The 85,289-nt window shown below is 59.7% G+C and carries 79 protein-coding genes, 1 tRNA gene and 3 pseudogenes (1 of these 83 only partly in view); 39 read left to right on the forward strand and 44 right to left on the reverse strand.

All coding sequences use genetic code 11. From position 1 onward, the window contains the following. A protein-coding gene (locus ACIOYV_RS21705) for a multidrug/biocide efflux PACE transporter (RefSeq protein ID WP_054044836.1) crosses the window boundary here: on the reverse strand, window positions 1-204 show its start. 234 nt of this gene lie to the left of the window's left edge; 204 of the gene's 438 nt are visible here — the first part of the coding sequence; the start codon lies at window positions 202-204; its stop codon lies beyond the left edge, outside the window. An 89-nt stretch (window positions 205-293) separates the two neighbouring features. Between ACIOYV_RS21705 and ACIOYV_RS21710 the strand changes: the two genes are divergently transcribed. Continuing rightward, on the forward strand, window positions 294-1,148 hold the full coding sequence (locus ACIOYV_RS21710; RefSeq protein ID WP_401326917.1) for a LysR family transcriptional regulator: 855 nt from the start codon (window positions 294-296) through the stop codon (window positions 1,146-1,148). Between the two features lie 396 nt (window positions 1,149-1,544). Here the strand turns inward: ACIOYV_RS21710 and ACIOYV_RS21715 are convergent, their stop codons facing one another. The 4 genes from ACIOYV_RS21715 to ACIOYV_RS21730 all read right to left on the reverse strand — a co-directional run bounded on the left by ACIOYV_RS21715 (window position 1,545) and on the right by ACIOYV_RS21730 (window position 4,163). Further along, window positions 1,545-2,780, reverse strand: a complete 1,236-nt coding sequence (locus ACIOYV_RS21715) for an RNA polymerase sigma factor (RefSeq protein WP_401326919.1) — start codon at window positions 2,778-2,780, stop codon at window positions 1,545-1,547. Then, window positions 2,780-3,271: an SRPBCC family protein gene (locus ACIOYV_RS21720; protein ID WP_163912667.1), complete on the reverse strand. Its 492-nt coding sequence runs from the start codon at window positions 3,269-3,271 to the stop codon at window positions 2,780-2,782. The genes ACIOYV_RS21715 and ACIOYV_RS21720 overlap by 1 nt, the downstream gene beginning before the upstream one ends. A 27-nt stretch (window positions 3,272-3,298) precedes the next feature. Continuing rightward, the gene (locus ACIOYV_RS21725; RefSeq protein WP_054044847.1) at window positions 3,299-3,643 is read right to left on the reverse strand and encodes a YciI family protein; all 345 of its coding nucleotides are present in this window, start codon (window positions 3,641-3,643) and stop codon (window positions 3,299-3,301) included. Window positions 3,644-3,737: 94 nt separating this feature from the next. Further along, window positions 3,738-4,163, reverse strand: coding sequence for a nuclear transport factor 2 family protein (locus ACIOYV_RS21730; protein WP_265040459.1), 426 nt, complete (start codon window positions 4,161-4,163; stop codon window positions 3,738-3,740). A gap of 140 nt (window positions 4,164-4,303) precedes the next feature. On the opposite strand from ACIOYV_RS21730, the gene ACIOYV_RS21735 reads away from it, so the two are divergent. Next, window positions 4,304-4,789, forward strand: coding sequence for a GNAT family N-acetyltransferase (locus ACIOYV_RS21735; RefSeq protein ID WP_401326924.1), 486 nt, complete (start codon window positions 4,304-4,306; stop codon window positions 4,787-4,789). A 173-nt stretch (window positions 4,790-4,962) separates the two neighbouring features. Here ACIOYV_RS21735 and ACIOYV_RS21740 read toward each other — a convergent pair whose 3' ends face one another. The 3 genes from ACIOYV_RS21740 to ACIOYV_RS21750 all read right to left on the reverse strand — a co-directional run bounded on the left by ACIOYV_RS21740 (window position 4,963) and on the right by ACIOYV_RS21750 (window position 6,982). Beyond that, window positions 4,963-5,451, reverse strand: coding sequence for a GNAT family N-acetyltransferase (locus ACIOYV_RS21740; RefSeq protein ID WP_401326927.1), 489 nt, complete (start codon window positions 5,449-5,451; stop codon window positions 4,963-4,965). A 314-nt stretch (window positions 5,452-5,765) separates the two neighbouring features. Continuing rightward, entirely contained in the window at window positions 5,766-6,251 is a 486-nt protein-coding gene (locus ACIOYV_RS21745; protein WP_054044854.1) for a GyrI-like domain-containing protein, read from the reverse strand. A 68-nt stretch (window positions 6,252-6,319) separates the two neighbouring features. Next, entirely contained in the window at window positions 6,320-6,982 is a 663-nt protein-coding gene (locus ACIOYV_RS21750) for a LysE family translocator (RefSeq protein ID WP_401326930.1), read from the reverse strand. 139 nt (window positions 6,983-7,121) lie between these two features. On the opposite strand from ACIOYV_RS21750, the gene alaC reads away from it, so the two are divergent. Then, on the forward strand, window positions 7,122-8,339 hold the full coding sequence (alaC, locus tag ACIOYV_RS21755) for an alanine transaminase (protein ID WP_290029969.1): 1,218 nt from the start codon (window positions 7,122-7,124) through the stop codon (window positions 8,337-8,339). Window positions 8,340-8,457: 118 nt separating this feature from the next. On the opposite strand, the gene ACIOYV_RS21760 is transcribed toward alaC, so the two are convergent. Together ACIOYV_RS21760 and ACIOYV_RS21765 are read right to left on the reverse strand one after the other, a co-directional pair. After that, complete coding sequence (locus tag ACIOYV_RS21760; protein WP_163912652.1) at window positions 8,458-9,810, reverse strand: GntP family permease; 1,353 nt, start codon at window positions 9,808-9,810, stop codon at window positions 8,458-8,460. An 82-nt stretch (window positions 9,811-9,892) separates the two neighbouring features. Then, on the reverse strand, window positions 9,893-10,426 hold the full coding sequence (locus ACIOYV_RS21765) for a gluconokinase (RefSeq protein ID WP_054044864.1): 534 nt from the start codon (window positions 10,424-10,426) through the stop codon (window positions 9,893-9,895). Between the two features lie 216 nt (window positions 10,427-10,642). Here ACIOYV_RS21765 and ACIOYV_RS21770 point away from each other — a divergent pair, with 216 nt between their 5' ends. Further along, window positions 10,643-11,674, forward strand: a complete 1,032-nt coding sequence (locus ACIOYV_RS21770) for a LacI family DNA-binding transcriptional regulator (protein WP_163912650.1) — start codon at window positions 10,643-10,645, stop codon at window positions 11,672-11,674. Between the two features lie 49 nt (window positions 11,675-11,723). On the opposite strand, the gene ACIOYV_RS21775 is transcribed toward ACIOYV_RS21770, so the two are convergent. Further along, window positions 11,724-12,599, reverse strand: coding sequence for a LysR family transcriptional regulator (locus tag ACIOYV_RS21775; RefSeq protein ID WP_401326935.1), 876 nt, complete (start codon window positions 12,597-12,599; stop codon window positions 11,724-11,726). Between the two features lie 120 nt (window positions 12,600-12,719). Here ACIOYV_RS21775 and ACIOYV_RS21780 point away from each other — a divergent pair, with 120 nt between their 5' ends. From ACIOYV_RS21780 to ACIOYV_RS21800, 5 genes are all read left to right on the forward strand, one after another. Further along, the gene (locus ACIOYV_RS21780) at window positions 12,720-13,154 is read left to right on the forward strand and encodes a PACE efflux transporter (RefSeq protein ID WP_054044872.1); all 435 of its coding nucleotides are present in this window, start codon (window positions 12,720-12,722) and stop codon (window positions 13,152-13,154) included. Window positions 13,155-13,196: 42 nt separating this feature from the next. Beyond that, a complete protein-coding gene (locus ACIOYV_RS21785; RefSeq protein WP_401326938.1) occupies window positions 13,197-13,829 on the forward strand; it encodes a glutathione S-transferase family protein in 633 nt (210 codons plus the stop codon). Between the two features lie 241 nt (window positions 13,830-14,070). After that, complete coding sequence (locus tag ACIOYV_RS21790) at window positions 14,071-14,811, forward strand: NAD-dependent epimerase/dehydratase family protein (protein WP_401326940.1); 741 nt, start codon at window positions 14,071-14,073, stop codon at window positions 14,809-14,811. Between the two features lie 125 nt (window positions 14,812-14,936). Continuing rightward, window positions 14,937-16,361, forward strand: coding sequence for an MFS transporter (locus ACIOYV_RS21795; protein WP_265040478.1), 1,425 nt, complete (start codon window positions 14,937-14,939; stop codon window positions 16,359-16,361). Between the two features lie 137 nt (window positions 16,362-16,498). Beyond that, window positions 16,499-17,050, forward strand: coding sequence for a hypothetical protein (locus ACIOYV_RS21800; RefSeq protein ID WP_163912637.1), 552 nt, complete (start codon window positions 16,499-16,501; stop codon window positions 17,048-17,050). 349 nt (window positions 17,051-17,399) lie between these two features. Here the strand turns inward: ACIOYV_RS21800 and ACIOYV_RS21805 are convergent, their stop codons facing one another. The 6 genes and pseudogenes from ACIOYV_RS21805 to ACIOYV_RS21830 form a co-directional block, all read right to left on the reverse strand. Continuing rightward, window positions 17,400-17,858 carry a methyl-accepting chemotaxis protein gene (locus ACIOYV_RS21805; RefSeq protein WP_401327027.1) on the reverse strand — a complete coding sequence of 153 codons (459 nt, stop codon included), beginning with the start codon at window positions 17,856-17,858 and terminating at the stop codon, window positions 17,400-17,402. Window positions 17,859-17,942: 84 nt separating this feature from the next. After that, window positions 17,943-18,719, reverse strand: a pseudogene (locus ACIOYV_RS21810) (PAS domain-containing protein); the annotation flags it as partial. Window positions 18,720-19,359: 640 nt separating this feature from the next. After that, window positions 19,360-20,373: an ABC transporter substrate-binding protein gene (locus ACIOYV_RS21815; RefSeq protein ID WP_054044882.1), complete on the reverse strand. Its 1,014-nt coding sequence runs from the start codon at window positions 20,371-20,373 to the stop codon at window positions 19,360-19,362. Continuing rightward, complete coding sequence (locus tag ACIOYV_RS21820; RefSeq protein ID WP_401326943.1) at window positions 20,370-20,912, reverse strand: sigma-70 family RNA polymerase sigma factor; 543 nt, start codon at window positions 20,910-20,912, stop codon at window positions 20,370-20,372. Before ACIOYV_RS21820 ends, ACIOYV_RS21815 begins: the two co-directional genes overlap by 4 nt. A gap of 178 nt (window positions 20,913-21,090) precedes the next feature. Beyond that, window positions 21,091-21,882, reverse strand: coding sequence for a phosphate/phosphite/phosphonate ABC transporter substrate-binding protein (locus ACIOYV_RS21825; protein WP_401326946.1), 792 nt, complete (start codon window positions 21,880-21,882; stop codon window positions 21,091-21,093). A 135-nt stretch (window positions 21,883-22,017) separates the two neighbouring features. Next, a complete protein-coding gene (locus ACIOYV_RS21830) occupies window positions 22,018-22,959 on the reverse strand; it encodes a fatty acid desaturase (protein ID WP_401326948.1) in 942 nt (313 codons plus the stop codon). 482 nt (window positions 22,960-23,441) lie between these two features. On the opposite strand from ACIOYV_RS21830, the gene ACIOYV_RS21835 reads away from it, so the two are divergent. Both ACIOYV_RS21835 and ACIOYV_RS21840 read left to right on the forward strand, forming a co-directional pair. Beyond that, window positions 23,442-23,879, forward strand: coding sequence for a GNAT family N-acetyltransferase (locus ACIOYV_RS21835; protein WP_401326951.1), 438 nt, complete (start codon window positions 23,442-23,444; stop codon window positions 23,877-23,879). Window positions 23,880-23,939: 60 nt separating this feature from the next. After that, on the forward strand, window positions 23,940-24,761 hold the full coding sequence (locus ACIOYV_RS21840) for a class I SAM-dependent methyltransferase (RefSeq protein ID WP_401326954.1): 822 nt from the start codon (window positions 23,940-23,942) through the stop codon (window positions 24,759-24,761). A gap of 139 nt (window positions 24,762-24,900) precedes the next feature. Here ACIOYV_RS21840 and def read toward each other — a convergent pair whose 3' ends face one another. The 3 genes from def to ACIOYV_RS21855 all read right to left on the reverse strand — a co-directional run bounded on the left by def (window position 24,901) and on the right by ACIOYV_RS21855 (window position 26,760). Continuing rightward, entirely contained in the window at window positions 24,901-25,440 is a 540-nt protein-coding gene (def, locus tag ACIOYV_RS21845) for a peptide deformylase (protein WP_054044896.1), read from the reverse strand. Window positions 25,441-25,442: 2 nt separating this feature from the next. Beyond that, window positions 25,443-26,393 carry a YihY/virulence factor BrkB family protein gene (locus ACIOYV_RS21850; RefSeq protein ID WP_054044897.1) on the reverse strand — a complete coding sequence of 317 codons (951 nt, stop codon included), beginning with the start codon at window positions 26,391-26,393 and terminating at the stop codon, window positions 25,443-25,445. 175 nt (window positions 26,394-26,568) lie between these two features. Then, a complete protein-coding gene (locus tag ACIOYV_RS21855; protein WP_054044898.1) occupies window positions 26,569-26,760 on the reverse strand; it encodes a CsbD family protein in 192 nt (63 codons plus the stop codon). 200 nt (window positions 26,761-26,960) lie between these two features. On the opposite strand from ACIOYV_RS21855, the gene ACIOYV_RS21860 reads away from it, so the two are divergent. Further along, the gene (locus tag ACIOYV_RS21860; RefSeq protein WP_046032015.1) at window positions 26,961-27,338 is read left to right on the forward strand and encodes a hypothetical protein; all 378 of its coding nucleotides are present in this window, start codon (window positions 26,961-26,963) and stop codon (window positions 27,336-27,338) included. A gap of 157 nt (window positions 27,339-27,495) precedes the next feature. Here the strand turns inward: ACIOYV_RS21860 and fadD1 are convergent, their stop codons facing one another. Further along, the gene (gene fadD1, locus ACIOYV_RS21865; protein ID WP_163912617.1) at window positions 27,496-29,187 is read right to left on the reverse strand and encodes a long-chain-fatty-acid--CoA ligase FadD1; all 1,692 of its coding nucleotides are present in this window, start codon (window positions 29,185-29,187) and stop codon (window positions 27,496-27,498) included. A 361-nt stretch (window positions 29,188-29,548) separates the two neighbouring features. Beyond that, window positions 29,549-31,237, reverse strand: a complete 1,689-nt coding sequence (gene fadD2, locus ACIOYV_RS21870; protein WP_401326960.1) for a long-chain-fatty-acid--CoA ligase FadD2 — start codon at window positions 31,235-31,237, stop codon at window positions 29,549-29,551. A 226-nt stretch (window positions 31,238-31,463) separates the two neighbouring features. Between fadD2 and ACIOYV_RS21875 the strand changes: the two genes are divergently transcribed. Next, window positions 31,464-32,408: a lysophospholipase gene (locus tag ACIOYV_RS21875; RefSeq protein WP_401326962.1), complete on the forward strand. Its 945-nt coding sequence runs from the start codon at window positions 31,464-31,466 to the stop codon at window positions 32,406-32,408. Window positions 32,409-32,462: 54 nt separating this feature from the next. Further along, window positions 32,463-32,933 carry a MaoC family dehydratase gene (locus ACIOYV_RS21880; protein ID WP_054044906.1) on the forward strand — a complete coding sequence of 157 codons (471 nt, stop codon included), beginning with the start codon at window positions 32,463-32,465 and terminating at the stop codon, window positions 32,931-32,933. Between the two features lie 236 nt (window positions 32,934-33,169). Here the strand turns inward: ACIOYV_RS21880 and ACIOYV_RS21885 are convergent, their stop codons facing one another. Continuing rightward, complete coding sequence (locus ACIOYV_RS21885; protein WP_054044908.1) at window positions 33,170-33,637, reverse strand: PA2169 family four-helix-bundle protein; 468 nt, start codon at window positions 33,635-33,637, stop codon at window positions 33,170-33,172. Between the two features lie 203 nt (window positions 33,638-33,840). On the opposite strand from ACIOYV_RS21885, the gene ACIOYV_RS21890 reads away from it, so the two are divergent. Beyond that, complete coding sequence (locus tag ACIOYV_RS21890) at window positions 33,841-34,077, forward strand: DUF3820 family protein (protein ID WP_007949456.1); 237 nt, start codon at window positions 33,841-33,843, stop codon at window positions 34,075-34,077. 16 nt (window positions 34,078-34,093) lie between these two features. Further along, complete coding sequence (locus ACIOYV_RS21895) at window positions 34,094-35,275, forward strand: aminotransferase class V-fold PLP-dependent enzyme (RefSeq protein ID WP_401326966.1); 1,182 nt, start codon at window positions 34,094-34,096, stop codon at window positions 35,273-35,275. Window positions 35,276-35,284: 9 nt separating this feature from the next. Here ACIOYV_RS21895 and ACIOYV_RS21900 read toward each other — a convergent pair whose 3' ends face one another. The 4 genes from ACIOYV_RS21900 to zwf all read right to left on the reverse strand — a co-directional run bounded on the left by ACIOYV_RS21900 (window position 35,285) and on the right by zwf (window position 39,154). Continuing rightward, entirely contained in the window at window positions 35,285-36,007 is a 723-nt protein-coding gene (locus tag ACIOYV_RS21900; RefSeq protein ID WP_401326968.1) for an intradiol ring-cleavage dioxygenase, read from the reverse strand. Between the two features lie 294 nt (window positions 36,008-36,301). Further along, complete coding sequence (locus ACIOYV_RS21905) at window positions 36,302-36,967, reverse strand: bifunctional 4-hydroxy-2-oxoglutarate aldolase/2-dehydro-3-deoxy-phosphogluconate aldolase (protein ID WP_054044913.1); 666 nt, start codon at window positions 36,965-36,967, stop codon at window positions 36,302-36,304. Window positions 36,968-36,984: 17 nt separating this feature from the next. Continuing rightward, window positions 36,985-37,698 carry a 6-phosphogluconolactonase gene (gene pgl, locus ACIOYV_RS21910; protein ID WP_054613754.1) on the reverse strand — a complete coding sequence of 238 codons (714 nt, stop codon included), beginning with the start codon at window positions 37,696-37,698 and terminating at the stop codon, window positions 36,985-36,987. Continuing rightward, window positions 37,685-39,154 carry a glucose-6-phosphate dehydrogenase gene (gene zwf / locus ACIOYV_RS21915; protein ID WP_163912608.1) on the reverse strand — a complete coding sequence of 490 codons (1,470 nt, stop codon included), beginning with the start codon at window positions 39,152-39,154 and terminating at the stop codon, window positions 37,685-37,687. Before zwf ends, pgl begins: the two co-directional genes overlap by 14 nt. A 226-nt stretch (window positions 39,155-39,380) precedes the next feature. Between zwf and ACIOYV_RS21920 the strand changes: the two genes are divergently transcribed. Then, window positions 39,381-40,241, forward strand: coding sequence for a MurR/RpiR family transcriptional regulator (locus ACIOYV_RS21920; RefSeq protein WP_177331417.1), 861 nt, complete (start codon window positions 39,381-39,383; stop codon window positions 40,239-40,241). A 126-nt stretch (window positions 40,242-40,367) separates the two neighbouring features. On the opposite strand, the gene ACIOYV_RS21925 is transcribed toward ACIOYV_RS21920, so the two are convergent. The 11 genes from ACIOYV_RS21925 to edd form a co-directional block, all read right to left on the reverse strand. Continuing rightward, window positions 40,368-41,222: a D-hexose-6-phosphate mutarotase gene (locus ACIOYV_RS21925; protein WP_401326972.1), complete on the reverse strand. Its 855-nt coding sequence runs from the start codon at window positions 41,220-41,222 to the stop codon at window positions 40,368-40,370. Between the two features lie 286 nt (window positions 41,223-41,508). Next, window positions 41,509-42,858, reverse strand: coding sequence for a carbohydrate porin (locus ACIOYV_RS21930; RefSeq protein WP_401326975.1), 1,350 nt, complete (start codon window positions 42,856-42,858; stop codon window positions 41,509-41,511). Window positions 42,859-43,030: 172 nt separating this feature from the next. Beyond that, window positions 43,031-44,191: an ABC transporter ATP-binding protein gene (locus ACIOYV_RS21935; protein ID WP_290029769.1), complete on the reverse strand. Its 1,161-nt coding sequence runs from the start codon at window positions 44,189-44,191 to the stop codon at window positions 43,031-43,033. 2 nt (window positions 44,192-44,193) lie between these two features. Continuing rightward, the gene (locus ACIOYV_RS21940; protein WP_054613749.1) at window positions 44,194-45,039 is read right to left on the reverse strand and encodes a carbohydrate ABC transporter permease; all 846 of its coding nucleotides are present in this window, start codon (window positions 45,037-45,039) and stop codon (window positions 44,194-44,196) included. Further along, window positions 45,032-45,940: a carbohydrate ABC transporter permease gene (locus ACIOYV_RS21945; protein ID WP_046056150.1), complete on the reverse strand. Its 909-nt coding sequence runs from the start codon at window positions 45,938-45,940 to the stop codon at window positions 45,032-45,034. The genes ACIOYV_RS21940 and ACIOYV_RS21945 overlap by 8 nt, the downstream gene beginning before the upstream one ends. Before the next feature lie 152 nt (window positions 45,941-46,092). Then, window positions 46,093-47,394 (reverse strand): ABC transporter substrate-binding protein, encoded by a 1,302-nt coding sequence (locus ACIOYV_RS21950; RefSeq protein WP_163912600.1) that lies wholly within the window; start codon window positions 47,392-47,394, stop codon window positions 46,093-46,095. Between the two features lie 117 nt (window positions 47,395-47,511). Beyond that, a complete protein-coding gene (locus ACIOYV_RS21955; protein ID WP_401326980.1) occupies window positions 47,512-48,771 on the reverse strand; it encodes an AGE family epimerase/isomerase in 1,260 nt (419 codons plus the stop codon). A gap of 214 nt (window positions 48,772-48,985) precedes the next feature. Next, complete coding sequence (locus ACIOYV_RS21960) at window positions 48,986-50,455, reverse strand: ATP-binding protein (RefSeq protein ID WP_163912596.1); 1,470 nt, start codon at window positions 50,453-50,455, stop codon at window positions 48,986-48,988. Beyond that, window positions 50,445-51,176: a response regulator gene (locus ACIOYV_RS21965; protein WP_008155851.1), complete on the reverse strand. Its 732-nt coding sequence runs from the start codon at window positions 51,174-51,176 to the stop codon at window positions 50,445-50,447. Before ACIOYV_RS21965 ends, ACIOYV_RS21960 begins: the two co-directional genes overlap by 11 nt. A gap of 159 nt (window positions 51,177-51,335) precedes the next feature. Further along, a complete protein-coding gene (locus ACIOYV_RS21970; protein ID WP_401326984.1) occupies window positions 51,336-52,286 on the reverse strand; it encodes a glucokinase in 951 nt (316 codons plus the stop codon). Next, window positions 52,283-54,109: a phosphogluconate dehydratase gene (gene edd, locus ACIOYV_RS21975; RefSeq protein ID WP_163912592.1), complete on the reverse strand. Its 1,827-nt coding sequence runs from the start codon at window positions 54,107-54,109 to the stop codon at window positions 52,283-52,285. Before edd ends, ACIOYV_RS21970 begins: the two co-directional genes overlap by 4 nt. Before the next feature lie 220 nt (window positions 54,110-54,329). Here edd and gap point away from each other — a divergent pair, with 220 nt between their 5' ends. From gap to ACIOYV_RS22025, 10 genes and pseudogenes are all read left to right on the forward strand, one after another. Continuing rightward, on the forward strand, window positions 54,330-55,331 hold the full coding sequence (gene gap / locus ACIOYV_RS21980) for a type I glyceraldehyde-3-phosphate dehydrogenase (RefSeq protein WP_054044940.1): 1,002 nt from the start codon (window positions 54,330-54,332) through the stop codon (window positions 55,329-55,331). Between the two features lie 30 nt (window positions 55,332-55,361). Further along, window positions 55,362-55,826 (forward strand): methylglyoxal synthase, encoded by a 465-nt coding sequence (locus ACIOYV_RS21985; protein ID WP_401326988.1) that lies wholly within the window; start codon window positions 55,362-55,364, stop codon window positions 55,824-55,826. Window positions 55,827-55,916: 90 nt separating this feature from the next. Then, window positions 55,917-56,435, forward strand: coding sequence for an RNA polymerase sigma factor (locus ACIOYV_RS21990; protein WP_054044943.1), 519 nt, complete (start codon window positions 55,917-55,919; stop codon window positions 56,433-56,435). Between the two features lie 124 nt (window positions 56,436-56,559). Continuing rightward, on the forward strand, window positions 56,560-57,510 hold the full coding sequence (locus tag ACIOYV_RS21995; protein ID WP_054613742.1) for a FecR domain-containing protein: 951 nt from the start codon (window positions 56,560-56,562) through the stop codon (window positions 57,508-57,510). Between the two features lie 122 nt (window positions 57,511-57,632). Beyond that, window positions 57,633-60,197, forward strand: a complete 2,565-nt coding sequence (locus ACIOYV_RS22000) for a TonB-dependent receptor (protein ID WP_401326991.1) — start codon at window positions 57,633-57,635, stop codon at window positions 60,195-60,197. A 116-nt stretch (window positions 60,198-60,313) separates the two neighbouring features. Then, window positions 60,314-60,916: a biliverdin-producing heme oxygenase gene (locus tag ACIOYV_RS22005; protein WP_401326994.1), complete on the forward strand. Its 603-nt coding sequence runs from the start codon at window positions 60,314-60,316 to the stop codon at window positions 60,914-60,916. Window positions 60,917-61,035: 119 nt separating this feature from the next. Further along, on the forward strand, window positions 61,036-61,437 hold the full coding sequence (locus tag ACIOYV_RS22010) for a YbaN family protein (protein ID WP_054044951.1): 402 nt from the start codon (window positions 61,036-61,038) through the stop codon (window positions 61,435-61,437). A gap of 505 nt (window positions 61,438-61,942) precedes the next feature. Beyond that, window positions 61,943-62,902, forward strand: a pseudogene (locus ACIOYV_RS22015) (chemotaxis protein); the annotation flags it as partial. A 381-nt stretch (window positions 62,903-63,283) separates the two neighbouring features. Further along, window positions 63,284-63,808: pseudogene (locus ACIOYV_RS22020) on the forward strand (methyl-accepting chemotaxis protein); the annotation flags it as partial. A 156-nt stretch (window positions 63,809-63,964) separates the two neighbouring features. Then, window positions 63,965-65,296: a CoA transferase gene (locus ACIOYV_RS22025; protein ID WP_401326997.1), complete on the forward strand. Its 1,332-nt coding sequence runs from the start codon at window positions 63,965-63,967 to the stop codon at window positions 65,294-65,296. Window positions 65,297-65,409: 113 nt separating this feature from the next. Here ACIOYV_RS22025 and ACIOYV_RS22030 read toward each other — a convergent pair whose 3' ends face one another. Next, window positions 65,410-66,273: a DNA-3-methyladenine glycosylase family protein gene (locus ACIOYV_RS22030; RefSeq protein WP_401326999.1), complete on the reverse strand. Its 864-nt coding sequence runs from the start codon at window positions 66,271-66,273 to the stop codon at window positions 65,410-65,412. A 406-nt stretch (window positions 66,274-66,679) separates the two neighbouring features. Here ACIOYV_RS22030 and arcD point away from each other — a divergent pair, with 406 nt between their 5' ends. The 12 genes from arcD (at window position 66,680) to ACIOYV_RS22090 (ending at window position 81,287) form a co-directional block, all read left to right on the forward strand. After that, window positions 66,680-68,107 (forward strand): arginine-ornithine antiporter, encoded by a 1,428-nt coding sequence (gene arcD / locus ACIOYV_RS22035; protein ID WP_401327001.1) that lies wholly within the window; start codon window positions 66,680-66,682, stop codon window positions 68,105-68,107. 25 nt (window positions 68,108-68,132) lie between these two features. After that, on the forward strand, window positions 68,133-69,389 hold the full coding sequence (gene arcA, locus ACIOYV_RS22040; RefSeq protein ID WP_054613735.1) for an arginine deiminase: 1,257 nt from the start codon (window positions 68,133-68,135) through the stop codon (window positions 69,387-69,389). 69 nt (window positions 69,390-69,458) lie between these two features. Then, window positions 69,459-70,469 carry an ornithine carbamoyltransferase gene (locus ACIOYV_RS22045; protein WP_265040516.1) on the forward strand — a complete coding sequence of 337 codons (1,011 nt, stop codon included), beginning with the start codon at window positions 69,459-69,461 and terminating at the stop codon, window positions 70,467-70,469. A gap of 192 nt (window positions 70,470-70,661) precedes the next feature. Next, window positions 70,662-71,591 (forward strand): carbamate kinase, encoded by a 930-nt coding sequence (gene arcC / locus ACIOYV_RS22050; RefSeq protein WP_401327004.1) that lies wholly within the window; start codon window positions 70,662-70,664, stop codon window positions 71,589-71,591. A 12-nt stretch (window positions 71,592-71,603) separates the two neighbouring features. Next, a complete protein-coding gene (locus tag ACIOYV_RS22055) occupies window positions 71,604-71,966 on the forward strand; it encodes a DUF5064 family protein (protein WP_054613732.1) in 363 nt (120 codons plus the stop codon). Between the two features lie 215 nt (window positions 71,967-72,181). Continuing rightward, window positions 72,182-73,690 (forward strand): sigma-54-dependent transcriptional regulator, encoded by a 1,509-nt coding sequence (locus ACIOYV_RS22060; protein ID WP_163912575.1) that lies wholly within the window; start codon window positions 72,182-72,184, stop codon window positions 73,688-73,690. A 452-nt stretch (window positions 73,691-74,142) separates the two neighbouring features. Next, window positions 74,143-74,526 carry a glycine cleavage system protein GcvH gene (gene gcvH / locus ACIOYV_RS22065; protein WP_401327007.1) on the forward strand — a complete coding sequence of 128 codons (384 nt, stop codon included), beginning with the start codon at window positions 74,143-74,145 and terminating at the stop codon, window positions 74,524-74,526. Between the two features lie 11 nt (window positions 74,527-74,537). Further along, window positions 74,538-77,405: an aminomethyl-transferring glycine dehydrogenase gene (gene gcvP / locus ACIOYV_RS22070; RefSeq protein WP_401327010.1), complete on the forward strand. Its 2,868-nt coding sequence runs from the start codon at window positions 74,538-74,540 to the stop codon at window positions 77,403-77,405. Window positions 77,406-77,564: 159 nt separating this feature from the next. Next, complete coding sequence (locus ACIOYV_RS22075; RefSeq protein ID WP_054613730.1) at window positions 77,565-78,941, forward strand: L-serine ammonia-lyase; 1,377 nt, start codon at window positions 77,565-77,567, stop codon at window positions 78,939-78,941. A 33-nt stretch (window positions 78,942-78,974) separates the two neighbouring features. Beyond that, a complete protein-coding gene (gene gcvT, locus ACIOYV_RS22080; RefSeq protein ID WP_163912566.1) occupies window positions 78,975-80,099 on the forward strand; it encodes a glycine cleavage system aminomethyltransferase GcvT in 1,125 nt (374 codons plus the stop codon). A 392-nt stretch (window positions 80,100-80,491) separates the two neighbouring features. Further along, window positions 80,492-80,704 (forward strand): cold-shock protein, encoded by a 213-nt coding sequence (locus ACIOYV_RS22085; protein WP_003175786.1) that lies wholly within the window; start codon window positions 80,492-80,494, stop codon window positions 80,702-80,704. A gap of 94 nt (window positions 80,705-80,798) precedes the next feature. Continuing rightward, window positions 80,799-81,287, forward strand: a complete 489-nt coding sequence (locus ACIOYV_RS22090; RefSeq protein WP_401327013.1) for an RDD family protein — start codon at window positions 80,799-80,801, stop codon at window positions 81,285-81,287. Between the two features lie 135 nt (window positions 81,288-81,422). Here the strand turns inward: ACIOYV_RS22090 and nadA are convergent, their stop codons facing one another. The 5 genes from nadA to ybgF form a co-directional block, all read right to left on the reverse strand. Beyond that, window positions 81,423-82,481 (reverse strand): quinolinate synthase NadA, encoded by a 1,059-nt coding sequence (nadA, locus tag ACIOYV_RS22095; protein WP_401327016.1) that lies wholly within the window; start codon window positions 82,479-82,481, stop codon window positions 81,423-81,425. Window positions 82,482-82,751: 270 nt separating this feature from the next. After that, window positions 82,752-82,827, reverse strand: a tRNA-Lys gene (locus tag ACIOYV_RS22100). Between the two features lie 63 nt (window positions 82,828-82,890). Beyond that, window positions 82,891-83,583, reverse strand: coding sequence for a 7-cyano-7-deazaguanine synthase QueC (gene queC, locus ACIOYV_RS22105; protein WP_054044981.1), 693 nt, complete (start codon window positions 83,581-83,583; stop codon window positions 82,891-82,893). A gap of 1 nt (window position 83,584) precedes the next feature. Then, window positions 83,585-84,232: a 7-carboxy-7-deazaguanine synthase QueE gene (gene queE / locus ACIOYV_RS22110; RefSeq protein WP_401327019.1), complete on the reverse strand. Its 648-nt coding sequence runs from the start codon at window positions 84,230-84,232 to the stop codon at window positions 83,585-83,587. Window positions 84,233-84,399: 167 nt separating this feature from the next. Continuing rightward, the gene (gene ybgF, locus ACIOYV_RS22115) at window positions 84,400-85,242 is read right to left on the reverse strand and encodes a tol-pal system protein YbgF (protein ID WP_163912564.1); all 843 of its coding nucleotides are present in this window, start codon (window positions 85,240-85,242) and stop codon (window positions 84,400-84,402) included. Between the last annotated feature and the right edge of the window lie 47 nt (window positions 85,243-85,289).

Consider the following 85,289-nt stretch of genomic DNA (forward strand, 5'->3'; position numbering starts at 1 on the left):
ACGCTTGAGCAAGCGGTCGAAAAACCCGTTGAACACCACGTTCCAGGCCAACGCCAACGCGGCGATGGCGATGGTGGCGACGCCCATTTCCAGCATCGGCTTGTCCATGACCCAGGCCAGTAGCGGGGTGCAGATCACGACGGCCAGCAGTTCGAAACCAATGGCCTGGAAAATACGTTCAGTGATGGATTTGTTGGCGTTCATGGCCAGACTCCCTGAGTGAGTGTGGTTGCCATGATCTGTCAGCACACCGATACTTCATAATCAATAACCATCGACCAAGGCGATAGTTCATGGCCTCTCACGAAGTGTTGCTGGCGTTTGTCCAGGCGGCGACCCAAGGCTCGTTTTCCGCAGCGGCGCGCAAACTCGGGCGCAGTCAGTCGACCATCAGTGCCGCCGTGGCGAGCCTGGAGATCGACCTCAACCTGACCCTGTTCGACCGCAGCAGCCGCAAGCCCACGCTGACCCCGGCCGGGCACGTGATGCTGCAACGGGCCGAGGACATCCTCGCCGCCACCAGTCGCCTGGAAATGACCGCCAGCCAATTGTCCCAAGGGGTCGAGGCGAAGCTGACGGTGGCGATTTCCGACACCTATCAGTCCGACCGTTTCGAAGCGGCCCTCAGCGCTTTCGAGCAGCGCTATCCAGACCTGGAGCTCGAATGCCTGATCGCCGAATGCGATGACCTGGTGGCGCTGGTGCAACGCGGTCGGGCAAATGTCGCCTTCGCCGAAATGCAGGACAGCTATCCGCCGGATCTGGTCAGTTCTACGGTCGATGAGCACACGGAAATCGCGCTGTTCGTCTCTCAATCGCACCCGTTAGCGACACAGAACGGGATCGATCAGGATCTGCTGCAACAGCATCGGGAGTTGCGTTTGGCGACCATCGTCAATCCGTATGAAAGTCGCGCGAAGGGTCGAGTGTGGTCGGCGCCGAGTTACCTGATGCTGCTGGAAATGGCCCAGGGCGGATTCGGCTGGGCACCGCTGCCGCGCTGGCTGGTGGGCCGGTTTGGCGCGGGGGTGCTGGTAGAACTGGACGTGCGCGGCTGGCCGAAACCACTGTTTGTCGATGCGCTGTGGTCAAGGCTGCATCCGCCGGGGCCAGCGGGGAGTTGGTTGTTGAGCAAGATGTTGGAATAGCGGCGCCCCCGTAGCAGCTGTCGAGCTGCGCGAGGCTGCGTTCGGCGGCGAAGCCGTCGTGAAATCAGGCGACGCGGTGTGTCAGGTAGACCGCATATTTAGGGTTTACGACGGCTTCGCCGCCGAACGCCGCCTCGCGGTGCTCGACAGCTGCTACGGGGGGACCCTACCTCATGCAACCCGCGCAACGCCGGCAGAGCCGCGCGTATCAGCAGCCGTAGAACGTGTGTGTTCGGGAGATTGTGTTGACGGTGACTCGGCAGCAGGCCTGACCTTTTATTGATGGTCCTGATGGCCTCTTCGCGGGCAAGCCTCGCTCCTACAGGTTCGAGTCGAATCACAATGGATACTGTAGGAGCGAGGCTTGCCCGCGAAGAGGCCGGCAGCCCCACCACATCATTCCAGCTCCCTGAGCCGCCCCTCAATAAACCGCCGCTCCGGCGCCTGCTGGGTCAACTCAAGCGCCCGTTCATACGCCGCCCTAGCCTCGTCCACCCTTCCCAACTGCCGACAAAACTGCCCCCGCGCTGAATGCGCCAGGTGGTAATCCAGCAACTCCCCCCGCGCCAGAAGATCCTCCACCACCGTCAACCCCGCCAACGGCCCATCACGCATGGCCAGCGCTACCGCGCGGTTCAGTTCGATCACCGGCGACGGCACCGCCCGCAGCAGCAAGTCATACAGCCCCACAATCTGCGGCCAATCGGTCTCCCCCGCCGTCGGCGCTTCGGCATGCACCGCCGCAATCGCCGCTTGCAGGCAGTAAGGCCCGAAGCGCCGCAAGGTCAGCTCGCGCTCCACCAGCGCACAACCTTCGGCAATCATCCCGGCGTCCCACAGCGAACGGTCCTGTTCGTCCAGCAGGATCAACTCGCCAGTGTCCGAGGTCCGGGCCGGGCGTCGCGATTCGTGCAACAGCATCAACGCCAGCAACCCCATCACCTCAGGCTCGGGCAACAACTCCACCAGCAACCGCCCGAGACGAATCGCTTCGCGGGTCAGCTCTTCCCGGGTCAGTTCGGCGCCGACGGAGGCCGAGTAACCTTCGTTGAACACCAGGTAAATCACCCTCAATACACTGTCGAGACGCTCGGGCAATTCGGCCAGCGACGGCACTTGGTAAGGGATTTTCGCGTCACGAATCTTCGCTTTCGCGCGCACGATGCGCTGGGCGATGGTGGCCGGCGCCGAGAGGAAGGCCCGAGCGATTTCTTCCGTGGTCAGGTCGCAGACTTCGCGCAGGGTCAGCGGCACTTGGGCGTCCGCCGCGAGGGCCGGGTGACAGCAGGTGAAGATCAGCCGCAAGCGATCGTCTTCCACGTCTTCACCACTCCAGTCGGCCTGTTCCAGCTCTTCAAGTTGCGCGATCAGCAACGGTCGCGACGCCTTGAAACGCGCGCGCCGCCGTAACACATCAATCGCCTTGAAGCGCCCGGTGGAGACCAGCCAGGTGCGCGGATTGTCCGGCACGCCGTCACGCTGCCAGCGCTCGACCGCGACGAAAAACGCCTCGTGCAAGGCCTCTTCGGCGAGGTCGAAATCACCGAGCAAACGGATCAGTGTCGCAAGGATTCGCCGCGAGTCTTCGCGGTAGACCTGCTCGACCCGCGCCTTGACCGACTCGGCGGACATCAGTCCGGCATGCCTTCGGTCACCAGCGTCACCAACCGATCCAGGCTCTGTCCCCAACCGTCGTGAAACCCCATGGCCTCGTGGGCTTGCCGATCCTCTTCGCTCCAATGCATGGCCCGGGCGGTGTAGAGAGTTTTGCCGTCCCGGTCTTCGAGGGTTACTTCGGCACTCATGAACGGTTTTCCCGACGGAATCCAGCCAGGAATAAACGCGTCGGTGAACACCAGCCGTTCCGGCGCGACGATCTCCAGGAACACGCCCATGGTCGGGTATTCCGTGCCATCGGGGGCGCGCATCAGAGTGCGAAACTGCCCGCCGACCCACAGGTCCATTTCGCACTCCGGCGTGGTCATGCCGTGGGGCCCCCACCACTGGGCGAGCAAGGCCGGCTCGGTCCAGGCGCGGAAGATTTTGCGCCGTGGCGCATCGATCAAACGGCTGATCGACAACTCGAATTCGGCAGGCTGTTTTTTAAAGGGTTGCGGGCTCATGCAGTTCTCCTGTTTATTTTTGATTGTTCAGGGATTCAACTGGCGAACGGGACGCACCTCGACACAGCCGACCCGGGCCGCCGGGATGTCGCCGGCGACCTGGATGGCTTCGTTAAGGTCCTTGGCATCGATCAGGTAGAAGCCGGCCAACTGCTCCTTGGTTTCGGCGAACGGGCCGTCGGTGATCGACAACTTGCCGTTGCGCATCCGCACCGTGGTGGCGGTCTGCACCGACTCCAGCGCCTCGGCGGCGATCATCCGGCCACTGCCCTGGATCGACTCGGCATAGGCCATGCACTCGGCGTCTTCGGGGCTGTCGGGCAGTGAGTGCAACGCCTGTTCGTTGCTATAAACCAGGCATAGGTACTTCATGGGACTCTCCGTGATCGGCTGATCAACTATGGCTGCTGTTGGGTGCTTTGGCGGACTTTCCGACGAGTAAGCTCCGACGAGTAAGCCCCGACGATCAGGGTTTCAGCTCGAACAGCGCGGCGCCGCTGGTCATGTCGAACGGCGCCGACCAGTGTTCATGCACAATCTGCCAAAGCCCCGCTTCTTGCCGATAGCACTGTGTAACGCGCATCCAGCAGGACTGGGTTTCGCCCTTCTCATTGGTGCCGCCGCACTGGGCCAGCCAATGCGCGAAGGCGATCTCCTGCGACGGCGCGATGTCGATCTCGTGGAACTCGAAAATGTGCGGGCCGGGGCACATTTCCATGCATGCCTGCCAATGCGCGCGGTAGGCAGCCTTGCCCTTGAATTGCAGGGCCTTGACCGCGTCGAAGGAGACGATGTCGTCGGCGTACAGGGCCATGACTTTTTCCACGTCTTTGGCGATGACGGCCTGGCGATAGTTTTCGATCAAGTTATGGATTTGGGTTTGCGAGTTCATGGGGGTTCTCCATGTTTTTGTAGTGAAGACACCTCTAGTCGTTCGGCGTAACGTTGAATCGACAACACAAATAAAAATAATCCAACCACGCAAACTCGCTAGAATCCGAAGCCCGTTTGCAGTGGAAAAAGGACACTCCAGTGACAGCTCTACTTGTGCCTTATGAAAACCTGAACACGCTTCAGCGCCAGCAGGTCGAGGCCATCGAAGTACACAAAGAACAAATCAAATTCTCCGGCGACATCCACGGAGCGTTGCACTCCTTGCTGTCCAAACCCGGTCCCGGCGTCAAAGGCTTTGCCTTGCTGGTCGAAGAAATTCCCGTCGCCTTCCTGCTGCTCAAACGCCCACCGGCGCTCCCGGCCTGGGCCAATGAACACAGCGCCACCTTGCACGCCTTGCAAGTCGATCAACGCGCCCAGGGCAAAGGCTATGGCAAAGCCTGCCTGCAAGCACTGCCCGAGGCGGCGCGTCTGGCATTCCCGGAAATAAAGGGGATTGAGTTGTCGGTGGATGCTGACAATGAAGCGGCGATTGCACTGTATGCCAGGTTTGGATTTGTGGATAGTGGCGAGGCGTATAAGGGGCGGATTGGGTATGAACGGCGGATGGGACTGGTTTTTTGATTTGTAGAAGACAACATTCCCTGTCTGGCCGCTAACGTTCAAGCGACGCAAACCCTGTGGGAGCGAGCTTGCTCGGGATGACGGCGGCACATCCAACATTGATGTGACCGTCAGACCGCAATCGCGAGCAAGCTCGCTCCCACAGGGGATATTCGGCGCTCCGAAGATATTTGTTACAGCGCCAACACCATCTCATGCCACGCCATCCCGCCATGGTCCGACGCCGATGGCTTGATGTAGGCGAACCCAAAACCGGCATACAGCGGGATATGCCGTTCCTTGCACATCAGATGAATGCTGGCCTTGCCCATGCCGCGCATTTGCTCGATGAATTCCCCCATCAAGCGCTTTGCCAAACCCTGCCCCTGATAATCCGGGTGCACCACCACCGACATGATCACCACATGCGGTCCGGCCGGGTCGTGGCCGATCAGTTCCTTGAACGCTTCGTCTGACATTTCCACTTCAAACGCCGCACCGGAATTGATGAAACCGGCTACAACGCCATCGACTTCGGCCACGATGAATCCGTCGGGCCAGGTGGCGATGCGGGTGGCGATTTTTTCCCGGGTGGCGGCTTCGTCGCCTTCGTAGGCCACGGTTTCGATGGCGAAGCAACGGTCCAGGTCGGCGGGGGTGACGTGGCGGATAACGGTGTTCATGGCAGCTCGGTTTCAGCGTTGAAGAGGGGGCAGATCATAGAGGAATAAGGTGTTCATATCGATCACCGCCGATGCCGTAAAGCCTGCGTATAGGCGCTGTTATTGCTCGGCGAATCGGATTATTGGTGGTCCCTGTCTCTGATCATCCATAGGGGGAAACACCATGAGCAGCGTTCAGATCGGCCTTCTTATGCTGTTGGGCATCAGCGCGTTTGGCTTCATTACGTTGTCCATCGACCTGTTGCGGGCGCGGCGGCTGAAGCAGGGCAAATAACCCATCGAGAGGCGGACGTGGGGTCCGCCTCTCGCGGTTTTCAATCCTTGAGCGGCAACCAGATTTCCAGTACGCCGGTGTTGAGCTTCGGGTTGAAATCCTCGCTGTAGCGCTCGAACTCCGGGGCATCTGCCGCCTGACGACCGGACTGCGGCAGCCAGGTTTTCCAGATGTACTGAAAGGTCTCGGGCAAGGTGTCCAGCGAGCCTTTGTGCTCGAACACCGCGTAGTGCTGAGGCTGAACCTCGACCCAGCGGTATTTGTCCGGCAAGTCGTCGAGTTTGCTGATTTCGACGCCGGCGATGTATTCGAAGCCACCCATGCCGTCGGGATTGCAGCAGATGCCGTAGGTCACTTCGCTTTTTTGACCAGGAATCTTGCCAATCTCGGGGATGAACTTTTCCCAGAGCTCGGGGATTTTTTTGGAGGTTTCCTGGGTAAATCGACCGCCAAGCCCGGCAATGAGCAGGAAGTGCCCGCTCTCGAAGCGTGGCTCGGCCGGTTTGACGCGTGTTTGCTCATCCATGACTCAACTCCTGGTACAAAAAAGGTGGGTTCGGCTGGGAGTATAGAAGCCTTGCCCGATTCTCCCAGTCAGAGCCCGGGAACCTGCCCGACGGCAGCCTTGCCGATGAACTCGTTATAGCCCGATAGGATCACGTAGACCGCAAAATAGCAGAAGATCGCCGCCGATGCCATGTAGGAGTAACGCAGCAGCTTGTCGCCCAGCAACTTGCCGCCGTGACTCGCCGCGAAGCACAAAGCGACGCACCACAGCACCCCGGCGCAGAGAAATCCGCCGAGAAACAATGCCGAGCTGAGTGCGCCACCGCCGCCAGAACGGGCAATCAGAGTGCCGCCCACCGCGGCAAACCAGAGAATCGCGCTGGGCGAGGACATGGCGAGGAAGATGCCGCGAAAAAACTCACGCCGATGGGAGTTGTTTCCCACCTCCGCGCCCTCGGCCAGCACCGCTTCGTGGTGGATCGCCGAGTAGATCATCTTCGCCGCGAAGTACAGCAACAACGCCGAACCGCCGATCCACAGCACCCAGCGCACGGTTTCGTATTGCAGCAAAACCGTCATCCCGGCCAGCGCCAGCACGGCGTAGATCAGGTCGCCGACACACGTCCCCAACCCCAGCGCAAAGCCTTGAAAATAGCCGCGTTGCATCGCCAGGGTGATCATCGCGATGTTGGCCACGCCGATATCCAGGCACAGCGAAAGGCTCAGCAAGAAGCCACTGATAAATTCCATCAACCCGTTTCCTTCGGAAATTTTTGTTTGCACAGACGCTGGACAGTTTGCCACAACAGCCCTTACATTCCGCCACAGGCCACCGCAGTGGCCAGCGTCGCTCGGACGGTTCCGGGCGCTCACGTTATCCGAGGCACCAATGGCTAACCCAGGTTCGCCGCGCCGCTTTGCGCGCATAGATCGACTCCCCCCTTACGTATTCAACATCACTGCCGAGCTGAAGATGGCCGCCCGTCGTCGTGGCGAAGACATCATCGACTTCAGCATGGGCAACCCTGACGGCCCGACCCCGCCGCACATCGTCGAAAAACTGGTGACCGTCGCCCAGCGCGAAGACACCCACGGTTATTCGACGTCCAAAGGTATCCCGCGTCTGCGCCGGGCGATTTCCAACTGGTACAAGGATCGCTACGCGGTCGATATCGACCCGGAAACCGAAGCCATTGTCACCATCGGTTCCAAGGAAGGCCTGGCGCACTTGATGCTGGCCACCCTCGACCAGGGCGACACCGTGCTGGTGCCGAACCCGAGCTACCCGATTCACATCTACGGTGCCGTGATTGCCGGCGCCCAGGTGCGTTCGGTGCCGCTGATTCCGGGCGTGGACTTCTTCGCCGAACTGGAAAGCGCGATTCGCGGCTCGATCCCGAAACCGAAGATGATGATCCTCGGCTTCCCGTCGAACCCGACCGCCCAGTGCGTGGAGCTGGATTTCTTCGAGCGCGTGATCGCCCTCGCCAAGCAGTATGACGTTTTGGTGGTGCACGACCTGGCCTACGCCGACATCGTCTACGACGGCTGGAAAGCCCCGTCGATCATGCAAGTGCCCGGCGCCAAGGACATTGCGGTGGAGTTTTTCACCCTGTCCAAGAGCTACAACATGGCGGGTTGGCGGATTGGTTTCATGGTCGGTAACGCCGAACTGGTCAACGCCCTCGCGCGGATCAAGAGTTATCACGACTACGGCACGTTCACGCCGTTACAGGTTGCAGCCATTGCGGCGCTGGAAGGCGATCAGCAATGCGTGAAGGACATTGCCGAACAATATCGGCAGCGTCGCAACGTGCTGGTCAAAGGCCTGCATGAACTGGGCTGGATGGTCGAAAACCCGAAAGCCTCGATGTACGTCTGGGCGAAGATTCCCGAGGCGTATGCGCACTTGGGCTCGCTGGAATTCGCCAAGAAAATGCTCGCCGAAGCGAAGGTTTGTGTCTCGCCGGGCGTAGGATTCGGGGAATACGGGGATGATCATGTGCGCTTCGCGCTGATCGAAAACCAGGACCGGATTCGTCAGGCAGTACGCGGGATTCGCGGGATGTTTCGGGCCGATGGGTTAGTCACCAAAACCAGCGCCTGACCCATCAAGCACCCACAAAAAAACCGCATCGCTGCGGTTTTTTTGTACCTGATCGTTCCCACGCTCTGCGTGGGAACGATCGGTATCCCTGTAGGAGCGAGGCTTGCCCGCGAAGCTTTTAGACGAACAGCGACAACAACAGGATAAAGCCCAGCGCCACCACGGACAGGATGGTTTCCATCGCGGTCCAGGTTTTGAACGTCTCGGCCACGGTCATGTTGAAGTACTGCTTCACCAGCCAGAAACCGGCGTCGTTGACGTGGGACAGCACCAGCGAACCGGCACCGGTGGCCAGCACCAGCAGCTCACGGTTCACACCCGGAATCATCCCTACCACCGGCACCACAATGCCCGCGCCCGTAATGGTCGCCACGGTCGCAGAACCGGTAGCCACGCGAATCACCGCCGCCACCAGCCAAGCCAGCAGAATCGGCGAGATCTGTGCATTCACCGCCATGTGGCCGATCACATCACCCACACCGCTGGTTACCAGCATCTGCTTGAAGCCACCACCGGCACCGATGATCAGAATGATCGCGGCGGTCGGCGCAAGGCTCGCGTCCAGCAGTTTCAGGATCTGTTTCGAACCGATGCCCTGACGATGGCCAAAGGTGTACAGCGACAGCAGCAACGCCAGCAGCAGCGCCGAGATCGGGTGACCGATCAGGTCCATCCAGCTGCGGAAGAAGTGCCCGTCCGGCAGCGCTACGTCGGCAAACGTCTTGAGCAACATCAGGAACACCGGCAGCAACACGGTGATCAGGGTGATGCTGAAGCTCGGCAACGTGGTGGCTTGTGGCTCGCGCGCCAGTTGATCCACCAGTTCCTGGTTGGCATGGCCCGGAATGTACTTGGCAATGAACGTACCGAAGATCGGACCGGCAATGATGGCGGTCGGCAGCGCGACGATCAGGCCGTACAGAATGGTTTTACCGATGTCGGCACCGAACACGCCAATCGCCAGCAATGGGCCCGGGTGCGGTGGCACCAGGCCGTGCACCGCCGACAGACCGGCCAGCAACGGGATACCGATCTTGATGATCGACACACCGGTACGCCGGGCAACGATGAACACCAGCGGAATCAGCAGCACGAAGCCGATTTCGAAGAACAGCGGAATCCCGACCAGGAACGCCGCGAACATCATGGCCCACTGCACACGCTCTTTGCCGAACGCGCGAATCAGGGTCTGGGCAATCTGATCCGCCCCGCCCGACTCGGCCATCATTTTGCCGAGCATGGTGCCCAGCGCGAGGATGATCCCGACAAACCCGAGCACACCACCGAAGCCGTCCTGGAACGCCTTGAGAATGGTGCCCACCGGCATGCCGGAGGTCAGGCCGAGGAAGCCAGCGGCGATGATCAGGGCAATGAACGGATGGAATTTGAACTTGGTGATCAAGACGATGAGTCCGATCACGGTAACCACTGCATCTAGCAGCAGGAACGACTCGTGGGACATGCCAAACATTAGGGGTGTCTCCTGATTGTTGTTGTTATTAAAGCGGGTAATTCGAAAACCATAAGGACAGCGCTATCTCTTCGAAGAAAACTCATACCGCGAGTTTCAAGCCGTGTTCCAGCCACCAGACATGTGCCTGCTTGGCCAGTTGCTCGACGCTGTGGTTCGACGCATCGAGAGCCAGGGTCAGCGGCTCGCCAACGGGGGATTCCAGGGTGGCGAACTGACTGTCGATCAAGGTCGACGGCATGAAGTGGCCCGGGCGGTGCGATACACGCTCGGCAGCGACTTCAGGGGTCAGCTCAAGAAACACGAAGCCCAGGCCCGGCAAGGCACTGCGCAGTACTTCGCGGTAACTGTGTTTGAGGGCCGAACAGGTCAACACCGGGCGCTCGCCCTTGGCGTCAACGCGGCGCAATTCATCGCACAGGCTGTCGAGCCAGCCGGCACGGTCGTCGTCGTTCAGGGGGATACCCGCGCTCATCTTTTCGATATTGGCGGCAGGGTGAAAAGTGTCGCCTTCAATGGCAGTCGCGCCGCTGAGCTGGCACAAGGCTTCGCTGACGCAAGTCTTGCCACAACCGGCAACGCCCATGATGACCAGGGCGGTGATGGGATGATTCATGAAACACCTCAGCGCGCAGACAGCGCTACCTTTGCCAGTTATGACACCAGATCAAAAGCAGAAGTTGCCGACGCCTTTTTGTCATTTTTGTGGGTTGCAGCATGTTCGTTCGCGACGCCGAAGAACGAGGATCAGGCAAACCCCGCTCACGCATTTGCAGCTGCATCGAGACAGCGCTACCTTAGTGCCTTGAATTTTGTTTGGCAAGCCGCCCCGATGACCACCCCTAAAAACGATAAAAATCCACGCACCACTGGCCGCCCTACCCTCAATGAAGTTGCACGCCTGGCCGGCGTCAGTCCGATCACCGCTTCCCGGGCCTTGCGCGGGGTCAGCACCGTGGCCACCGAACTGGTGGAAAAAGTGCAGAAAGCCGCGCTTGAGCTGAATTACGTGGTCAACCCCGCCGCCCGCGCACTGGCCTCGGCCCAGAGCCATTCGGTGGTGGTGTTGGTGCCGTCGCTGTCCAACCTGCTGTTCATCGACACTCTGGAAGCCATTCATCAGGTGCTGCGGCCCAAGGGCTTTGAAGTGCTGATCGGCAACTTCCACTACTCGCGCGATGAAGAAGAAAACCTGCTGCGCAACTACATGGCCTATCAGCCGCGCGGCTTGTTGCTGACCGGGTTTGATCGCACTGAAAGTTCGCGGCGGATGATCGAGGCGAGCAACATTCCCTGCGTGTACATGATGGAACTGGACAGCGCGGCCGGGGTTAACTGTGTCGGTTTCTCGCAATTGGCTGCCGGTGAAACCGCCGCCGAGCATTTGCTGTCGCGGGGTCGCAAGCGCCTGGCCTACATCGGCGCGCAACTGGATCAGCGCACATTGCTGCGCGGTGAAGGCTTCCGCAAGGCCCTGCAAAAGGCCGGCTTGTACGACCCGGATCTGGAAGTGCTGACGCCGCGTGCGTCTTCTGTCGGCTTGGGCGGCGAACTGTTCCTGCAACTGCTGGCCAGCCATCCGGATGTGGATGCGATCTTCTTCGGCAACGACGACCTGGCCCAAGGCGCACTGCTGGAAGCCATGCGTTGCGGGATCAAAATTCCCGAGCAAATAGCGGTCCTCGGCTTCAACGACCTGCCCGCCTCGGCCCACATGGTGCCGCGCCTGAGCAGCATCAGCACCCCGCGCGAGGCTATCGGCCGGCGTGCGGCGGAGCAGATGCTGACATTGATGGCGGGTAACTCGGTGGCCAAACCGGTGCAGGACATGGGGTTTGAGTTGAAGATTCGCGAGAGTACCTGAAGGTTGCGTCCCGCCCCTGTGGCGAGCGAGCTTGCTCGCTCGCCACAGGTTACGCGCCGGACATAAGCCCGACGAAGGCCAACGCGCCCTTCTGCATTGGCTGGCTCTTGAGCCACACCGCATGCACCGGCAGCACCAAGCCATTTTCGATATTCCTGAACCTCAGGCGCTTGAGCCGTCCAGCGTCGAGCAACGGCTGCACCACCGACAACGGAAAATTGCCCCATCCCAACCCCGCTTCAACCATTTCCAGTGCCGCTGCCAAAGTGTCGGTGCGCCAGTAAGACTCGGCCACCAATGGCCGGGTTTCGCTGATCGGCAAGTCGCGGCTGGCGACGATGATCTGGCGCACATGTACCAAATCTTCCAGAAACAAATCCTGCCCCTGAAACAGCGGATTGTCCGCCGCCAGCGTGGCGATCATCCGCTCGGTGCCGACGAACTGGAACCGTTCCAGCACGTTCATGCTCAACCCGGCGAACGCCAGGCACACGCTGATGCGATCGCTGTGCAACATCGCCAGCACATCATCCTGAGGCGCGGTCAGCACTTCGATGTCCAGCAGCGGATGACGCTCGGCAATCACCTTGAGCGCGGCCATCACCCGACGCTTGTCGATGTCCGCCACCACGCCGATCGACAGCTTGCTCTCCAGCCCCAATGACAACTCGACCGCATGCACCTGCAACTGCTTGAGCTGTTCAAAAATCAGCCGGGCGTGGGGCACCAGCGCACTGGCCATGGCGGTCGGCACCGGTTCGCGATGGCTGCGGTCGAACAGCGGATAACCGAGTTCGGCCTCCAGATTGCCGATGCCCATGCTCACCGCCGACGGCACTTTGCCCAGCGCCCGGGCTGCAGCGGAAAACGAGCCGCGCTCGATCACCGCAAGAAACAATTCAATGCTGTCGCTGTTGAAACTCATCCGCCGTCCTATCAATAAAACTGAAAGCTACTGACTTTTTCTGTCAGCCCTATTGAAGCTATCTTTCGCCGCCTTCGCCAGTGCTGCTGGCTCAAGTTCGCAAGAAAGAGGCAAAACTCCATGCAAGGCGTTAAACGCAAACTGGTCTACGTGTCGCTCTACGAAGTGATCGGCATGACTTTCTCGGCCCTCGGCCTGGCGCTGCTGTCCGGTACATCGCCGGGCAGCACCGGACCACTGGCGGTGATCATTACCACCATCGCCGTGACCTGGAATTTCATCTACACCTCGCTGTTCGAACGCTGGGAAAGCCGACAGCCCTCGCGCACCCGCACGGTCAAGCGGCGCATCGCCCATGCCGTGGGTTTTCAACTAACCTTGATAGTGTTTCTCATCCCGTTGATCGCCTGGTGGATGAACATCAGCCTGGTGCAAGCCTTCCTGCTGGATCTGGCGCTGATCCTGTTCATCCCTTGCTACACCTTCGCCTTCAACTGGCTGTTTGATCGCACGTTTGGTTTGCCAGCGTCGGCCCTGCCGGATCCTGCTTCTTGATGTTAGATTCCCGAGGCGTCGATTCGCTAAAGGAGTAGCTCCATGGAACATGCACTGAAGATTCTCGGTAAGGCTTCGTCCATCAACGTCAGAAAAGTCCTGTGGACCTGCGAAGAGCTGGGCGTTTCCTACGAACGTGAGGACTGGGGCAGCGGTTTTGCCTCGACCCACAGCCCCGAGTTCACCCGTCTCAACCCCAACGCCCAGGTGCCGGTGATCATCGATGACGCCGGGGTGTTGTGGGAATCCAACACGATTTGCCGTTACCTGGCCGGCAAGCATCACAACCACGAGTTGCTGCCGACTGAACCAGCCGCCCGCGCGCGCGTGGAGCAGTGGATGGATTGGCAGGCCACTGAACTCAATCGGTCGTGGGGCTACGCGTTCACCGCGCTGGTGCGCAAGGACCCCGAGTTTCAGGACCCGCATCAGATTGGCGTCGGCATCAATGACTGGAACCACAAGATGAGCATCCTTGAGCATCAACTTGCGGCGACCAAGGCTTATGTTGCCGGGCCACGGTTCAGCCTCGCAGACATCGTCATCGGTCTGTCGGTCAATCGTTGGCTGATGACGCCGATGGAGCGGCCGGACTTCCCTGCCGTCGATGAGTATTTTCAACGACTGGCACAGCGTCCGGGGTTCCTCAAACACGGCTGCAACGGCTTGCCTTAACCCCCGACACACGCCCTTAATGCCGATCCGTCAGCGAAACACACTCTTTGTAGCAGCTGGCGAAGCCTGCGTTCGGCTGCGAAGCAGACGTGAAGTAAGCCAGCGCGGTGCTTCAGGGAAACCGTGCACTCAGGTTTTACGACTGCTGCGCAGCCGAACGCAGGCTTCGCCAGCTGCTACAGATCGCTTTACGGTTTAACGGACTGGCATTAGCCCCCTATTTCCATAGAAAGAGAGATTCATGAACGGACTCAACGTGCTGCTCACCGGCGCCTGCGGCAGAATCGGCAAAACCTTTTTCGAAGCGTCGAAGGATCGCTACACCTTCGTGCTGACCGACCGCGTCGAACCCGATTTCCCGGTCGAGGCACCCCACCAGTTTGTGCGCCTGGACATGGCCGATCCCAAGGCTATCGCCGCAGTACTGAACGGCATCGACGTCATCGTCCACCTCGCCGGCATCCCCCACGCCACGGCAACCTTCGACGAACTGCTGCCCAACAACATCCTGGCCACCACTTACCTGTTTGAAGCGGCGGTGGTAGCCGGTTGCAAACGCCTGGTGTTCGCCAGCAGCGCACAAACAATCGAAGGTTATGCGGTGGATCGGCAGATCACCCCAGGCATGCAAGTAATGCCGGCCAATCTGTATGGCGTGAGCAAATGTTATGGCGAGGCGTTGTGTGGGTTTTATGCCGCCAAGCGTGGGCTCTCGACCATCGCCATCCGTATTGGCGCTTTCGAATTCCCGGACCGCCATGAGCTGACCAATGCCCGCGACCTGAGCGCCTGGCTCAGCCCCCGCGATGCGGTGCAATTGCTGCAGCGTTCGGTGGAAGTCGAAGGCGTGCAGCACCTGATCGCCCACGGTATTTCCAACAACCGCTTCAAGCGCCTCGATCTCAGCGAAACCACGCGGGTGCTGGGTTATCTGCCGGTGGATGATGCGTTTCGGGAGTTTGATATCCCGATCGCGCCATAAACGCTTAAAAGGTCAGGCGTTATTGCGATAACCCGGCGAATCCAGGCGAAAAGCCGCAAAGATTCGCAACAATTTATTTCCGATAGCAGGCTAAGCTTCCCGTTCAACAAGAATCGGATCAGCCCATGTCTGCTCACACCCTCGCCGCTGTTCAATCAGACGGCATCGACCCTGTTCGTGCCGCACAGATTTCCGCCCGCATCGACCGACTGCCAGCCGTTTCCACGATCTGGAAACTGGTGGCGCTGCTATCCATCGGCGGCTTTTTCGAGCTCTACGATCTATTTCAGACCGCCTACATCAGCCCCGGCCTGATCCGCGACGGCATCTTCGCCACCGGTAGCCAAGGCGTGTTCGGCTTCTCCGATCAGGCTGCGTTTGCCTCTGCGACGTTTCTCGGATTGTTCCTCGGTGCGAGTCTGCTCAGTCCCTTGGCAGACCGCTTCGGTCGGCGAGCGATCTTCACCTTTGCGCTGATCTGGTACACCGTCGCGACCGTGGCGATGGGCGTGCAAAGTTCAGCGCTGGGGATTATCTGCATGCGCTTTCTGGTGGGTATTGGCCTGGGCATCGAGCTGGTGACCATCGACGCCTACCTCTCGGAACTGGTGCCCAAACGCATGCGCAGTTCAGCGTTTGCCTTTGCGTTTTTCGTGCAGTTTTTGTCAGTGCCAGCGGTGGCGCTGATGTCGTGGTGGCTGGTGCCGCAAGCGCCGTTCGGAGTCTCGGGTTGGCGTTGGGTGGTGTTGGCGAGCGCGGTGTTTGCGTTGTTTATCTGGTGGCTGCGTTCACGGCTGCCGGAGTCGCCGCGCTGGTTGGCGCAACATGGTCGCTTTGATGAGGCCAGCCGGATTCTCGATAGCATCGAAGCCCGCTGCGTGAAGGATCAGGGCAAACCGCTGGATGAGCCAGAACTGGCGGCGGTGGATATTCAGGGCACGGGCCGCTTTGCTGATATCTGGCAGCCACCCTATCGCCGCCGCGCCTTGATGCTGATCGTGTTCCACGTATTCCAGGCCATCGGTTTCTTCGGTTTCGGCAACTGGTTGCCGGCGCTGCTGTCCGGCCAGGGCGTAAGCGTGACCCACAGTTTGATGTACGCCTTCATCATCACCCTCGCCTACCCGCTTGGGCCGTTGCTGTTTGTGAAGTTCGCCAACCGTTTCGAGAACAAATGGCAAATCGTCGGTTCCGCCCTCGGCGCCATGACCTTCGGCACACTGTTCGCGCTACAGACCAGTGCGGTCGGGCTGATCGTCTGCGGGGTGATGATTACCTTCTGCAACGCCTGGCTGAGCTTCGCCTACCACTCCTATCAAAGCGAATTGTTCCCCACCAACATCCGCGCCCGGGCCGTGGGTTTCTGTTATTCGTTCAGTCGTTTGTCGACGGTGTTCAGCAGCTTGCTGATCGGGATCTTTCTCGAACACTTCGGCACACCGGGGGTGTTGGCGTTCATCGTCAGCAGCATGTTGATCGTGATGATCACCATCGGTTACTTCGGTCCGAGAACCCGCAACCTGGCGCTGGAGAACATCGCTCACCGTTGAAGCGGTTGCCGTCTGCCGCCCAACGGCAAAATCTGACCGCTGCCACTGTTGAATCACCCCATAAACAGGGGCTTTCAGCAGCGGCACGCTAATTGCTCTTACAGACTCAACAGCAATTACCTACAGGTTTATCCATCATGTTGGTCAGTGCCCATCAAGCTTCTATCGTTCAAAAGACCCAGCGCACCGACATGGACCCGACCACGGCCGCCGCCAGTGCGCTGTACAGTGGTTTGATCCAGAACGCGCAAAACACCGTCGCGCAAATCAAGCAGGACAGCACCAATGTGCAGTCGTCCGGCCTGAACAACGCCACCCAGCAAGTCAGCGCGGCGAGCACCATCAGCGACAACGTTGACGAAGCGTTCGCGAAAACCCGCGTGGGCCTGCAAGCATCCGTCCCGGACGATAACAAGACCAAGTCCACCGACAGCTCGGCCCTGGCCGACTTCAAGGACTACATGAGCAAATCGCCGGAACAGCGGCTGCGCGACAGTATCCTGAAAGAAATGGGCATCACCGAAGATCAACTGCAAGCCATGCCGCCGGCGCAACAACTGGCGATTGGCAAAGAGATCGCCGAGCGCATCCAGGACAAGATGAAACTGGCCCAGGCTGACAAGGAAAACGGCAGTACCGAGAAGGCTGATGGGCCTCAGGTGGTCGACAAGTTCCTGGCTTCGCTCTAAGGCCAACACCCTATTTGTAGGAGCCAGGCTTGCCGGCGAAGGCGTCCTTGAGAACGCTTTCGCCGGCAAGCCTGGCTCCTACAGGTAGCGGCGTACATTCAACATCTCTGTTGACTGACACTCCGCTTTCGCGAGCAAGCCCGCTCCCACATTTTTGACTTGTGGTGTTTCCGGGATCAGTTCAACTATTTGTAGGAGCCAGGCTTGCCGGCGAAGGCGTCCTTGAGAACGCTTTCGCCGGCAAGCCTGGCTCCTACAGGTAGCGGCGTACATTTAACATCTCTGTTGACTGACACTCCGCATTCGCGAGCAAGCCCGCTCCCACATTGGGTTTGTGGTGTTCTTGGGATCAGTTCAATTGCAACGTCGAGTTGAATTGGCTGATCGCATCCACCACGTGCCGCGATCCTTGTTGAATCTCCAGGATCACCTCCCCCGCCTCGTTCGCCAGCTCCACGCCTAATCCGGTGCGGCTCAGGCTCGATTGCATACTCGACACCGCGCTCAACGACAAGTCGTGGTTCTTGCGCACCACTTCGACAATCTCCAGCGTGGCCTGACTGGTGCGTGCCGCGAGGCTGCGCACTTCATCGGCGACCACCGCAAACCCGCGCCCATGCTCCCCGGCCCGGGCGGCTTCGATGGCGGCGTTGAGCGCCAGCAGGTTGGTCTGGTCGGCAATCCCGCGAATGGTCTGGACGATGGTGCCGATGATGTCGGACTGTTTGCTCACCGCATCGATGCTCTCGGCGGCTTCGTTGAGGTCGCGGGAAATGTCCTGGATGATCTGCACCGTTTGCTGAACCACCTGGGAACCTTTCTGCGCACAGGCGTCGTTTTGTACCGAAGTGCTGTGGGCCGATTCCGCAGCGGTTTGCAGGGTGGTGACCTGGTTAGTGATGTCGCTGGCGAACTTGACCACTTTGTACAAGCGGCCCTTGCTGTCGAACAGCGGGTTGTAGGACGCTTCCAGAAAGACTGTATGACCGTGTTTGTCTCTGCGCTCGAAACGGTGCGAGTGATATTCGCCGCGATTGAGTGACGCCCAGAACGCCTTGTACTGCGCTGACTCGGATTCGGCCCGATGACAGAACAGGCTGTGGTGCTGACCGACCACTTCGTTGAGCGAGTAATGCATGGTTTTCAGGAAGTTTTCGTTGGCTGCAATCACGCGCCCTTCGGGAGTGAATTCGATCACCGCCATGGAACGCCCGATGGCCGCGAGCATGCTTTCGTTTTCGTGTTCTTTATTGATTCGGTCCGTGATGTCCGCGGCCACTTTCATCACACTTCTAACCTGGCGATCAGGCCCGAACACCGGCATGTAACTGGCTTCAAGCCAAATCTCCCGACCGGCCTTGTTCAAGCGCAGGAACGTGCCACTGATCGGTTCACCTCGGGCCAGCTCACGCCACAACTTGGCGTATTCCTCGCTGCGGTAGAACGCTTCTTCGCAAAAGATCCGGTGGTGTTTACCGCGCACTTCATCGGCGCTGTAACCCATGGTGGCGCAGAAGTTGTCGTTGGCATCGAGCACGACGCCCTCAGGGCTGAATTCGATCATCGCCATCGAGCGACTGACCGCCGCCAACTTGGCGTTGGCCTCGGTCAATGCGCAGTTGGATCGCTCGATCTGCAGCAGGTCAGCCTTGTGATGTAGGTTAAACATGGTTCTATCACCTTCAGCGCGTTCTTTTGATTGATGAAAGTTCTTGGTCTTTCAAGATCCACCACTACGTTCCACGGAACAGGCACACGCATCCCTCCAAGGGAAGGATTTGTCAGGTGATAAATGATGTTCAATCGGAGTGTCCATGCAGCAACGCTCTTATCAAGACATCCTTCTCTTGATAGCCCGGTCGGGCCAACAACCCTAACGATTGGGTAAGTAACTCCATTTACGGGACCGCTCCTTGTTGTTCAGTGTCGGTGCCTTGGATTGCGCACTCTTGAGGCTTTTTCGGCTGTGCTCGGCGGTCGCCAATCCTTGATATGGCGACCGACATTGCTAACTAAGAGTGAGCATAGACAGCGACATAGAGGGCGCAAGGCCATTAGTCGGCCAGTATTCAGGGCTTTCAGGACAAAAGCTGGACTGGGGTAACTGGGGGTGGGGTTTAAGGTGGGGGGGTTATTGGCCAGGCGAGAAAGCGGCTATGGCAGTGGAATGGGTGTAAGGCGGGAGGCCATTCGCGGGCAAGCCTCGCTCCTACAGGTTTGGCGTCGATGTGAAGAACGCTAACCCCTGTAGGAGCGAGGCTTGCCCGCGAAAGCAATGGATCAAGCACTACAAAAACATCAGAAAAAACCTACAAACTCCCACTCACTTTGCTCGCCACTTCCCCCGGCACCCAGCCCTTCCACACCTGCGGTTGATCGCGCAAAAACGCTTCGGCGACCTGGCGGGGTTGCTGACGTTTTTCGCTCATCTGCGCCAGCGTCTGGTTCAGCAGATCAATCGGCAGATCGACTTTTTCAAAGAACGCCACCAGGTCCGGGTACTGCGCCTTGAACGGTGCGGACACGCCAATCGCCAGTTTCGCCGGCATCGAGCGAGTGCCTTTCGGGTGCGGGTTGTTGGCATCGGCCAGGGTTTTCCAGGCTTCGGCATCGAACGCTGGCTCGTCGAGTTTCACCAGTTTGAAACGACCCAGCAACGGCGTCGGCGACCAGTAGTAGAACAGCACCGGTTTGCCACGGCGGATCGACGATGCGACCTCGGCATCCAGCGCGGCGCCGGAGCCGGTGCGGAAGTTGACGTAGTCGGCGGTCAGGTCATAGGCCTTGAGTTTCTGGCTGTTGACGATTTCCGAGGTCCAGCCGGTAGGACTGTTGAGGAAGCGCCCACGGCTCGGGTCTTCCGGGTCGCGGAATACGTCCTTGTAGCGCGGCAGGTCGGCGACGGATTTCAGCTCCGGTGCCAACGGTTTGATCCCGCGCTCCGGGTCGCCCTTGATCACGTATTCCGGCACCCACCAGCCTTCTGTCGCTCCTTTGACCGTATCACCGAGGCCGAACACTTTGCCCTCGTTCGACGCCTTGACCCACGCCGGACTGCGCCCGGCCCATTCTTCGCCGATCACCTGGATATCGTTTTTGGCCAGCGCCGCTTCGAGGCTGACGGTGCTGCCCGGCAATGTATCGGTCGGGTAGCCGTAGCCCTTCTCGACGATCAGGCGCAGCACTTCAGTGATAAAACTGCCGCTTTCCCAAGTGATGTCGCCAAAGTGGATCGGTGCGGTTTTTTCGGCGGCGGGCGCGTGGGTAGCCACGAGGCTCAGGGCCAGCAGCGAACTGCCTAGCAGGGTTTTGATCGATCTCATGCGGACCTCTGGGTCATTCGGTTTAGGGGTTCATTGGCGCTGTGCTGGGTGCACAAGGCTTGGGTGCGCGTCATGTAGACGCTGACCGAACGCTGGGAAATGCCCAGTTCGGCGGCGATTTGCGGGTAGGTCAGGCCGTCGATGCGCGACAACAGAAACGTCGCCCGGACCTTGCCCGGCAAGCGTTCGAGGCTGCGGTCGAGGCGATGCAGGGCCTGGGTCAATTGCAACAGTTGTTCGGGTGATTGCGCTTGATCGGCATCGGCGTTTTGCAGTTGCTCCAGATGCTGACGCTCGAGATCGCGACGGCGCCAGAGCTGGTAGATCAGGCGCTGGGCGATGGTGGTCAGCAAGGCGCGGGGCTCGCGGATTGGCGTCAGCCCTGGGGATTCGAGCAGTTGCGTGAAGGTCTCAGAAGCGATGTCTTCGGCGTCGGCACTGGCGCCCAGTTGCCCGCGCAACCGTGCGCATAACCACGGGTAATGTGCGCGGAACAATCCGCCCACGTGGTTGCGATGGGAAAGGTCGGCGCCGGACATAGGGGCTCCTGGGGTTAGGGGTCGCTGAATGTCCGGTGATCCGGTGGCGCGATTCTAGCTGGGGATCCTTATTCTTTAATAATACTTAAAAGGTATTTTTATATTCGATTATGGAATTTATGTGGCGTTCGTCAGATCGCTTTCGCGGGCAAGAGTCGCTCCTACAGAACTGCGTCGGTCAGCGTAAGCGTCCGTAGCCCAATGCCTCGGCTTCTTGTTGGTAATCGAGCACCACTTGATAGTCGCTTTGTGTCGCGGGCAACACTTCTTGCAGGCCGAGGATTTCGGCTACGTCCGGCAGCTCGCGCAACGTCTGGTTCATCACCTGCCGAAGCTGTTCGATCTGCTCATCGCTCGCGCTCGCAACGGTGATGTAAGGCAAGGTCGGGCTGAAGGCACTGCGGGCAACCACGCGCAAACCGGCCACTTCTTTTTCGGCGTGTCGCGCCAGGTAGGCGAAGGTCACGCTGTCGATGGCGGCCAGCTCGGCGAGGTCTTCACGCAACCAACGCAGGCTTTCGCGGTGGGCGCCGCTGATGCCGACACTGGCGAAGAACTGTCCGTCGCGGTGCAACGGCGCCAGTCGATGGCGCAGCAGGTTCATGCCGCTGTTGGAGCCTTCATCGTTGATCACCCCGCGACTGTTGTAAAACGCCGGCAAGCTGCGGCGTGGATCGTCGGCGCGGCTGAGCAACAGGCTGCAATGGTTGCCGCCGTTGCTGTCAGGCAATTCGTAACGTGGGCGGCCGACCACCCGGACCTGACCGCGCAACAAGGTCATCAGCGGGTAGCCGCAGGTTTGGGTCAGCAGCAGGTCCGGGGATAGCCAGAGGTCTGGCAGCGACAGGCCTTCGGCGGTTTGGCGGGTGGTGTCCAGACGCTCGAGGATCCGGGTCAGCCAGCGTTCGTTGGCCTGGCGGATTGGTTCGGGGGCGGTGTACATCAGTAGCTCGGCGATTTTTGCTGTCATCAAATTATTCCCATACAACGCAATTCCCCTGTGGGAGCGAGCCTGCTCACGAAAGCGGTGTGCCAATCGACATTAATGGTGCCTGAGAAACTGCTTTCGCGAGCAAGCTCGCTCCCACAGGGGGATCACCTTTGATCAATGAAATGGATGCTGCGGGCTGTCGATCGCCCTCACCCCATGCCGGCGCCACAACTCTCCATAACCCTGCACCAAAAACCCGCCACTGCGCGCCAGCCATTGCTCGCGCCGCGCCCGATAAGCCTCGGGCAAGTCATACCAGGGCAAGCTCGGCAAGTCGTGATGCACCAGGTGCAGGTTGTTGTTCAGGAACAGCCAGCTCCACGGCCACGAGGCTTCATTGAGCACAGTGCGTTGCTCGGGCTGGGCATTGGGACGGTGCTCATAGTAGGAGCGAATCATTGCAATCGACAGCGCCGGCACGCTGATCAGCAGCAGGTAATGCCACACCGGCAGCGCGCTGTAGCGGGCGATGAAGCTCAGCATCAACACGGTGAGCGCGCCGTGGGTCAGCCACATCAGCCAGGCCTGGCGCTCGCCCGCGCGCAGGCGTCGCAGTTCCTTGCGGGCCAGGGCCTGCAACGCCATCGGCGCGCCAACCATCACACGCCCGAGCACGGTTTTATTCAGCCGGTGCAGGGCCTGTTTGAACACGGAGCTGCGCTGCCAGTGTTTGGCGGTGAGGTAACGGCTTTCCGGGTCGCGACCGGGAACGGTCAGGTCTTCGTCGTGGTGATGCAGCAAATGGCTGTTGCGATAGAGGGTGTAGGGAAACCACACCGCAAACGGTGCGTAACCGAGGAGTCTGTTCAGCGCCAGCCAGCGCGTGGGATGGCCGTGGAGCAATTCGTGCTGCACCGACAACCAGAGCACCACCAACGGAATCAGCAACAGCGTGCTCAAGCCTAGGCCCAGGCGTTCACTGGCCAGGACAATGCTGAACCAGGCGACGTACACACCGATCAGCAACAGCCAGGTCGGCCACTCGGTACGAGCGGTCAGGCTCTGGCGCAGGGTTTCGATTTCTGCTCGATGGGCGGCGTCGAAGTAATGGGACATGGCTTTGCTCAGAACGGGACTTGTCCCTCTCTGTGCAACGACGCGGGGAAATCTTGCAGATTATTTTCTTGTTTCTTCAACGCGTGCCCGGTGAACATCTGTGGCGAGGGGGCTTGCCCCCGTTCGGCTGCGCAGCAGTCGCAAAGGCGATTACGCAGCTTTCAGGAAACCGCAGTAACAGCATTGGGAGCGCTTCGCACTCCAACGGGGGCAAGCCCCCTCGCCACAGCAAGCTCCCTCGCCACAGGTTCTTGGTCGCGTCAGGGGATCAATGCCCGAACACATCCACCTTCTTGGCCTTTTTGTCCGCGCGCTTTTCATCGGCGGTTTTTGCCGGTTTTTTCTTTGCCGCTTTTTTTGAATCCATGCCTTTGGCCATGATACGTACTCCACTCATACGGGATGTGAAGTCAGGTATACACCTATCGCGACGCCCGCGTTCTTTTATAATCGCCCGCCTGACCCATCGACAGCTCAAGCCCATGCCAGACACCCAATACGCTTTGCTCGACGAGCCGCTGTGGCCGTTGATGAACAAGTTTTACCGCGCCCACCAATCACCGATGAAAGCAGTGCGCGATGCACAATTGTGGGTGGCCCGGCGCGGGGACATTGTCGCGGCCTTGTGTTTGCGACAGGTCGCGGGCGGGTTTTGGTTGACCGGGTTGTTTGTCGATCCCGCGTGCCGTGAACAAGGCCTCGCCGCAGCGTTGATTGCCGAAGCGGTCAAAGGTCTCGACAGCCCGGTCTGGCTGTACTGTCACCCGGACTTGCGCGGCTTTTACGAGCGCCGCGGCTTTACCTTCGACCCGCAAATGCCCTACGCCATGGTCGAGCGCCTGACCCGTTACGCCCGCAGCAAACCGATGATTGCGATGGGCTTAGAACCGTTGGTGAGGTCGACCAACGATAATGTGTGATCGGCCGCCAATGGCTGCGTGCTAGCCTCGGGGTCGACTTCGACTTTGCCAGGACGCTCCATGAAACCTGCCCTACTCGCCTTGACCCTTTCCGCCCTGCTCGCCCCTGCCTTGGCCCATGCGGCCGACGCCCAGCCCATCTCCGCCGCGCAATACGCCGAGGCGCTCAAAGGCACCTGGCGCGCGCCGCAGAACGTAGTGCGTGACGTCTACCGGCATCCGCAACAGAGTCTGCAATTCTTCGGCTTGCGACCGAATCAGACCGTCATCGAAATCACTCCCGGCAGCGGTTGGTACAGCGAACTGCTGGCGCCGTTGCTCAAGGATCACGGCACTTACATTGCCGCCGTGCAGGCGCCGACGGTCAGCGACTACGCACGCAAGAATGAAGAAACCCTCAAGGCCAAATTCGCTGCCACCCCCGCGCAATACGCCAAGGCCCAAGTGGTCGAGTTCGATCCCAAGGCTCCGGTGCTGGGTAAACCCGGTTCCGCCGACACGGTGCTGACCTTCCGCAACGTGCACAACTGGGTACTGGCGGACACGGCGCCGCTGATGTTCGAGTCGTTCTTCAAGGTATTGAAACCGGGCGGCGTGCTCGGCGTGGTGGATCACCGGGCCAAGGACGGATCATCGCTGGACGAGATCAAGCACAGCGGTTACCTGACCACCGCGTACGTGGTGAAACTGGCGACGGATGCGGGGTTCAAGCTTGAGGAGAAAAGCGAGATCAATGCCAATCCGAAGGACACCAAGGATTACCCGGAAGGCGTCTGGACCTTGCCGCCGGCGTTGACGTTGGGGGAGAAGGACAAGGCCAAGTATGTGGCGATTGGCGAGTCGGACCGGATGACGTTGCGGTTCGTCAAACCTGCGAAGTGAAGATCTGAAAAACGGAGGAGATCAACTGTGGGAGCGGGCTTGCTCGCGAAGGCGGTGTGTCAGTCGACATCAATATTGGCTGACACGGCCTCTTCGCGAGCAAGCCCGCTCCCACATTGGGTTTTGTGGCGGGTTTGAGTTAGTCGTCGGCGTTGGGATCAAGATCCGGGAACATCACTTCGGTAAACCCGAACTTGGTGAAGTCGGTGATCCGCGACGGGTACAACCGGCCGATCAGGTGATCGCATTCGTGCTGCACCACCCGCGCATGAAACCCCGAGGCAATCCGTGTGATCGGCTGGCCTTTGGGATCAAACCCTTCATAACGAATGTGCTGATACCGATCCACCGCACCGCGCAACCCCGGCACCGACAGGCAACCTTCGAAACCTTCTTCCAGGGTCGGGCTCAGTGGCGTGATCAGCGGGTTGATCAGGATCGTCTGCGGCACCGCTTCGGCGTCGGGATAACGTTCGCTGTGCTCGAAGCCGAAGATCACCAGTTGCAGGTCCACGCCAATCTGCGGCGCGGCCAGGCCAACGCCGCCGACGCTTTCCATGGTCTGGAACATGTCGTCGATCAGTTGCCACAATTCAGGGCTGTCGAACATTTCAGCAGGCACGGGCGGCGCGATGCGCAGCAGGCGTTCGTCGCCCATTTTCAGGATTTCACGGATCATGTTCAGGCTTCGTCAGTGTTCGGCTTGAGCGAGTGATCCCGTCCCAGTCCCGATACGTGTTGTTTGGTTTCGTGGTCGTGCTCGCCGGGGACCTTTTCGCCAGGGTCCTTGCCTTCGGTCGACATGTGCTCGATCACCGCATTCATTTCCGCGCCGAGCAGCAGCACTGCGGCGGAAATGTAGAAGTACAGCAACAGCACGATGATCGCGCCGATACTGCCATACATGGCGTTGTAGTTGGCGAAGGTCTTGACGTAAAACGCAAAACCCAACGAGGCGATGATCCATACCACCACCGCCAGCACCGAGCCCGGAGTGATGAAGCGAAACTCCTGGCGCACGTCAGGCATGACGTAATAGATCAACGCCACGGCAACCATCATCAGGATCACGATCACCGGCCAGCGCGCGATGGTCCAGACCGTGACGATGAAGTCTTCGAGCCCAACCTGCGCGGCAATCCAGCCCATCACTTGCGGCCCGAGCACCATCAGCGCGGCAGCGGCCAGCAGCATGCCGGCGATGCCGATGGTGTAGAAAATCGACAGCGGAAAACGCTTCCACACCGGCCGACCTTCGACCACGTCGTAGGCGGCGTTCATCGCGCTCATCATCAGCCGCACGCCCGCAGAGGCGGTGTACAAGGCGATGACGATACCGATCGAGAGCAAACCACCCTTGGATTGCTGCAACTGATCGATCACCGGGTTCACTTGTTCCAGGGCCTGGGGCGGCAGCACCAGTTCCGATTGCAGGCGCAGCCAGGAGAAGAAGTCCGGCAGGTGCAGGAAACCGATCAGGGCAATCAGGAACAGAATGAAGGGGAACAGCGAGAACAGCATTTGATAGGCCAACGCCGAGGCATAGGTCGACATCTCGTCATCGATGAACTCGGTGACCGTGCGCACCATCACGCGGTGGATGGGCAGACCTTTCATGTCCGGGAAAATCATTAGCGTCTCCTTTCGCCGCAAAAGGGTTGAAGTCGTGGCGACTCAGGGGCCGTTTTCTACATCAAAGTAGCCTACTTGGCGACCTTGAAACAATTTCGTTGTTTAACCGAGGCGGCTGACACAAAAACGGCCATCCGCGGATGGCCGTTTCAGTGTGCCTGAAGGGGCGGACACGTCAGGACTTATCGACCGCTTTCTTGACCGCGTCCTTGGCTTTGCCAACCGCTTGCTGGGCTTCGCCTTTCTTTTCCTGCACTTTGCCTTCTACTTCCAGTTTGGTGTTGTCAGTGGCCTTGCCGACGCCTTGCTTGACGTTGCCGACCGCTTCGTTTGCCATGCCTTTAACTTTATCGCCAGTGCTGCTCATGGTGTTTCTCCTGTGAACAATTCAACGGGGAAAGTCGTTACAGAAAGATTGACCGGCGGCGTTTGTACGGAGTTTCATTTATTTTCACTGCGACATTTCATCGCCGATTAAAGGTTGGGCTTTATGTTTGCCGTCCAACCCCCGAGAATGCGCAACGTATTCAGGCCATGGCGCTGAAGATCCAATCCCGTAGGAATGTTATGAAACTCGATAAAAAGCAGGCCATTGCCCGCAGAAACCAGGAACTCGGCGGTGCTGTGCTTGGCGTCAACAACTGCCATTTCACCGAATTGAACCGCAACCGCAACATCTGGTGGTTCGACATCCCGGTGGCACGCCTGGCCGTTGGTCAGTACGAGTGGGTGCACCTGTTGATGCATACGCCGGACACCGACGAACTGCTGCACCTGAAAGTGCCGACAGTGTTCCTGCGGGAAAAACTCGAAGGCCTGGTGGTGCGCAACGAAGGCAAGCGCAAAGCGGCCCTGAGCCTGGAACTGAGCGCCGACAAGGACTCGTACCTGCAGGACATGCGCCCGGCGGGTACCAACGTCAACTTCGCGCCGTTCCGCCTCTAAAAGCAAAAGCTTCGCGAGCAGGCTCGCTCCCACAGGGGAATGCATTCCAATTGTGGGAGCGAGCCTGCTCGCGAAAGCGGTCTGACAGACGCAAGCTCTCCAGGCCAACAACAAAAAGCCCCGCATCTCTGCGGGGCTTTTGTGTTTCAAGCGGGGCTTACTTCTTCACGCCCAGCTTCTTCAGCTCTTCGTCACGCAATTCGCGGCGCAGGATCTTGCCGACGTTGGTGGTCGGCAGCGCATCGCGGAATTCCACGGAGCGCGGGACCTTGTAGCCGGTGACGTTGGCGCGCATGTGCTCCATCACCTGTTCCTTGGTCAGGGTCACGCCCGGTTTGACGACGATGAAGATCTTGATCGCCTCGCCCGACTTCTCGTCCGGCACGCCGATGGCTGCACATTGCAGCACGCCCGGCAGGGTCGCCAGCACGTCTTCCAGCTCATTCGGGTACACGTTGAAACCGGAGACCAGGATCATGTCTTTCTTGCGATCGACAATGCGCATGTAGCCATCCGGCTGGATCAGCGCGATGTCGCCGGTCTTCAACCAGCCTTCGCTGTCGAGCATTTCATCGGTGGCGTCCTGGCGCTGCCAGTAGCCCTTCATGACTTGCGGGCCTTTCACGCACAACTCACCGATTTCGCCCAGCGGCTGTTCAACGCCGGCATCGTCGATGACTTTGCACAGGGTTGAAGGCACCGGAATCCCGATGGTGCCGATCTGGATGTGCTGGATCGGGTTGACCGTCGCCACCGGGCTGGTTTCGGTCATGCCGTAACCTTCGCAGATGCCGCAACCGGTAACCGCTTTCCAGCGTTCGGCCGCGGCCAGTTGCAGGGCCATGCCGCCGGACAGGGTGACTTTCAACGCCGAGAAGTCCAGCTTGCGGAACGCTTCGTTGTTGCACAGCGCCACGAACAGCGTATTCAAGCCAACGAAACCGCTGAACTTCCACTTCGACAGTTCCTTGACCATCGCCGTAAGGTCACGCGGGTTGCTGATCAGGATGTTGTGGTTGCCAATCAGCATCATCGCCATGCAATGAAAGGTGAAGGCATAGATGTGATACAGCGGCAGCGGCGTGATCAGGATCTCGCAACCTTCATTGAGGTTGGAACCCATCAGCGCCTTGCACTGCAGCATGTTCGCCACCAGGTTGCGGTGGGTCAGCATTGCGCCCTTGGCCACGCCGGTGGTGCCGCCGGTGTATTGCAGCACCGCGACATCGCCGCTGTCCGGGTTGGCTTCAGCCACTGGCTGGCCATGGCCCTTGCTCAGCACGTCGTTGAACTTGACGGCCTTGGGCAAGTGATACGCCGGGACCATCTTCTTCACGTACTTGATGACGCTGTTGATCAGCAGGCGTTTGAGCGGTGGCAGCAGGTCGGCCACTTCGGTGACGATCACGTGCTTGACGCCGGTTTTCGGCACGACGGTCTGGGCCAGATGCGCCATGTTGGCCAGGCAGACCAGGGCTTTGGCACCGGAGTCGTTGAATTGGTGTTCCATCTCCCGCGCGGTGTACAGCGGGTTGGTGTTGACCACGATCAGCCCGGCGCGGATCGCACCGAAAACGGCCACCGGGTACTGCAACACGTTGGGCAACTGCACGGCGATTCGATCACCGGGCTGCAAGTCGGTATGCTGCTGCAGGTAAGCGGCAAAGGCACCGGACAATTCGTACAGTTCACCGTAGGTGATTGTCTTGCCCAGGTTGCTGAATGCCGGTTTGTTAGCGAAGCGTTGGCAGGACTGCTTCAACACTGCCTGAATATTCGGATACTCGTCTGGATTGATGTCGGCAGCAATCCCGGCAGGGTACTTATCCTTCCAAAAGTCTTCGATCATGGAAGCCCACTCCTCAGCAACGCGAATTCATCACCGCATTTGATGCGATTATTATTGGTGTGTGTTTTTTATTGGTGAGTCTGGCTTTTAGATAGGCCGAGAAGTCACAAAAGCGCGCCGAGAGTAGCAGCTTTGCCAAGGGCCGACTAGAGCCAAAAGTAGCCTCTACAGTCACTTTGATGACTCAAGAGCAGCAAGCAGTCATTTTAGAGCAAAAATTCTATACATGTCTGAAAGCCCCTGAAATTGGGGGGTTTAGATCTTTAAAAGCTTCGCGGGCAAGCCTCGCTCCTACAGGTCTGCGCTGAACCTGTGGGAGCGAGGCTTGCCCGCGAACGCGCGAAGCGCGGCCATTCAACCGTTACGCGATATCACGCAACTCCCGCCGCAGAATCTTGCCCACCGGCGTCATCGGCAACGACTCACGCAACACAATGTGCTTGGGCACTTTGTACGCGGTGAAGTTTTCCTTGCAGTAAGCCTTCAACTCTTCAAGGCTGACCCCCGATTCCCGGGCCACCACAAACAACTTCACCGCCTCCCCCGAACGTTCATCCGGCACGCCGATCACCGCGCAGTTGGCGACTTTCGGGTGAGCCATCACCACGTCTTCGATTTCGTTGGGGTACACGTTGAAGCCCGAGACGATGATCATGTCTTTCTTGCGATCGACGATGCGCACGAAACCGTCCGGATCAATGACCCCGATGTCACCCGACTTGAACCAGCCCTCGGCATCCAGCACTTCGGCGGTGGCCTCGGGTTTGTTCCAGTAGCCCTTCATGATCTGCGGGCCCTTGATGCACAACTCGCCGCGCTCGCCCAACGGCTGCTCGACGCCTTCGTCATTGATGACTTTCAGCGTGGTGCCCGGCACTGGCAGGCCGACCGTGCCGATCCGCGACTTGTCGCCATACGGGTTGGTGCAGGCCACCGGCGAGGTTTCAGTCAGGCCGTAGCCTTCGGTGATGCGGCAACCGGTGAGTTGTTCCCAACGCTCGGCGGTGGCCTTGACCAGCGCGGTGCCGCCAGAGTTGGTGAGCTTGAGGCTGGAGAAATCCAGGGTCTTGAAGTCCGGGTGATCCATCAGCGCGACGAACAACGTGTTGAGCCCCAGCAACGCCGAGAACCGCCAGTTCTTCAGTTCCTTGATAAAGCCCTTGATGTCGCGCGGATTGGTGATCAGTACGTTGTGGTTGCCGGTCACCATCATGCACATGCAGTTCGCTGTGAAGGCATAGATATGGTAGAGCGGCAGCGGCGCGACCATCACTTCCTGGCCCTCGCGCAGCAGCGGCTGACCGTCACTGCCGAACTGGCCCAGACAGGCGCGCGCCTGCTGCATGTTCGCCACCAGGTTGCCGTGAGTCAGCATTGCGCCCTTGGCCAGGCCGGTGGTGCCGCCGGTGTATTGCAGCACCGCGATGTCGTCGAGTCCGACCTTCAGCGGCTTGATGCCCAGGCCCCGACCGAGGCGCAGCGTGCTTTTGAACGAAATGGCCTGGGGCAAGGCATAGTCCGGGACCATCTTCTTGACCTTGCTCACCAGCGTATTGACCAGCCAGCCCTTGGCGGCGGGCATCAGGTCGCCCATCTTCGCTTCGATCAGGTACTGGATGTCGGTGTCGGCCAGCACTTCCTGGACCTTGGCCCCGAACATGTTCAGGTACACCAGCGCCCGGGCACCGGAATCCTTGAACTGATGGCGCATCTCCCGCGGGGTGTACAGCGGGTTGGTGTTGACCACGATCAGCCCGGCGCGCAATGCGCCAAACACGGCAATCGGGTAATGCAGGACGTTGGGCATCTGCACCGCGATGCGATCCCCCGGCGCGAGGTCGGTGTGGGCTTGCAGGTAACCGGCGAATGCGGCGCTGTAGCGCTCGAGCTCGGCGTAGGTCAGGGTCACGCCCATGTTGCTGAAGGCCGGGCGATCCGCGAATTTCTTGCAGGAACGCTCGAACACCTCGATCACCGACTTATAGGCCCCAAGATCGATGTCCAGGGGCACGCCGGCCGGGCGTTTATCATTCCAGAAATCAGGTTGCATTGTTCTTGTCCTCTTTACCTGAATCACCTTGGCCGCTTTTCTGTCATTCCTGAGAAACAAAAAGCAAAAAGCGGAGCTTCACGGACACTAGCAGTTATGGCGAATCAGGCAAATACGGCCAACACCGTCATAGATCGTGTGAATCTTCCTAGGGTGGCGTGGGCTGATCAGACGGCAAGCGTGGGATGCGCTATACAATGCAACCACATCGTGCAAAGGAATCGCCATGATCCACGACACTTTCTGGCTGACCGCGAGTGATCACAGCCGCCTCTTCGTCAACCAATGGCTGCCCGCCCCGCCGTTGAAAGCCGTGATTTTGCTGGCGCATGGCATGGCCGAGCACAGCGGTCGCTACGCCCGAGTCGCGGAAAAACTCTGCGAACAAGGCTACGGCGTGTACGCACCGGACTTGCGTGGACATGGCAAAACTGCCGATAACGGCACGCTCGGGCATTTTGCCGATGACGATGGCTGGTGCAAGGTTGTCGGCGATCTCGCCAGCCTCAACCAATACATCGGCCAGCAACACCCCGGCATGCCGATCATATTGTTGGGTCACAGCATGGGCAGTTACATCGCCCAGGCCTATCTGCTGCACCACAGCGCCAGCCTGCACGGGGCGATTCTCAGCGGATCGAACTTCCAGCCCGTGGCGCTTTATCGTGCCGCGCGGCAAATCGCCCGGCTCGAACGCCTGCGCCAGGGACCGAAGGGGCGCAGCGCGCTGATCGAATTCCTGTCGTTCGGCTCGTTCAACAAAAAATTCAAACCGGCACGTACCAAATTCGACTGGCTAAGCCGCGATCCGGCGCAAGTCGATCTGTACGCCAATGACCCGCTTTGCGGCTTTCGCTGCACCAATCAACTGTGGATCGACTTGCTCGGCGGCTTGCAGCAAATCAGCAAAGCGTCCAATCTCGCCCAGGTCGATCCAGGCCTGCCCTTGCTGGTGATGGGCGGTGAATGTGATCCGGTGAGTGAAGGCAAGCGTCTCAAAGATCTGGCCCATGCATTGCGCACGGCCGGCAGCCAGAACCTGCAATTGAATATTTACCCGCAGGCACGTCACGAACTGTTCAACGAGAGCAACCGCGATGAAGTGATCGCCGACGTATTGAACTGGATCGCCCAGGCGCTCAGCCACCGCCGCCCGGCCAGAACCGAGTAGTTTTTCGAATAGTTTTTTTGTGGATTTTTTAATTCGTCACAGGAATTGAGACAGATGACCCAGGTTACCAACACCCCTTACGAAGCCCTTGAAGTCGGTCAGACCGCCAGCTACAGCAAGACCGTAGAAGAGCGTGATATTCAGCTGTTCGCCGCGATGTCCGGCGACCACAACCCGGTGCACCTGGACGCAGAATTCGCCGCTGGCACCATGTTCAAGGAGCGTATCGCCCACGGCATGTTCAGCGGCGCGCTGATCAGTGCTGCGGTGGCCTGTGAGTTGCCTGGGCCGGGCACCATTTATATCGGTCAGCAGATGAGCTTCCAGAAACCGGTGAAAATCGGCGACACCTTGACCGTGCGTCTGGAAATTCTCGAGAAACTGCCGAAGTTTCGCGTGCGGATTGCCACTCGCGTGTTCAACCAGCGTGATGAGTTGGTGGTGGACGGCGAGGCGGAGATCCTGGCGCCGCGTAAGCAGCAGACCGTGACGTTGCCTGTGTTGCCGGCGATCAGCATCGGCTGATTCACCACACAACTGGCTGGTACACCGCTCAACTGTGGCGAGGGAGCTTGCTCCCGCTGGGCCTCGAAGCGGCCCCAATGCTTTCAACGCGGGACGTCAGAAAAAACGGTAAGCCGATTTACGACTGCTGCGCAGCCGGGCGGGAGCAAGCTCCCTCGCCACAGTAATTCGGGGCAATTCGCGGGGCACAAAAAAACGCCAGACTAGCTGGCGTTTTTTGTTACAGCGACGACTGCTTAAGAGCGAGCACGCGCCTGGTTACGCAGGGCTTTTACCTGGTCGTGGTTGCGTTGCACGCCGTGGTACTGACGTTCAACCAAATCACGAATACCCACCAGGTTGTGCTTGGTGATTTTTTCCAGCGCTTCCTTGTAGGCTTTCAACGCGTGGTCTTCACCGCGTTCGGCTTCGTTCAGTACGGCTTCTTCATCTTTGCCGGTGAACATCGCTTTCACGTCAACCCAGCGACGGTGCAGGTCGCCGCTGACGCTGGTGGAAGTTTCCGGATCGCCGCCCAGCGAACGTACAGCAGACTGCAGTTCAGCAGCGGCGGTAGCGCAATCGGCAGAACGGGTAACGAACAGCGTTTTCAGTTCTGGATGCTTGATGTCTTCAGCGCAAGTCTTGAACCCTTCCTGACCGTCTTTGCTGGTTTCGATCAGGTCGTTGAGTACAGAGATGGCTTCTTTATTCACGTCGGTCATTTTCAATTCCTCGCGGGTTGATGAGAGATGCAATAACTATTGCAGCCTGCATGCCAGCTTTGAATTGAGAATTTATCCCTTATTTTTCAATAAGTTAGTTTTACAGCCAATATCTGTATCCGCTTTATTTGCATGATCTGTCATTTGGCCTGCATGCAGAATGCCTGTATTTTCGAGTCTGTTTGAATCAAGACGACATATTGATGAATCCTGAAAAGCTCGAACTGCTGATTACCCGCGAAATGCCCTTTGGCAAGTACAAGGGACGCATCATCGCCGACCTCCCCGGCCAGTACCTGAACTGGTTCGCCCGCGAAGGTTTCCCCCACGGTGAACTGGGCGGGTTGCTTGCGTTGATGCAGGAAATCGACCACAACGGTTTATCCGAACTGCTCGAACCGCTACGCGCCAAACATGGCAAGCCTGCGCCGCGCCACTGAACTGATTGAGTAGCCCATGCCCGAAAACACCCGCCGCGCCCGTGATGAAGCTTTCTGGCAGACCTTTGCCGATCGTTACTCTGTCGAACCTGGCCCCATCAACCTGGAGAACGGTTACTTCGGGCGCATGTCGCGCACGGTGGTCGAGGAATACCAGCGCAACATCGAACTGATCAACCGCAGCAACTCGGTGCATGTGCGCCAACGCTTCGAACAGATCGAAAGCCTGGATATTCGAGCGCAACTCGCCGAGATGATTGGCGTGCGCGCGCACTCCGTCGCCCTCACCCGCAATGCCTCGGACGGCCTGCAATCGCTGATCCGCAACTACAACCGCTTGCAGCCCGGCGATCAGGTGCTGCTGTGCGATCTGGAGTACGACACGGTCAAGGGCGCCATGCGTTGGCTGGCTCGTCATCGCGGCGTGGAAGTGATCGAAATCGATCACCAGCACCCTGCCACTTTCGACAGTTTGCTGGCCAGCTACCGCGAAGCCTTCGTGCGTTATCCACGCCTCAAGCTGATGGCCCTGACCCACGTCACCCACCGCTCCGGCCTGGTGATGCCGGTGCAGGCAATTGCCGCGCTCGCCAAGGAACATGGGGTCGATGTGATCCTCGACGGCGCCCATGCCCTGGGCCAGATCGACTTCGATCTGGAAACCCTGGGCATCGCGTTTGCCGGCTACAACCTGCACAAATGGATCGGCGCGCCGCTGACCCTGGGTTTCATTTACATCGCGCCGCAACGCCTGGCCGATATCGACCCGGACATGGGCGAGATGCATTTCCCGATCAATGACATTCGATCCCGCACGCCCTACAGCACGCCGAACATTCCAGCGCTGATGACCCTGCCACTGGTGTTCGAGGAGCATCAGGCCATGGGCGGTTCCGCCGCCAAGGGCGCACGCCTCGATTACCTGCGTAACCGCTGGGTCAGCGCCGTGCGCGACTTGCCGGGTATCGAAGTCATGACCCCGGACGATCCCCGGCTGTATTGCGGCATCACCTCGATGCGCTTTACCCGCCACGCTGATCAGCAAGTGATGGTCGAGCGGCTGCTAAACGACTACAACCTGTTCACCGTGGCCCGCAGCGGTGCGTCGTTCGGGCCGTGCATCCGCATCACGCCGGGGCTGACCACCACCGCCGCCGACATGGACTTACTGGTCCAGGCGCTGACCGAGTTGCGCTGATATCAGCGCTCACACCGTGTACTTGTCGAAGTCCTCGGGCTTGATTTGGGTCGACACCGCAAAGGTGTCGATGCCGATGGTCATATGCCCGAAGAAGCCGTCCTCCGTGGTGTCTCGACCGATGCTGTGAACGGTCAGGGTCGAGGCGTCACCGCCCATATTTTCGTAGAAATGATCCTTATCGTTGCTCAGCGGCGACACGCTCCGGCCCTTGTACTCCCTGGCACTCAGCACCGACCTGGAGGCCACTTCGGGAAAGTACAGCTGACCGACCCAAGCGACATGCCGCTCTTCCAGATAATTGTTGCCACCGGTGATGCGCACCGCCACGTGGATGTGCAGTGCACGCCCGGCATAGAAGCCTGGATAGATCGTGGTAAACCGCACCATGCCCTTGTTGTCACTGAATTGCCCACCGCGCAGGTAAGTGTCGTCATCGGTGCGCGCAATCGCCCCGATGTCACCGGCATCGACTTCAAGGTCCGGATTGATCCGGCTCCAGCCCGAGTACGAACCCCGGGCATTGCAATGCCAGATATCCACCAGCGCGCCGCTCACCGGCTCGCCGGTCATGGCATCGACAATCGCCAGGCGCATCACCAGGGGAATGCCGTCCTGGCCTTCGCTGATGTTTCTGCGGATGAGTTTGGGGTTGCGGAAATAAGGGCCGGCGATCTGCTCCGGGGACAGCAGGCAGACGGTTTCGCGGGGAGTAGCAGAGGTGTTATCCATGAGGTTCTCTCTTCCATAAGATGATTCAAGGATAGAGAGAGATGCCGGGCGGGATGCGGTAACTATGTATCGGGGAATGTTTTCTGCAGGAGCAAAGCTTGCTCGCGAAAGCGGTCTGACATTCAACCTTTGTGGTGAATGTGATGACGCCTTCGCGGGCAAGCCTCGCTCCTACAGGGGCATGTGTTGCGCGGGATTTTTTTGAGGCAAAAAAAAACGGTGCACCGACCAAGCGCACCGTAAAGCCGTAGAACACACAACGAAGTGTCAGGTAAAACTATCAATCCAACTGCATCAGTCCAGCAGCGCCAGGGCCTCGGCGGTGCATTCCTGAATGCGGGCCCAGTCGCCGTTCTTGATCCACTCCGGATCAAGCATCCAGCTACCGCCCACGCACATCACGTTTTTCAACGCCATGTAGCTCTTGATATTGGCCGGGCTGACGCCGCCAGTCGGGCAGAATTTAACTTCGCCAAACGGACCGCCAAGTGCCTTGATAGCCGCGACGCCGCCGCTGACTTCCGCCGGGAACAGCTTGAAGCGGCGATAGCCCAGGCCATAACCTTCCATGATGCCGGAGGCGTTGCTGATGCCGGGCAACAGCGGGATCGGGCTGTCGACGCTGGCTTCGAGCAGGTCACGAGTAATGCCCGGGGTGACGATGAATTGCGAACCGGCCCTTTCAGCCGCGGCGAGCATGCTGCGATCGAGCACAGTGCCGGCACCGGTTACCAATTCCGGACGCTGCTCGCGCAGGATCTGGATGGCTTTGAGGCCGAACTGCGAACGCAGGGTCACTTCCAGGGCGGTCAGGCCACCGGCGGCCAAGGCGTCGGCCAGTGGCAGGACGTCCTGTTCGCGAGCGATGGTGATCACCGGCAAAATCCGCGCCTTGGCGCAGAGGCTGTCGATCAGGGCAACTTTGTCCGCCATGGAAACGGTCGGGGATGTGTTTGTCATAGCGGCTGATCCTTGGCTCATGGGCACCAGTAAATCTCTAACGTAGGTTGCAGAAACGCGCGAATCGGCATGGCGGCGACATCGTCACCGGCCAATGCGGCACTCAAAGTAGTCAGCTTGGACTGACCGGAAATCGATAGAACGGTGTTCGTGGCCGAAGCCAGCAGCGCGCGACTCATGGTCAGACGCTGATGCGGCACGGTCGGCGCCAGCATCGGGTAGCAACGGCGTGTGCCATCGACTTTCAAGGCATCGGCCAGGTTCGGGCTGTTGGGGAACAGCGAGGCGGTGTGCCCGTCGTCGCCCATGCCCAGAATCAGCACGTCGATCGCCGGCAACTCTGCCAGCAAGCGGTCAGCCTGCTCGGCTGCCAGCTCAAGGTTGGCGGTGGCGCTGTAAAGGCTCAAAAACTTGGCCTTGGCCGCCGGGCCTTGCAGCAAATAACGCTTGAGCAAACCGGCATTGCTGTCAGCGTGTTCCACCGGCACCCAGCGCTCGTCGGCCAGGGTCACGACGACCTTGGACCAGTCCAGCGTCTGCTTGGCCAGGTGCTGAAAGAACGCCACCGGGCTGCGGCCACCGGAAACCACCAGGGTCGCCGTGCCGCGTGCGTCGATGGCCTCGCTCAGTTGCTTGGCCACATTCAGCGCCAGGCCTTCAGCCAACAGCACCGGGCTCTTGAACTCATGGGCGCTGACGCCCTGAGGCAGTTTCAAATCAGATATCGCCATACCACGACCTCCCGTCCCGCGTGATCAGTGCAATTGAACTCATCGGTCCCCAGGACCCGGCCGCGTACGGCTTGGGCGCATCACCGGATTTTTTCCACCCGGCGATCAACTGGTCACACCACTTCCACGCGGCTTCGATTTCATCTTTACGGACAAACAGGTTCTGATTGCCCCGCATTACTTCCAGCAACAACCGTTCGTAGGCATCGGGAATCCGTGCGCTGCGCCAGGTGTCGGAAAAATTCAGCTGCAACGGACCGCTGCGCAGCTGCATGCCCTTGTCCAGGCCTTGTTCTTTGGTCATCACGCGCAAGGAGATGCCTTCGTCCGGTTGCAGGCGGATAATCAGCTTGTTGCTGATTTGCAGGCGCTGCTCGGGGGCGAAGATGTAGTGCGACGGCTCCTTGAAGTGGATGACGATCTGCGACAACTTCTGCGGCATGCGCTTGCCGGTGCGCAGGTAAAACGGCACGCCGGCCCAACGCCAGTTGCGGATATCGGCACGCAGCGCGACGAAGGTTTCGGTGTCGCTCTGGGTGTTGGAATTCGGTTCTTCCAGATAACCCGGCACCGGTTTGCCTTCGCTATAGCCAGCGATGTACTGGCCGCGAACGACCTGAGTGGTCAGGCCTTCCGGGCTGATCGGCGCCAGGGCCTTGAGCACTTTGACTTTCTCGTCACGGATGCTATCGGCAGACAGGTCGGCCGGCGGGTCCATGGCGATCAGGCAGAGCAGTTGCAGCAGGTGATTCTGGATCATGTCCCGCAGCTGGCCGGCCTTGTCGAAGTAACCCCAACGGCCTTCGATCCCGACCTTCTCGGCCACGGTGATTTCCACGTGGGAAATGTAATTCTGGTTCCACTGGGTTTCGAACAGGCTGTTGGCGAACCGCAGGGCGATCAGGTTCTGGACGGTTTCTTTGCCCAGGTAGTGGTCGATGCGATAGGTGCGGTTCTCCGGGAAGAACGCCGCCACGGCATCGTTGACCGTACGTGAGGATTCCAGGTCCGAACCGATGGGTTTTTCCAGTACCACGCGGGTGTTTTCGCTCAGGCCAACCTTCGACAGGTTCTCGCAGATCGCGCCGTAAACGGCTGCCGGCGTGGCGAAGTAGGCAATCACACGCTGCGCGCTGCCAGCCTGTTCGGCCAGGGCGACGTAGTCTTCAGATTTGAGGAAGTCGACGTGCAAGTAGCTCAAACGAGCGAGGAAGCGTTCGACTACAGCTTCGTCCAGCTCTTTGGCATCGACGTAGCGGCGCAGCTCAGAGGCGATGAACGCCAGGTGTTGCTGCTCGCTGCCGGGTTCACGGGCCAGCGCGATAATGCGCGTGTCCTCGTGCAACAGGCCGGCGCCGTCCAGTTGATAGAGGGCAGGAAACAGTTTGCGCAAGGCCAGGTCGCCAAGGGCGCCGAACAAGGCAAAGGTGCACGGTTCAACCGTAATCGAAGGCATGATGTTTGTTCTTTTATCAAGTTAAGCTACAAATACCTTTTTTCAAGGCATCACTCAAGGGAAAATGTAGTAATAACCACAACATTTTCGCAAAATACAGATTCCGAGTGGTGGTCGGTCGGAGCCATCAGTAGGATAGGCCACCGTTACGGGCCGCATCAAAGGCCCTTTTTGCATAGCAGACTGCTTGTTTGCGCTGCTGACTTAAGGAACATCTATGGACCGCGTGCGAAATTTACTGGAACAAATCCAGAATCGCCTTGAAGACCTGAACAAGGCCGAACGCAAAGTCGCCGAAGTGATCCTGCTCAATCCACAGCAGGCCACCCGGTTCAGCATCGCCGCCCTCGCCCAGGCCTCCAAGGTCAGCGAGCCGACGGTCAACCGTTTCTGCCGTTCATTCGGCGTCAGCGGCTACCCGGAACTGAAACTGCAACTGGCCCAGAGCCTGGCCAGTGGTGCGGCGTATGTCAGCCGTGCGGTCGAGGCCGATGACAATCCTGAAGCCTACACCCAGAAGATCTTCGGCAGTGCCATCGCCTCGCTGGACAGCGCGTGCCAGGCGCTGGACCCGAACCTGATCAGCCGCGCCGTCGATCTGTTGATCCAGGCGCGGCAGATCCACTTCTTCGGCCTCGGCGCTTCGGCCCCGGTGGCGCTGGATGCGCAGCACAAGTTTTTCCGCTTCAACCTCGCGGTCACCGCCCACGCCGATGTGCTGATGCAACGCATGATTGCCTCGGTGGCGCATACCGGTGAGTTGTTCGTGATCATTTCCTACACCGGCCGCACCCGCGAGCTGGTGGAAGTGGCGCGCATCGCCCGGGAGAACGGTGCTTCGGTGCTGGGCTTGACCGCCGAGGGTTCGCCATTGGCCAAGGCCAGTACCTTGAGCCTGAATATTCCACTGCCGGAAGACACTGACATCTATATGCCGATGACCTCGCGGATTATTCAGCTGACGGTGCTCGACGTGTTGGCGACGGGCATGACCTTGCGCCGCGGGGTGGATTTCCAGCCGCATCTGCGCAAGATCAAAGAGAGCTTGAATGCGAGCCGGTATCCGGTGGGTGACGAGTTTAATTAGTCCAACATTTTTGTTGTCTGATCTGGACTCTTCGCGGGCAAGCCTCGCTCCTACAGGGATATGCGACCACTTGTAGGAGCGAGGCTTGCCCGCGAAGAGTCCAGCCGCAACACCACAAGACTTGAACTAAACCCCCACCCGCGCCTGCAAACTCAAATGCGCCCGCTCTCCCGGTGCCAGGCTCAGGCTGTCGGTGCCGCCGCTGGCCGCTTCCACGCAGACAAACTCCAACACCTCATTCCAGCTCACCCCCAGCAACGGCCGTGAACCCGGGTGCCAGACCACCGTGTCGGCATCATCGCCGGTGTCGATGCACAATTCCCGCTGCCAGGCGTGGTCCTTGAGCTGCAATTCGCCGTCGTGCTGGAACACCCGCTGACAGCCGCCATCGACCCGCAACTCACCTTCCTGCTGACACACCTGGCGACTCAACTGATCATAACCCTGCGCTCCATCGAGCCCAGACAGCGCTATCTCACTCACATCACCAATACGCCAATAGGCATGCAACGCCTGACTCAATTGGCATGGCAGGCTGTCTTGATGCTCGGTACTCAAGCGCAAATCCATGCGTTCGCCCAGATGGGCGTGCAGGTCAACCGTCCAGTCACACAGCTGAAGTTGCCAGTGCAAGCGCACGCCATCGTCCTCAGTGCTGCTGTCGAGCAACTTCCAGTCGAGCAACCGCGCCCAACCATGGGACGGCCAAGCATTTTCGCTCGGATGACGGCCAAACCACGGCCAGCACACCGGCACACCGCCACGAATCGCACCCACGTGCGGCCACTTCGCCGCGCACCACAACCAGGGTTTTTGCCCTGTGGGCTGAAAGTGCAACAACTGCGCGCCCTGACGACTGAACACCGCCTGGCACAGCGGATGATCAATCACCAGCACGTCGCGCATCTGATAGCGCTCCCACGCAAACACCGGACGTTCGCGCAAGGATTTGAAGAAGCGTTGTAGCGGATGCTCATGCATGTGCCACGGTCCTGAAAATCATGGGTGTACTCATTACTTTGGTGCCCAGTGAACCACTGTGGCGAGGGGGCTAGCCCCCGTTCGGCTGCGAAGCAGTCGTAAAACCTGCGAGTGCGGTATGACGGAAGGAATGTAGGGGAGCGCTTCGCACTCCAACGGGGGCGAGCCCCCTCGCCACAGCAAGCTCCCTCGCCACAGGTCCTTCATAGACCCTACACAAAAAAAAGCGGATAGCCTTGGCCATCCGCAAATATGCGCACATAGAGAGGAGCTTATCGCAACAGCGTTAGAACACCGACTGAATTTTCAGACCGGCGACCAGAGCGTTGTCGACTTCATCAACACCGCCCGGGTGAGTGATGTATTGCAGGTTAGGACGCACGGTCAGCCAGTTGGTAACGTGGAAGCCGTAGTTGATTTCGTAGTTGTACTCGGTGCTGCGCAGTGGCGCGAACAGTGGATCTTCGTAGTCGTTGACACCATTGGAAGCGTTGATCAGCTCGGAGTTTTTCTTCACGTCATCGTTGACATGGATACGGGCGGCACCAATACCGATGTCATCTTTTGGACGTGCATCGAACGGGCCTTTGTACACAAACATCAGCGACTGGTAGTTGTCGACGAAGTTGGTGTCCTTGTCGTGGAACGTGGCGTTGGCGGCAACGTTCAGACCGCGGGACGCGTCACCGTTGTGAGTGGTGAGTTGTTGCTGTGCCACAAACCAGTAGCCGTGTTTGCTGTCGTGGCTACGGTAGGCGTTACCGCTGGTGGCCGCGTCATTGCCGTTGTCGTCTTTAAGAACGTCATCAGCATTGGCCGTGCTTTTGTAGTAACCGACACGGTATTCGCCCGGCAGGTTGTTCGGGTTAGGCAGCCAGACCAGTTCCACCGGAATGACGGTGCCCGCCGTGCCACTGCCGCTGAGCTTGAAGCCGTTACCGTGTTCCAGTTGCGACGGGTTCTGGTTGTACGCGCCGATCTGCGCATAGAACTCAGGCGAGATGTTGTACTTCACGCGGACAGCGGCCTGGCTGACTGGCCAGTTGTACCAGATACCGGTGGCCCAGTTACCCGCTTGTGAACCGCAGAACGCCAGGTTCTGGAATTCGCACGGGAAGGTGTTGAAGTCTTCGCCTTCGCCGAAGTAACCGGCCTTGACGTCCAGTTTGCCGTCGAGGAACTGGTGCTTGATCCACAACTGGGTCAAACGAACCATGTGACCACGACCGTAGACTTCTTGAGAAGAACTCAAGGTGCCGGCACGCGGATCGCCGACGCGGTCATTGGAAATGTTCTGACCGTTACGGTTGGTGAACTGGACCTTGGCCTGGGTGTTATCCCAGCCCAGCAGTTTTTGCAGGTCCAATGCCACGCCCAGGCCGAACTGGTCGGCGTAACGTGCAGTCTTGTCGTCGTTGTAGCCACCGTGAAGGTTGCCGCCAACTTCACCGACATAGTCCATCTTGATGTCGATACCCTGCTCGATCAGCTTGGTCCGCTCGCCGCCCCAATCACCGGTCATCCACTGGGAATCGGCGCTGAACGCGTCAGCCGCGTGAACGCTACCGACCAGGGTCATCGCCGCCGCAACAGCTGACAATTGGCAGATAAGCTGAGCGTTGTTCTTCTTCTTCATCCCTACATCCTCGTTTTATTGTTATTAACTGTTTTTATCTAACGCGGTTTACATCGATTGCGATGAACGACAGGCCGCTCACCGCGTATCCCCTTGTAGGAGCCAGGCTTGCCGGCGAAGGCGTTCTTGAAATCGCTTTCGCCGGCAAGCCTGGCTCTTACAGTTTTGATCTTTACCGGCCTTTGAATTGCGCGATGTTGCCTACCGATGCTTCGGCTTTTGGCACACCCGCAACCCCCAGGCGTTCCCCGGTCTTGGCATCGAACAACAACACTTTCGACGGATCGAATTGCAGGGTCAGGGTTTCACCCACGCCCGGCGCAACGTCCGGCGCCAGACGGCAGCAGACCTTGGTGTCATTCAGGTTGACGAATACCAGGGTGTCGGGACCAGTCGGCTCGGTGACCTGGACTTCGGCGCGGATGGTCGGCAAGCCATTCGGCTCGCCGTTCGCCAGCACGATCTGTTCCGGGCGCAGGCCGAGGATCACTTCGCGATCTTCCAGGCCGGCGTCCTGCATGCCCATCGGCAATTCGCAACGGGCCTGGCCGCTGTCGAGCAGCGCCACCAGACGACCGTCCTTGCGCTGCAAGCGCAGCGGGATGAAGTTCATCGGCGGCGAACCGATGAAACTCGCCACGAACAGGTTGGCCGGGTTGTTGTAGATGTCCTTCGGCGTGCCGAATTGCTGAATGATCCCGTCCTTCATCACCGCCACTTTGTCGCCCAGAGTCATCGCTTCGATCTGGTCGTGGGTCACGTAGACCGTGGTGGTTTTCAGGCGCTGGTGCATCAGTTTCATTTCGGTGCGCATCTCGACGCGCAGTTTGGCGTCGAGGTTGGACAGCGGTTCGTCGAACAGGTAAATCTTCGGCCGCCGCGCCAGGGCACGGCCCATGGCCACACGCTGTTGCTGACCACCGGAGAGCTGGCCGGGTTTGCGATTGAGCAAATGTTCGATCTGCAGCAGCTTGGCCACCCGCGCCACTTCCGCTTCGATATCGGCGGCAGGCATTTTGCGGATCTTCAAGCCGAAGGCGATGTTCTCGCGCACACTCATGGTCGGGTACAGCGCGTAGGACTGGAACACCATGGCGATGTCACGGTCTTTCGGGCTCATGCCGCTGACGTCCTGATCACCGATCATGATCGCGCCGCCGGTGATGGTTTCCAGGCCGGCGATGCAGTTCATGAGGGTCGATTTACCGCAACCCGAAGGGCCGACCAGGATCAGGAACTCACCGTCCTTGATCGACAGTTCGATGTTCTTCAGGGTGTCCGGCAGGCCGGGACCATAAGTCTTGTTTACATTGCGAAGTTCGAGCGTAGCCATGATTACCCCTTGACTGCGCCGGCCGTCAGCCCGCGCACGAAATACTTGCCTGCGACCACATAGACCAGCAGGGTCGGCAGCCCGGCGATCATCGCCGCCGCCATATCAACGTTGTATTCCTTGGCCCCGGTACTGGTGTTGACCAAGTTGTTCAGCGCCACGGTTATCGGTTGCGAATCACCGCTGGAGAACACCACACCGAACAGGAAGTCGTTCCAGATCTGAGTGAACTGCCAGATCAGGCAGACCATGATGATCGGGGTGGACATCGGCAGGATGATCAGCCGGAAGATGGTGAAGAAACCCGCGCCATCGAGCCGCGCGGCTTTCACCAGCGCATCGGGAACGCTGACGTAGTAGTTACGGAAGAACAGCGTGGTGAACGCCAGGCCGTAGACCACGTGCACGAACACCAGGCCGGTGGTGGTGCTGGCCAGGCCCATTTTGCCGAGGGTGAACGAGGCTGGCAGCAGCACGGTCTGGAACGGCAGGAAGCAACCGAACAGCAGCAGACCGAAGAACAGTTGCGAACCACGGAAGCGCCACATCGACAGCACATAGCCGTTCAATGCACCGATGGCGGTGGAGATCAGCACCGCCGGAACGGTGATCTTGATCGAGTTCCAGAAGTACCCGTCAACCGTGCCCCAGGCCTTGACCCAGCCAATGCCGCTGACCACGGTCGGCCAGCTCAGCAGGTTGCCGGAGTTGATGTCTTCCGGGGTCTTGAAGCTGGTCAACAGCATGACCACCAGCGGAATCAGGTACAGGAATACAGCGAGGATCAGCACGCCGTAGATGGCGATGCGACTCAGGCTGATGGCCGGTTTGGCAGCGAAACTAGTCATGACGCTTGGTCCTCAGCTCGGAGTACAGGTAAGGCACGATGATTGCGAGAATCGCACCGAGCATCAGAATCGCACTGGCCGAGCCCATGCCCATCTGGCCGCGACTGAAGGTGAAGGAATACATGAACATCGCAGGCAGGTCGGAGGAATAACCCGGGCCACCGGCCGTCATTGCCGCCACCAGGTCGAAACTCTTGATTGCGATGTGAGCGAGGATCATCACGGCGCTGAAGAACACCGGACGCAGGCTCGGCAACACCACTTTGAGGTAGATGCGCGGCATGCTCGCGCCGTCGATCTGGGCGGCACGGATGATCGATTGATCAACGCCACGCAGGCCGGCGAGGAACATCGCCATGATAAAGCCCGAGGCTTGCCAGACGGCGGCGATCACCAGGCAATACACCACGCGATCCGGGTCGATCAGCCAGTCCAGGCGAAAGCCTTCCCAGCCCCAGTCCCGCAACAATTTGTCCAGGCCCATGCCCGGGTTGAGCAGCCATTTCCACGCGGTACCGGTAACGATCATCGAGAGCGCCATCGGGTACAGGTAAATGGTGCGGATGAAGCCTTCGCGACGAATGCGCTGGTCGAGGAACACCGCCAGCAGAACACCGATCACCAGGGTGATGCCAATGAACATGCCGCCGAACACCGCCAGGTTCTTGCTCGCTACCCACCAACGGTCGTTGTCGAACAACCGCTCGTATTGCGCCAGGCCGGCCCACTTATAGGTTGGCAGGAAAGTCGATGTGGTGAACGACAGGACAAACGTCCACAGGATATAGCCATAGAAGCCCACCAGGACGATGAACATGCTGGGCGCCAGCACCAGTTTGGGGAGCCAGCGCTGCAGTGCATCGAACGGCGAGGCCTTGCTGAACACAGCAACAGAACTCATGGGAAGATCCCGTACGTAGAATAAAAATTACAGTGACATCCCGTGTGGGAGTGAGCCTGCTCGCGAAGGAGGTGTATCAGTCGACATCAGAGTTGAATGTCAGACCGCTTTCGCGAGCAGGCTCGCTCCCACAGGGATTGCGTTGCTAAGGGTTACTTGGCCGCTTTGATCGCTGTGCCGAGTTGTTTGGCCGCAGTGGCCGGGTCGGCTTTCGGATCGTTGATGAAGTTGGTCACCACATCAAAGAACGCGCCTTGTACCGCCAGCGTGGTCGCCATGTTGTGCGCCATGCTCGGCTGCAAGCCGCCGGACTTGGCGTCCGTCAGGAAGTCCTTGGCCGCGGTCTGGGCGCAGGAGTCGAAACCGTACTTGCCCATGTCGTTCAGCATGTCGATTCGAACCGGGATCGAACCTTTGTTGATGCTGAAGACTTTCTGGAAGTTCTCACCCAGAACGACCTTGGCAATGTCCTGCTGAGCAGCAGCCGTGCCTTTGTCTTTCTGCTTGAACACCGCCAGGGAGTCGATGTTGTAGGTGAAAGCCTTGTCGGTGCCCGGGAACGCTACGCACTCGTAATCCTTGCCCGCGACTTTCTTGGCTGCGGTCCATTCGCTCTTGGCCCAGTCACCCATGATCTGCATGCCGGCCTTGCCGTTGATGACCTTGGCCGCTTCCAGGTTCCAGTCCTGGCCTTTGCCGTCGGCGTCCATGTAGGTCGCGACTTTCTTCAGCTCGGTCAGCGCCTTGACCATCTCAGGACCGGTCAGTGCAGCGTTGTCCAGGTCGACCAGGGCTTTCTTGTAACCGTCGACGCCCATGACCGAAAGCACTACTGCTTCGAACACGGTGCTGTCCTGCCAAGGCTGGCCGCCGTGGGCAAGGGCGATGAAGCCCGCTGCCTTCAGCTTGTCGCCGGCTGCGTAGAATTCCTGCAGGGTAGTCGGGGCTTTTTCGATCCCGGCTTTCTTGAAGACTTCCGGGTTGATCCACAGCCAGTTGACGCGGTGAATGTTCACCGGCACGGCCACGTAGTCACCTTCGTACTTCACGGTATCGGAGACTTTCTTGTCGAGCAGGCTGTCCCACTTCTCGGACTTGGCGGCTTCTTTCAAGACGTCGGTGTCGAGCAGACCGGTAGACGCCCATTCCTGGATGTCCGGACCTTTGATCTGCGCTACACCCGGCGGGTTACCGGCAACGGCGCGGCTTTTCAGTACGGTCATGGCGGTCGCACCGCCACCACCGGCCACTGCGCCGTCCTTCCAGGTGAAACCGTCTTTTTCGACTTGGGCTTTGAGCACATCAACGGCAGCTTTTTCGCCACCGGACGTCCACCAGTGAACGACTTCTACCGAACCTTTGGAATCGGCGGCAAGTGCACTGACAGGGAATGCAGAGATAGGAAGCAATGAGGCAAGAGAAATGACAGTAGCGAGGCGAGAAATCGCATTCATCTAGAATTACCTTTCTTGTTGTTATGCATGCAAGTCTGGTGCTTGCGCTGCATGGGATTTTAAACAGGAGTTATCCCTTCGCAGGTAACGAAGGGACGCTTGAATGTCACCACATGGTTACACAGGAGCGCTCTGGGACAACTGCCCCAAGGCAGTCGCCATGCTCGGCGCCAGTGGCAGGCGCGGAATCAAAACCGCCTGCCAGGCGTGATACAGATCCGGTTTGCCGCCCCAGATATCGGCGCTCGGGCGGTTTTGCGGATCGAGTTCATGGTGCCAACTGCCATCGCAGCGGTCGATGAAATGACTGTCACAGAATTCCCAGAACAGTCGGTACCAGGTTTCGTATTGTTCATCGCCGGTGCGTTTCAGCAGCGCGCTGGCGGCGGCGCTGGCTTCGCAATGGGTCCAGTGCAGGCGATGGCGAACCACGGCGCGATTGTCCCAGTCCAGCGTGTAGACGATCCCCGGTGCGCCATCGACATTCCAGCCGTGACGGCAATTGTGATCGAAGAGTTTTTGCGCATCGGTTGCCAGCCAACCTGGCGTGAGCATGCCAGCCTGCACCCGTGCGGCTTCGAGGTGCAGCAACAGCCGCGCCCATTCGAAACCGTGGCCTGGGGTGGTGCCATAAGGACGGAAACCGTCGGCGGGATTGTCGTGGTTGTATTCGCGCAGCGGCTGCCAGTCGCGATCGAAATGCTCGACCACCAGGTAATCGTTGGCGGCGGCGTGACCGTGAATCACCCGCTCGACGATGCGTTGCGCGCGGACCAGCCAGCGGTTGTCGCCGGTGACATCCGCCAGCGCGAGGAACGCTTCGGTGGCGTGCATGTTGCTGTTGGCGCCGCGATACGCCTCTTCCTCGCTCCAGTCGCGATTGAAGGATTCGCGCATGGCGCCCTCCTCCTCGCTCCAGAAATGCGTGTCGATGACGCGGATCGCTTCGTCGAGCAAGGCCTGTGCGCCGGGGCGCTGAGCGGCCACTGCGGAACTCGCGGCCAGGGCAACGAAGGCGTGCAGGTAGGCGGCTTTGCCAGTGTTGTCATCGCGATGCTGGGCGACGGCGAACCAGCCAGCGTGCTCGGCATCCTTGAGCGGACCGCTGAGGGCCTGGATACCGTGATCCACCAGTTCGGCAAACCCTGGCAAGCCCTGAATGTGAGCCATGGCGAAGCTGTGGGTCATGCGCGCAGTGTTCATGGTTTCGGCATGGGAGTTGGCCGGGAGGCGGCCCTTTTCATCGAGATTGCCGAAGCCTTCTGGAAGCTTCGAAGCCTTGGCGAACGCCAGCAGGCGCAAGCCTTCGGCGGCGAGCCATTGCTGGTGGGCAGGCGCGTTCAGCCAACTGCTGAAGGCCGGTTGGAAGGTGTCCATGGGGTACCTTTTTTGTTGTTATGACTGGGGGCAGTCTAAACAACGGCCGAGGCGCGGCAGGTAACGAAGGGGGCGGGGTTTGTCACAGGGTTGTGACATTAGACTTGAAGGATGTGTTGAAAGGTCTGGCGCCTTCGCGAGCAGGCTCGCTCCCACAGGTGACCGCATTCCAATGTGGGAGCGAGCCTGCTCGCGAAGAACGATAACGCGGTCTTTAATCGAGTGACCGAGGAAGCTGCAACGTCACCCGCAACCCACCCTCACGCAAATTTTGCAGACTCACTTCACCGCCATGGCTATGGGCAATGTTGCGCGCGATGCCCAAGCCCAACCCATAACCCTGCTGCTGCCCGGCCAGGCGGAAGTGCGGTTCGAACACTTGCTCCATCCGCTGCTCCGGCACGCCCGGGCCTTCATCGTCCACGTGCAGGATGAACGCGCTCTGGTCGTCATCGATATGCAGATGCGCGTTCTGCCCGTACTTCAAGGCATTGTCGATCAGGTTGCCGATGCAGCGCTTGAGCGCCAGGGGTTTGCCCGGATACGCCGCAAACGCCCGGCCCTGTTGAGTCACGCGACCATTGCCATTGGGCGCCAGGTACGGCTCCACCAGACAATCGAGCACATGGTTGAGGTCCACCGGCTCGATGTTTTCGTGGATGTCGGTGTCTTTCACGCATTGCAACGCGCCTTTGACCAGCAGCTCCAGCTCATCCAGATCACGGCCGAACTTGGCTTGCAGTTTTTCGTCTTCAAGCAATTCGACGCGCAGGCGCAAACGGGTGATCGGCGTGCGCAAGTCGTGGGAGATGGCGCTGAACAACTGGCTGCGTTCGGTCAGATAACGGCTGATGCGTTCGCGCATTGCGTTGAACGCGCGGCCCACTTCGACCACTTCGCTGCCGCCGCCCTCGGGCACCGGTTCGACTTCAGCGCCGAGGGACATGTCCCGCGCCGCGCGCGCCAGACGCTTGAGCGGACGGCTCTGCCAGTGCACCAGCAGGCCGATAAATAACAGCAGGAAACCACTGGTGAGCACGATAAACCACACCTGCTGGGCCGGCAGGCCTTGCTCTTCAAGACTGGTGTAGGGCTCGGGCAACAAGGACGCGATGTACAGCCATTCCCCCGGCGCCATCTGGATTTGCGTGACCAGCACCGGCGGGTTCACCGGTTCCAGGGTCAACGCGTAATGCGCCCAGGAGCGTGGCAATTCATCGAGTTTCAAGCCGCTGTTGAAGATCCGCAGGTCTTCGGGGCTGACGAAGGTCACCGAGATATCGGTGTCGTGACCCAGGGACTCGCGCAACACTTCGTCCACCGCTTTGAGCACCGCCGCTTTGCGCGGGGTGATCGGCAGCACTTCCATGCCTAACGGTTTGTCATTGAGGGTCACCACAAACCGGGTGCCGCCCATGCTGCGCAACTGATCGAGCACCAATGGCCGGAACGCCACCGGCAACGAACGGAAATAACTGACGCTGGCGGTCATCGAATGCGCCAGGCTGCGGGCGCTGGTGACCAGGCCTTCGAGTTGCGTGGCGCGCAGTTGCGAGACCCAGATCACGCTGGATAACGCCTGGGCGAACATCACCACCAACAGCGTCAGCAACAGCATTCGCCCGAGAAGCGAACGCGGCACCGGCACCTTGGCGGCGAGCCGGCGCAACCACTCAGTGGCCATTGCTGGCGACCACATTGGCGGCCAATTGATAACCGCTGCCGCGCACGGTGCGGATCAGTCGCGGCGGTTTTTCGGTGTCGCGCAGGCGTTGGCGCAACCGGCTGACGGCCATGTCGACAATGCGATCGAGCGGCATCAAATCGCGGCCACGGGTGGCATTGCCGATGGTGTCGCGGTCGAGGATTTCCTGAGGATGATCGAGGAACAGTTTCAGCAGCGCGAAATCGGCGCCGGAGAGAATCACTTCTTCGCCATCGATGTGGAACAGCCGATGGCTGACCATGTCCAGGCGCCAGTCATCGAAGGCCAGCACTTCACTGCCGGAACGTTCCTGACCGAACTGGGCACGGCGCAACAACGCCTTGATGCGGGCCTGCAATTCGCGAGGGCTGAAGGGTTTGCCTAGGTAATCGTCGGCGCCCAGTTCCAGGCCAATTACGCGGTCGGCCTCGTCGGAGCTGGCGGTGAGCATGATAATTGGCACCTGGGCCTGACGCGGGTGTTGGCGAATCCAGCGGCAGAGGCTGAATCCGTCTTCGTCCGGCAGCATCACATCGAGGATCACCAGATCGCTCGGCGCTTCGTTCATCGCCTGGCGAAAGCCTGCGCCGTCCGGCGTCGTGCGCACCTGAAAACCTGCGCGGGTCAGGTAGGTGTCCAGCAACTCGCGTATCTCTTGATCGTCATCGACCAACAAAATCGACTTGTTGACTGAGCTCACAGGGGCGGCATCCTTGTTGTTTGAATTGGGCGGATTATGCCTGATCGTGCGTAAATCGTTGGAGTCTGTGCGGACGCCTTCGCGGGCAAGCCTCGCTCCTACAGAGATCGCACAAAACCTGTAGGAGCGAGGCTTGCCCGCGAAGGGCGCGACTCGGTTTCAGGCCTGGTCGAGCGCCACACCTGCGCCAACCAGCCCGGAATACGGCGCCGTCACCAGCCACACCGGGATGCCTTTGAAATAATCGCTCATGCACCCCTTGTCGGCGAAGCACCGGGCGAAACCGCTTTCAACGAAGAAATCGGCAAACCGTGGAATCACCCCGCCCACGATAAACACCCCACCGCGCCCACCGGTGGTCAGCACGTTATTGCCGGCCACGCGGCCGAGCCAGCAGCAGAATTGCTCCAGCACTTCCAAGGCAATCGGATCCCCCGCCAGACCAGCCGCAGTAATCGCTTCCGGGCTGTCGAGCACCGGTTCATGCCCGTCCACCGCACAAATCGCCCGATAGACTCGCGGCAAGCCACCACCGCTCAACGCAGTCTCGGCGCTGACATGCCCGATCTCATTGAAGATGTGTTGCCACAACTGGGTTTCCCGTGGGCTGCTCAACGGCAAATCGACGTGACCGCCCTCCCCCGGCAACGCCGCAAAACGGCCTTCACCCAGATCAAGCAACGTACCGACACCCAAACCGGTGCCCGGACCGATCACCACCGCCGGGCGCAAGGGTTCCGGCGTGCCTTCGCAGACCACGCGGAATTCGCCCGGCTGCAAACGGGTCATGCCCAGGGCCATGGCCGAGAAGTCGTTGACCAGCAGCAGTTGATCCACCTGCAAGGTCTGGCAGAACGCCTTGCGGCTCAGGCGCCAGTGATTGTTGGTGAACTTGAATTCATCGCCGCTCACCGGGCCGGCGACCGACAGGCACACCGAACCAATGTCGCCCGGCTTGAGCCCCAACCCGGTCAGGTAGACACCAATGGCCTCCTCCGGGCTGGTGTGTTCTGCCGTCGGCAATACCTGGATCGACTCCAGTTGCTGGTTTTTCCACAACGCGAAACGTGCGTTGGTCCCACCGATGTCACCGACCAAAGCCAGTTTCAATTAAGCGTCTCCAGGGCAGAAGTAAAGGCGCTGGCGCCCTGCTCTGCGGAGCTGAAGGCCATGCGCATGAAACCAAACAGTTCGCGCCCGCTGCCGATGTTGTTACCCAACAAACCCTTGGCCGGCGTGCGCGCTGCGAATTCTTCGGCGTCCACCTTAAGCTCCAGGGTGCCTTTGACGCCATCGACGCGGATGATATCGCCCTCTTGCACTCGCGCAAGAGCGCCGCCGACGTAAGCTTCGGGGCTGACGTGAATCGCCGCCGGGATTTTCCCGGATGCACCGGACATCCGTCCGTCAGTCACCAGCGCCACTTTGAAGCCGCGATCCTGCAGCACGCCGAGGAACGGCGTCATCTTGTGCAGTTCCGGCATGCCGTTGGAACGCGGACCCTGGAAGCGCATCACCGCGACAAAATCCTTCTCCAGCAAACCGGCCTTGAACGCATCGGCCAGGTCCTGCTGATCCTGGAACACCATGGCCGGCGCTTCGACGATCTGGTTTTCCAGAGCGACAGCGGAAACCTTCATGACGCCACGACCGAGGTTGCCTTCCATCACGCGCAAGCCGCCTTCTGACGAGAACGCGCGCGCGACCGGGCGCAGGATGGTTTCGTCGAGGCTGTCGGTCACGCCTTCGCGCCAGACCAGTTCGCCGTTATCGAGGAACGGTTCCTGGGTGTAGCGGCTCAGGCCATGGCCGAGCACGGTGTTGACGTTTTCATGCAGCAAGCCCGCTTCCAGCAGTTCGCGGATCAGGAACGACATGCCGCCCGCCGCCTGGAAGTGGTTGATGTCGGCTTTGCCGTTCGGATAGACGTGGCTCAGGGTCGGCACGACTTCGGAGAGGTCGGCCATGTCTTGCCAGGTCAATTGAATACCGGCAGCCATCGCGATGGCAGGCATGTGCAGGGTGTGGTTGGTCGAGCCGCCAGTCGCGTTCAGCGCCACGATGGAGTTGACCAGCGAACGCTCATCGACGATTTCACCGATCGGCATGAAGTTGCCATTTTGCTTGGTCAGGCGCGTGACTTGATGCGCCGCTTCGCGGGTCAGGGCATCGCGCAACGGCGTGTTCGGGTTGACGAAAGAAGAGCCCGGCAAGTGCAGGCCCATGACTTCCATCAGCAGCTGGTTGGTGTTGGCGGTGCCGTAAAAAGTACAGGTACCGGGGCTGTGGTAGGAATTCATTTCCGATTCTAGCAGCTCCTCGCGCGAGGCTTTGCCTTCGGCATAGCGCTGGCGCACATCGGCTTTCTGCTTGTTGGAAATGCCGGAGACCATGGGTCCGCCCGGTACAAAGATCATCGGCAGATGACCGAAACGCAGCGCGCCCATCATCAGGCCCGGCACGATTTTGTCGCAGATGCCGAGCATCAGCGCGCCATCGAACATGTTGTGGGACAGCGCCACCGCAGTGGACAGCGCGATCACTTCACGGCTCGGCAGGCTCAGCTCCATGCCGGGCTCGCCCTGGGTCACGCCATCGCACATCGCCGGGGTGCCGCCAGCGAACTGGCCGACCGAGCCGATTTCGCGCAGGGCTTTTTTGATCTGTTCAGGAAAGACTTCGTACGGCTGATGCGCCGAGAGCATGTCGTTATACGAAGAAACAATTGCGATGTTCGCGGAGTTCATCATCCGCAGACTGTTCTTGTCTTCGGTGCCGCAACCCGCCACGCCGTGGGCGAAGTTGGCGCATTGAAGCTTGCCGCGCATCGGACCGTCGCTGGCAGCGCCGCGAATCAGCGCAAGGTAAGCCTCACGAGTAGCTCGGCTACGGGCGATAAGCCGTTCGGTGACCTCAAGGACGCGGGGATGCATGTGTAGAACTCCAGGCTAACGGATGTGGCGACCTGATTGTCTATGCTGATCAAGTGCCGTTGTCGATGGGGTGACGGGCGGCTTTCTTGATCGATCGGACCAGTTGATTCAGGTCACTCGTTGTAGATTGAACAAAATATTGCCATTAAAAAGGCTTGTTTTCTATTTTTATGCGAATAATCTTGTAATTCCAACAACAAATCGACGGCGGCCCAGTTAAATGACTCTTCGAATCGCAATCAATGGTTTTGGCCGTATTGGCCGCAATGTCCTTCGCGCACTGTATACCCAAGGCTACCGCCAGGATTTGCAGATCGTTGCCATCAATGACTTGGGCGACAGCTCGATCAACGCTCATCTGCTGAAGTACGACACCGTTCACGGCACATTCGACGCCGATGTCCAGCACGATAACGAAAGCCTGACCGTCAATGGTGACCGTATTTCGGTCAGCGCCATCCGCAACCCTGCCGAACTGCCGTGGGCTGCCGAGAAGATTGACGTGGTATTCGAATGCACCGGTCTGTTCACCGACCGTGCCAAAGCCGCCGCGCATATTACGGCCGGCGCACGCAAAGTCATCATCTCGGCCCCGGCCAAAGGCGCCGACGCGACTGTGGTTTATGGTGTGAACCACGACATTCTGCGCCAGTCGCACCAGATTATTTCCAACGCCTCGTGCACCACCAACTGCCTGGCCCCGGTGGCCCAGGTGCTGCACCGCGAGCTGGGGATCGAAAGCGGTCTGATGACCACGATCCACGCCTACACCAACGACCAGAACCTGACCGACGTCTACCACACCGACCCGTACCGTGCCCGTTCGGCCACCCAGAACATGATCCCGAGCAAGACCGGCGCCGCTGAAGCGGTTGGCCTGGTACTGCCGGAACTGGCGGGCAAACTGACCGGCATGGCGGTGCGTGTCCCGGTGATCAACGTGTCGCTGGTGGACCTGACCGTGCAGCTCAAGCGCGAAGCGTCGGCCGACGAAGTGAACGCGCTGCTGAAAGAAGCCGCCCAGCACTCGAAAATCCTCGGCTACAACACCCTGCCGTTGGTTTCCAGCGACTTCAATCACAACCCGCTGTCGTCGATCTTCGACGCCAACCACACCAAGTCCAGCGGCAAGCTGCTCAAGGTCCTGGCCTGGTACGACAACGAATGGGGCTTCTCCAACCGCATGCTCGATAACTGCCTGGCGCTGTGTAACGCCGAGTAATCGCGCATTGATGGAGCAGGAGCAACACCGATGATCGGTATCAGCTTCACGCAAAAGACCTTGGCGGCGCGTAAGCGTATCGCCCTGGTCGCGCATGACCATTGCAAAGTGTTTTTGCTGGACTGGGCCGAGCGCCAGAAAGACAAGTTGGCGCAGCATGAACTGGTCGCCACCGGCACCACGGGGTTGTTGTTGCAACAACGCCTCGACCTGCCGGTGGAAAGCATGATCAGTGGCCCGTTGGGCGGCGACCAGCAACTCGGTGCGCGCATCGCCGAGCAACGGGTCGACATGCTGGTGTTCTTCTGCGACCCGTTCGAACCGCAGCCCCACGACCCGGACATCAAGGCGTTGCTGCGGGTCGCGGCGGTCTGGAACATTCCGGTGGCCTGCAACGAATGCAGCGCCGATTACTTGCTCAGCAGCCCGATGATGGATCAGGCCCACGAGCACCGGATTCCGGATTACGCGACTTATCTGCTGGGTCGCGCCTAGCGCTTCGCAATTCAGCTTCACAAATCAGCACTTGACCATTCGAGTGGATGATAAGCATTATCATTCGCTAGAAATGGATCAGGTCCTCCCGTGAGTCAATCGCGCTTCAATCACGTCTTCATCGCCCAGCGGGTTTCCTTGCTGCGCACGTTGGAGCGGATGGTCAACAATCACAGCACCGCCGAAGATCTGCTGCAGGAAACCTACCTGCGCGTGACCCGGGCGCTCAGTGAACGAGCCATCGATCACCTCGAACCCTTCGTGTTCCAGACCGCCCGCAACCTGGCGCTGGACCATTTGCGTGCGCGGCGCATTCAGTCGCGCACCATGCTCGATGACGTCCCGCTGGAGGTGGTCGAAAGCATCGCCGCCCCCGCCAGCAGCGCCGAGGACGCCGCCCATGCCGAACAATTGCTGGAGCGTTTGAACGTGAGCCTCAGTGAACTCAGCCAGCGCCAGCAGCAGATCTTTATCCTCAGTCGCCTGCACGGGCATAGCTATCTGGAGATTTCCGAGAAGCTCGGCGTGTCGTTGAGCACGGTACAAAAGGAATTGAAATTGATCATGGCGATCTGCATCGGCGTCGCGGAACGCTTGAACGGCGACTGAGTCTGCAGGTTTATTCGCTACCTGCCGTGATCGACTGCGCAGGCCGTCGGGCTTTGCTACCCTTGCCCCACTTTCAAGCTTCACTCAAAAAACAGCCGTGCACAGACACAGCCGAGGAAACACCGTGACGGACACCCACCGCTCCGCTGGAGACCCCGCCAGCGCGATGGACCAGGCTTTGGACTGGCTGATCGTGCTCGGCAGTCCGAGCGAAGAACAGACCCGACAGTTTCACGACTGGCTGGCTGCCGATCCCCTGCACGCCGAAGCCTTCGCCAAGGCCCAGGCGATCTGGGACGGCCCGCTGGTCACGCAGTGCGCGCAAAGCCTCGCCGCTCAACCGGCGAAAGTCAGCGTGCTGTCGCGCCTGCGCCCGCACTGGAAACCCTTGGCCACGGCGGCGGTGTTGATCCTCGGTTTGTTCAGCTTCAGCAATCTGCCGATGCGCCTGCAAGCCGATCACCTGACCGTGGTCGGCGAGCGCCAGCGTCTGCAACTGGAGGACGGCTCGAAAGTCCTGCTCAATACCAACTCGGCGTTTTCCAGCACCATCAACGATCAACAGCGCGTGGCCCGGTTGTATCAGGGCGAGGCGTTTTTCGAGGTGCCGGCCAACCGTGGCCAGGCGCTGGAAATCGATGCCGGACCGGTCAAGGCCAGCGTGCACGACACCGCGTTTGCGGTGCGTTACCTCGACGGCGTGGCGCAAGTCCGGGTGCAGCGCGGCGATGTGGATTTGCGTGCGACCCGTGACGACGCGCGAGTGCGGCTCTCGGCCGGCGAAAGCATCCGCATCGGCCCCAACGGTTTTGACCGCCCGGCCAAGCTCGATGCCGCCACTGACCTGGCCTGGGTCCAGGGCCGACTGGTGTTCGAGAATTGCCCGCTGAGCCAGGTGCTGGCGGAGCTGCGTCGCTACTATCCGGGCTGGATCATCAACAACAACGAGCAGTTGGCCGACGTCGCCGTCACCGGCAATTACCGCCTCGACCAGCCGCTGGACGTGGTCCGTTCCCTCGCCCACATCACCTCTGCACGGCTTCAAGAATTCCCCGCGCTGGTGATCTTGAACTAAATGAGAATTATTTTTACTCGATAGCTGAAGCTCGTTCGTCTCGTTATAGCCAATGCAATTGATTCGCATCTAACCATGCCAATCTGCACCTATAAAGATTCGTGCGACACGGAGCGCTATCGATGTCCTCTCGCCATACCCGCCAGTCCTCTTCACCTTCCCGCGTGTTGTCGCTGTTGACCGCCGCCATCCTGATGGCCGGTGCCGCGCCGCTGATGGCCGCGAATGCTGCCGAGCAGCCAAGCCGCAACATGGGCGATTATTCGTTCGCCATCCCGCAGCAGTCGTTGGTCTCGGCGCTCAATGCCTTTACCGCCGTGACTGGCTGGCAAGTAGGCTTGCCCGCCGAACTGGCAGAAGGCGTCGCCTCGCCGGGTGTGCGCGGTTCGCTGCCACCGGAAAAAGCCCTGGATCGCCTGTTGGTGGGGACCAACCTCGGTTATCGCAAACTGGGCAATAACAACATCGTGCTGGAGAAACGCAGCAGCAGCGGCGCGCTTAATCTGCAACAAGTGACGATCAGCGCCACCCGCCAGGAACAGAGCATCGACAGCGTGCCGGCCACCGTTACCGTGCAGACCCGCGAAGAGCTGGACCGCAACAACGTCAACAACATCAAGGATCTGGTGCGCTACGAGCCGGGTGTTTCGGTAGGCGGTGCCGGCCAGCGCGCCGGGCTGACCGGTTACAACATCCGTGGTATCGATGGCGACCGCGTGCTGACTCAAGTCGACGGCGTGCAAGTGCCGGACAGTTTCTTCAACGGCCCGTATGCCCAGACCAACCGCAATTACGTCGACCCGGAAATCGTCAAACGCGTAGAGATCCTTCGCGGCCCGGCGTCGGTTCTGTACGGCAGCAATGCCATCGGCGGCGCGGTCAGCTACTACACCCTCGACCCGGACGACATCATCAAGCCCGGCAAAGACGTCGGCGCGCGCCTCAAGACTGGCTACAGCTCGGCGGACGACAGCTGGCTGACGTCCGGCACCGTCGCTGGCCGCACCGGCGATTTCGACGGCTTGCTGCATTTGAGCCAACGCAATGGCCATGAAACCGAATCCTACGGTGAAACCGGCGGCACCGGCCTCAACCGCACCGAGGCCAACCCTGAAGACGTGCGCACCACCAACGTGCTGGCCAAACTCGGCTGGAACTACGCCGACGACGCACGCCTGGGCCTGACCTACGAGAAATACAAAGACGACCGCGACACCAATCAATTGAGCGCGGTCGGTGGCCCGTTCAACGCCGGACGCGGTTTCGGTTTCTACAAGTCGCGCACCGGCAACGACACCGTGAGCCGCGAACGTTTTGGCCTGGAGCACAGCTTCGGCCTGGACACGGCGTTGGCCGACCATATCAAGTGGTCGCTGAACTACCAGATCGCCAAGACCGACCAGAGCACCGAAGAAATCTACGCGCCGTCGCGCACCGTATTGCGCGAACGCAATACCAACTACAAGGATCGCCAATGGGTGTTCGATGCCCAGGCCGACAAGTCCTTCGCGATTGCTGACACCGATCACACCGTCACCTACGGCACCACCATCAAACAGGACAAAGTCACCGGCCTGCGTACCGGCACCGGCACCTGCCTGACCGTGGCCGGCGCCTGCCGCGTCATTGGTGCGCCAAGCGCCACCGATACCCTGACACCGGCCAGCGACTTCCCGGACCCGACGATCAACAGCTACAGCCTGTTCGCGCAGGATCAGATCAGCTGGGGCAACTGGACGTTCCTGCCGGGAGCGCGCTACGACTACACCCAGCTCAAGCCGCACATCACCGACGAGTTCCTGGCGACCGCCGACCAGAGCGGCAACGGCGTGGTCAGCGACAAGACCAAGACCTGGCATCGCCTGTCGCCGAAGTTCGGCACCACTTACAGCTTCAACGATAACTACACCTGGTACGGCCAGTACGCTGAAGGCTTCCGCACGCCGACCGCCAAGGCCTTGTACGGTCGCTTCGAAAACCTCGCCGGTGGTTATCAGGTCGCACCGAACCCGGACCTGGAACCGGAAAAGAGCAAGAGCTATGAAACCGGCCTGCGTGGCCAGTTCGAGGCGGGCACCTTCGATGTGGCGGTGTTCTACAACAAATATCGCGACTTCATCGACGAGAATGCGATCACTCCGGGTTACACCGAGACCACGTTCCAGAGTAACAACATCAAGCACGCCACCATCAAGGGCGTGGAGCTCAAGGGCCGCCTGAACCTCGACACCTTCGGCGCACCGACCGGCCTCTACACCCAAAGCTCGATGTCGTACCTGTATGGCCGTAACGATGACACTGGCCAGCCGCTGAACAGCATCAACCCGCTGACCGGCGTGTTCGGCCTCGGTTACGACCAGGATAACTACGGCGCGCTGTTGAGCTGGACTCTGGTCAAGCGCAAGGACCGCGTCGACAGCACCAGCTTCAAGACTCCTGACGGCACCAGCACCCAGTTCAAGACCCCGGGTTATGGCGTGCTCGACCTGGCCGGTTTCTACAAGGTCACCGACGACGTGACCATCAACGCCGGCCTGTACAACCTGACAGACAAGAAATACTGGCAGTGGGATGACGTACGCGGTTACGACAGCGTCGGCGAAGCCTCGGTGACCCAACCGGCCAACCTCGATCGCCTGACCCAACCGGGTCGCAACTTCGCGGTCAATCTGGTCTGGGATATCTGACCTTGAACACCTCACTGCGACACATGTGTTAATGCGTTGCAGTGAGGTTTTTTTACGCTCGGGCGTCTTCTTGTTCGTCTCGTTACCAAGCGCCTCTTTTTTCACAAGGATTTCCCATGACCTCCACGGACACTGCTCAACGCGCCGCCCTGCGTTCGCAACGTTTGAACCAGATCACCAACGAGCCCCACACCAAGCTGGATGCGCTGGTCAAAGCCCACGCGCCATTTGAAACCCAGGCCAACTTCGCCCGTTTCGTGGTCGCGCAGTATTTGTTCCAGTCGGAATTGGTAGCGCTGTACAACGACGCCGAACTGACCGCCATCGTCCCGGACCTACCGGCGCGCTGCCGGGCCGAAGCGGCCAAGGCTGACCTGGCGGATCTGGACACCGAGGTTCCGGCACCGGTAGCCGGCGCCGTGCAGAATCCAAGTAAAGCCGCAGCCTTGGGCTGGTTGTTTGTTTCCGAAGGCTCGAAGTTGGGTGCTGCGTTTTTGATCAAGCGTGCCGTGGGTCTGGGCTTGAGCGAAACCTTCGGTGCCCGTCACCTCGGTGAGCCGGCCGGTGGTCGCGCTGAAGGCTGGAAGAGCTTCGTCAGAACCCTCGATTCGCTGGAGTTCAGCGCTCAGGAAGAAGCCGAAATCGAACAAGCAGCGGTCGATGCGTTCAACCGCTTCACCGTACTGCTGGAACAGGCCTACACCCCAGAACTCGCCTGACCACCCCTTGTAGGAGCGAGGCTTGCCCGCGAAGAGGCCGTAACATCCAACGTCTATGTTGGCTGACACGCCGCCTTCGCGGGCAAGCCTCGCTCCTACAGGGTATAAATGTCGACCATATGACCCGCAAACACCTCGCCTCCTCCAAACTCGCCCGAATCCTCTTCGGCCTGCTGGCCTATGTCAGCCTGGGCATCGGCTTGATTGCGATTGTCGTGCCGGGCCTGCCGACCACCGAGTTCATCCTCCTCGCTGCCTGGGCCGCGACCAAGAGTTCGCCGCGCCTGAGTGCCTGGCTGGAAAACCATCGGTTGTTCGGGCCGATCCTGTGCAACTGGCGCAACGGCAAAATCATCGCGCGCCGGGCCAAAGTCAGCGCCACCGTCAGCATGTTGCTGTGCGCCGGTTTGATGCTGGTGATGCTCGATCACGGCTGGCCGATTTACCTGGCGATTGCCGGCATGAGCCTGGGCAATCTGTGGATCTGGTCGCGACCTGAATCCGCACCGCAACCTTCCTGACTCACACAAATTCCGCTGGACTGCCAAGCAACCCCAACACCGCAAATCTCCCGAATTCCAGCGCGTTTCAGGGGATTTTCCTGCGCAAACGTTCACCTGATACCGTTCGTCCGCTTGACCCTCATGCAAGCTCTGCCCGCGCCGATGAGCATTAAATGGCGCTGAATGGACTTGGCGAGCGGGAGCACTCCCGTCTCTTGGCCAACACCTCATCCATTTGCGAGCTCGCCCTATGTTCGACTCTCTGTCTATCCGCCTGAAAATCGTCCTGTTGTCCGGTCTGTGCCTGCTCGGCGTCATCGCGCTGATCGTTGGCATGAACATCTACCAGACCAACCAGAACGACGAACTGGTCAACGCCTCCAGCAGCAAAATGCTCACCGCCAGTGTGCAAAACCTGCTGCAAGCCAAAGCCGCCGAGCAAGCCGTGCGGGTGCAGAAGACCTTCGGTGAAAGCTTGCTGGTGGTGACGGCCCTGGCCGATCAGATCAAGGACATGCGCAACATGGCGGCCAAGCGTTCGCTGGAGGCTGGCGCCCTGCGTGAAGAGTTGAACCAGAGCCTGAAAACCGCTTTCGAGCGCAACAGCAAAGTGCTGGGAATCTGGCTCGCGTTCGAACCCAACGGCCTCGACGGCAAGGACAGTGAATTCGCCAATGATGCAGCCCGTCAATCCAACGAATCCGGACGTTTCGCCAGTTACTGGAGCCGCGCGGGCGGGGTCGGGCTGAACACGATCATGGTCGAAGACGACATGACCAAAACCACCCTGAGTCTCAGCGGTACGCCTTACAACAGTTGGTACACCTGCCCTCGCGACAACAAACGCTCCTGCTTGCTCGACCCGTATTCCGATACCGTGGGCGGCAAGGAAGTGCTGATGACCACCATTTCCGTTCCGCTGCTGGTGGACGGCAAAGCCATCGGCGTGGTCGGCGTGGACATCGCCCTCGACGCGTTGCAAGCGGCGACGGTGGACTCCCAGCGTGATTTGTTCAACAACGCCGGGCATATGCTGATCGTCTCCGGCAGCGGCGTGCTCGCCGGTTACAGCGCCGACGCCGGCAAGGTCGGTAAAAACATCGGCGAGACCCTCGGCGCAGACGGCAAGGAAGTCCTGCAATTGCTCGGCAATGGCTCGCCGAAGATTATCGAACAGGGCGACCTGATCCGCGCGGTGTTCCCGGTCAGCCCGATCCCCGATTCCAAAGCCTGGGGCGTGGTGATCGACCTGCCGAAACAAGTGCTGCTGGCCGACTCGGTGAAGCTGCAAGCGGTCGTCGATGACGCGCAACAAAGCGGCACGATCAAGGCGCTGATGGTGGCGATCGCGGCCGGTCTGGTTGGCCTGTTACTTATCTGGCTCACCGCTTCCGGCGTGACCCGGCCGATCAACAGCGTGGCCGAAATGCTCAAGGCGATTGCCAGCGGCGACGGCGACCTGACCCAACGCCTGCACTACAGCAAGAAAGACGAACTCGGCGAACTGGTGAGCTGGTTCAACCGCTTCCTCGACAAGCTGCAACCGACTATCGCCCAGATCAAACAAAGCATCACCGATGCCCGTGGCACCGCCGACCAGTCTTCGGAAATTGCCCGCCAGACCAGCGAAGGCATGCAGGTGCAGTTCCGCGAGATCGACCAGGTCGCCACCGCGTCCAACGAAATGAGCGCCACCGCGCATGATGTCGCCAACAGCGCATCGAACGCCGCCAACGCAGCCAAAGGTGCCGACCAATCGGCGCGCGATGGCATGCAGATCATCGAGCGCAGCACCCGGGACATTAACTTGCTGGCCGATGAAGTCAGCAAAGCCGTGACTGAAGTCGAAGCCCTGGCGGTCAACAGCGAGCAGATCGGTTCGGTGCTGGAAGTGATCCGCAGCATTGCCGAACAGACCAACCTGCTGGCACTCAACGCGGCGATTGAAGCGGCTCGCGCCGGGGAAAGCGGTCGCGGTTTTGCGGTGGTGGCCGATGAAGTGCGCAATTTGGCCAAGCGCACTCAGGATTCAGTGGAAGAAATCCGTGTCGTGATCGAACGCATCCAGACCGGCACTCGCGGCGTGGTCGCCACCATGCATTCGAGCCAGACCCAGGCCCACAGCAACGCCGGGCAAATCCAGCAAGCGGTCCAGGCCTTGGGCAAGATCAGCGACGCGGTCACGGTGATCAGCGACATGAACCTGCAAATCGCCAGTGCCGCCGAACAACAAAGCGCCGTGGCCGAAGAGGTCAACCGCAACGTCTCGGCGATCCGCACCGTCACCGAAACCCTGACCGGGCAGGCCACAGAGTCAGCGCAGATCAGCAGCCAGCTGAATGCTTTGGCTACGCACCAAATGAAATTGATGGATCAGTTCCGCGTTTAACCCTGTGGGAGCGAGCTTGCTCGCGATGACGGACTGACATTCACCATGGATGTCGACTGATGCACCGCTATCGCGAGCAAGCTCGCTCCCACAGGTTTCATCCTGTTGCTCGTCTATTTTGATCTATGATCGATCCCTCGTTCCGGAGGGCCTTCGATGACTGATTTACTCACGTCCATTCAAGCCGCACTCGGCTTGCCGCACACCCCAATCCCCTTCACGTCGAGCGGCGCCCTGCCCTCGGCGTTCGCCGTCACCGACCTCGCCTGCGCGAGCATTGCCGCTGCCGGTCAGGCTGTCAGCCAATTGCTGCACCGGCAAACCGGTCGCTTGCCCAGCCTTGAAGTCGATCGCCGTTTGGCCTCGTTCTGGTTCGCCACCTCAATCCGTCCTGTGGGCTGGAGCGTGCCGCCACTGTGGGACCCGGTCGCCGGTGACTATGCGACCAAGGACGGCTGGATCCGCCTGCATACCAACGCCCCGCATCACCGAACTGCCGCTGAAAGCGTGCTCGGCGCCTGTGCCGACCGCGCCGCGATGGCGAGTCAGGTGGCGAAATGGGCCAAGACCGATCTGGAACTGGCCGTGGTCGAGGCCGGTGGTTGCGCCGCCGAAATGCGCACCTGGGCGCAGTGGCAGACGCATCCTCAAGGCATTGCGGTAAACGCCGAGCCGTTGATTCAATTCACCGCCAATGCCAATCAAAACACCAAAGCATGGCAAGGTTCGGTGGCGCGACCGCTGGCCGGGATCAAGGTGCTTGACTTGACCCGCGTGCTCGCGGGTCCCACTGCCAGCCGCTTCCTCGCCGGCCTCGGCGCCGACGTCTTGCGCATTGACCCGCCGACCTGGAACGAGCCCGGTGTCGTGCCGGAAGTCACCCTCGGTAAACGCTGTGCGCGCCTGGATTTGCATGACAAGGCTGATCGCGCGGTGTTCGAAAGCCTGCTCAAGGACGCGGACATTCTGCTTCACGGCTACCGCGCCGATGCGTTGGAACGCTTGGGTTACGGCGTGATTGAACGTCAGGCATTGGCACCCGGTTTGATCGACGTCTGCCTCAACGCCTACGGCTGGAGCGGCCCGTGGCAGAACCGCCGGGGTTTCGACAGCCTGGTGCAAATGAGCAGCGGGATTGCCGAGGCCGGCCAGCAATGGAAGAAGGCCGACAAGCCAACACCGTTGCCGGTGCAGGCGCTGGATCACGCTACCGGGTATTTGATGGCGGCAGCGGCGATCACGTTATTGGGTAGCGGAGGATCGGCAAGGTTGTCGTTGGCGCGGACGGCGAAGTTGTTGATCGAGCGTGGTGCCGGGACGGATGAGGCGTTGCGGGCGGAAGATGACAGCGATCAAGGGCTGTTGGTTGAACAGACACCTTGGGGGCCGGCGCATCGGCTGCAAGTTCCGCTGAAGATCACCGGGACGCCGTTGCAATGGACACTGCCGGCCTCGGAACTGGGTTCCCATCGCGCGCAGTGGTGGTGATTTTCAGATAGCTTTCGCGAGCAGGCTCGCTCCCACAGGGGTATGCATTTCAACTGTGGGAGCGAGCTTGCTCGCGATGAGGCCAGAACAGCCGCTACAAGTCCCGGATCAGCTCAATCAGCCCGACTCAACGATGTCCACAAAAGCTGCGCCGCATACCCCCGAAACGGCCGCCACACCTCAGCCCGCAACAACAAATCCCGCGCAGTCACCGCCCCACCTTCCAGCGCCGCCAACGCATTAATCAACCCCACATCCCCCGAAGGAAACGCATCCCTTTCCCGCAACTGCCGCAACGCAATGTACTGCGCCGTCCAGTCACCAATCCCGTGCAACGCCAACAACCGCGCCACGCCACCGTCCCGACCCGGTTCAAACAACAACGGATCATCCAGCAGCGCCTGCGCCACGCCCGACAACGTCCGCCCACGGCTTTTCGGCATGCCCAATGTCGCGAGATCCGCCGCCGCCAACACCGTCGCGTCAGGAAACACATGAGTCAGCCCCGGCAGCGCCGGACGCAACGGCTCGCCATACTGCGCCACCAATTTCCCCGCCAGCTTAATCGCCGCACTCACCGTAATCTGCTGCCCCAACACCGCACGAATCGCCAGTTCCAGCCCATCCCACGCCCCCGGCACGCGCAACCCAGGATGCTCGGTGATCAACCGCGCCATCAATGGATCTGCCGCCAAATGCTGCTGGATCGCCGGCAAGTCGGCATCCAGATCAAACATCCGCCGCAACCGCGTCACGATCTCGGGCACGGCGCTCGGGTCCGGAAAATCCAGCGTCAGTTCCAGCGCATCAATCCCCGCGGGTTTGATCGACAACGTACCGTGCGCGCCATGTAAACCGATGCTGCGCGAATACAAACCATCGACCACCGTCTCCATCCCGGCAATCGCTCGCGCCGATAAAAAACCCAGCATTGCCGCCCAGTCATAAGGCGGCCGATACGCCAGCAGCAACCTCATCGCGACAGCCCCTCTAACCGTTAACTAAATAGATAAAGCGCAATAACGTTTAATAATTAACACCGAATAGCGCCTTTTATTTATAGCCGATCAATCTATGGCAATCCGGGTATAACCGTTTTTTGTTTCAGTCCTGATAAATCAATTCTGTACTGAAAACAGAACTCAATAGTTGCGAAAGCGCAGAAACGAACTAGTTTAAAAAGCTCCATGCGCGACGCATTATCCCGCCTTATCTGCCGGAGGCCTCTGGACCGGGCTTTTCCAGCAATACAGTTATGAACGGTAAAAGTTCATAAGTCTTTCATTAACAATGGAATGTGCCCATGCACTGATCTATGTCAGCTGATTGAACAGTTAACAGATTTAATCTGTTGCCTCTCTTCTCCTGCATTGGAGTCATGCAATGTCTGAATCCCCCGCAAAACTGAAACTCGGTGCGCTCGTTGCATTGGTCGTTGGCTCAATGATTGGTGGCGGGATCTTCTCTTTGCCGCAGAACATGGCCGCCAGTGCGGACGTCGGCGCCGTGTTGATCGGTTGGGCGATCACGGCGGTCGGCATGCTGACCCTCGCGTTTGTCTTTCAGACCCTGGCCAACCGCAAACCGGATCTGGACGGCGGTGTCTACGCCTACGCCAAGGCCGGTTTCGGCGACTACATGGGTTTCTCGTCCGCCTGGGGTTACTGGATCAGTGCCTGGCTGGGCAACGTGGGTTACTTCGTACTCTTGTTCAGTACCCTCGGTTATTTTTTCCCGGTTTTCGGCGAAGGCAACACTGTTGCCGCAGTGATCGGCGCCTCGGTGCTGCTATGGGCCGTGCACTTCCTGGTGCTGCGCGGGATCAAGGAAGCGGCGTTCATCAACCTGGTGACTACCGTCGCCAAGGTCGTGCCGTTGCTGCTGTTTGTGTTGATCGCCGTATTCGCCTTCAAACTGGACATCTTCACCGCCGACATCTGGGGCAAAAACAACACCACCCTGGGCAGTGTGATGAACCAGGTGCGCAACATGATGCTGGTCACCGTCTGGGTGTTTATCGGCATCGAAGGCGCGAGCATCTTTTCGGCCCGGGCGGAAAAACGCAGCGATGTGGGTAAAGCCACGGTGATCGGTTTCATCACCGTGCTGCTGTTCCTGGTGCTGGTGAATGTGTTGTCCCTCGGGATCATGACCCAACCGGAACTGGCCAAGTTGCAGAACCCGTCGATGGCGGCGGTGCTGGAACATGTGGTCGGTCACTGGGGCGCGGTGCTGATCAGCATCGGACTGATCATCTCGTTGCTCGGTGCGTTGCTGTCGTGGGTGCTGCTGTGTGCGGAGATCATGTTCGCCGCCGCCAAGGACCACACCATGCCGGCGTTCCTGCGCAAGGAAAACGCCAACCATGTGCCGGTCAACGCCTTGTGGCTGACCAACGCGATGGTGCAGGTGTTCCTGATCATCACGCTGTTTTCCGCCAGCACTTACCTGTCGCTGATTTACCTCGCCACCTCGATGATTCTGGTGCCGTACCTGTGGTCGGCGGCTTATGCGCTGCTGCTGGCAGTACGTGGCGAAACCTATGAAAACGCCCTGGCCGAACGCAAGAAAGACCTGATCATCGGTGGCATCGCGGTGATTTACGCGGTCTGGCTGCTGTATGCCGGCGGCATCAAATACCTGCTGCTGTCCGCCCTGCTCTACGCCCCCGGCGCGATCCTGTTCGCCAAGGCGAAGATCGAAGTGGGCAAACCGGTTTTCACCAATGTCGAGAAACTGATTTTCGCCGCCGTCGTCGTCGGCGCCCTGGTGGCAGCTTACGGGCTGTATGCCGGTTTCCTGACTCTGTAACCGTTTCAATCTGGAGGATCACTGAATGACCACGGAAAAAGTGAAGTACGGCGTACATTCCGAAGCCGGCAAACTGCGCAAAGTGATGGTTTGCTCCCCAGGCCTGGCCCACCAGCGGCTGACCCCGAACAACTGCGACGAACTGCTGTTCGATGACGTGCTGTGGGTCGCCCAGGCCAAGCGTGACCATTTCGATTTCGTCACCAAGATGCGCGAACGCAACGTCGACGTGCTGGAAATGCACAACCTGCTGACCGACATCGTCGCGATTCCCGAAGCCCTGGACTGGATTCTGGACCGCAAGATCACCGCCAACACCGTGGGCCTGGGCCTGGTCAACGAAGTCGGTTCATGGCTGCGCAGCCTGGAGCCGCGCAAAATCGCCGAGTACCTGATTGGCGGCGTATCGGCCGATGACCTGCCGAACAGTTTCGGCGGCAAGACCATCGAGATGTTCCGCGATTTCCTCGGCCACTCCAGTTTCATTCTGCCGCCGCTGCCCAACACCCAGTTCACCCGCGACACCACTTGCTGGATCTACGGTGGCGTGACCCTGAACCCGATGCATTGGCCAGCGCGCCGCCAGGAAACCTTGCTGGCCAGCGCCATCTACAAATTCCATCCGGAGTTCACCAACGCCGACTTCCAGGTCTGGTACGGCGACCCGGATCAGGAACACGGTAACGCGACGCTCGAAGGTGGCGACGTGATGCCGATCGGCAACGGCGTGGTGTTGATCGGCATGGGCGAACGCTCGTCTCGCCAGGCCATCGGCCAATTGGCGCTGAACCTGTTCAAGCACAAAGCCGTGGAGCGAGTGATTGTCGCCGGCCTGCCGAAGTCCCGCGCGGCGATGCACCTGGACACCGTGTTCAGCTTCTGCGACCGCGACCTGGTGACGATTTTCCCGGAAGTGGTCAGCCAGATCGTTGCCTTCACCCTGCGCCCTGACGAAAGCAAACCGGGCGGCATCGATATCCGCCGCGAAGAAACCAACTTCCTCGACACCGTGGCCGCCGCGCTCAATCTCAAGGCCCTGCGCGTGGTGGAAACCGGCGGCAACAGCTTCGCCGCCGAGCGCGAGCAGTGGGACGACGGCAACAACGTGGTGGCCCTGGAACCGGGCGTGGTGATCGGCTACGACCGCAACACCTACACCAACACGTTGCTGCGCAAAGCTGGCGTGGAAGTCATCACCATCAGTGCCGGCGAACTCGGTCGCGGTCGCGGCGGTGGCCATTGCATGACCTGCCCGATCATTCGCGACCCTATCGACTATTAATTCATGAGCCGTGCTCCGCGCTTATAAAGCGTGGAGCCGGCGGATAACCGAAACCCAAGGAGATCCAAAATGGCTTTTAACATGCGTAACCGCAGCCTGCTGAGCTTGATGCACCACACCACCCGCGAGCTCAACTACCTGATCGACCTGTCCCGTGACCTCAAGCGCGCCAAGTACACCGGCACCGAGCGTGCGCACCTGCAAGGCAAGAACATCGCGCTGATCTTCGAAAAAACCTCGACCCGCACCCGTTGCGCCTTCGAAGTCGCGGCCCATGACCAGGGCGCCCACGTCACCTACATTGACCCGGTGTCGTCGCAGATCGGTCACAAGGAAAGCATGAAGGACACCGCCCGCGTTTTGGGCCGGATGTTCGACGCCATCGAGTACCGTGGCTTCGAACAGGAAATCGTCGAAGAGCTGGCCAAGTTTGCCGGCGTGCCGGTGTTCAACGGTTTGACCGCTGAATTCCACCCGACTCAAATGATTGCCGACGTGCTGACCATGCGTGAGCACAGCGACAAACCGCTGCATGAAATCAGCTACGCCTACCTTGGTGACGCGCGCTACAACATGGGCAACTCGCTGCTGATGATCGGCGCCAAACTCGGCATGGACGTGCGCATCGGCGCGCCGAAAGCCCTGTGGCCGCATCAGGATTTTATCGACCAGTGCCAAGCCTTCGCCGAAGAAAGCGGCGCGCGCATCACCATCACCGAAGACCCGAAACAAGCGGTCAAGGGTGTGGACTTCATCCACACCGACATCTGGGTGTCGATGGGTGAACCGGTTGAGGCGTGGGACGAACGCATCGAGCAATTGCTGCCATACCAGGTCAACACCGCGATGATGAAAGCCTCGGGCAACCCGCGCGTGAAGTTCATGCATTGCCTGCCGGCGTTCCACAACAGCGAAACCAAGGTCGGCAAAGACATCGCCGCGCGCTATCCGCATCTGGCGAATGGCGTTGAAGTGACCGAAGAAGTCTTCGAATCGCCGGCCAACATCGCCTTCGAGCAAGCGGAAAACCGCATGCATACCATCAAGGCGATCCTGGTGTCGGCGTTGGCGGATATCTAAGGACCGACCCGCTCCCCCTGACGAAACACCGCCCCCCTGTGGGAGCGAGCTTGCTCGCGATGAGGCCATCACATTCAGCAGAGATGTTGACTGTCAAACCGCCATCGCGAGCAAGCTCGCTCCCACAATGGATCGGGTTCCAACAGGGAGACCGAGTCGCTCGCAACTTCTCTGTTTTAGAAGGACTGCACTATGCGTATCGTCGTCGCCCTGGGCGGTAACGCCCTGCTCCGTCGTGGTGAACCCATGACCGCGGACAATCAACGCGCCAACATCCGCGTCGCCACCGAACAGATCGCCAGGATCTACCCCGGCAACCAACTGGTCATCGCCCACGGCAATGGCCCGCAAGTCGGCCTGCTGTCGCTGCAAGCGGCGGCCTACACCTCGGTGTCGCCCTACCCGCTGGACGTGCTCGGTGCCGAAACCGAAGGCATGATCGGCTACATCATCGAACAGGAATTGGGCAATCTGCTGGACTTCGAAGTACCGTTCGCCACGCTGCTGACGCAAGTCGAAGTCGATGCGAAGGACCCGGCATTCCAGCACCCGAGCAAACCCATCGGCCCGGTGTATTCGAAAGCCGAAGCAGAAAAACTCGCCGCCGAAAAAGGCTGGGCGATTGCCCCGGATGGCGACAAATACCGTCGCGTGGTCGCCAGCCCACGGCCGAAACGCATCTTCGAAATTCGCCCGATCAAGTGGCTGCTGGACAAGGGCAGCATCGTGATCTGCGCCGGCGGTGGCGGCATTCCGACGATGTACGGCGCCAGCGGCAAACTCGAAGGCGTGGAAGCGGTGATCGACAAAGACCTGTGCTCGGCGCTGCTGGCCGAACAACTGGAAAGCGATCTGCTGGTGATCGCCACTGACGTCAACGCCGCATTCATCGACTTCGGCAAACCAACCCAGAAAGCCATCGCCCAGGCTCACCCCGACGCCATGGAAAAACTCGGCTTCGCTGCCGGATCCATGGGGCCGAAGGTCCAGGCTGCGTGTGAGTTTGCCCGCAAGACTGGCAAAGTCGCGGTCATCGGTTCACTCTCGGACATCGAAGCCATCGTCCAGGGCAAGGCCGGCACGCGCATCAGCACGGCGACACCTGGCATTACTTATTTATAAGGAGAGACGCCAATGGCGACGTTTGAACCGGGTCACTTGCACTTCGAGCGCCACGCGCTGAACGACGACGATGTCAGCTACAACCTGTGCCTGGACTATGAAGTCACCCAGGATCCCGAAGGAGGCAAAGGCATGCAGTTCACGTTGCATGGCAGCATCCAGGGCAAGGACATGAACGAGCAGTTCTTCCTGCCCAAGGACCAGGCCTACAACTTCGCCAGCAACGTGACGCACATTGCCGAGAAATACGGCGTGCCCAAGACCCACAGCAGCATCGGCTCGGTGCACAAGCATTACGATGCGATGTTTGAAGATGTGCGAGTGCAGCTGGACATGAAATCGGGTGATCCGGTGAAGCCTGAACATCTGGAATAACCCGATTCGTCTGTGAAAGCAGAACCTGTGGGAGCGAGCTTGCTCGCGATGACGGACTGGCATTCAACATAGATGTCGACTGACACGCAGCCATCGCGAGCAAGCTCGCTCCCACAGGGGTTATCCGACCCCCTGAAATCCGTGCAGGATTTCACCATTACTCCGCTGCAAGGCATACTTGCCACCCTCCGCACTTCAGAACCAAAAACCGCCCCATGCGTATCCACGTCAGCTTCATCGACCGCGTCGGCATTACCCAGGAAGTCCTGGCCTTGCTTGGTGGGCGCAATCTCAATCTGGATGCGGTGGAAATGGTTCCGCCGAACGTCTACATCGACGCCCCGACCCTGAGCCCGGAAGTGCTCGAAGAGCTGCGCGACGCCTTGCTCAGCGTGCGCGGCGTGCAGGCGATGACGGTGGTCGACATCCTGCCCGGCCAGCGCCGGCACTTGCAGCTCGATGCGTTGCTCGCGGCCATGACCGACCCGGTCCTGGCCCTGGACAGCGCCGGTAAAGTGCTGCTGGCCAACCCCGCGCTGATTGCCCTGTACGGTCGCGAACCCGCCGGGGAAAGCATCGCGGAACTGTTTGCCGACCCGGCATTACTCGATACCTTGCTGGAAAACGGCTTCCGCCTGCCGCTGCGGGAAATCACCGTCAACGGCCAGACCTTGCTGCTGGACGCCACGCCGATCACCGACGCCGGCGCCTTGCTGACCCTGTATCAACCGAACCGCATCGGCGAACGCCTCTCGGCGCTGCACCACGATCACGCCGAAGGTTTCGATGCGCTGCTCGGCGAATCCCCGGCAATTCGTACACTGAAGGCTCGTGCCCAACGGGTCGCCGCCCTTGATGCACCGCTGCTGATTCAGGGCGAAACCGGTACCGGCAAAGAGCTGGTAGCCCGGGCCTGTCACGCCATCAGCGCGCGGCACAGTGCGCCGTTCCTGGCGTTGAACTGCGCGGCATTGCCGGAGAACCTCGCCGAAAGTGAACTGTTCGGCTACGCCCCAGGCGCTTTCACTGGCGCGCAACGGGGCGGTAAACCGGGGCTGATGGAACTGGCCAACCAGGGCACAGTATTTCTCGATGAAATCGGTGAGATGTCGCCGTACTTGCAGGCGAAACTGCTGCGGTTTTTGAACGACGGCAGCTTCCGCCGGGTGGGCGGTGATCGTGAGGTCAAGGTCAACGTGCGGATCCTCAGCGCGACCCACCGCGACCTGGAAAAAATGGTCAGCGAAGGCACCTTCCGCGAAGACCTGTTCTATCGCCTCAACGTGCTCAACGTCGAAGTCCCGCCGTTGCGTGAACGCGGCCAGGATATTTTGCTGCTGGCCCGCTACTTCATGCAGCAGGCCTGCGCGCAGATCCAGCGCCCGGTCTGTCGCCTGGCGCCCGGCACTTATCCGGCGCTGTTGGGCAACCGCTGGCCGGGCAATGTGCGGCAACTGCAAAACGTGATCTTCCGTGCTGCGGCGATTTGCGAAAGCAGCCTGGTGGATATTGGTGATCTCGACATCGCCGGCACCTCGGTGGCGCGACAGAGTGACAGCGAAGTGGATAGCCTCGAACAGGCGATGGAAGAGTTCGAGAAAACGTTGCTGGAAAAACTCTACGTCAGCTACCCCTCGACCCGGCAACTGGCCAGTCGGTTGCAGACTTCGCATACGGCGATTGCGCATCGGTTGCGTAAGTACGGGATTCCAAACAAGCCGTAGGCCTGACAATACAAGCTCATTTCCACCACAACCCACTGTGGGAGCGAGCCTGCTCGCGAAAGCGTCCTGTCAGCTAGCGCTAATGGTGACTGATCCACCGCTTTCGCGAGCAGGCTCGCTCCCACAGGTTTTTGTGTCTGGCCGGAAAACCTGTTTAAAAGCGACCTTCATCTGTACTGAAAGCGCTACAGCGGAACGATATCGATACACCCCCTCCCAATCACCGCTGTGCAAGGCTTTGATCCCATTACGCTTTTTTCTTCGCACCAGGCTGTAGCGATTTCGCTACAGCTATTCAATTCGCTCACGCCTCACAAACAAACAAGCCATTGATTTATAAGGCTTTAATAACCTTGGCCGCGATCTTGCTTAGTAGCCACCTATAAAGAAGGGCTTTAGCCCAAGCATTCAATCGCGTCCACCAGACGAGTCTGGCCCCCTTAGGAGTTTCCATGAGCGAGTTGCGTTTTACTGAAGATCACGAATGGCTGCGCACCGAAGCTGACGGCAGCGTTACAGTCGGCATCACCGCTTTCGCGCAGAATGCCTTGGGCGACGTGGTTTTCGTACAACTGCCTGAGCTGCAGTCCTACGACAAAGGCGCTGAAGCCGCCACCGTGGAATCGGTAAAAGCCGCCAGCGGCGTGTACATGCCACTCAACGGCGAGGTGCTGGAAGTCAACCCGGCGCTCGACAGCAGTCCTGAACTGGTCAACGAAGATCCGCTGGGCGAAGGCTGGTTCTTCCGCTTCCAGCCAACCGACGCCTCGGCTGTCGCCAAACTGCTGGATCAGGACGCTTACGATCGTCTGATCAAAGCCAACGCCGAAGCCTGAGGAGCGCTGACATGACCCAAGTACCTTCTGTTTCTGTAGATGTGACCACCGCCAACGAATTCATCGCCCGCCACATCGGCCCGCGCTCCGGCGACGAGCAAGCGATGCTCAACAGCCTCGGTTTCGACTCCCTCGAAGCTCTGAGCGCCAGCGTCATTCCTGAAAGCATCAAAGGCACCAGCGTGCTCGGCCTCGAAGACGGCCTGAGCGAAGCCGATGCCCTGGCCCTGATCAAATCCATCGCTGGCAAAAACCAGCTGTTCAAGACCTTCATCGGCCAAGGCTATTACGGCACCCACACGCCGTCGCCGATCCTGCGCAACCTGCTGGAAAACCCGGCCTGGTACACGGCTTACACGCCGTACCAGCCAGAAATTTCCCAGGGTCGTCTCGAAGCGCTGTTGAACTTCCAGACCCTGATCAGCGACCTGACCGGCCTGCCGATCGCCAACGCCTCGCTGCTCGACGAAGCCACCGCCGCTGCCGAAGCCATGACCTTCTGCAAACGCCTGAGCAAGAACAAAGGCAGCCACGCGTTCTTCGCCTCCGTACATTGCCACCCGCAAACCCTCGACGTATTGCGCACCCGTGCCGAGCCATTGGGCATCGACGTGGTGGTTGGCGACGAACTCGAATTAACAGACGTGACGCCGTTCTTCGGCGCGCTGCTGCAATACCCGGCAAGCAACGGTGACGTGTTCGATTACCGCGAACTGACCGAACGCTTCCACGCTGCCAACGCGCTGGTCGCCGTCGCGGCTGACCTGCTGGCCCTGACCGTGCTCACCCCGCCGGGCGAGTTCGGCGCCGACGTGGCCATCGGCAGCGCACAACGCTTCGGCGTGCCGCTGGGCTTCGGTGGCCCGCACGCCGCTTACTTCTCCACTAAAGACGCGTTCAAGCGTGACATGCCGGGCCGTCTGGTCGGTGTTTCCGTGGACCGTTTCGGCAAGCCGGCCCTGCGCCTGGCGATGCAGACCCGCGAGCAACATATCCGCCGCGAGAAAGCCACGTCGAACATCTGCACCGCGCAAGTACTGCTGGCCAACATCGCCAGCATGTACGCCGTGTATCACGGCCCTAAAGGCCTGACGCAGATTGCCAACCGCGTGCATCACCTGACCGCGATTCTGGCCCAGGGCCTGAAAGCGATCGGCCTGAACGTCGAACAAGCAAACTTCTTCGACACGCTGACGATCAAAACCGGCGCCAACACTGCCGCATTGCACGACAAGGCTCGCGCCCAGCAGATCAACCTGCGCGTCGTCGATGCCGAACGTCTGGGCCTGTCCCTCGACGAAACCACCTCGCAAGCTGACGTAGAAACCCTGTGGGCCTTGCTGGCCGACGGCAAAGCTCTGCCAGACTTCGCCGCCCTCGCCGCTTCGGTTCAAGCGACTATTCCAGCCGCGCTGGTGCGTCAATCGCCGATCCTCAGCCACCCGGTGTTCAACCGTTACCACTCGGAAACCGAGCTGATGCGCTACCTGCGCAAGCTCGCCGACAAGGACCTGGCACTGGATCGCACCATGATCCCGCTGGGTTCGTGCACCATGAAACTCAACGCCGCCAGCGAAATGATCCCGGTGACCTGGGCTGAATTCGGTGCGCTGCACCCGTTCGCCCCCGCCGCACAAAGCGCCGGTTACCAGCAACTGACCGACGAACTCGAAGCGATGCTCTGCGCCGCCACCGGTTACGACGCGATCTCGCTGCAACCGAACGCTGGTTCGCAAGGTGAATACGCTGGCCTGCTGGCGATTCGCGCTTATCACCAGAGCCGTGGCGAAGACCGCCGCGACATCTGCCTGATTCCATCGTCCGCTCACGGCACCAACCCGGCGACCGCCAACATGGCCGGCATGCGTGTGGTCGTGACCGCGTGCGATGCCCGTGGCAACGTTGATATCGAAGACCTGCGCGCCAAGGCCATTGAGCACCGCGAACACCTCGCCGCGCTGATGATCACTTACCCGTCGACGCACGGCGTGTTCGAAGAAGGCATCCGCGAAATCTGCGGCATCATTCATGACCACGGCGGCCAGGTGTACATCGACGGCGCCAACATGAACGCGATGGTCGGCCTCTGTGCGCCGGGCAAATTCGGCGGCGACGTATCGCACTTGAACCTGCACAAAACCTTCTGCATCCCGCACGGCGGTGGCGGCCCGGGCGTTGGCCCGATTGGCGTGAAGTCGCACCTGACCCCGTTCCTGCCGGGTCACGGCACCATGGAACGCAAAGAAGGCGCGGTCTGCGCGGCACCGTTCGGCAGCGCAAGCATTTTGCCGATCACCTGGATGTACATCCGCATGATGGGCGGCGCCGGTCTGAAGCGCGCTTCGCAACTGGCGATCCTGAATGCCAACTACATTTCCCGTCGCCTCGAAGAGCACTACCCAGTGCTCTACACCGGCAGCAACGGCCTGGTGGCGCACGAATGCATCCTCGACCTGCGTCCGCTGAAAGACAGCAGCGGCATCAGCGTTGATGACGTCGCCAAACGCCTGATCGACTTCGGCTTCCATGCGCCGACCATGTCGTTCCCGGTCGCCGGCACGTTGATGATCGAGCCGACCGAAAGCGAATCCAAGGAAGAACTGGACCGCTTCTGCGACGCCATGATCCGCATCCGCGAAGAAATCCGCGCGGTGGAAAACGGCACGCTGGACAAGGACGACAACCCACTGAAAAACGCTCCGCACACCGCGGCGGAAATCGTTGGCGAGTGGACGCATCCGTATAGCCGTGAGCAAGCGGTGTATCCGGTTGCATCGCTGATTGAAGGCAAATACTGGCCACCGGTCGGTCGCGTCGACAACGTGTTTGGCGATCGCAACCTGGTTTGCGCCTGCCCGTCGATCGAAAGCTACGCTTGATCTATCGGGGGGAGTTCGCTCCCCCACCAGGACGCACCGATTCTGTAGGAGCGAGGCTTGCCCGCGAAGCTTTTGGCGGTCTTAAGGCCCCCTTCGCGGGCAAGCCTCGCTCCTACAGGTTCGTGGTGCTCCTCATAAAAAGAAACCGGAGAACAACTCATGTCGTTAAGCGTGTTCGACCTGTTCAAGATTGGTATCGGTCCCTCCAGCTCCCACACCGTCGGCCCGATGCGTGCTGCTGCGCGTTTCGCCGAAGGTCTGCGCCGTGAAGGGCTGTTGGCCGCAACCGCCAGCGTCAAAGTCGAGCTCTACGGCTCGCTCGGCGCCACCGGCAAGGGCCACGGCAGTGACAAGGCTGTGTTGCTCGGCCTGGAAGGCGAACACCCGGACACCGTGAACACCGAAACCGTCGCCGCCCGCCTGCAGGAAATTCGCGGTAACGGTCGCCTGAACCTGCTCGGTGAACACAGCATTGCGTTCAACGAAAAAGAACACCTGGCGATGATCCGCAAACCGTTGGCCTATCACCCCAACGGCATGATCTTTCGCGCCTTCGATGCCGCCGGCATTCAGATCCGCAGCCGCGAGTACTACTCGGTCGGCGGCGGTTTTGTTGTCGATGAAGATGCGGCCGGCGCCGACCGCATTGTCGAGGACGCCACACCACTGACCTTCCCGTTCAAAAGCGCCAAAGACCTGCTCACCCACTGCACCACCTATGGCTTGTCGATCAGCCAGGTGATGCTGACCAACGAAAGCGCCTGGCGCCCGGAAGCCGAAACCCGCGCCGGGCTGCTGAACATCTGGCAAGTGATGCAGGACTGTGTTGCCGCCGGTTGCCGTAACGAAGGCATCTTGCCCGGTGGCTTGAAGGTCAAGCGCCGTGCCGCCGCGTTGCATCGGCAATTGTGCAAGAACCCGGAGTCGGCGCTGCGCGATCCGCTGTCGGTGCTGGACTGGGTCAACCTCTACGCCCTGGCGGTCAATGAAGAAAACGCCAATGGCGGACGCGTCGTCACTGCGCCCACAAACGGTGCAGCGGGGATCGTCCCGGCGGTGTTGCATTACTACATGCGCTTCATTCCCGGCGCCAGCGAAGACGGGGTCGTGCGCTTTCTGCTGACTGCGGCAGCCATCGGCATTCTCTATAAAGAAAACGCCTCGATCTCCGGCGCTGAAGTCGGCTGTCAGGGTGAAGTCGGCGTTGCTTGCTCAATGGCGGCCGGCGCCTTGTGCGAAGTCCTCGGTGGCAGCGTGCAACAAGTGGAGAACGCTGCGGAAATCGGCATGGAACACAACCTCGGCCTGACCTGCGACCCGATTGGCGGCCTGGTGCAAGTGCCGTGTATCGAGCGCAACGCCATGGGCTCGGTGAAAGCCATCAATGCGGTGCGCATGGCCCTGCGCGGCGACGGGCAACATTTCGTCTCCCTCGACAAGGTCATTCGCACCATGCGCCAGACCGGCGCCGACATGAAAAGCAAATACAAGGAAACCGCCCGTGGCGGTTTGGCGGTCAACATTATCGAGTGCTGATGCACGCATCCGCATTATTTTCAGGAGCTGAATATGTCCACCGAACAATTGCTGAAAACCCCGCTGCACGCGCTGCACATCGAACTCGGCGCACGCATGGTGCCGTTCGCCGGCTATGACATGCCGGTGCAATACCCGTTGGGCGTGATGAAAGAACACCAGCACACCCGTGATCAGGCCGGGCTGTTCGATGTCTCGCACATGGGCCAGATCCGCCTGACCGGCGCGAATGCCGCCAAGGCCCTGGAAACCCTGGTGCCGGTGGACATCATCGACTTGCCGGTGGGCATGCAGCGTTACGCGATGTTCACCAACGAGACCGGCGGCATCCTCGACGACCTGATGGTCGCCAACCTCGGTAACGACGAACTGTTCCTGGTGGTCAACGCCGCCTGCAAGGATCAGGACCTGGCGCACTTGCGCAAGCACATCGGCGAGCAGTGCACGATCGAGCCGCTGTTCGAAGAACGCGCGTTGCTGGCGCTGCAAGGCCCGGCGGCCGTGACCGTGCTCGCACGCCTGGCGCCTGAAGTATCGAAGATGACCTTCATGCAATTCGCCCGCGTGAAGCTGTTGGGCGTTGATTGCTTTGTCAGCCGTTCGGGCTACACCGGCGAAGACGGTTTCGAAATCTCGGTCCCGGCCGCCAATGCCGAAGCCCTCGCTCGCGCCCTGCTGGCAGAACCTGAAGTAGCCGCCATCGGCCTCGGCGCCCGTGACTCCCTGCGCCTGGAAGCCGGCCTGTGCCTCTACGGCCACGACATGAACACCGAGACCACCCCGATTGAGGCGAGCCTGCTGTGGGCCATCTCCAAGCCACGCCGTGCCGATGGCGCGCGGGCTGGCGGCTTCCCCGGCTCGGAAAGCGTGTTTGCACAACAACAAGGCGGGGTCAGCCGCAAACGCGTTGGCCTGCTGCCACAAGAACGCACGCCGGTGCGTGAAGGCGCAGAGATCGTTAACGAAGCCGGCGAGATCATCGGCAGCGTGTGCAGCGGTGGCTTCGGTCCGACCTTGGGCGGTCCTCTGGCCATGGGTTATGTCGACAGTGCTTACATCGCTCTCGACACACCCGTTTGGGCGATTGTTCGTGGGAAAAAGGTGCCTTTGCTTGTAAGCAAAATGCCATTTGTTCCACAACGCTACTATCGCGGTTGATTGACTGTTTCTATAAGTAACGCGGTTGCGTTAACAGTGCACTAATCTGTAACGCAACCGCCATAAAACAGTGCAATCGTTCGATAATGAACTTGGCTTATAACGATCGAAAACATTTGAACACCGCCATCGAATAAGCCCGCACTAGTGACCGACTAACAGCCACCAACCTGAGCAAAACCGGGCCCCTCACAGGGGCTTGTTTTTTATTGGCTAGTTGGCGTAGAGTTTGTTCACTGTGTTTGCATGGGTCGCTTGGAATCGTGACCTGGGCAGTAGCCTACAAGTTAGCTACATCCCGTTCGACGTCTTCTTACTCTCCTGCAACCAGCCCCAGTACTCTTTCATGAGAAGGAGACTGTCATTAATTTTTTGCGTCAAAGGAATAAGAAATGTCCCAACGTCAGAGCGGTACCGTCAAGTGGTTTAACGACGAGAAAGGTTTTGGTTTTATCACTCCTGAAAGCGGTCCGGATCTGTTCGTGCATTTCCGCGCCATCCAGGGCAACGGCTTCAAGAGCCTGAAAGAAGGCCAGAAAGTGACTTTCGTCGCTGTGCAAGGCCAGAAAGGCATGCAGGCTGACGAAGTACAAGCAGAAGCCTAACCTTCTGTAACGAAAAAGCCCCTGATGCTGACATCAGGGGCTTTTTTGTGCGCGTAAATCCGTAAAATGGCTTCTTTTTCCGCCAGAGGCTGCCATGTCGAAACACCTGCTCAAACCCCAGGGCGACTTCCCCGCCGCCCACTTGGGTCGTCGCCTGGCAGCGATGTTCTATGACTTCCTGTTGTGTACCGCCCTGCTGATCGTTACCAGCGGCATTTACAAGATGATCCAGATGGCGATCGTCGGCGAAGACAAGATGCGCACCCTCACCGAAGCCGGCGCCCTGGACGGCGATCCCTTGCTGTCGACAGTGCTGTTGTTTGTGCTGTTCGGTTTCTTCGCCAAGTTCTGGACTTGGTCCGGTCAAACCCTGGGTATGCAGGTGTGGGGTATCCGCGTACAGAACGCCGATGGGTCGTCCATCAGCCTGTGGCAGGCGTTGTTGCGCTTTGTGGTGTCGATCGGGTCGTGGTTGTGCGTGGGCCTTGGGTTTCTCTGGCCGCTGTTTGATAAGCAGAAGCGCAGCTGGCATGACATGTATTCGAATACGCAGCTCGTTCGTATTCCAAAGAAAACCAAGTAATTGCGTAGAGCAAAAATCACTGCGGGAGCGAGCCTGCTCGCGAAAGCGGTGTGTCAGACAACATCAATGTCGACTGATACACGGTCTTCGCGAGCAGGCTCGCTCCCACAGGTTTTGTGACTTATCTGGCAGAACTCAGGCGTTACCCGCCAACTTCATCCGCGCCGCCTGGGTGAAGTCCAGCATCCGCTTCAACGGCCGAATCGCCTGCGGAATCAACGCCGGATCAACAAAGATCTCGTTCGTCCCTTCCTTCAAGCTCTTCAGCGTCCGCTCAAGGGTATTCATCGCCATCCATGGGCAGTGTGCGCAACTGCGGCACGCGGCACCGTTACCGGCCGTTGGGGCCTCGATGAAGACCTTGTCCGGGCACAGCTGCTGCATCTTGTAGAAGATGCCGCGATCAGTGGCGACGATCAGCGTCTTGTTCGGCAAGCTTTGCGCGGCGGCGATCAACTGACTGGTGGAACCGACGGCATCCGCCAGTTCGATCACCGAAGTCGGCGACTCCGGGTGCACAAGAATGGCCGCGTCCGGGTACAGCGCTTTCATGTCTTCGAGCTGCTTGGACTTGAACTCTTCGTGAACAATGCAGGCACCGTCCCACAGCAGCATGTCCGCGCCGGTTTTGCGCTGGATGTAAGTGCCCAAGTGCTTGTCCGGGCCCCAGATGATCGTCTCGCCGTTATCCATCAGGCTTTCGACAATCTCCAGCGCGCAGCTTGAAGTCACTACCCAGTCGGCCCGGGCTTTGACCGCTGCCGAGGTGTTGGCGTACACCACCACCGTGCGCTCCGGGTGCTGATCGCAGAACGCCGAGAACTCGTCCACCGGGCAACCCAGGTCCAGGGAGCAGGTCGCTTCCAGGGTCGGCATCAGCACGCGTTTTTCCGGGTTGAGAATCTTCGCGGTCTCGCCCATGAACTTCACGCCAGCGACCACCACGGTCTTGGCCGGATGGGCATTGCCGAAGCGGGCCATTTCCAGCGAGTCGGAGACGCAGCCGCCGGTTTCTTCGGCCAGGGCCTGAATCACCGGATCGCAATAGAAGTGAGCAACCAGCACCGCGTCCTGAGCCTTGAGCTCGGCGGCAATGGCAGCGCGGTAATAAGCCTCTTCCTCGGTGGTCAGCGGCTTGGGCTGCTTGGCATCGAGGTGAGCTTGAACCAGAAGACGTTCAGAAATTTGCGTCATGATCGCAAGACCTGCGGGCGCTTTCGCGCGAAAGTCGAGTATACACCCGGCTCCGGACCCCTTGAGGGTACCGCCGGGAGCGTTAGTATTCATCAGGCACTACGTTGGAGCCGGGCAAGGCTACAGAATATCCCGTGGATGCAAAAGATGATTCTGACCTGCGTCACGCGGTGCAGCCCCGCGTTGAGCCGAACACAAATCGCGGGCAAAAAAAAATCCGGAAATCCTCACTTGCGTGGGCCTTCCAGACTTTTAAAACTGCTACAAAAATGGTGGGTCGTGTGGGATTCGAACCTACGACCAATTGGTTAAAAGCCAACTGCTCTACCAACTGAGCTAACGACCCGCTGTGTGGTGGCGCGTATAATACTGATTTTTAAGGACTATTCAACACCTAATTTGAAATAAATCAAAAATAAGGTGTTGGGTCACTGATTCCGGCGGCTGCGAAGCCTTCTGCACGCAGGCGGCAGCTGTCGCACTTGCCGCACGCGTAGCCTTTATCGTCGGCCTGATAGCAGGAAACGGTCAGCCCGTAATCAACGCCCAGCTTCACACCCGCCTCGACGATCTGCGCCTTGCTCAGGTTTTGCAGCGGAGCCTGGATACGGAAACCGTTGCCTTCCACACCAGCCTTGGTCGCCAGATTGGCCATGCGCTCGAAGGACTCGATGAACTCGGGACGGCAGTCCGGGTAACCGGAGTAGTCCACCGCGTTCACACCGATAAAGATGTCGCGGGCGCCGAGCACTTCAGCCCAACCCAGTGCCAGGGACAGAAACACCGTGTTGCGCGCCGGCACGTAAGTCACCGGAATACCTTCACCCGCCTCTTCCGGAATATCGATGCTGGTGTCGGTCAGTGCGGAGCCGCCCATACCGTTCAGGTTCAGGCCGATCACCTTGTGCTCGACCACACCCAGGTCGCGAGCGACGCGTGCGGCGGCGTGCAATTCGGCATGGGAACGCTGACCGTAGTCGAAGCTCATGGTGTAGCAGGCGTAGCCTTCGGCACGGGCCATGGCCACGACGGTTGCCGAGTCCAGGCCGCCGGACAGCAGGATCACCGCACGTTTTTCGGTAGTGTTCAGTTGTTCGGTCATATCAGCGCCCCGGCTCGTCATTCCAAAGATATTTATGCATCTGCAATTGCAGACGCACTGGCAGATTGTCCGCCACCACCCAATCAGCCAGGTCCCGTGCATTCAGGTCATGGTGACTTGGCGAGAACAGGACTTCGCCGGCACGTCGATCAAGACCGTACTGGATCAGCTTGGACACAGCCCAGTCGTAGTCTTCCCGCGAGCAGATGACAAACTTCACCTGGTCGTTGGGCGTCAGCAGTTCGATGTTCTCGTAGCGGTTGCGATGCGCTTCTTTCGATCCTGGGGTTTTCAGGTCGACGACGCGACTGACCCGGGAATCTACCGCCGAGATGTCCAGAGCACCACTGGTTTCCAGTGACACTTCGTAACCGGCGTCGCACAACTGCTTGAGTAACGGGATGGCATTCGGTTGCGCCAACGGCTCGCCGCCGGTGACACACACGTAACGCGGACGAAAACCGGCCACTTGCTCGAGGATATCGTCGAGGGGGCGGATGGTACCGCCAGTGAACGCGTAAGCGCTGTCACAGTATTGGCAACGCAATGGGCAACCGGTCAGGCGCACAAAAACAGTGGGCAGCCCGGCAGTCCGCGTTTCACCCTGTAACGAGTAGAAAACTTCGGTGATTCTCAATGTGTCTTGCATAGTCGCCACGGGCGTAACAGCTAAACAGGCTGTCCGCCTCCGTCAGGCTCTTCAAGGAACCCCGCCAACGCGCGAATCCCAAAAAGCGTGTTTCAGAAAAAGGGCGTGAATTCTAACGAAAAAACCCGCGACAAGCGCGGGTTTCTTCTATATCGGGTCAAGCAGGCTTACATGCGTTGCAAATCGCGTTGAGCCAGCTGAGCGGCGGAAGTACCCGGATATTGGGCCACGACCTGCTGCAGAATGCCTTTGACCTTGTCTGTATGACCGAGGCGGCGCTCTACATCAGCCAGCTTGTACAGCGAATCAGGCACTTTGGCGTGCTTGGGGTACAGCTGCGAAACCTTGGCAAACGCCTGACCTGCACCTTGCAGATCGCCTTTGGCCAAGTTGACTTCGCCCAACCAGTACTGGGCATTGCCCGCGTATTGGCTGTTCGGGTATTTGCGCAGGAAAGCGGCGAAAGCCTGGCTGGCCTTGTCGAAGTCCTTGGCTTTGATCAGGTCGAAGGCTGCGTCGTAATACAGTTTTTCCTTCGCCGGATCACCCGGTTCACTGCTGGCGGCCGGGGCTTGAGCGGCGACCGCTCCTGCACCTGCGCCTGCAGCGGCTGCTGCGCCGGGGGCATTCAACGTGCCACCGGTGGAAGAATTATCAGGAGTGGCGGCTGGTGCAACGCCGGTTCCTATGCGCCGATCAAGATCCTGGTATCGCTCCAGGCTTTCCTGCTTCATGCGCGCTACATCATTTTGCAGAACTTCGATCACACCTTGTTGGCGTGAGATCTGCTCCTGCATGGATTGCAGTTGGTTGAACAGCTCGCCCTGTGCCGAGACAGGGGCCGAAACCCCTCCCCCGGCATAGGCGCCGTTCGTACCGTAACCCGCAGGCGGATAACTGGTCCCGCTAGTGTTTCCGGAATTGTTATCGACCACAGGAACCGCAGCCCACACCGCAAGCGGTGCGAGACTGAGAGCCAGAACAGTTACAGCACGACGGCACGTTCGCATGACGAATTACTTACGCAGTTCGACGCGACGGTTTTGAGCCCAGGACT

The sequence above is a fragment of the Pseudomonas sp. NPDC087342 genome, assembly GCF_044744265.1.
Taxonomy (GTDB): domain Bacteria; phylum Pseudomonadota; class Gammaproteobacteria; order Pseudomonadales; family Pseudomonadaceae; genus Aquipseudomonas; species Aquipseudomonas nunensis.

Bases quoted from the DNA above. Each gene is read 5' to 3' on its own strand.
- ACIOYV_RS21720 (WP_163912667.1), bottom strand. From the start codon at position 3,271: ATGAGCCCGCAACCCTTTAAAAAACAGCCTGCCGAATTCGAGTTGTCG.
- ACIOYV_RS21760 (WP_163912652.1), bottom strand. From the start codon at position 9,810: ATGTTTGGCATGTCCCACGAGTCGTTCCTGCTGCTAGATGCAGTGGTT.
- ACIOYV_RS21775 (WP_401326935.1), bottom strand. From the start codon at position 12,599: ATGAGTTTCAACAGCGACAGCATTGAATTGTTTCTTGCGGTGATCGAG.
- ACIOYV_RS21830 (WP_401326948.1), bottom strand. From the start codon at position 22,959: ATGTCCCATTACTTCGACGCCGCCCATCGAGCAGAAATCGAAACCCTG.
- edd (WP_163912592.1), bottom strand. From the start codon at position 54,109: ATGCATCCCCGCGTCCTTGAGGTCACCGAACGGCTTATCGCCCGTAGC.
- ACIOYV_RS21880 (WP_054044906.1), top strand. From the start codon at position 32,463: ATGACCCAGGTTACCAACACCCCTTACGAAGCCCTTGAAGTCGGTCAG.
- alaC (WP_290029969.1), top strand. From the start codon at position 7,122: ATGGCTAACCCAGGTTCGCCGCGCCGCTTTGCGCGCATAGATCGACTC.
- gcvH (WP_401327007.1), top strand. From the start codon at position 74,143: ATGAGCGAGTTGCGTTTTACTGAAGATCACGAATGGCTGCGCACCGAA.
- ACIOYV_RS22045 (WP_265040516.1), top strand. From the start codon at position 69,459: ATGGCTTTTAACATGCGTAACCGCAGCCTGCTGAGCTTGATGCACCAC.
- ACIOYV_RS22060 (WP_163912575.1), top strand. From the start codon at position 72,182: ATGCGTATCCACGTCAGCTTCATCGACCGCGTCGGCATTACCCAGGAA.
- arcC (WP_401327004.1), top strand. From the start codon at position 70,662: ATGCGTATCGTCGTCGCCCTGGGCGGTAACGCCCTGCTCCGTCGTGGT.
- ACIOYV_RS22055 (WP_054613732.1), top strand. From the start codon at position 71,604: ATGGCGACGTTTGAACCGGGTCACTTGCACTTCGAGCGCCACGCGCTG.
- ACIOYV_RS21780 (WP_054044872.1), top strand. From the start codon at position 12,720: ATGCAAGGCGTTAAACGCAAACTGGTCTACGTGTCGCTCTACGAAGTG.
- ACIOYV_RS21900 (WP_401326968.1), bottom strand. From the start codon at position 36,007: ATGGATAACACCTCTGCTACTCCCCGCGAAACCGTCTGCCTGCTGTCC.
- ACIOYV_RS21960 (WP_163912596.1), bottom strand. From the start codon at position 50,455: ATGGCCACTGAGTGGTTGCGCCGGCTCGCCGCCAAGGTGCCGGTGCCG.
- ACIOYV_RS21800 (WP_163912637.1), top strand. From the start codon at position 16,499: ATGTTGGTCAGTGCCCATCAAGCTTCTATCGTTCAAAAGACCCAGCGC.
- def (WP_054044896.1), bottom strand. From the start codon at position 25,440: ATGATCCGTGAAATCCTGAAAATGGGCGACGAACGCCTGCTGCGCATC.
- ACIOYV_RS21820 (WP_401326943.1), bottom strand. From the start codon at position 20,912: ATGTCCGGCGCCGACCTTTCCCATCGCAACCACGTGGGCGGATTGTTC.
- ACIOYV_RS21925 (WP_401326972.1), bottom strand. From the start codon at position 41,222: ATGCATGAGCATCCGCTACAACGCTTCTTCAAATCCTTGCGCGAACGT.
- ACIOYV_RS21985 (WP_401326988.1), top strand. From the start codon at position 55,362: ATGATCGGTATCAGCTTCACGCAAAAGACCTTGGCGGCGCGTAAGCGT.
- ACIOYV_RS21770 (WP_163912650.1), top strand. From the start codon at position 10,643: ATGACCACCCCTAAAAACGATAAAAATCCACGCACCACTGGCCGCCCT.
- ACIOYV_RS21950 (WP_163912600.1), bottom strand. From the start codon at position 47,394: ATGAATGCGATTTCTCGCCTCGCTACTGTCATTTCTCTTGCCTCATTG.
- arcA (WP_054613735.1), top strand. From the start codon at position 68,133: ATGACCACGGAAAAAGTGAAGTACGGCGTACATTCCGAAGCCGGCAAA.
- ACIOYV_RS21715 (WP_401326919.1), bottom strand. From the start codon at position 2,780: ATGTCCGCCGAGTCGGTCAAGGCGCGGGTCGAGCAGGTCTACCGCGAA.
- ACIOYV_RS21740 (WP_401326927.1), bottom strand. From the start codon at position 5,451: ATGAACACCGTTATCCGCCACGTCACCCCCGCCGACCTGGACCGTTGC.
- ACIOYV_RS22030 (WP_401326999.1), bottom strand. From the start codon at position 66,273: ATGAGGTTGCTGCTGGCGTATCGGCCGCCTTATGACTGGGCGGCAATG.
- ACIOYV_RS21835 (WP_401326951.1), top strand. From the start codon at position 23,442: ATGCCAGACACCCAATACGCTTTGCTCGACGAGCCGCTGTGGCCGTTG.
- ACIOYV_RS21710 (WP_401326917.1), top strand. From the start codon at position 294: ATGGCCTCTCACGAAGTGTTGCTGGCGTTTGTCCAGGCGGCGACCCAA.
- fadD1 (WP_163912617.1), bottom strand. From the start codon at position 29,187: ATGATCGAAGACTTTTGGAAGGATAAGTACCCTGCCGGGATTGCTGCC.
- ACIOYV_RS21745 (WP_054044854.1), bottom strand. From the start codon at position 6,251: ATGGATGAGCAAACACGCGTCAAACCGGCCGAGCCACGCTTCGAGAGC.
- ACIOYV_RS22025 (WP_401326997.1), top strand. From the start codon at position 63,965: ATGACTGATTTACTCACGTCCATTCAAGCCGCACTCGGCTTGCCGCAC.
- ACIOYV_RS21885 (WP_054044908.1), bottom strand. From the start codon at position 33,637: ATGACCGACGTGAATAAAGAAGCCATCTCTGTACTCAACGACCTGATC.
- ACIOYV_RS22010 (WP_054044951.1), top strand. From the start codon at position 61,036: ATGACCCGCAAACACCTCGCCTCCTCCAAACTCGCCCGAATCCTCTTC.
- arcD (WP_401327001.1), top strand. From the start codon at position 66,680: ATGTCTGAATCCCCCGCAAAACTGAAACTCGGTGCGCTCGTTGCATTG.
- ACIOYV_RS21815 (WP_054044882.1), bottom strand. From the start codon at position 20,373: ATGAGATCGATCAAAACCCTGCTAGGCAGTTCGCTGCTGGCCCTGAGC.
- queE (WP_401327019.1), bottom strand. From the start codon at position 84,232: ATGCAAGACACATTGAGAATCACCGAAGTTTTCTACTCGTTACAGGGT.
- ACIOYV_RS22085 (WP_003175786.1), top strand. From the start codon at position 80,492: ATGTCCCAACGTCAGAGCGGTACCGTCAAGTGGTTTAACGACGAGAAA.
- pgl (WP_054613754.1), bottom strand. From the start codon at position 37,698: ATGGCGATATCTGATTTGAAACTGCCTCAGGGCGTCAGCGCCCATGAG.
- ACIOYV_RS21825 (WP_401326946.1), bottom strand. From the start codon at position 21,882: ATGACAGCAAAAATCGCCGAGCTACTGATGTACACCGCCCCCGAACCA.
- gap (WP_054044940.1), top strand. From the start codon at position 54,330: ATGACTCTTCGAATCGCAATCAATGGTTTTGGCCGTATTGGCCGCAAT.
- ACIOYV_RS21750 (WP_401326930.1), bottom strand. From the start codon at position 6,982: ATGGAATTTATCAGTGGCTTCTTGCTGAGCCTTTCGCTGTGCCTGGAT.
- ybgF (WP_163912564.1), bottom strand. From the start codon at position 85,242: ATGCGAACGTGCCGTCGTGCTGTAACTGTTCTGGCTCTCAGTCTCGCA.
- ACIOYV_RS21905 (WP_054044913.1), bottom strand. From the start codon at position 36,967: ATGACAAACACATCCCCGACCGTTTCCATGGCGGACAAAGTTGCCCTG.
- ACIOYV_RS21875 (WP_401326962.1), top strand. From the start codon at position 31,464: ATGATCCACGACACTTTCTGGCTGACCGCGAGTGATCACAGCCGCCTC.
- ACIOYV_RS21840 (WP_401326954.1), top strand. From the start codon at position 23,940: ATGAAACCTGCCCTACTCGCCTTGACCCTTTCCGCCCTGCTCGCCCCT.
- ACIOYV_RS21855 (WP_054044898.1), bottom strand. From the start codon at position 26,760: ATGAGCAGCACTGGCGATAAAGTTAAAGGCATGGCAAACGAAGCGGTC.
- ACIOYV_RS21890 (WP_007949456.1), top strand. From the start codon at position 33,841: ATGAATCCTGAAAAGCTCGAACTGCTGATTACCCGCGAAATGCCCTTT.
- ACIOYV_RS21785 (WP_401326938.1), top strand. From the start codon at position 13,197: ATGGAACATGCACTGAAGATTCTCGGTAAGGCTTCGTCCATCAACGTC.
- ACIOYV_RS21940 (WP_054613749.1), bottom strand. From the start codon at position 45,039: ATGACTAGTTTCGCTGCCAAACCGGCCATCAGCCTGAGTCGCATCGCC.
- ACIOYV_RS21765 (WP_054044864.1), bottom strand. From the start codon at position 10,426: ATGAATCATCCCATCACCGCCCTGGTCATCATGGGCGTTGCCGGTTGT.
- ACIOYV_RS22090 (WP_401327013.1), top strand. From the start codon at position 80,799: ATGTCGAAACACCTGCTCAAACCCCAGGGCGACTTCCCCGCCGCCCAC.
- ACIOYV_RS21930 (WP_401326975.1), bottom strand. From the start codon at position 42,858: ATGAAGAAGAAGAACAACGCTCAGCTTATCTGCCAATTGTCAGCTGTT.
- ACIOYV_RS21850 (WP_054044897.1), bottom strand. From the start codon at position 26,393: ATGATTTTCCCGGACATGAAAGGTCTGCCCATCCACCGCGTGATGGTG.
- ACIOYV_RS21955 (WP_401326980.1), bottom strand. From the start codon at position 48,771: ATGGACACCTTCCAACCGGCCTTCAGCAGTTGGCTGAACGCGCCTGCC.
- ACIOYV_RS21895 (WP_401326966.1), top strand. From the start codon at position 34,094: ATGCCCGAAAACACCCGCCGCGCCCGTGATGAAGCTTTCTGGCAGACC.
- ACIOYV_RS21790 (WP_401326940.1), top strand. From the start codon at position 14,071: ATGAACGGACTCAACGTGCTGCTCACCGGCGCCTGCGGCAGAATCGGC.
- ACIOYV_RS22000 (WP_401326991.1), top strand. From the start codon at position 57,633: ATGTCCTCTCGCCATACCCGCCAGTCCTCTTCACCTTCCCGCGTGTTG.
- ACIOYV_RS21730 (WP_265040459.1), bottom strand. From the start codon at position 4,163: ATGAACTCGCAAACCCAAATCCATAACTTGATCGAAAACTATCGCCAG.
- ACIOYV_RS21860 (WP_046032015.1), top strand. From the start codon at position 26,961: ATGAAACTCGATAAAAAGCAGGCCATTGCCCGCAGAAACCAGGAACTC.
- queC (WP_054044981.1), bottom strand. From the start codon at position 83,583: ATGACCGAACAACTGAACACTACCGAAAAACGTGCGGTGATCCTGCTG.
- ACIOYV_RS22075 (WP_054613730.1), top strand. From the start codon at position 77,565: ATGTCGTTAAGCGTGTTCGACCTGTTCAAGATTGGTATCGGTCCCTCC.
- fadD2 (WP_401326960.1), bottom strand. From the start codon at position 31,237: ATGCAACCTGATTTCTGGAATGATAAACGCCCGGCCGGCGTGCCCCTG.
- ACIOYV_RS22005 (WP_401326994.1), top strand. From the start codon at position 60,314: ATGACCTCCACGGACACTGCTCAACGCGCCGCCCTGCGTTCGCAACGT.
- ACIOYV_RS21935 (WP_290029769.1), bottom strand. From the start codon at position 44,191: ATGGCTACGCTCGAACTTCGCAATGTAAACAAGACTTATGGTCCCGGC.
- ACIOYV_RS21795 (WP_265040478.1), top strand. From the start codon at position 14,937: ATGTCTGCTCACACCCTCGCCGCTGTTCAATCAGACGGCATCGACCCT.
- ACIOYV_RS21945 (WP_046056150.1), bottom strand. From the start codon at position 45,940: ATGAGTTCTGTTGCTGTGTTCAGCAAGGCCTCGCCGTTCGATGCACTG.
- ACIOYV_RS21725 (WP_054044847.1), bottom strand. From the start codon at position 3,643: ATGAAGTACCTATGCCTGGTTTATAGCAACGAACAGGCGTTGCACTCA.
- zwf (WP_163912608.1), bottom strand. From the start codon at position 39,154: ATGCCTTCGATTACGGTTGAACCGTGCACCTTTGCCTTGTTCGGCGCC.
- gcvT (WP_163912566.1), top strand. From the start codon at position 78,975: ATGTCCACCGAACAATTGCTGAAAACCCCGCTGCACGCGCTGCACATC.
- gcvP (WP_401327010.1), top strand. From the start codon at position 74,538: ATGACCCAAGTACCTTCTGTTTCTGTAGATGTGACCACCGCCAACGAA.
- nadA (WP_401327016.1), bottom strand. From the start codon at position 82,481: ATGACGCAAATTTCTGAACGTCTTCTGGTTCAAGCTCACCTCGATGCC.